This window comes from Paenibacillus sp. J31R120 (assembly GCF_056269225.1).
In genome coordinates this window covers 345,561-460,903 of the sequence record NZ_JBWDNN010000002.1, presented here as the reverse complement: position 1 = coordinate 460,903, position 115,343 = coordinate 345,561, and the positions used below count along the sequence as shown (strand labels likewise).

Genomic DNA, 115,343 nt, shown 5'->3' with positions numbered 1-115,343 from the left:
TGGAGCAACAAGCGTCTCATCGTAGTGGCGCGTATACACGCCCGTCAATGGAGCAGCTTCCAGTCCATAATCCCCCAGATACGTACCGCGGATGCCAAACTCCAGGTTTTTCGCATGCCACATCGGGTTAGAGCCTGCTCCCAGCTCATGACCTGTGTCGTTTTTGTCATGCCACAGGTTGTCGATGCCTACCGCACCGTCACCGCATTTCCCTTTCAATTCAGTAGGGCATACGGTTCCCTTAGCTGTACCCCATAGGCCATTTGTGCCGCCTACGACATTTTGGAATCCGCGTGTGTAGTAAGGCACGCCGACATTGATTCGTCCAGCTTGCATCATACCGCGCATATAATGATAAGCCCAGTCTGTGTTCAGGTAGCCGATACCGCCGTATTCAGCCGTAGAATATACACCAGCCGCTTTCAGCTCCGCATCTTTGCCGTCATCGAACAATTGTGCGTTTGGACCTACGAATTCATTCCAAGCGCCATGAAGATCATAGCTCATGACGTTGACATAATCCAAATATTTAAGGGAGTTAAATGTCTCCATGCCGCGCAACAGGTAACCGGAAGATGGAGATGCAATCGTCAGCATGTAATACTGGCCGTCTTCAGCAGAAGCTTGGTCCAGCTTCGTACGAAGTGTTTTCATCAATACATCATAGCTTTTTGCAAGTCCAGCTAGACGAGGCGTCGAGAATGCCCAGTCATGCGGGTTGCCGGCATCTTTCATGGAAGTCGGGTACTCATAGTCGATGTCCACACCGTCAAAGCCGTATTGACGGATGAATGCTACTGCAGAATCGGAGAAAGCCTCGATCCCCGCCTCATTGACAGAACCGTCAGCATTAGTTGTCATCGTGTAAAAACCGCCATTCGCTACGCGATCTCCATTGTCGTTAAAGTAACCGCCTGTTTCTGCCCAGCCGCCAACGGAAATCAGTGTTTTTACGCCTGGGTTCTGTTTCTTGAACTTGTTCAGCAAGTTAAAGTGACCTTGGAAGGAATAAGACGGGTCCATCTCTGCTCCTGCTACTCCAGGCCATGTTTTGCCTAACGATGCGTTGTTTGGAGATTGGCTGCCTACGGAAACTTTGTTATTGCTGTCGATATGAGCAAATGCATAGTTGATATGCGACAATTTGTTCCAAGGGATGTCGGAAGCCAAATATCTAAGCTGTCCGTTATCACCTGTACGCCAGCTTGTGAAGTAGCCGATGATGCGGCGATCCAGACCATTCGGAAGAAGCTCGCGGCCGTCTGCATCGTAAGCGCTGCAATAAGGTACGCCTGCTACGCCGGAATCATACAATCCTTCGGGCCGACAGGCATCCTGATTAATGGGTGCTGTTTCTGTCAATACCGTCACAGCATTGCTTGCTGCCGATACATTGCCTGCTGCATCCTTCGCTTTAACCACGAACGTGTACGAAGTGTTAGCTGTCAGACCTGTGATGATTGCGTTTGTTCCGGTTACGGAAACTTCTGTGGAGCCGTAGGAAACTGTGTAGCCCGTTACGCCAACGTTATCTGTCGACGCTGCCCAAGTGAGGGCAACGGAACTGGATGTTACAGAGGAAGCGGTCAGGTTCGCCGGAACGGAAGGAGCTGTTGTGTCAGGAACAACGGCAAGTGTAGTTACAACAACTGAGTTGCTTGCTGCCGATACATTGCCTGCTGCGTCCTTCGCGGTAACTGCGAATGTGTAAGCTGTGTCGGTAGCCAAACCTGTAATGGTTGTGCTTGTACCCGATACAGAAACGCTCGTGGAGCCGTAAGTAACCGTGTAGCCCGTTACGCCAACGTCATCTGTCGACGCTGCCCACTCCAGGCTTACGGAGTTTGATGTCACGTTCGAAGCTGTCAAATTTGCCGGAGCGGAAGGAGCTGATGTGTCAGGAGTAACAGCAAGCGTTGTTACAACAAGCGGATGGCTCGCTGCCGATACATTGCCTGCCGCATCCCTCGCTTTTACCGTGTACGTGTAGGCCGTGCCAGCAGAAAGCGCTGTTGCCGTATAGGAAGTACCTGCTACAGTAGCTGCCAATGAACCGCCTTGGTAAACCTCGTAGCCTGTCACACCTACGTTATCAGTAGAAGCATTCCAGGATAATTTAACTGAATTTTCTGTAATATCTGAAGCTGCGAGATCTGCTGGCACGGAAGGCGCTTGCGAATCCCCGCCGCCGTTCGCATTAATAACTTGATAGGAGATTGTACCTGATGTGGATGAGCCGTAGGAGTTGATTAGTTCAGCCTTGTATACATAAGTACCGGATGGCTTGTCAGTGAAAGCAAACGAGGCAGATTGTGCATTAGGAGATTGATCTGATAGTATTCCTGTATGAACAACAACGTCATTCTCATACAATTTCCAGGTCGTACCGCTATTGCCCCACCACATATTGAATCCTATTGAATAATTCGGGCTGTTGTTCCAGTTGCTTTGGTATAAGCTTGGCGATCCCGGCGCGCCTGATGCTGCCGCCAAGGCCAAACCTGGCAGCACGGACAAGACTACAAGTGCTGATAATAACATAATCGCAACCGTTTTTTTCATTCTTCTCATTTGTGACAATTCCCCCCATTAAGTTTGTGTTCTTCACTTGCAATAAACCTAGTAAACCTAGAAATGAAAGCGCATTCTTTTTGCTCTCACTATGATTTTATTCATACCTCTGACTTTTTCATAGGGGGTTAATTCGCTACTGCAGGGGTTAAAAACGATTATATTCATGAAAATATAATACAAATTCAGAGAAAATACTCTATTCTCACGTCTTGTCTGGATAATATTTACAACAAACGATTGCAAACTGATTCTACAGTAAAGAAGTACATCGTCAATGCGATGTACTTCAATCTGCGTACTATATCTCCGTTTTAACCTTTTCTATTTCCCTTTGTCATCAGATTTTCGCTGATGCTAATCCAAGCGGCGCACAAGTAAGTTGTCTTTTTTTATCTCCAAAATGTAATTTTGTCAGAAGCCAATCGAACGGTCTCATATCCTTCTTCTTTGGCCTTTCCTATCGAAATAATCATGACCGGAACATAACGTTCCTCATCCAGATCAAATGCCCGTGCCACCTGATCAACCTCAAATCCCGCCATGGGATTCGTATCATAACCGTGTGCGCGAGCGACTAACATGAACTGCATCGCAAACAGGCTGCTATCAACTTTGGCAACTTCAACTTTCAGCTCTTTCGGCAAGGCCGGGAACATCGATAAAATCGTTTCGAGTTGACGATCTCTTACTTCAGCTGGCATTTTCCCTTGCTCCACAGCTGTATTGTAGATTTCTTCAGCGTTTAAGTAGCTCTCGGTGTCACCAAAAATTAATACCATAGCGGATGAAGTGTCATTTTGCAACGTATTGAACCGCACCAGCGGTCTTAGTTTTTCTTTTCCCTCTGGCGTATCCACTACAACTACGCGCCAAGGCTGCATATTGGCAGACGACGGAGCGAGGCTGGCTTCCGCAATCATTTCGCTTATCTCTTCTCTCGATATCTTAATGCTCTCGTCATAATGACGAACAGAGCGCCGTCCCTTTACGATATTGGCAAAATCGTTGTTTTGAGTACTCGTAAACATAGAATCTCTCCTCTTGATAACCTTAGATTTTTTGACATGGTGTATGTCGTTCGTTATCCTATTCGTAGTATGAACTATGAACCTAGGTTTATAGCAAGCACCCAAAAGCGAGGTTAAATCTATGAAAATAAATGAAGTTTCCAAATTAACAGGACTGCCCATATCGACCTTAAGATTCTACGAGCGCAAAAACCTGATTCCGGAACAATTTGTTAAGAGAGATGCAAATAACTATCGGGTCTATTCTGAGGAGATTGTTGATTTTCTAGATGATGTGCGGACGCTGTTATCCGTGGATTTTTCTATTGATGAAATAAGCATTCTCATTAATCAAGAGCCTGGCTTATCCTACGAGTCAAAGAAGAACATTGTTGAGCAGAAAATTGCCGAGATTGAAACGATCCAAAAGCAATTAAGAAAGTCGAAAACCTTTCTGCATGCTATCCTGGATGGAAAAGCCAATTTCCAAACGAAGTGTTAACGTAAAGCCATAAAAAAACAGAGCATCGCTTGCCGCAGCCGGACATGCCGCTGTCGTTCTATTCGGTGCTATCTTCCATATCGCCCGCAAGGAATACCGGGAGATCCTCGTAAACATCATATTTTTCACGTTAGCGTTGATTGTTGCGATTGGCCGTTTTTGAATATGAAAATCCCCTGAAACGTAAGTGTCTCAGGGGATCACATCATTTAAGGCTGGTCAGCCAGGCAGCCAATTCTTCGGTCTGACTTAGGATCGCTATCGGGTCCCAGTAGCCGGAGCGGTCGCTTGTCCATAAGAACACATGATTATTTTTCACAGCTGGCAGTGTGCTCCAGACCGGTTCAGCTTTGAGGTCTTCCAATGTTTTCGAGTCAGAGGTGAGGATCATATAGTCTCCCGCATACTCTGGCAATGCCTCGGCAGAGAATGAAGCCCAACCCGGGTCGGCCAATACGGCTGCGACTTCCGCAGGAGGCTTGAAGCCGAAGCCATTATAAATCGGCTGTCCGCCTTTACCGAAGCTGGTTCCGACAGCCATAATATCTTTGTCATTCCATTCAATAACGGAGAATGTGCTATCCGCAGGTATAGCCTTTAGCACGTCTTCCTTGGCACTAGCCATGCGCTTATCATAGTCGGCAAGCCATGCTTTCCCTGCTTCTTCTTGACCAAGCAGCTCTCCGAAATAGGTGACCTCCTCGCGTACGGTCTTTAAGGAGGCGTATGGTATGACGACAGTAGGTGCTATTTTGGCCATCTGCTCGTTCAGCTCAGGGTAGAAGTCGTCCATAATAATCAAATCCGGTGCAAGCGCCAAAATTTTCTCTACGTTGCCATTGCCGTCCCCAATCTCCTCAACGTCTTTCAAATATTCTTGAAAATAAGGATTTTTAATATGATGCGCGGAAGTTCCGACAGGCGTAATCCCAAGTGCAATCAGACTGCCCAGATACTCCCCTGCCACAATTCGTTTGGGATGAAGCGGTACCTCCACCTCACCGTTTACGGTTTTCACGATTTTGGTCTGCGGCTGTTCCGCAGCAGCCGGCGTATCGCTTGGACTTGGCTGTGAGGTCGCAACCTCTGCAGCGCCGTTCGTACCGCAAGCGCTCAGCACCAGAATGAGGCTTAGCAATAATGCCGAGGCCAGCGGAGGCCTTGAATGTCTAGACATGAATAAATCTTCCTCTCCATCAACCTTATATTGATAATCATTATCAATATAATTACTATATTGAAATGCATCAGGTAAGACAATGGAGGATTTCTTCGTTAAGTCAGGACGATCTTGTAGTTTCTTCTGTGCAGTATGCATGTCTTTATAGCGTATGGGTGATACGCCCTTATGTTTTTTGAACAGCCTGCCCAGATAGTACGGGTCTTGATAGCCGACGCTAACGGCGATTTCCTTCAGCGTAGCATCGGTCTCCAGAAGAAGCGCCGCCGCTTTGTCCATGCGCACCTTGATCAGATAGTCAATTGGGCTGTAGCCTGTACGAATTTTGAAGTAGGAGGAAATATGGGCAACACTGTAGTTCAGGCTTTCCGATAGCGACTCCAGTGTAATGGATTGTGAAAATTGTTTATGGATGATATCAGCGATCTGGGCGGCGAGATCGCGCTTCGCTGTGCCTGCTCCTTGTACCTGCATTTGATGAAGGATGTCATGCACGAATTGATGAAACAAAGTCCGAACACGCAACCGCGCAAGCGGCTGCTGCCTCAACCATTGCGCATACATATCACTCAATAGTCGATACATCTCTACGGGTTTGTCTGGAGTGATACTGTACGTAATGTCGGCAGAGTGAGCCTGCTTAAGAAGCGCATCAAGTTCTGCAGACACGGGAGGTTGAAGGCTCATTTTATAATAAACGCTATAATACTCCAGCCCATCGCTGCCCGCAGTCATGTCGACCATAACACCTTTGCCTGCATGGAGGACTGTAAAGCGCTGCATACGATAAAAATCCCGTCCTAGATTTAGGGTAGCATTGCCGCGAATCGACATGAGAAACATGTTTGAGGGTACATGATAAGAGCTTAAGGATTCACCCGCCTTGAGGCTGATACGGCGAATATCGATGACTTTGCCATGAGCGTGATTCCACAAATCAATAAAATCCTTTATGTCCATACCTCATGTGACCGCCTTTTTTCGGATTTCTTAAAGTATACCATCGCCCACCTTCGAGCGCGCGGTCCATCAGGGCAAGTTTGTTTATAACTTTTATATCCTTTGAGATGGCTAAGAGGTACGGATTATACTGAGAAGAAGAGACGCTAAAGTGGAAAGCGCGGTGAATGAATTGACTACCATCACGACGGAATTGGTTCGCAGTCTGATCGATACTCAGTTTCCCCAGTGGCAGGATTTAACGCTCAAGCCTGTCGAGAAATCCGGCCACGACAACCGCACCTATCGGCTTGGTCACGAAATGACGGTGCGCCTTCCCAGCCATGAGCGGTACGCATCTGCTGTGCAGAAGGAGCAGATTTGGCTGCCCCGTTTTCAGCGCCATCTGTCTCTCCCTATACCAGCCCCTCTTGCTATGGGTGAGCCTGCTGACGAGTATCCCCTCCCCTGGTCCGTCAACCGATGGGTTGAAGGCGATACCGTTACGTATGACAATATCCATAGTCTGAACCGATTTGCCGAAGACCTCGCTGCTTTCTTGCTGGAATTGCAAGCGATCGATGCAAGAGATGGCATCCCTGCGGGTGTTCAAAACTTTCATAGAGGGGGCAATCTTGCGGTCTACGATGGTGAGACAAGAGCTGTCATCAAGGAGCTTGGCGGCCACTATGATCAGAAGCTTCTATCAGAGATATGGGAGCTGTCTCTCTCCTCCAACTATCAGTCCGCTCCACGTTGGGTGCATGGCGATGTTTCTGTAGGCAATTTGCTCGTTGGGAATGGACGCTTGTGCGGCGTCATTGATTTCGGCACAATGGGGACCGGCGATCCATCGAGCGATCTTGTGATGGCTTGGAACTTTTTGGACGAGGAGAGCCGGGCATTATTTTTCAGCAAAATGAATGCTGATGCAGATACCGTTAACCGGGCGCGAGGCTGGGCCCTGTGGAAGGGGCTCATTACCTACGCCTGGAATGAAAAGGACTCGGAGCTATCTCGCTGGGGAGAGCGAGTGATTGCTGATATTTTACAAGAATATAGACAACGGTACTGTAGTTAGCCTAACACAACAAACCCATCAGAATCCTGCGATTTTGATGGGTTTGTTTGGGTTGAATCAATAGTGAATACAACCATATCAGCCTTTGGTCTGTTCGGGCACTTCGTTGCGTGTCAAGCAAGCGGCTATGAATCCGATACCGAGTATTAGCGCCAGCATAACAAAGGTAAGCGGGTAGCTGTTCATTCGCATGGACTGGATCGAAATAATAGGCCCCAGGCTCGTTCCCGCAAATAAGATAAACGTATACACCGATACCGCAATGCCCCGCGATTGGCCGCCAAGCTGGCCGACGATCGATATCAGAGAAGGCGTCGCAATGGCGATACCCGCGATAAAGATCACACTTACAATAACGAGCAGCGGCAGAATGGAGATTAATCCTAAAGAAGCTAAAGCAATCATAGCTAACAATAACCCTCCTCTCAATACTGACAGCGCTCCGAAACGCCCAGCAAGCCGCCCAGCAAAGGGCGAGACAAGCATCCCCAATACACCAAAGGAGCGAACGTATAAAATCTCCTGTTGGCTCAGCCCGAATGTCGAGCTGCTCAAATACGAACCAAGTACAGTCGACATGCTAACAAAGGACATCAGCAAAACAAACGCCGCCAAATAAGCGAATAGCAGGTTTTTACGGGCAAACACTTTTCTTATGTTCCGAATGGGCTCCAAGATGCTGGCACCGGCATGCTGAACCTCACCTTTCGGAAGGAACTTCATAACAAGAATAGCGGTAACCATATAGACAACTGCCAGTAAATAAAATATCGCATTCCATCCATAATGCTCGCTGATGATCCCGCTTACGACTTGCCCGACAATACCGGCAACCAGAAAGCCCGTGCTTATAAATCCGATTGCCGTCACTCTTTTTTGCGCCGGGTACATCTCCACTGCATAAGCAAGTGCAACTGGAGAGAACGTCGCTGCAGCCGCACCTTGTAATCCCCGAAGTACGATCATCCAGGAAAATCCTTGGACCATGCCGAGCAGCAATGAAATCAAGGTTAGGGCAATCAAGCCGATAAAGATCACTTTCTTGCGGCCATACTTATCGGATACTGCGCCATATACGAGACAGCCCAAGGCAAATCCCAAAGAGAACACACTTCCTGCAGTTGCAGCCTGCGTGGATGATACCCCAAAGGTATCCGAGAACATAGAAATGAGAGGAATAGTAACGTACAGGCTAGACATGACCACCATGCCTGCCCAGCACAAAATAGCTGTCATGATGGAATAATTTCGTTTGGCTTGATTAGCCATTGTGGCTTGTGTCATAAGAACACCTCTTTCTTGATGATTATTATTTTGTGTTGCGGGCATTGCCAAAACATTCATTTGATCTGTATTGAAATACGCTTCAGTATTTATGGATATCTCCTCTCAATTTAATAAGATAATCTAACTATATATCCAGAAAAGGCTGCCATTCTCTTCCCCGTACGCTTCTCCATGCCTCAGACACTTTTAATTCATTTTAGTAAGATAACCTAACTAGTTGGTCAAAAAAATTATCGCCCTCCCCCCATGCGTTTCTCCACGATACCATGCAGTTTAATCAACATCTTTTCGGCGATTATTCGCTCCTCTTCGGTCAAGTCATCGAACAAAGAAGCGCAAGTGGACCAAAAGGTTGGAAGAACTTGCTTCACCAATGCGCGACCTTCCTCCGTGATGCTCACATGGATCATGCGGCGATCTACATCACTTTGATTGCGGGCGATCCATTTCCTCTTCTCCAGCCAGTCGAGCAATGCAGTTACCGAGGCCCGCCTGATTCCCAGTCTGTCTGCAAGTCCTGAAGGAGTAATAAGCTCTCTCCCATCATGCAATACGAGCAGAAGCAATAAATCCAGCTTACTCTCTGTAATGCCGAAAGGAGATAAATCGAGATCCATGACATCTAGAACGTTGTCACTGAGCCACAGCATAAGCAGCCCCATATGAGCCGATTTACGTTCCGTAGCTTGGGCAGCCGTCTTATTCATGAGTTCCAAATAAGGCTCTACTCCGAGTGCAGGCAGTTGTTGATCCATCATATGCTCTTTCGTTCTTTTTTTTCTCATTCCATTCCCCTTCGCATTTGATTAGAATATCTAACTAATTGAAATTTATCATAAATGATGAGACTTTGCAATACAAAAGGCTTAACCCCGCTAATCTCCAAGGATTAAGCCTTTTATTATTGAACTGTATGTTTCAACTGTTGCACATCACTAGTTGAGCGTTAGTCCCTATCATTTTGAATAATACTATTGTCCGTACCTTGATCCTTAATATCTTTCGGCTTATTATTTTTGAATCGATTTTCCAACACGAGGTTAGCTGTATGAGACGGATGAATAAATACGCCGTTGTTCCTGTTTTTCTCGACTTTATTTTGCTGAATATCATTGAAGTCTGACATGATCGACAAGCCGCTTTGACGATTGTTTTTGATCTTGTTATTGAACGCCATATTGTAATTAAAGGTAAATTGCAATCCATTGAGACGATTGTCTCTGATCACCGTGTCAATCATGTAGTTATTCGTAGAGCGGGCGAAGATTCCGTTATTCCCGTTGCGCTTAATCTTGTTGTCCAGATAGAGGTTATTGTCCGACCCGCTAATCATCATTCCATCTCTCTTATTGCCAGTTATCAGATTGCCTGCAATGGCATTATGGAAGCCGAGAGCGATTTCTATCCCGTATAAATAATTGTTACGCAGCTTGTTTCTCAGGACCCACGTTCCAATGGAATCATCAATCTGAATTCCGTTGCCCGCCTCTGTTCTTCCGATCCGTTCAATCTTGTTCCTCATGAGCAGATTGCCTTCTGAATGATTCACGAATATGCCAAAAGGTTTTATCTCCCCAGTAACTCCCCTCATTCCGCTGATTTCATTTTTCAAGATGCGATGGGATTTTCCGTTCAAAATTCGAATGCCGCCGGAAACATAGTTCTTGATCCTGAACCCGTCAATCTCCACGCCTGCAATGTCATCCAACACGAACGCCTCCAGCAAACTTTGCTTTCCGTCGAGCACCGCGCGATGCTTATGCTTGGCAACGATACGGAGGTTGTTTTTATTGCCGCGTATTCTCACGGTTTCATTATAAATGCCCTTATGAACTAAAATAACGTCCCCTTCGTTCGCCGAAGCCACCGCATCTTGAATGGCCGTCGGACTGCCCGGGAACACATCTATGATCGCCACTCCTATCACCCCTGCAAGTCAGAATGTGTACGGTCTGTTATTAGTAAATTCTTATGGGTGTGATAGCGGAACAGGCGGGTGACTAAAGGGGCCCGCTTTTTTGAAGCTTCTCGGTGATCTAAGAATAGGATTCAAAAGTACAACAAAAAAAAGCTGCCGTTATAACGGCAACTTTTGTTATTGCATAACTTGTAGCACTGCTAAGCTAGCCGGTCCATTTATCTATAATGTCAGGCTCTTCATCGACCAGGCTTCTACATCCCATGTTTTAGTTACCCAGTCCATATAAAAATCAGGCTCATGAGAGACCAGAACAACAGTGCCTTTGTAAGCCTTTAACGCTCGCTTCAATTCGGCTTTGGCAACGACGTCCAAATGGTTTGTCGGCTCATCGAACAAAATCCAATTGCTCTCTCGCATCATCAGCTTGCACAGACGAACCTTCGCTTGCTCTCCGCCACTGAGCTGATTGAGCGAGCGTGTAATATGCTCATTCTTTAGGCCGCAGCGGGCTAGCGCAGCCCGGACCTCATGCTGGTTCATAAAGGAAAACTCATCCCATACATCCTCAAGCGGAGTCATGGTCGGTGCCTTGGCTTCCTGCTCGAAGTAAGCAGGAGATAAATAATCGCCTAGATACGTTTTGCCCTCCAGTGGAGAGATAACGCCAAGAATCGTCTTTAAGAGCGTTGATTTCCCGACGCCGTTGCAGCCTACGATGGCAATCTTATCGCCTCGTTCAATGACCATATCCATCTTGGGAAGGAGCGGCTTATTGTAGCCAATGACCATACCCTCTGCCTCAAATACGGTCTTCCCGCTCGTTCTGGACTCTTTAAAGTTAAAGGTCGGCTTTGCCGCCTCCTCCGGCTTGTCGATACGATCGATACGGTCGAGCTGCTTCTCGCGGCTCTTCGCACGCCCGGAGGTTGAAGCGCGCGCCTTATTTTTTTGAATGAACTCCTCTTGCTTCTTAATATAATCCTTTTGTCTCTCGTATGCGTCGATGTGCTGCGCTTTGTTCAATTCAGCCATTTCCAGAAACTTCTCATAATTAGCCGAGTACCGCGTCAACTTCGTAAATTCAAGATGATAGATAATGTCGACGATCTGATTCATAAAGCCTGTTTCATGAGAAATAAGCACAAACGCATAAGGATAGTTTTTCAAATAGTTCGTCAGCCAGTTAATATGCTCCTCATCCAAATAGTTCGTAGGCTCGTCAAGCAATAAGACTCCCGGCTTCTCAAGCAGCAGCTTGGCGAGCAGAACCTTCGTCCGCTGTCCGCCGCTAAGCGCAGTAACGTCGCGGTCAAGCCCGATCACATTAAGGCCTAAACCATTGGCCATTTCATCGATCTTCACGTCGATCAAATAGAAATCCCCAATTTCAAGCTCCTCTTGAATTTCCCCCATACGCTCCAGAAGCTGATCCAATGTATCCGAATCGGCATCGCCCATTTGCGCAGTAATATTGTTAAGCTCCTCTTCTAATACGAGTAAAGGCAAAAACGCATCCTTCAAGACGTCCCGAATGGTTTTACCTGCTTCAAGCTTCGTATGCTGATCCAAATAACCGTAACGAACGCGAGGCGTCCATTCCACCTTGCCTTCGTCCTTCAGCAGCTTGCCAGTCAAAATATTCATAAGCGTGGATTTCCCTGTACCATTCGCGCCAACCAGCCCGACATGCTCCCCCTCAAGCAAGCGGAAGGATACATTTCTAAACAATACCCGATCGCCAAACGTATGTGATAATTGCTCAACCGTTAACAAACTCATTTTTCTCTATCTCCATTCATGTATGCACCTAAATTCAATACTTATATATCCCTTGATTTGCTCGTATCATTGTAACATATAAATGTTTAGCCGGCTTGAAGCTGAACGATAACCACATATGGATAATGCCTCAAACTAATTTTTAAAAAAACACTTGAAAATCCGTTAATTCCTAGTATAATACTCGGTATAAAGAGCTGCAACGATTGGAGCTGTTGATTATGTCCTATACGAATAAAGCTATCGCGTCAAATTGGGTCGATGACCATTTGGACCTTTACAATTTTGCGGTATCCATCGGCGATACGGCATGGCAACAGCATATATCGCAAAAGCTGCGCGACAGCGACCGTCATATCCAAGAGGAAATCGCACATCATGTTCGAATGGAGTTATGGCTGCGCTTTGACAGCATCAATCAAAAAATGCTGGAGCTATACGAACAGCTCAGAAGCGCCAATCATTCGGAAAGCGAGAAGCTTCAGCTTCAAGAGAAAGTATTAGAAATTAAAATCCAGAGGGTAAACATCTGTAATAAACTTAAGGCTCAATATACGACTAGACAGTCGTAGGACCTAAAATAAACACAAAAAAAGCCGGCATGCAGCGATCTGCTTTGCCAACCTATGTACCATCCTGTTTCATATCGCATGCAGGTGACTGCTCTGCAAGATCACGCTCCATTGCTGTGAATGGCCAGATTCTCAGCAATTACATGGACACTTGTTCCATTTCACGCATCATTTTCATCATCATCGTCATCATTTCATCGCATTCCTGCATTTTCATCATCATCATGTTCGTATCCATGCCATCCATCATGTTCATTTCCATCATCTTGTCCATCATCATCTTCATGGAATTCATCTTGCACATAACTTCGTCCATACACATCGTCATCATCATCTGCATTGCCATATTTTCCACCTCTATTCATCTCCTTTTATTTCCTACATGTAGAAGATACTATAGTCCGCTCTCATTTTCAATACTTTTTTACAAAAAAGTATTTCTTTTCATTTTCAAATATGATATAAATAAGTTTTGCCCTCAAATTCTAACTAAGCCGCTTGGTATAATTAACTTATGAATTCCTCTCATTTGACCTCCAGATTTATCTCATGAATATTCCCTCCCCACTAAGACATTCTCTTGAAGACCAGAACGAGCCCCTTCTATAAATAGGAAACAAAACATGATTAGACCACCCAAATACGGGGTAAGTTAAAGTGGACTCGCATGCAGAGCTTTGCTTAATCCAACAAAAAAACCAGCCTGCAGCGACCATAAAGTCGCTCAGGCTGGTATTAACGAAATAACCGCTCATTGGATACTTGATTGAGACTGTACGTTAGGAACGAACGGACTGGCGCCAGATGATGGATGCGCCGATCTTGACGGTTTCGCGATTGACGTTGCCTTTGATCAGCTCCAGCAGCTCCTTGGCTGCCAGGAAGCCGCTTTCGTAACGCGGAATCTTGATCGTCGTCAGTCCCGCCAGCGCAGCAGCATCGGAATCATCGAAGCCGGTAATCGAGATATCACGCGGTACGGAGATCCCGTGTTCCTCGAACGCCTTGATCGCGCCGATCGCCATATTGTCGTTCGCGCAGACCAGCACTTCCGGGTAATCGTTGCTCAGAATCATCAGCTTGGCCGCCTGGTAACCACTCTTCTCCCGGTAATTGCCGTGGTAATAATACGACTGGTCGAAGCCGATCCCATTCGCCTGCAGTGTATCCATGAAACCGGAGAACCGCTCCTTATTATCCAGCGTCCCAGCTTGTCCGCCCAGGAAGCCAAAGCGCTTCAGCCCTTTGTCCACGAGCGACTGCACAAGCTGGCACATGACCGGATAATTGTCGACGATGACGCTTTTTGTATTTTTATTGTCGTTATCGAGCACCCTGTCCATAAGCACCACCGGGAATTCCGACTTGGCCACCGCTTGGAAGTACTCGTCCGATAAGCTTCCATCCAGGCTAATCGTACCCCGTGCGAAGCTGCTCTTTAGGAAGTTGTCGCTAGATTTATTGGTGCAAATGATGAGATCGTACCCGTTTTCGTTCAAACAAGTGCTGACCCCTTCGATAATTTTCAAATAAAATTCGCGATCAAAATCGCTGAATATAAAAACAATCCGTTTATCTTTATCCGATTTAGGTTTTTTCGGCGAAGCATCGTGCACATAGCCCTGCTCTTCGCAGATCCGCAGGATGCGCTCTCTTGTTTCTTGCGATACGTTTTTCCGTCCGTTCAGTACGTTGGATACGGTCGAAATAGATACGCCCGTCAGCTGGGCAATCTCTTTCAAACTGCTCATCCATAAACCTCCTCATCAAATTCCGTAAGTAAAACTTATTATAACACTTTACAACCGTTTTACCTACACATTTCAACAGCAATATAATTGCCAAAACCATTGAAACGACAGGAACCGTTGAAATCAATCACATTTTGCGATTAGTAAAATGAATCTCTGTTTTACTTACTATTATAGTCTACATTTTACTTAAAACAACTACATTTTATTAAGTAAAATATCTAAATTTCATAAGTTTTTTATTGACTTCTTCACCTGTCGGTTTATAATCAATGGTACATCCATCAAAAGGGGGACCTTACAAGTGACAAATGTAAAGCGCTTTATTTCCATCATGATCAGTTCCGTTATGCTACTTACCATCCTCGCCGCTTGTGGCGGGAACAATACCAATAACGGCGGTTCGAACGGCGAAGGCGGAGCTGCGAAGCTTCCGAAGATTTCGTTGTTCCAATCCAAAGTTGAGATCGCAGACCAACTGGAAGCGATGGCCAAGAAGTATAAGGAAGAAACAGGCAACGAAATCGACGTATGGGGCTCCGCAGGCGACAACTACCTGACTCAGCTTCAAGCGAAGATGAATGCAGGCGAAGGCCCTACGATCTTCGGCGTTCAGCCAGGCGCAGAAACAACCAAATTCCAGTCGTACTACTACGACATGAGCAATGAATCTTACGTAAAGAACATCGCTCCGAATATGGACGTGAAGATTGACGGCAAGAACATCGGTGTACCGATTGGCGTAGAAGGCTTCGGCTTCGTCTACAACAAGGACCTTGTCGACCCTGCCAAAATTACCGACCTTGCATCCTTCAAGGCTTTCCTGGAAGAAAGCAAGTCCAATGGCATTAACGGCTTCAGCCTGTCCCAGGAAGCATACTTCCTGATCGGACACATCCTGAACACGCCTTTTGCGCTTCAACAAGATCCTGTTGCGTTCATCGATCAGTTGAACAAAGGCGAAGTGAAGATGGCTGACACGAAGGAATTCCAAGAATTCGCCCAATACATGGAAGCTATCCGCGAATCGGCGAAAAACCCGCTTGAAGTGACGTACGATACGCAAATGGGTGACTTCGCAACTGGCAAGACAGCAATTGTACACCAAGGCAACTGGAGCTATGGCATGCTGCAAGACTACAAAGACATCAATGCTGGCATGATGGCTATGCCGCTTGCAGGCAACACGAAGCTGGCTGTAGACATCCCTGCGATCTGGGTTATCAACAACAAAGCGTCCGCTGATCAAATCAAAGCGGCTAACGCATTCTTGGAATGGTTGTACAACAGCGAGACAGGCAAAAAAATCATCGTAGACGAATTCAAATTCATTCCTGCGATGACGAATATCGAAACAAGCAGCCTGGATCCGCTTTCCCAAGCGGTATCCGAAGCTACAGTGAGCGGCAACACGATTCCTTGGGCTCTGACTTACTTCCCGCAAGGCATCATCCAGAACGATCTGGCTCCTGTCACACAAGAATTTTTCCTGAACAAGTCCATGACTGGCGCTCAATTCCTTCAGAAGCTTGATGAAGTATGGGCAAAAGCACCTAAGCAATAAGCCTAACGCCATACCGGCAACAGTTGATTTACGGAAAACTAACCTGGCGTGGCCAGGTTAGTTTTCTCTCTTTGACCAACCAACCGTACGGACCGAAATTACTCCGAAATGAGTGAATGCATATGAAAGCGAGCAAAAATAGAGCCTGGTACGCTCTATTTACAGCACCTCTGCTGACCATCTTTTCCATCGTTGTCCTCATCCCCTTTGCCATAGGCATTTATTACTCCTTCATTAGCTGGGACGGTATCCCGGCCAATCCGAAGGTGTTTGTAGGTTTCGACAACTACGTCCATATCTTCCAGGACGACCGCTTCTTGAAGTCGGCTTGGCTGACGATTAAATTTACATTTTTAGCTCTTATTATTGTCAATGTGATGGGCCTTGCCCTGTCTCTGCTTGTAACTTCCAAGCTGCGCACCAGCAATATCGCAAGAACGCTATTCTTTATGCCGAACCTGATCGGCGGCCTGATTTTGGGTTATATCTGGAAGTTTATCTTTACCGATGTGTTCAAATATCTTGGGGAAAACACCGGCATGGGCGGCGTCTTCTTCAACTGGCTCCTCAATCCCGATTATGCCCTGTATGCGATCGCGGTCGTATTCGCATGGCAGATGGCGGGTTATACAATGATTATCTATATTGCGGGAATTCAAGGCATTCCCGACGACATGATGGAAGCAGCGAAGGTCGACGGTGCCAATGCTTGGCATAGACTGACCAAGATTATTTTCCCGCTGCTGATGCCATCCTTTACGATTTGCCTATTCTTGACGCTATCCGGCGCATTCAAAATATTCGACGTTAACCTGTCGCTCACCGGCGGCGGTCCGATCAACTCCACGGAAATGTTCGCCATGAACATTTTCACCGAAATTTTCGGATATAGCCGTTACGGTATCGGTCAAGCGAAAGCGATTATCTTCTTCGTAATTGTAGCCGCAGTAACGCTCGTTCAGGTGTACATCACGAAGAAAAGAGAGGTGCAGATGTAATGAAGAATACAAGCAAATGGATTCTGGAAGTATTGCTTGTCGTCATCGCTATCCTCTTCTTGTCTCCGATCTACATCATGATCGTGAACTCATTCAAGACACGCTCCGAGCTGTACGAGAACGCACTTGCGCTTCCATCCTCCTTCAGCTTCGAGTATTACGCGCAAGCGATGGAGAAGATGAACTTCCTGACAGCGTTCGGCAACTCATTGTTCGTTACGCTCGTCTCTCTCGTGTTCATCGTGGTTCTGTCATCCATGACAGCCTGGATGCTCGTCCGTACGAACAATAAGCTGAGCCAAATTATATTCATGGTGCTCGTATCGACGATGCTCATTCCATTCCAGACACTCATGATGCCACTCATGCAGGTCATGGGCTGGATCGGGACGAATCTGCATATCCCAATGCTCAATACGCACGGCGGCCTGATCTTCATGAACGTGGGCTTCCATGCCAGCATGGCTATCTTCCTCTATCACGGCTTTATCAAGTCGGTGCCGATTGCGCTTGAGGAAGCAGCGACACTCGACGGCTGCAGTAAGTTCGGCGTATTCTGGCGCATCGTATTCCCGATGCTGAAGACGATTACCATTACCGTTGCGATTCTCGACGTCATTATGATGTGGAATGACTACCTGCTTCCATCCCTGACGTTGTCGGACAAAGGCTTGCGTACGATCCCGCTCTCCACGTTCTACTTCTTCGGAGAGTTCACGATTGTGTGGAACCTGGCGATGGCCGGCTTGACGCTATCCATCATCCCGGTAGTTATCTTCTATTTCATCGCACAAAAACACATCATCAAAGGGGTCGCCGAAGGCGCAGTGAAGTAAGGCAGGAGGAATGGACCGCATGAATAACTGCGTAATGAAAGAAGGAGATTTGTTCTGTCTGACAAGGCCAAACGGCGATATGACCGACGGCTCGGAGGACGGCTATGGACTCTATGCAAAAGATACTCGCTTCCTGAGCGAGATGGAATTCAGAGTGAACGGAGAGCCGCCACAGCTGCTCTCCTCCCATCTGGACCGAAGCTACTATACCAAGCTTCGGCTCATGAACCAGACCAAAGACGTAGGCGCGATGGAACTCATACGGGAACGTTATATCTATAACGGATCGTTGCATGAACGGATTACGGTAACGAACTTTTTCCCGGATGCCAGACCTGCCGATATCGATATGTTGTTTGGTGCGGACTTTCAGGATATGTTCCTCGTTCGCCGCTACCGTACAGGTGAAGTCGGCCATATCCGTCACGCAGAGTACAACAAGGACGGCATGACATGGCAATATTCAGGAAAAGACGACATAGAGCGCTTCATTCATATTCAGTGGGATTCGGAGCCTGCCGACGTGAATGAAGCCGGACATGTCCGGTTCTGCCGGGTATTGCAGCCGCACGAGTCGGTATCAGTTCATTTAATGATAACGCCGTCGTGGGAGACCCTTAACAAGCCATCCCTCCCCCCTTTCGCGGACGGACTGGCAGCTCTTGCTGAGAGCTATCGTGCTTGGACTGAGGATACGATGACCGTCGAGACGGATCATCCCGCATTCCAGCGCGTATTCAGTCGCAGCGTGCAAGATTTGAAGATGCTATTATCCGATTACGGACACGGCGAGATGCCGACAGCTGGCCTGCCATGGTTCGCAGCGCCTTTCGGCAGAGACAGCCTGATTACCTCCCTCTATATGCTGATGCTTCAGCCAGAGACAGCTAAGGCGACCTTGCGGACACTGGCGGCTTGGCAAGGCACCCAGTATGACGCGACACGGGACGAGCAGCCGGGCAAAATCATGCATGAAATGCGCTTCGGCGAGCTGGTCGCAACAGGTCAATCCCCGTTCGGCCCATACTTCGGCACCGTCGATGCGACGCCCCTCTTTCTCGTCGTTCTCGCTGAATATGTGAAGTGGACGGGCGATCTGGAGCTAGTCAAGGAATTAACTCCCGCCGTCTTGAACGCGCTGGCATGGATCGATGAGAATAGCGAGCAATATGGCGGCTTCCTCTCCTACCATCAAGAGGCGGAACAAGGCTTCCCGAATCAAGGCTGGAAGGATTCGCCGAATTGCATCGTCCATCCTGGCGGCGAGTTGGCCTCCTCCCCGATCGCGCTAAGTGAAGTGCAGGGCTATGTCTATTACGCCAAGGTGCAGCTTGCGGCAATCTATGACGGGCTAGGAGACACGGGGCTTGGGGCGAAGCTGCGCAAAGAGGCTCAAGAATTGCAAGAGCAATTCGAATCCCGCTACTGGATGAAGGATGAACAGTACTACGCCATCGCGCTGGAGCGTGACCGTAACCCGGTCCATTCCGTCACATCCAATCCCGGCCATTTGCTCTTCTGCGAGCTGCCGGAGACTGGACGCGCTGCGATGGTCGCGAAACGCCTGAGCTCTCCTGATATGAATGGAGGCTTCGGCATCCGCACGATGAGTACGAATGCCGCCGGTTATTATCCGATGAGCTATCATAACGGAAGCGTATGGCCTCATGATAATGGATTTATCCTGCTCGGATTAAGCCGCTTAGGTTATGAAGCCAATGCGGTGCAGCTAATCGACAGCCTGCTGGAAGCATCCCGTTCGTTCGCGGACGCAAGGTTCCCTGAGCTGTTCTGCGGCTATGCCAATGAAGGCGAAGGCGTCGTCCCTTATCCGACGACATGCTCGCCGCAAGCCTGGTCTGCGGCTGTATCGATCGTCATCGTACAGACGGCGCTGGGACTATTCCCGGATGCGCTAAGCCGCTCCATTAAGCTGCAGCCGGCGCTGCCAAGCGGCATGAACCGGCTCAAGATCGAACGTATACCGATTGGCGAAGGCCATCTTAGCATAGAAGTACAACGAATAACGACGAATGATGACCTGCATGTGAAAGTGCTCAGCAATACAACGGGCTATGCGGTTGAAGTTGGAAAGGGTAGATAACAACATGAACAAAACATGGTGGAAAGAAGCGGTCGTCTATCAAGTATATTGGCGCAGCTTTTATGACAGCAATGGCGATGGATACGGAGATCTGGAAGGCGTCTATCAGAAGCTCGATTATATCCAAAGCTTGGGTGCAGACGTGATTTGGCTCAATCCGTGCTACGAATCGCCTGACGTGGACAATGGCTACGACATTGCGGATTATCGCTCCATTATGGCAAAGGCGGGAACGATGGCTTCCTTCGACAAGCTGCTGTCAGCCGTGCATGATCGCGGTATGAAGCTCATTATGGACCTGGTCGTGAACCACACGTCGGATCAGCATGCCTGGTTCAAGGAGTCCCGTTCTTCAATCGACAATCCGAAGCGCGACTATTACATCTGGCGTAAGGAAGCGAACAACTGGCGCTCCTACTTCGCTCCGTCCGCTTGGACGCATGACGAAGCCACGGGCGAATACTACTTCCACTCCTTCTCCTCTGAGCAGCCGGATCTGAACTGGGAGAACGAGAAGGTTCGCGAGGAAGTATATAGCTTGATGCGGTTCTGGCTGGACAAAGGCATTGACGGCTTCCGTATGGACGTCATCAATCTGCTGGCCAAGATTCCGGGCTTCCCGGACGCGGACAACCCTGCCGATATTTCCTATCTGGGCAACAACCCGGGGATTCACGAATATTTACAGGAAATGCATGAGAAAGTGCTTAAGCACTATGATGCATTTACCGTCGGCGAGATCCCGTTCGTTAATCCGGAGGACGGCCTGCTGTACGTTGGCGAGGACCGCGGCGAATTGAATACGATGTTCCACTTTGAAGTATGCGACTATATGGCCCATTGGGACATGCAGCGCTTCAAGCAGATTCAGGCTCGCTGGTATGACGGCTTGTGGGGCAAAGGCTGGAACTCTCAGTTCCTGAACAACCATGACCATACGCGCGTCGTGACGCGCTTCGGCAACGATGCCGAATACCGGGAGCAATCGGCAACCTGCTTCGCCACGCTCATTCATACTTTGCCTGGCATGCCTTATGTGTACCAAGGTGAAGAGATCGGCATGACGGGCATCCGCTTCTCCTCCATCGACGAATATAACGATATCTCGATGAGGAACAAGTATAAGGAAGAAGTCGGCAAGGGCCGTGACCCGCAGGAAGTGCTGAAGGAGCTTCAGCATCTGTCGCGCGACAACTCGCGTACGCCGATGCAATGGGACAGCTCAGCGCAAGGCGGCTTCACGAATGGGCAGCCATGGATCGGCGTCAATCCGAATCATAAGGAAATCAACGTCGAGCAAGCTTTGGCGGACCCCCATTCCGTATTCTATTACTACAAGAAGCTCATCGAGCTGCGCAAGCGCAATGAAGTGATGGTATACGGCAGCTTCACGACTCACTTAAATGACCATGAGCAAATTTATGCTTATACCCGTACGCTCGGCGACGAGTCTTGGCTAGTGCTGCTGAACATCTCGGAGCAGAACGCAACCGTCAATACGGCTGATTGCGGCGCAGAGAAGCTGGGCGATATCGTCATCAGCAACCATTCCGCAAGAACCAATCAAGACATCGTGATCGAACTGCAGCCTTACGAGGCTGTCGTTTACCGCGTATAACAATACCCTAAAGCCCGCAAGGCGGACACATCATTGTGTTCCTCTTGCGGGCTTTTTTTGCTGTGTCACTCACCGTTTCCCACCTTAATTCCTGCTTAATGGCATAGTTGAAGTTTATCGAATGTTAAGTTATTCGTAATCCCCTTTTTAAAACCATGCGCTATGCTGGCAACAAGACTGGAATACGACACAAATAATGGAGAGAACCAATCATGAGAACATTCGAAGCTATTGTTATCATCGCAAATGTTGTTGTACTGGCTCGTCTGATGTGGATGAGCAGAGGGCTCACAAAGTGGAATGCGGGATTAGCAGGGGCGGCAGGCTTGCTGACGGCGTTGCAGCTTTTTACAGAAGGCTACAGGTGGCAGATGGTTCCCGCTTATTTAGCGCTCCTCATCATTGCGCTGCGCATCTTGATTCGTCCTCACCGTGTGAGTGTATCTTCATCGTGGAAGATGCGATCGGTCAAGGGCATCCTGCTCCTTCTCTATACGGCAGCCGCGGTCCTGCCGCCCATTCTCGTTCCCGTTTTCTCCTTCGGCAAGCCTACAGGCCCCTATGAGATTGGGACAGCTACCTATTACTTTATGGATGACGATCGAGAAGAGCATTATACCGATGATCCCGATGACAAAAGAGAGCTGGTCGTACAGCTCTGGTATCCGAGCCGCACTGGGAGCACAGAGTCCAAAGCGCCCTATGTCGCGCATCCCGCGGAGCTTGCAGCCGGATTAAGCCAGACTCAAGGCTTCCCCTCTTTCCTGTTCGGGCATTTAGGTCTAGTCACAACCAACGCCAGAGTAGAGGCGGCCGTATCGGAGCAGCAGGATGGTTGGCCGTTGCTCATCTTCTCGCATGGCATGGGCTCGTACCGCAATTCAAGTACATTCCAGTTTGAAGAGCTCGCCAGCAATGGCTATTTGATTGCCTCTATCGATCATACTTACGATGCTGCGGCGACGGTATTATCCAATGGCCGGGTCGCACCCTCCCTCACCCAGATGGATGCAGGACTGTCCCTGCTTGATTCCCATATTTCATTATGGGTTGAAGATGTCCAGTTTGTAATGGATCAGCTTGAAGAGTGGAATGGGGACCATGACAGTCTATTCTATAACCAGATAAACATGAGCCAAGTCGGCATGTTCGGCCATTCCTACGGCGGCGCAACTGCCATGCAGATCCTGATGAAGGATGACCGCTTCAAAGCCGCGATCAATCTGGACGGCGGACTATATGGAGACCTCGCTCCGGATACCGGAGCAGGCAAGCCGTTTATGCTTTTTAATGCGGATGAGACCGAAAAGTATTTCAATGATGCACATATAAATGAATCTGATTTCCCTGAAGATACAAAAGAAATCTTAATCGAAATCAGCAAGCGCAGAGAATCGGCGCTTACTGGCGGGGGGTATTCGGTTACGATTCCTGGGACGAATCATATGAGTTTTACTGACTTCAATTTGTTTTCCCCGCTGCTGCCGTCCAAGACTCATGATTCATTAAATTACCATAGTCTCACGAACGAAATCTGCCTTCTCTTTTTCGACCAGTATATCAAAGAAGATAAAAAGGCTTCGATGAACCGCATTGCAACCAAATATCCGACCATCAACTTCAAGCAGCACTAGTAGATGGCTTAGAGCTGCGGATTCTGATAAGCCATAGTGCATGTCTGTCCCCCGCAGCACTCTGCAATTTCAATAAGGCCGGGGAAGAGAAGCCCGGCCATTATATTCCCCTCCACGCTTCTTGAAGCCGCTTCACTCCCTCTTCCATATCCGACTCGTTTATTCCCGCAAATCCGAAATACACATTCGGATAGTTCCCTTCAACTATCCCCTCCATCATCCACATCTGCCGAAAATCATAGATACGCACACCAGCTTGCGCTGCCAGCTCCATCAATTCGGATGCTTTGCAATCCGTCCGTAATTCCACTTGCAGATGCAGTCCCGCGCTATGCCCGGTAATTCGAATCCGGTCGCCGAAGCCGCTCTCCAAGAGCTCGATCAACCGATGATGCTTCCTGCGGTACACATTGCGCATCCGGCGAATATGGCGATACCAGTGTCCTTGCTCAATGAAAGCCTTCATCGCAAGCTGGTCGATCGTCGACGGGATCATCAATAGATGGCTGATGGATGTTAACCGGGATGACAATGACCTCGGCAGTACCATATAGTTCATGCGCAGCGCCGGGGTGAATGCTTTGGAGAACGTGCCAATATAGATTACCCGTCCATGGCGATCCAGGCTTTGAAGCGAAGGGATTGGCTTGCCTTGATAACGGAACTCTCCGTCATAATCATCCTCGATTATATAGGAGCCTGTCGCATTCGCCCAATCTAACAGTCTCTCCCGCTCCGCATAAGGCATTACGCATCCGGTGGGGAACTGATGGGAAGGCGTCACATACACGGCCTCGGCTCCGCTGCGTCTCACTGCCTCAACCTTAATGCCCTTTTCTCCTACTGACACAGGAACCACTTGAAGCCCTTCATGCAGGAACTGCTCACGTACACGACGGAAACCAGGCTCCTCCATCGCCACGCTGCGGATGCCGTCCAGAAGCGCGGTTATCATTCGAATACTGTTGGCAATGCCGACGCTGACCACGATTTGATCGGGCGTACATTCCACACCTCTCGCCTGCCCCACATATTCAGCCAGCACGACGCGCAGGCCGTACTCCCCTTGAAGATCGCCATAGCCGCAATAGCTGCCTACGCTGCCCTCCAGCGTCTCGTGAATCACCTTCTTCCATGCGCGCACGGGGAAGAAGTCACGATCTACAGCCGCCGGATCGAAGTCGATCTCAATTGAATGCAGAGGTGCAGGCGTGTCTCTAAGCGGCGAGCTCGATGCTGGCTGCCTCACACCTCCTTGCTTGCGCGTACCTTTCATCTCGGCCGTATGATTCGGCGACAGGGCGTACAATCCCGATCTGGGCTTGCTCATGACGTATCCTTCCACTGTGAGCATCTGATACGCCGTCTCGATCGGCGTCTTGCTGCAATTCAGCTGCGCTTGCAGCGAACGGACGGACGGCAGCTTCGTGCCGTTTGGAATCATGCCGCTTCGTATGTGATTGCGGAGCTGATTGTACAGCTGCATATATTGAGGCTGATCGGACTGATCGGATATAATCACTTCAATCATATGAAGTCCCCTCTTCAATCTGTCTCTTTAATTACTATAATTCTGACCATTCTATAGGAGTCAGATTCATTATAAAATAGGATTAACAGCGCAACAATGATTCTATACACCGTTAACCATTAACGTCTTTAAGGAGGACTTAACATGCTGACTTCATCTGAAGTGCGGGGCTATCTGAATCGCCTTAGCCTTTCCGATATAGATAAACCTACACTCCCCTACCTGTTCCAGCTGCATCGCGCCCATGTGGAGCAGCTATCCTGGCAGTCCATCGACATCTTCGCCGGACGTCCTGCATCCATCGATCCGAGGCAATCGCTGGAGCTGATCTTGAACGGACGCAGCGGCTATTGCTTTCATCTGAACGGAGCCTTCAGCCTGCTGCTTCGCACGCTCGGCTATGACGTCTCCTGGCATAGAGCAGGCGTTCAGCCCATGGGGGAAGCGCCTCGCGTGAACGGCTTCCATCTTGCGCTTACCGTATCATTGTCAGATGATCAATCACAGGAGACACGCTGGATTATCGATGCCGGACTGGGCGATATGCCTTATGAGCCTTTGCCGCTCGTACATGATGTTTATCATCAAGGACCATACACGTACAAGCTTCTCCAATCGGAAGTCGCTGCGGGAGGCTGGCGGCTGGAGCATGACCCGAATGCCACCTTCTCAGGCGTGGACGTCGCTCCTGAAGTCATGGACGATATCTCTGCTTTTCTTCCTCAGCACAAGCACTACAGCACCTCGCCGGAATCGCCTTGGGTCAATACCTTCCTGCTTCGCCATCGGCATGCGGGCGGCAGCAACGAGCTTCGGGGCTGTGTGTGGGCACAGCGGGACGAGCACGGAATCAAGAAGATCGAGCTTCAGACACAATCGCAATGGCTTGACGTACTCGGCGATGTCTTCGGTGAGAAACTGGTCGCCTACGATCAGACAGCCCGTGATGCGTTGTGGAAGAAGAACGTTAAGTTGCATGAAGAGTGGAAGCGGCAGAGAGAAGCTGCGAAGTCATAATAATAAACCCGCTGTCGGCGTCTTCGCCAATAGCGGGTTATATTCATGTATAGATAAAGCTGTCAATTCATCCTTAATCCCAGCGCGTGAGCACAATCGGCCCATCCTTCGTAACTGCAATCGTATGCTCGAATTGCGCGGACCATGAGCCGTCCATCGTGCGGGCTGTCCAGCCGTCGCGGGCAATATAGACATCAGCCTTGCCGGATGTAATGATCGGCTCTATTGTAAGCACCATGCCTTCCTCCAGCTTGACACCCTGTCCCGGCGGTCCGTAATGCTCGACATTGGGATATTCATGCATCTGGCGTCCGATGCCATGACCCACGAACATGCGAACGACATTATAGCCTTCCCGTTCCGCACGCACCTGCACCGCATGCCCGATGTCTCCGATATAATTGCCCGGCTGAGCCAGCTTGATGCCTTCCTGCATCGCTTGCTTTGCCACGCGCAGCAGCTTCTCCGTCGCAGCGGTCGACCTTCCGATAATATACGTCCAGGCGGAATCCGCCTTCCATCCGTTCACGTCGGCCACCATATCAATTGTCACAATATCCCCGGATTCCAGCGGCTCCGTATCGGGGAACCCGTGGCAGACCACATCATTGACTGACGCGCAAGTCGCATACGGGTAGCCTTTGTACCCCTTCTGCGCAGGTGTGGCGCCGCGGTCCAGCATGAACCGTTCAACGAACCGGTCAATCTCCCTTGTCGTCACCCCTGGAGCAAGTCGCTGTGACAATGCCTTATGGCATGCCGCAACGATCCTTCCTGCCCTGCGAATCCCCCTGATATGTTCGCGGGTCTTTAATTCCACCGCCATGTGCGTACCTCCTTCTTAGTCGTGGATAACAGAAATTGGGAGTATATGCTATACCCTATTCCACGAACGAAGAACTCATGCAAGGCATTGGCGGCGATTCCGCAAAAGTTTCTAGAACTTGGATCAAAACAAACCTAACCATGCACCTCAAGCAGCTTGTTCTTCTCTTTGAACCGGTCATTATGGGAAGATACATAGGCGTATGGATTCGCTTCCGGCTCCAGATATACCTTAGCGCTGTTCAGAGCAACAATGGCATCTGTGAACGTACCCGCGATCAATCCAACTTTACTGTCGTGACCGACAAAATCACCCGCTCCGAACACCCCGGCAATATTCGTCTCCATCTTCGAAGTGACATTCGCCTTCCATTCCCCCATATCAAAGCCCCAGTTGCGAATCGGCCCGAAGTCCGACCTCATCCCATGATTGACGATGACAGCATCGACATCAAGTCGGATCTCTTCCTCTGTCTCGATATGCTTGATTAACACCTGGCCGATCGACTGCCCATCTGTACTATACAAAGCATGGAGCGCGTAAGGCGTCCGGACATCAACCGAAGACTCCTTCATCATCGTAACGTTGCGCTCCAATCCTCCGAAGCTGTCCCGGCGATGAACAACCGTGACGCTGGCTGCCACCTTCTCCAGTTCATTCGCCCAATCGACTGCCGAATCTCCGCCGCCGGAGATGAGGACGCGCTTGCCGCGAAATGTCTCCAGATTTTGCACCGTGTAGTAGAGATTCGTCACCTCGTAACGATCGGCCCCTTCAATCTCAAGCTTCGCCAGCTTGCGAATGCCATAGCCGCAGGCCATAATAACGGCACGCGTATAGTGAAGCTGACCGCTCGCCGCCGTCAGAATGAACGTCCCGTCTTCCTGCCGGTCCAGGCCGACGATCTGCTCGCTCATCACAAGCGTCGGATCAAAGGTCATGCCTTGTTGAATAATCTGCTCCAGCAGCTTCTCCGCGCGAATCGGCGGCACGCCGCCTACATCCCACACAATCTTCTCCGGATACAGCAGCATCCGGCCGCCCAACTGATCCTGGGCCTCGATAATCTTTGTCTTCAGCTCCCTCATGCCGCTGTAAAATGCCGTATATAAGCCGGCGGGTCCGCCGCCGATAATCGTCACATCGTAAAGCTCTCTCATGTCTTCCTCCCATGGCGCATATCCACCTGCGCTTCTCTGTACGGTAATGATAATCATTATCTATACTATACCTGAGTTGATAGCAATTCTCAATTTAACCAGAAAATTTTTTTGAACAACAAAAAGGCCTTGCTCCCCAACCTGGGAAACAAAGCCTCGAAATGTTAATCTCATCCGACCGAGGAGTTCATTCTGCCTAGCTCATCCTCCACCAAAGACGTTAGCTCATCCTCATACCCGCCTGTGATGCGGTATTTGCGAATATAATCCTTCACAAATTTCCGCGGGTCCTTAGGCTGGAAAATTCTCGTAAGTTCTTTCAGGCTTTCCTTGACTTCATTCTGGCTATGTTTCGCCATGAAATCTCCTCCCTTATACGATGGATGGTCGTCCTAAACAGCAGTATCCGAGAACGTATGCGGCTCTTACACCGCAAAGAACCCCCTTCGGTGCAGGCAACTCCATGGCCAATGAGTCACAATGTTTTCATTTTTCTTACTATTATATCATTTTGACTCCGAATAAGAAAGTGAACAATTATGTTCCCTTTGTAGATTCGTCTTCGGATTTGGCTTGTTGATCGCCGGAAAGGCCGTCAGAAGGCGGGGAATCGGCGCTGGATTGGACTATCACTGCCAATTTTTCCTTACGCAGCATTCGCAAATACGCGATAACGCCAACGACGCCTACCGCAATGCCGAATACTAATAACAGCGTTGTAATCCAACTCGGCTCCATTTCCCCGCCCTCCATTCCTTTAACCTTATTATCGGTTACATTTTCAACTGGCTTGATATACAAACTGCACAATTTTGTTTCCATATATTTGCTACAATTATATCTAATCTGAAAATAACTGGCAACCAATGCCACTTTCCTTTGGTTACTTCCATTTCCATCGTAACACCCTTTAAATGAGCCGGTACGATCCGCTCCCCCAGGCGAGCAGCTTTCCATCCTCATCCTTCACTTCTGCCTGCAGCGTAAGCGTTCTGCCGCTTCGATGCAATAGCTCCGCTTCGCACAGCAGCAATCCGCTTGATGTACTGGCGAGGAAATGCGTATTCATATTAGCCGTTACTGTCCGCCCCGTCGTCTCCACCAGCATCACTACCAGCCCCATCGCATTATCCATCAGCGACATGAGCACGCCGCCATGGACAATACCAAGCAAATTCAGATGGGATGGAATCAGATCCAGACAAATCGTCGCTTTATTCCCATCCGCTTTTACGACTTCGCAGCCAAGCAGTCCCCAGAACGTCTCCTGAGCGCGTTCGGCGAGACGCGTTAGCTGCCCCGCATCATCCGCCTGCTGCCGAAACCATTTCTCATCCATCTCCTTCATTCCTTATCGTCCCCCAAAGCATCGTCCGATTCCAACTCTTCCTCAGCTAGCTTGCGCCTGAGCACCTTGCCGACCATCGTCTTTGGAAGCGTTTCCCTAAACGAATAGTACTGCGGCACCTTAAAGGCCGCCAGCCGCTCCCGGCACCAGCGGTCAAGCTGGCTGCGCGACACCTGCCAGCCCTCCTTCAGGACGATATAAGCCTTTACCGTTTCCCCTCTATAGCCATCCTTGACACCAAGCACCGCAGCTTCCCGAACGGCAGGATGCTCGAACAGAACCTCCTCCACCTCTCTCGGATAGACGTTGAATCCGCTTGCTATAATGACATCCTTAATCCGATCCATAATTGTAAAATAACCGTCTTCATCCATCGTCGCAAGATCACCCGTCCGAAGCCAGCCATTGCGAAGCGCGTCCTCTGTATCCTTGGGACGGTTCCAGTAGCCCTTCATCACCTGCGGTCCCCGTATCATCAGCTCGCCGAGCTCTCCCGAAGGGAGCAACTTGCCGGATACCGGGTCCATGACAGCGGCGTCTGTATCCGGGAACGGGATGCCAATCGTTCCGATCTTCCGATTCCCCCATATCGGATTGGCATGCGTCACCGGCGTTGCCTCTGTCAGGCCGTAGCCTTCAATCAGCCGCCCGTCGCTTAGCGCCTCGAATTGCTCCTGTACCTCAAGCGGCAATGCAGCGGAGCCGCTAATGCAGACGTTAACGGAAGACAGATCGAATTTTGAAGCATTGGGATGATTAATTAGGGCAACATACATCGTAGGAGCTCCCGGGAAAATAGTAGGCTTCCGTTCGGCTATCGTCTTCAGAACCGTCTCAGTCTCGAACCTCGGCAGCAGAATCAGCGTTCCAGCCTTCAGCACAGACATATTCATCACAACCGTTAAGCCAAATACGTGGAATAGCGGCAGCGCGGCAAGAAATCTCTCCTTGCCGTCCCCAGCCTTATAGCACCATGCGGAGGTCTGCAATGTATTGGCAACGAAGTTGGCATGCGTCAGCATGACGCCTTTGGGCGTCCCGGTCGTGCCTCCCGTATATTGCAGAGCAGCCAGCTCATCGCCTTTCCCCTGCTCCGGCAAGCTCACATTGGGCCCCGTTCCCTTTAGCAAGCTGCGGTATGCGATAACCCCTTGCTTCCCATATGGGATAATGGAGCGAAAGCCCTCTTTCCGCTGCTTGATGGGATACAGCATGTTTTTCGGAAACGGCAGGCCGTCCTTAAGTGAAGTCACAATAATATGTCTCAGCTCAGGAATAGGCCCTTCCTCTGGATTCTCGCCCCGTACGCGAGACAATCGGTCATAGAAGAGATCAAGCGTAATAATCGCGGAAGCGCCGCTATCCTTTAGCTGATGCTCCAGCTCCCGCTCTACATACAGCGGATTCGTCTGGACGACTACTGCTCCCGCGAACAAGACCGCATAATAGGCGATCACTGCCTGCGGACAGTTGGGAAGCATTATCGCAACACGATCTCCCTTGCCTATTCCTCTTACCGCCAGCTCCTTGGCTATTCGGGTGGCCGATGTGTGAAGCTCGCGGTAGGTCACCGTCTTGCCCATGAAGTACACGGCATCATGCTCCGGGAACCGCTTCGCCGAATCCGTCAGAAACTGCCCTATACTGCAGTCTGGATATGCAAGCGTTGAGGGAACCTCCTCCGGATAATGATTCAGCCACGGGCGTACAAAGGGCTGCTCTGCTTCTTCTTGCCTTTCCCCATCGCCAGTCTTTGGTTCCGTCACTTCCTCCAAACCTTCCGCAACCTCCGTCTGCGCTTCACTTCCTGGATCATGGTATGGCTCTGCATGGGATGCCTCACTCGGAATCACATCCGGTTCTGGCTCTTGTTGATGAACATCCCTTTGAACCGCTTCCTGCTCAGGCTCCTGAGGAGGAACCTCGTTCCGTTCCAATTCCAGCGGCGGCTGATCGCTTCTCAGGTCACCAGTCACTTCCGGCTCCTCGTCTGATGCTGCCGCCGGCTCTTGCGGCGCTTCTTCATAATCACTGACCGGCTCTTCCTCACTCAGACCGGATGGCTCCTCTTCCCGTGGCGAATGAGCTTTAACATCCTGCGCAAAATGCCCAGAATCCGTCACATGATCTTCCGCTGGCTGTGCAGGCTCTGATTCGATAGCGGAGGCGGTCTGCGGAAGCCCTTCGGAGCGTGCTTCCTCCTCGGCTCCGGCCTCCTCCTCCTCAGCTGGCGATTGTGCGGGTACAAGCGGGTCTTCAGGTCTATGCGATTCCATGCTGGCTCTCCCCCTCTACACGACATATTGCTCACTTCGAATCACTCGGGCCGCGATCTCCCTCTTCAGTGCGATCGTATTGACGAGCGGCGCCCGCATCAGCTTCTTCAAGACGGACAGCTGCATCTGCAAGCCATCTCCGCTCTCTAGTGCAGCTAGCGCAGTTTTGGCAAGACCTTCTACCTTCTCCATCGCCTCCTGAATGAATACCTCGGTCATCGCCTGCGCAAGCCCCGCTTGCTCCGCGTCCTTGCTTTCGTTCCTGCCCAGCAACTTCTGCGCCCGCAGCAAGACGCTCTCCATTGCGAATGTCTGTATCATCAGGTCGGCTAATACGCATAGCACCTCCTGCTCTTCTTCCAGCCGAAGCCCAAGCTTCTGAACAGCCAGCCCGCCGATGGCGAGGAATGTTTTTTTCGCTTGGCCCACCCGGTAGGCTTCCTTCTCCAGCGGCCCGCCGAATGCCGGCAGCGGCATCGGCTGCAATAGCTGGCCCTGCAGCGCCTGGGCGCTTTGAAGCAACGGAAGCTCGCCCTTCATTGCCTTCTTCAGCAGCGTGCCGGGAATAAGCATGCGATTGATTTCATTCGTGCCTTCGAATATGCGGTTAATACGGGAGTCCCGATAGATTCGCTCTACCTTGTATTCCCGGATATACCCGTACCCTCCGTGAATTTGCACCCCCTCATCAACGACGGCATCCAGCGTCTCCGAAGCAAATACTTTCACCATCGAGCATTCAATCGCATATTCGCTGATCGCTTTGGCGGCTCTTCTGCCCGCGTCGGCGGCTGACGACTCGCTCTCCTCTCCCGCTTCCTCATCGGAGAGCCTGAGCGTATCATCGATAAATCCCGCTGTGCGGTAGAGCAGGCTCTCCAGCGCGAACGTGCGAATATTCATATCCGCGAGCTTCGCGGCGATCAGGGGAAAGCTCGATATCGCCTGCCCGAATTGCTTGCGCGTGTTGGCATAGCTGGAAGCGAGCTCGATCGTCTCCTTGGAAGAACCGAGACATGCGGCACCCAGCTTGAAGCGTCCGATGTTCAAGATATTGAAGGCAATATGATGTCCCTTCCCTACCTCTCCCAGCACATGGGAGACTGGAACGGCAACATCCTCGAAGAAGAGCGGGCAGGTTGACGATCCCTTAATGCCCATCTTATGCTCCTCGGGACCGACACTGAACCCCGGTGTCTCCCGTTCAACAATAAAAGCAGTGAACTTCTCGCCATCCACCTTTGCATAGACGATAAAGAGGTCAGCGAATCCCGCGTTCGTAATATACAGCTTGGAGCCATTCAGAATATAATGGTTCCCGTCACCTGACAGCTTCGCTGTTGTCCGGGCGCCAAGCGCATCGGAGCCCGATGCAGGTTCTGTCAGGCAGTAGGCCGCAATCTTCGCTCCCGTAGCGAGGTCCGGCAAATACTTGCTCTTCTGTTCAGGCGTTCCGAAAAATACGATCGGCAGCGTCCCGATACCGGTATGCGCGCCTACCGACAGCGCGAAGGAAGAGGAACGCGCCAGCGTCTCCGCCAGCAAAGTCGTGCTGACCTTATCCAGCCCGATGCCGCCGTACGCCTCCGGGATATCGGCGCCGAGCAGCCCCAGCTCTCCTGCCTTCCGCATCAGCTCCACCGTCAGCTCATAATTCAGCGCCTCAATCTCCGCATCCTTCGGAACGAGCTCTGTCTCCAGGAACTGCATGGCGGCATCATGCATTAATCGTTGTTCTTCCGTGAAATCCTCGGGCGTCACGACCGCTTCCGGCTTGCTGTCCTCGATTATGAACCGTCCGCCGAATCGTCTCGTATCCGTCATGCCAATGCCCTCCCTATAGCTAGCAATATAAAGGACGCTCTCTTCGTCCTAATCCCTACTGCCCTGCGTACACTTCCAGTACCCCGGCCGCTCCCATACCGCCGCCGATGCACATCGTCACGACGCCAATGCCTCCTCCGCGTCTCCCCAATTCATGGATCAGCGATACAGACAGCTTGGCGCCCGTGCAGCCGAGCGGATGGCCGAGTGCAATGGCGCCTCCGTTCACATTGACCCGCTCCGGATCAAGTCTCAGCTCGCGAATGATAGGCACGCATTGGGCGGCGAATGCCTCGTTCAGCTCGAACAGATCAACGTCTTCTTTCGTAATGCCCGCTTTCCGAAGCGCCTTCGGGACCGCCTCGATCGGACCGATGCCCATAATCTCCGGCGCTACCCCCGCTACGCTGAAGCTGCGGAATACGGCGAGCGGCTTCAGCCCAAGCTCCTCTGCGCGGCTGCGGCTCATGACGATAACAGCTGCCGCCCCATCGCTCATCTGCGATGCGTTGCCTGCCGTAACCGTCCCCTCTCTTGCAAAAGAAGGCTTTAGTGACGACAACGTCTGTACCGTCGTCTCCGGCCTTACCCCCTCGTCAATCGCGAAGTTGAACATCTTCTGCCAAGGGCGTCCGCTGTCATCCGTGCCGGACCGGCTGGCCGTAATCGGCACAATCTCCGCTTGAAACAGCCCGGCAGCAATCGCTGTAGCCGCCTTCTGGTGGCTGGATGCAGCGAAGGCGTCCTGCAGCTCTCTGGATACGCCGTACCTGCGGGCAACCTCCTCTGCCGTATGCCCCATGCCCATATACACCTCTGGCATCGCATCTACGATACCGGGATGCGGCGACAGCCGGAAGCCGGTCATAGGCACATGGCTCATGCTCTCGACACCGCCCGCAATCACGGCGTCGGCTTCGCCAAGCCTGATCCGCTCCGCCGCATAAGCGATCGATTGCAGCCCCGACGCGCAGAACCGGTTCACCGTCACTGCCGGCGTCGTTACCGGCAAGCCTGCGTACAGCGAGATGACGCGCGCTACATTAAGCCCCTGCTCACCCTCCGGCATCGCGCAGCCGAAGATGACATCCTCAATGGCTTCCTTCGGCAGATTCGGTACCCGCTCCAGCGCACCCTGAATGACGGCCTTTCCCAGATCCTCCGCTCTGGTCTCCGCGAGACTTCCCTTTGATGCCTTTCCCACCGCCGTTCGGACTGCCGATACGATAACGGCATCCCGCTCATGCGGCGCAAATCTCTCCTGCCTGCTCATCGCACTCCCCCTCTCAATTGCGTAGCGGCTTGCCCGTGGCAAGCATATGGCTCATACGTTCCTGTGTCTTGCGCTCGCCGCATAGGCTGAGGAACGCCTCGCATTCCAAATCCAGCAAGTATTGCTCGCTTACTTCCGTTCCCGGCTTCACATCCCCGCCGGCAAGCACATGCGCCAGCTTGCCCCCGATTACTGCATCATGCTCGCTGATCATGCCGGACAGGCGCATCGCTTGGACCGCCAGCTTCAGCACGGCTTTGCCTTCCTTGCCGGCAACGGCAATCCGTTCCGCAGGCGGCGGCGCATAGCCGGCCCGATCAAGCTCCAGCACCGCCCGCTTCGCCTCCGAGATGCGCGCGTCCTGTCTTGTGATGACGCGATCCTGCGGACGGAGCAGACCAAGCCGCTTCGCGTCATGGCCGCTTGTCGACGCCTTCGCCATGGCGATGGTCTCGAACAATGCGTTAAGCGGCTGCTGGATATCGGCGCTTGCCCTCTGGCCTCCCGATGCGGCCACCGCTCGCTGGGCCGCCAGCGCCGCTGCCTCCTTGCAGCCCCCGCCTGCAGGAATAAGCCCAACGCCCGTCTCCACCAGCCCAAAGTAAGTCTCCGGCGACAGGATGATCTGATCCGCCGGCAAGCATGCCTCGACACCGCCGCCCAGTGTCATCCGGTGCGGCGCGGCTACGACAGGACGATCCAGCCGCTTCAGCCGCAGCATGCTGTCCTGGAAGAAGCGAATAATCTCCTCCACTTCATCCCATTCGCCGTTCTGAGCTTCCATCAGCAGCAGGACAAGATTGGCTCCGACGCAGAAGTTCCGGCCTTCATTGGCCAGCACCAGCCCTCGCCAGTTGCGGGACACCTCCTGCACCGACTGCCGGATCGCCGTCAGCACCTCGCCTCCTATCGCATTGTTCTGCGAATGGAATTCCAGGCAGGCCACCTCGTCACCCAGATCGATTAAGCTGGCTCCTGATGTTGAGAATACCGTACGTCCCGCAGACTTCAGTGCCGCCAGCGAGAGCACATCCTCTTCTTCCTTCTCCGCCGTGAAGCCTCCCCTCGCCGCATGGAACCGCTTCTGGCCGGATACGCGGTAGAAGCTCGTATGCCCCTCGGTTAGCCATTCCTCGACCCAAGCCGGAATCGTGTCGCCTTCCTGCTTCATCCGCGCGACCGACTCTTCCAGACCAATCGCGTCCCAGAGCTCGAAGGGACCAAGCTCCCAATTGAAGCCCCAGCGCATCGCCCTATCAATCTCTGTAATCGAATCCGCTATGACGCCAACTTGAGCAGCCGTATACAGTAGCGTCTTCTTCAGCGTCGACCATGCGAACTGGGCATGCTTATGGGCGGGATCAACGGCAAGCAGCGCCCGTGCTTTCGCAGCTGCGCCCTTCGCCGCCTTGGCTGCGTCGATGACCGGAGAAGTCACGCGCCGCTGCTCGCCGTACTCCAGCGTATCCAGTCGCAGCGATTCAATCCGGCTGCGGCCGTCCTCGCCTCTCAGCTTGCGGTAGAAGCCCTCGCCGGACTTCTCGCCAAGCCTGCCAAGCGATACAAGCCTGGCCAGCAGCTCCGGCCTCTCGAAGGTCGCCCGCTCGCTTTCATCGGCGCTTCGCTCCCGTACGTTGTCCACGACATGCAGGAGCGTATCGAGTCCGACCAGATCCAGCATGCGGAAGGTCGCGGTCTTAGGTCTGCCGATCGCCGGTCCCGTCAACGCATCGGCTTCTTCTACCGTAAGGCCGAAAGTCTCCGTATCGGCCAGCGTCACCATCATCCCGTAGGAGCCGATCCGGTTGGCAATGAAATTCGGTGTATCCTTTGCCAGCACCACGCCTTTGCCAAGCCGCTTCTCGCATAGCTCCGTCAGCAGCGCGACGGTTTCGGGGTCTGTATCGTCCGTCGGCACCACTTCGACCAGCTTCATATAACGCGGCGGGTTGAAGAAATGCGTCGCCGCAAAATGCCGCCGGAACTCCAGGCTCCTGCCCTCCGCCATCGTCGCGACTGACAAGCCTGACGTATTCGTGCTGACCAGCGTGCCGGGACGCCGCGCCGATTCGATGGCTGCGAGCACCTCCTGCTTGATGTCCAGCCGCTCAACGACCGCCTCGACGATCCAGTCGACATCGCCCAGACTGGGCAGGTGATCGGTCAGGTTGCCCGGCGTCACGCGCTTCACCCATGCGCTGTCGTAGAGCTGGGCAGGCTGCGCCCTCACCATTCGGGCTACCGCCGCGGCAGACAATCGATTGCGCACAGCGGCGTCAGATAGCGCAAGTCCCTTCTTCTCCTCCTCTTCGGTCAGCTTCTTCGGCGCGACGTCAAGCAGCAGGACGTTCATGCCCGCATTCGCCAAATGCGCGGCAATTCCCGCTCCCATCACACCGGAGCCGATAACGGCCGCATTGCGTATGGAACCCGCATTTTTCGTACGGGTCTGTTGGTTGGTCATCTATCGCCTCACCTCACGTTTATAGAATCAAGCCGTCTTATCCGGCTTGCTGTCATGCCCCGAAGACGCTGTCGGCAAGCAGCTCCGCCACATCTCGTGCAATGACGTTCTCTCCTTCCTGCAGCGACTTCAGCCCATCCTCCATCATCGTCAGACAGTACGGACAAGCCGAGCTGATGACGGAAGGCTTGACCGCAAGTGCTTGTGCAGTCCGCGCATAATTAACCCGCGTCCCGGCATGCTCCTCCATCCACATCAAGCCGCCGCCGGCTCCGCAGCACATGCCGTTTTTGCCCGAACGCTCCATCTCCTCGATGAACAGGCCGGGAATGGCTTTCAATATGGCTCTCGGCGCCTCATACGTATCGTTGTATCGCCCAAGATAACAGGAGTCATGTACCGTCACACGCTCCTCCACATCAAACTTCGGAGTGAGTCTTCCATCCGATACAAGCGCCGCCAGCAACTCGGTATGATGCGTAACCCTTATATCCGCTGGCAACCCGAAGTCCGGGTATTCGTTCTTGAATGTATTGTACGTATGGGGGCAGGCGGTGACGATTTGTTTCACCCCGTATTTGGCCAGCACGGCAATATTGTCCCGGCACAGTTCCTGAAACAGAAGCTCATTGCCGATGCGGCGGGCGGTGTCGCCTGAGCTGCGCTCCTCTTGGCCCAGCGTCGCGAAGTCTACGCGTGCCGATGCCAGCAAGCGAATCAGGTCGAACAACACGCGTCTGCTGCGCGTATCGTATGCTCCCATGGAGCCGGCCCACAGCAGAACCTCCGGCAGCCGATCCTGCGACTTGCGCTCGCTCATTGTATCGACCCGAATGCCCGTCTTTCGCTCGCACTCCTCAATCCAGGCCGCTCGCTCCGCACGCGGAAGCCCCCATGGATTGCTCTGGCGCTCAATGTTCTGCAAGGCGCGCTGTCCGTCGGACGGCAGGCTCCCCTCCATCAGCACCAGATATCTCCGCATGTCGATAATTTTGTCCACATGCTCGTTGCCGACTGGGCACTGTTCCTCGCAATTGCGGCAGGTCGTGCAGGACCACAGCTCATCTGCGGTAATGACATCCCCGATCAGCTCCAGCTCGGTCGGAGCCGCGCCTTCCCGCTTGCCCCATGCCGCGCCTTGAACCGCCATCGTAGGTCCGATATCGGTGCGGTACTGCGATTCCTCGCCTTCCCCGGATGCCGCCTCCCAAGCCGGCATGACCGCGCCCATGACGTGAGCCCCGCTGCTCACTCCTTTGCCGGACCATAATCCGGCGGGCAGCCATGGCGATTTGGACGTAAGGGCAGACCCTTTCTCCGTCAAATGATCTCTTAGCTTCACGATGAGATGCATGGGCGAAAGCAGCTTCCCCGTGCTTGCCGCCGGACACACATTCGTGCAGCGCCCGCATTCGACGCAGGCGTACAGATCCAGCAGCTGCTTCCGGTTGAAATCCTCGATCTTCCCCGCGCCGAACGACTCCGCTTCTTCATTCTCCAGATCAAGCGGCGTCAGTCTGCCCGGCGGTTCGTTCCGCCTGAACCACAGATTGACCGGAGCGGTAAGGAGATGAAAGTGCTTGGATTGCGGCACATAGACCAGAAAGCCAAGCAGGACCAACAAGTGCAGCCACCAGAATAGCTCGAATCCAGCTATGGCAAGCCCGCTTCCCTCCTGTACCCCGAGCAGCATCAGCAGCTGCGATATCGGCTCGCTGATCGGTGCGAAAGAAGCCTCCACCGATTCTGCAGATCCCGCCGCCAGCCGCTCGAAGGAGAGAGACAACAGCACCGTCAGCATAAGCGTGCCGATAAACCACATGACAAGCGACGGCTTCCATCCCCGTTTCAGCCGAATCAGCTTCTCGCCATAACGGCGGTATGCGCCATACAGCACAGCCGCGAGCACCAGCACAACCGTAATCTCCTGCATCCAGGAGAAAGCTCCGTAATACGGCAGCGGCAGCGGCTTGCCACCGTTCAGCCCTTTCCAGATCAGATCGAGTGCTCCGAATTGAAGCATCATGAAGCCGTAGAAATAGACGAGATGCATGACGCCGCTGCGAACATCGTTCAGCAGCCTGCGATGGCCGAGCACCTCGCCCGCAATGCCTTTGTGTCTGACAGGCTTGTGCCGCTCGAACACCGCCGGCGCTCCAATCCGCATATACCCGATGCGGCGAAGCACGACAGCCGCGAACATCCATACAGCGCTCCCTGTCAGCGCCGCGAACAGTATCCACCTCCCCCACATGATGACGTCTGGATAGCCTGCCAGTAGAAGCGCAGCCATATCGGCCGTAAGCTGCGCAGCCAGCGTCTGCCATATCCCTGTCATTCGCACAGCCCTCCCTGTCTCCCGTATTGCCCCAGCCTCGCCGGCTATGGCCGTCCTCCGGATGGGTCGGACAAGCTTGTAAAGCGCTTTCAAAAATGGCCGCGGTGCTCCAAGTATATGAACGGCATCCAATGAACATGCTTCGGGAGCGGCGAATGACCGGCGGTCTATTCGCTTCCCCAATGTCATAATGTAGCACTGATGGACAATACGTATTGGATGTCGGAAAGCCCTACTTTTGACCGACCGGGAGGGAAGCTTTCATGCCTAAAGTTGTCGTGTTGCTCAAGCAAACCTTCGACACCGAGGAAAAAATAATCGTCACCCCCCAAGGCGTAGACGAACGCGAGGCCAAATTCGTTATCAATCCGTACGACGAATACGCGCTGGAAGAAGCCATTCAGTTGAAAGAGAAGCTGGGCGGCGAGGTCATCGTCGTCACATGCGGAACGGAGCGGTCGCAGGAAGCGCTGCGGACGGCGCTTGCCGTCGGCGCGGACGAAGCGATCCGGCTGGACAGCGAGGGGCTGGGCGATGACAGCTATGCGGTCGCCGAGGCGCTGGCCGCGGTCATCAGCCCTCTCTCGCCCGACCTGCTGCTAGCAGGGCTGTTCGCCGTAGACAGCGGCTCCGGCAGCGTCGCGCTGCAGGTAGCCGAGCGCCTGGAGTTGCCCCACGCTTCCGCAGCGGTGAGGCTGACGCTGGGCACGGCTGAGGAGCTCGGCCTCACCCATTCCGTGCAAGCGGCGCAATACGCGCTGATCGAGCGAGATGCGGAAGGCGACACCGAGACGGTCGCCATTCCGCTTCCAGCGCTCATTACCGCCCAGCAAGGATTAAACGAGCCCCGCTATCCGTCCCTGCCCGGCATCATGAAGGCCAAGCGCAAGCCGCTGCGGACCGTCACGCTATCGGAGCTCGGGCTCAGCGCCGGAGACTCTGCCCGCACACAAAGAGCAGCGCTATCTCCTCCCCCGCCGCGCTCCACTGGCAAGCGGATTGCCGGCTCGCCGGAGGAGCAGGCAACGGGATTGATAGAGCTGCTGCGTACAGAAGCGAAAGTGCTGTAAGAGCTATGACAAGACTTCCCCGCCTATAACCAGATGTGAAAGGAGCTGTATCGCATGTCCAGAACGATACTAGTCTATGCCGAGCGGCGCGACGGTTCGCTGCGCCGCGTCGCCTTCGAGGCGCTCGGCGCAGCCAGGCGCCTCGCGGGCGAGGGCGGCTCGGTGCACGCCGTCCTCGCCGGAAGCGGCAGCGCGGCGGAAGACGCCGCTGCGCTGCATGCCAGAGGGGCGGATGTCGTGCATATGGCCGACGACCCTGCCCTTAAGGATTACGCGCCCGAGGCATATCTCGCCGTGCTGCGCGCAGCCATGGATGCGGTCAGGCCGGACGCGCTGCTGCTCGGCCATACCGCTCTGGGGCGCGAGCTCGCGCCCCGGGTGGCCGCAGCCTATGGCGCCGGCCACATCGCCGACGTCACCGCCATCGAGCCGTCCGCAGATGGCGCAGACGTCGGCTTCATCCGCCCGCTCTACGCCGGCAAGGCGTTCGAGCGGCGCAGCTTCCTGCCGGGGCACCCGTGGGTCGTCACGGTGCGCCCGAACAATCTGCCGCCGGCGGAGCCGCTGGATGCCGGCGGCAGCGGCGGCTCTGTACAGGCGCTGCCGTACGCGCCGCCGCAGCTCTGGACCGCCGTGCGCGGGATGCTGCGCCGCGCCAGCGGACAGCTTGATCTCGCCGAGGCCGACGTCGTCGTATCGGGAGGCCGGGGCGTGCGCAGCGCGGCGGGCTTCGAGCCGCTGCATGCGCTCGCCGCTGCGTTCGGCGGCGCAGTGGGCGCGTCCCGCGCCGCTTGCGACGCCGGCTACTGCGACTATGCCCTCCAGATCGGGCAGACCGGCAAAGTCGTGACGCCGCAGCTCTATATTGCCTGCGGCATCAGCGGCGCGATCCAGCACTTGGCCGGCATGAGCCAATCCCGTACGATCGTCGCGATTAACAAAGACCCCGACGCTCCAATCTTCAGCATCGCGGATTACGGCATCGTCGGCGACCTGTTCGAGGTCGTGCCGTTGCTTACCTCCGAAGTGCTTCGCGCCCGTCAGCAAGCCGACTAACGGGGGAGCATCCGTCCCTTATAGCCGCCCCCTTGGCCCAAGCGACAAGAAACCTCCGAATTTACCTGATTCGGAGGTTTCTCTTATGCCTGGCAATCCTATTTGCAGCCTGCCATCGTAAGCCGCGTTATATCCCCTGCTTTTCCGCTACCATCGCAAAATAGACAGGGAATCGTCCAGCTATCATCCGATGCTTGTCCGTATAATAGCGTATATGCCGGAATCCGGCCTCCGTCAAGAGGTTTTCCAACTGTCTCCTTCTCAAAAAACGGTCCTGTGAATGGCCTGAAGCATGCTCTGTTCCCCATGCAGCGCGCAGCTTTCGCAAAGCATACACAATCGTGCTCATGCTCCATATCCCCCGCCTATGAATCAAGTAATCTAGCGGATAACCCGAGCCATGTACAAGCAAAAAAAGCTTTCCACCTGCTTCAAGCACACGATACATCTCTCGAACCGCTGTCCTGGCGTCCAAATAATGAAGCGCAGCACGGCACACTGCCAGATCGAAGCTCGCCTCTTCCCAAGGCAAGCAGTGAACATCACCAATAGCCGTCTCGACTCGTTCTCCACCCTCCCGGCGATCTACAACATATCCCGTCTCGCCTGCATCACTCCGAGTCCCTCGCACATAACCGCCTTCTGTTCGAAGCCGTTCTCTCATAACCTCAATCGACTCTCTCGCCGCATCAATTCCACACACCCGCTCCCGACGCTCCGCCTTCAGCAAGGCAAAGCTCGTAGCGCCTCCGCCGCAGCATATATCGGCAATCCTTCGCCTGCCCGACGCCTCCTCGATGAGAAGCCGATCCAGCGGCTCCCGAAGATTCAACTGCCGCTCATACTCATAACAGCTATAGGCAAGTCCCCTGTCGGTCAATCCTCCGGAGGCAGATACCCATCCCCGTTCCTTCAGCTTAGCCACCGCAGAAGCTCTTATGATGGCCTCTTTGGATAAGCGTATGCCCGATTCCCGCGCGAACAAATACGCCATGCAGGCCAGCAGCTCACCATCCCGGAATAACTCCGCAACACTGCCATAGGGGGGCTTGTCCTCTATCCGCTCAGCCCGATCAACCATGTAGAACCATACCTACGGCTTGATGCTCGTAATGCTCAATGGACGTGCAGTCGTAGTCACTAAGCATTCGCTCGATTTTGCGATGAGTCCCGCCAAGTCCGTAATATCTTCTGAAGCTATTGGACCACGTCGATTGGAAAATGCGGGGTTGCTCCTTGTCCAGATCATACGGATGAATATAAAACAAGAAATAATCATGGCCCTTCAGCCATGACGTCACGCCATAACGGAACACTTCATACGGATACAACCGGTAGTACCCACCGCCACCCCATGGAATATGCAGACTCCCGATCCTGTGCGCAGGCAACGGATATTCAGTCAGCCTTCCTTTGATTCGGAAGGAGGAGCCGGAATTCGGGTATCCGCTCAAGCCCCCTGAATCGCCACCGAACGAATTGGGCATCAAGCTGGAATCATAATTAAAGCCCTCCTCCTCCAGCAGCTCCAGTCCCCATTCCGTCATAGAGAAGCACGGCGCCCGGTATCCACGAACCTCCGAGCCGGTCAGCTGCTCCAGCAGAGATTTGGAATGCCTAATATCCTCCTTGAACTCCAGTCGCGACTGCTTATAGACCAGCCGGTGCGCGTAGCCATGGGATGCAATCTCATGGCCCCGCCGGTGAATCTCCTTCACCAGTTCGGGTTTATGCTCCGCAATCCAGCCCAATACAAAAAACGTCCCCTTCGCATTCTTTTCGTCCAGCATATCCAGCAGCAGATGCGTTGGCTTCTCCAATCTGAACGGATAGCGCTTCCAATCGGCAAGTGACAACTCCGGGCTGCAAAACCAGTCTTCCAGATCTACCGTAAAAATCATGTCCAACGGCTTCACCCTCTCTGCTTCTATTCTCATTGAATCTGCGGCAAAAAGTTTGAACTCCCTCTATTATAAGGGATATTATGAGCGAATAGGAAATTATTAGAGACGAATCCAAAGGTAAACGAACACGCAAAAAAAGCCGGTCCCGGCAATGAAATCTGCTCGAAACCAGCCTCTCTCGTTACTATGCGAAATCAGGAATCGCAATTTCCCTGATGCAGTCAGGCGCTTCGTACCATTCATCATGAACGGCGTTCGTAACGGGATAGGAACGGAGCAAGTAGCTCTCCGGCGCCTCCATATGCTTGCGCAACTTGCCGAATTCCGTCAGCTTCGGATTTAGCCAATCCTCGACGCCTTCCTCATCCAGCACAATCGGCAAGCGCGGCTGCCAGACAGACATCGATCCGCTGGTGGCTGCCGTCAGCATGGTGAAAGCACGTACTTCCTTGCCGCTTGAATGGCGCCAGCAGTCATACATGCCAGCTATGCCAAGCACCGCATGGCCGGGCAGCACGGTATGCATAGCTCTCGGCTCCCGCTCCTTGCCGAACATCTTCTGCCCGTAAAATCCGCTGCACGGAATCACACAGCGCTGCCGCTTCATCATGCGATGCAGGAATGGCTTATCTGGCAAAGCCGCAGAGTCGGCATTCACCGAATCTTTGGCCCAGAAGGGAAACAACCCCCATCTGGATTCCTGCAACACGCGCGTATCGTGACGATCATTCATAATGATGGACACGTTCTGGGTCGGCGCTACGTTGAACCGATTCGTGTGTCCGACCACCACTTTTTTGATCCCAAACCGCTCTACAATCTCACTCATATCCACCGTCAACGAAAACCGTTCAATCATCGCTGGATCGCTCCTTTAGCCTCATGGCTGCGTAATTGAATCCAGTTTTTGTAGGTTGGTGGAAAATTATTCATGAATTTTTTCGTAGCCTGTTGGGCAGCCTAGGTTAGTTGACGGTATGGATCATTTAGGTCGTAAACCGTTTTCTGAACTTGAGCGGCGGCATGCCGGTGTGCGATGCGAAGAGACGGGAGAAATGCGGGGTTTGCCGGAAGCCGGTCTCCTCCGCCACTCTCGCAATCGTCCAGTCGGTCTTGATGAGCAGCAGCTTCGCCTGGTCAAGCCGGTAATACAGCAAATACTGCTGCGGAGTACAACCGAACACTTCCGTCATACAGCGAGTGATATAGTTCGTATGGAGATCAAGCACCTCACTCAGCATCGTATTGCTGATGGAGGTCCGGTAATTCAATTTCAAATAAGCCGCCGCACGCTCCGCTACGGATACGGCAGCCTTAGCTGCGTCCGAACGCCAGCCTTCATCCAGCATCTGAAGCAGATGCAGGAATCGCTGCTGCCGGTCCCAGAATGCTCCGTGAGAGGAGCTCTTGGCCGCCTCATGCAGCTGGGAAAAGATAAGCTTCGCCTCATCCGGATAATTCAGCTTCATCTTCTTGGGCAAACGGATGGCATAGGTATAGTAATCGCCCCGGATGCTGCCAGGCTGATTGTCCTCGGTCTCCTCCCATGCTCCGACGGTCTGGAAGTGCACCCAATCGAACACCGTCTCCTCATCACAAGGCCGAAAGGAATAATGCCAGCGATCCGGCCGCAAGATGAGCACATCTCCCGGCTTCAATGTCCATTTATGGTTCTCCTCGGCGACATAAAGCGTTCCCTCATTCACGAACAGCAGATCGAATACGCCAAGATTCGTCCGATTGGGATGCTCCTCGCCAGGTCTATATGTTATTCGGTTCGACTCTACGAAAAAAGGCAGAGGCGGCGAACGAAACGTTAGTAATAAATCTTCTGACACGCTGATCTCTCTCCCCGATGCATAGCTGCATTAATTCCCATGAATACTGCCATGTTACTTGAAGAGCCGATCGTTTGTCCATACTCTATTTCCCGCAAGCTCTGTCTATGTCTGTTCAGCCAAAAGAGCCTTGTTCTGCCGATGGCTCATCGTAGAATCAAGGCTCTTCCCTATAACATGCGAACAATCGCACTCCAGCATATATGAATCGCTCCTGTTATAACGATATGCTCTGAATGCCATGGAACATCGTCGCCATAAAAATCTGATCCCCCAGCACATCGACATCCGTCACCGGGAAACCAAGCTGGACAGACAGCAGCACCAGTCGGTCCGCTATGTAGACGAGCTTGAACAGTCCTTGGTCGGTACACACATAAATACTGCCCCGCTTCGGAACTATGGAATAGATTATCTTTTTCCCGAATTGAATTCGGTCGAACCGACCCTTCCTGTCCCCTACCACCAATTCGCCCTGATCCGTCGCACCAATCAAATGGCCCCGATAGACTGCCAGGCTGGTAATGCATCGCTGCAGCTCAAAATGCGCCCATTCATCCATGAATCGGTCATATAAGGAGATTCCGGTATCATGACCCACGATGACATATTGAGGAAGACTAATAAAATCAAATACATGCTTCCCCTCGCAAGAGAGCTGACCCCACTTCGACCCCGTCCGGATCCATAATCCGTCCGACGTTGAAGCGTAGCATGCGCCTCCAAGCCTGCGATATTGATAACACGGCAACGTCAGGCCGTCTTGCTCCCACGTTTCTCCGTTCCACTCATATAACCCGTTATTCGTGCAAGCATGAAGCAGCTCCTGGTGAAGCTGAAGCCGATGGATTCCAGTCGTATCAGGCAACCCCGTTCCAAGCTTCCCCCACTCAGATTCATCTTCAATTGAATATACCCCATGCCCGACCGTAGCAGCAACTACGCCATAAGGCCCAGCCGTGACAGCGGAGAATGGGAATAAAAGCCAATTCCATGGCTGTTTGGTTCCTGTCTGCATGATTTCAAATCCCTTTCCGCGCACAGAACAAGGGCCGTTTCACTCGGTTACGCTTACCCTTCTATCCGCCTATTTACTGATAACTATTATCAATTAAATGATAAACATTCTCACAGGCAATTGTCAACCTCGCCCTATCGCCCATTTTTCTAAAAACAGGCCAATGCCTACGCGACAGCTCTCCTGCACCCAAGCAAACCTCCACATTAGCCCGTAGTATAAAGAAATTACCTAGGAGGTGCTTCAACTGAACGAGTTCAAACGTCGTTACCGCAAACGTTCAACAAAAAAACAGACGTTAAAAATCAAAACGTCCAATAACGGCAACTATCCGAAAAGACATAAAAAAATAGCTGTCGCTAAGAGAAAACGCCTCTTCATCTCAGGAACAAGAAGAAGATATCGTCCTCGTACTCAACACAATCATCGTGACCATCATAGCGACGAATATAGCGAGCTCAGAGGTCAGCTCGGTTCAATAGGACCCCAGGGACCTGAAGGTGAGCGCGGCAAAAGAGGCGATGATGGTGATCGCGGCAAGCGCGGCCGCACCGGACCCACTGGTGCGACGGGTTCGACGGGTTCGACGGGCGCGACGGGCGCGACAGGCGCGACAGGCGCGACAGGCGCTACCGGAGCCACAGGCGTGACAGGTGCGCCCGGTATCTCTGGGGCAACGGGGTCCACAGGTGCTACAGGCGCGACGGGTATCTCTGGGGCAACGGGGTCCACAGGCGCGACAGGCGCGACGGGATCCACAGGTGCAACCGGACCATCAGGCGGGCCCCCAGGACCCACTGGCTCGACGGGAGCCACAGGCGTACAAGGACCGATCGGGTCACAAGGGCCTGTCGGACCACCAGGAAGCACTGGACCTCAAGGGCCTCAAGGCATTCAAGGAGAACCCGGCCCGCAAGGACAGCAAGGACAGCAAGGTCCGCAAGGACCCCAAGGTAATGCCGGACAGCAAGGGCCACAAGGTCCTCAAGGGCTTGTAGGAAACACTGGGGCAACAGGATCCACAGGCGCAACCGGAGCGACCGGCGCAAACGGCGCCGCAGGGGCAAACGGCGCTGCAGGGGCAACTGGGGCGACCGGAGCGACCGGTGCTGAAGGTCCAGTCGGGCCTCAAGGACCTCAGGGCTTCGTCGGACCTCAAGGAGCTGTCGGACAGCAAGGACCGCAAGGAGCTCAAGGACCAATCGGGAATACTGGAGCTGTCGGGCAGCAAGGACCGCAAGGAACTCAAGGACCGATCGGAAATACTGGAGCAACGGGAGCAACCGGAGCGACCGGGGGTACCGGAGCTGCCGGACAGCAAGGACCACAAGGAGCTCAAGGACCGATCGGGAATACTGGAGCTACGGGCGCAACCGGAGCGACCGGCGGTACCGGAGCTACAGGTGCAACTGGCGGTACGGGAACTACCGGCGATGCCGGACCGACCGGGCCAACTGGACCGACCGGCAATACCGGAGCCACAGGCGCTACAGGCACCGGCGCTACTGGGACCACCGGACCGACAGGACCAACTGGACCAACCGGCGGTACTGGAGCTACAGGTGCAACTGGCGGTACGGGAACTACCGGCGATACCGGACTGACAGGACCAACTGGACCAACCGGCGGTACCGGAGCAACAGGCGCTACAGGCATCGGCGCTACGGGGGCCACCGGACCGACAGGACCAACTGGACCAACCGGCGATACTGGAGCCACAGGCGATACAGGAGCTACAGGAGTTACAGGCGTTACGGGAACTACGGGAGCTACGGGAAATACCGGAGCTACGGGGCTAACGGGGCCAACTGGACCGACGGGAGCGACCGGCGACACTGGCGCTACAGGCACTGGCGCTACAGGAGTGACCGGACCAACAGGGCCTACGGGACCAACCGGAGGTACCGGACCAACAGGCGCTACAGGTAGCGGGGCCATTATTCCATTCGCATCCGGGGAACCGCTTGTTATGAGCACTATCCTTGGAGGCTTGGCCGGTACCGCAGGTCTTGTTGGCTTCGGAATTAGTGGTCCGACATTAAATGTACTCGGTGCCACCATTGATCTGACAGGTGCTACAGGAACACTGCTCAATTTCGCTTTCACTGTCCCTAGAAACGGAATCATCACATCCATCGCCGCTTACTTCAGCACAACTCTGGCTCTCAGTTTATTGGGCTCGACAATCACGGTAAACGCTCAGCTTTATGGCTCACCAACACCAAACAATCTTTTCAGCCCGATAACCGGAACAAATGTCACGCTAACGCCGAATTTGACTGGGTTGCTAGTGCCTGCCGGCACGATCAGCAATGGCATCTTAACAGGGCTATCTATCCCTGTGGCAGCTCAGACTCGCCTCCTGCTCGTCTTCTCTATTTCAGCAGCAGGAGCATCTCTTATCAATACAGTCGCCGGCTATGCCAGTGCAGGCGTTACGATCGACTAAACCTCACTCAACCCAACAATCTATTTCCCACAGACCAAGTGCCAGCTTGGTCTGTTTTTTTCTTTATTCATACGATAGCAGCTAATTTTCACGTTCTACTTATAGAATTATTGTATTCACTACCAATCTTCAATTCTTCTACTCTTGCCTATTAACTTGTAATTTTCCCATGCTAAAACGTACAAGCCGATACTATTACTTTTACATAGAATAGATGAATTACAAGGAGGTGTTATCACTGAAAAAAAATGATGAGCACAAAAAGTTGCGGATTATTAAAAAAAGATCTGGCCAAGATCAAGAACTGATTATCCTTTCCAAACATTCGAAAAAAAGCTGCAAACACAAAAAGAAACACAAATCATGTAAAAAAGAAAAGTGTGAGTGCTGTACTGGACCAAGAGGACCGGAAGACCATCGATGTAAAAGAGAAAAATGTGATAAATGCGGTCATAAGGGACAAGTAGGAGCTACAGGGCCAACGGGGGCGACAGGTTCTACAGGTTATACTGGCTCTACTGGCTCTACTGGCTCTACTGGCTCTACTGGCTCTACTGGCGCTACTGGCGCAACTGGCGCTACAGGTTCTACCGGAGCAACTGGAACTACAGGTGCAACGGGTTCCACAGGTGTGACAGGCGCGACTGGCATAACAGGATCAACTGGACCGACTGGGCCAACTGGTACTACTGGCGACGATGGCGCGACCGGACCAACCGGACCTACGGGATCTTCTGGCACAACTGGCGCTACAGGTTCTACCGGAGCAACTGGAACTACAGGTGCAACGGGTTCCACAGGTGTGACAGGTGCGACTGGCGTAACAGGTTCAACTGGACCGACTGGGCCAACTGGTACTACTGGCGACGATGGCGCGACTGGACCTACGGGATCTTCTGGCACAACTGGCGCTACCGGTTCTACCGGAGCAACTGGAACTACAGGTGCAACGGGTTCCACAGGTGTGACAGGTGCGACTGGCGTAACAGGTTCAACTGGACCTACCGGGCCAACTGGTACTACTGGCGACGATGGCGCGACCGGACCAACCGGACCTACGGGATCTTCTGGCACAACTGGCGCTACCGGTTCTACCGGAGCAACTGGAACTACAGGTGCAACGGGTTCCACAGGTGTGACAGGTGCGACTGGCGTAACAGGATCAACTGGACCTACCGGGCCAACTGGTACTACTGGCAACGATGGCGCGACTGGACCTACCGGACCGACAGGGGCAACCGGAGCCACTGGCGTTGATGGTGCAGCCGGACCTACTGGGCCGACGGGCGCGGACGGCGCTACAGGGGCCGACGGTGCAACCGGACCTACTGGACCGACGGGGGCTGACGGCGCTACGGGGGCCGATGGGGCAACCGGACCTACTGGGCCGACGGGCGCGGACGGCGCTACGGGGGCCGATGGTACAACGGGGCCTACTGGGCCGACGGGCGCGGATGGCGCTACGGGGGCCGATGGTGCAACCGGACCTACTGGGCCGACGGGCGCGGACGGCGCTACAGGGGCCGATGGTGCAACGGGGCCTACTGGGCCGACGGGCGCGGACGGCGCTACAGGGGCCGATGGTGCAACGGGGCCTACTGGGCCGACGGGCGCGGACGGCGCTACAGGGGCCGATGGTGCAACTGGGCCTACTGGGCCGACGGGTACCGATGGTGCAACTGGGCCTGCTGGGCCGACGGGGGCCGACGGGGCAACGGGACCTACTGGACCGACGGGCGCAGACGGCGCTACGGGGGCCGACGGGGCAACCGGACCTACTGGGCCGACGGGCGCGGACGGCGCTACGGGGGCCGACGGGGCAACCGGACCTACTGGGCCGACGGGCGCGGACGGCGCTACGGGGGCCGACGGGGCAACAGGACCTACTGGGCCGACGGGCGCGGACGGCGCTACGGGGGCCGACGGGGCAACAGGAGCCACTGGTCCAACAGGCGCAACAGGCACGGGAGGTGGAGCAATTATCCCTTATGCATCCGGTTTGGCACTTGCTTTAACAACTATTGCTGGCGGACTTGCAGGGACTGGTGGACTCCTTGGTTTCGGTACCAGTGCCCCGACACCAACCATACTTGGTGGTGCAATCGACTTGACAGGACCTGGTGGTGTCGACATAAACTACGCCTTCTCCATGCCACGCAACGGTACAATTACAGCGATTGCAGCTTATTTCAGTACAACAGCAGGTCTCAACATTCCGGGAACAGATATAACGATCCAAGTTCAATTATATAGCTCCACTACCCCCGATAATATTTTCAACCCTATTGCGGGAACACTTGTCAGTCTCTTTCCTCCTTTAAGCGGTGTAGTTAATATTGGAACATTTAGCAATGCTGCACTTACGGGTCTTAGTATTCCTGTATCGACAGAAACACGATTGCTGCTCGTATATTCTGCAGTTGCATCTGGTTTTAACCTCATTAATGCGGTTGTCGGATACGGTAGCGCGGGACTAACGATTGAATAGTCATTACTCGTAGAAGCCTAGCCTAGAACTTGGCTTCTTCTCCTGTTTTATCGGTCTTTAAAGCAATCCGCTCTCTTATGTGCATACACACATTTTCTAATAAAAGGGAAAATACCTAAATGAACGCACATACAGAATCTATTTTCCCTTCGTAATATAAGGAAGAATACAAGGAGGTGTTTTAACTGGATTATCCATCTAGCAAAAAGAAATCTATCAAGATAATCAAGCGTCGCTCAAACAGCACGATTTCCATTCATTCTGGTGATTCTTCTCATTGCAAGAAGAAGAAAAAGAAGAGATGGAAAAACGATGACTGTAACAAAGAAACCTTTACCCACAGACCAAGAGGACACAGAGGGCCTCCAGGACCTCCAGGACCTGAAGGACCTGAAGGACCGGTTGGACCTGAAGGACCTAGAGGAAAGCGCGGTAAAAGAGGCAAAGACGGTAAGAGAGGCAAAGACGGTGACAGAGGAAAAGATGGTGATAGAGGCAAACGCGGACGTCCCGGACCGACGGGGCCGACTGGACCGACGGGATCTTTCAATGTTGGTGACGGGCTATTCAATGTCATCGGACCAATTGGTTCAGCTACAGTTGGCTTTGGTGAGGATCTGATTTTTGAATCCGATACGCTTGACATTGTCGTTTCGGAAGGTTCCGCAATTGTTCGTCTGGAAGTACCGACCGGCAGCACTGGCATTACAGGACCAACAGGTGCTACCGGCGCAACCGGTGAAACGGGCGCTACGGGGGCTACAGGTGAGACGGGGGCCACTGGTGCAACTGGATCGACCGGGGCCACTGGTTCCGGAGCAACTGGGGCCACTGGCGCTACAGGGGCTACAGGTGAGACTGGCGCCACTGGCGCCACTGGATCGACCGGGGCCACTGGTTCCGGAGCAACTGGTGCCACTGGCGCTACAGGGGCTACAGGTGAAACTGGTACGACTGGCGCAACTGGTGCGACCGGGGCCACTGGTTCTGGAGCAACCGGCGCAACCGGCGCAACGGGCGCTACAGGTACTACAGGTGTGACTGGCGCTACAGGTGCCACTGGTTCCGGAGCAACTGGTGCAACGGGCGCTACAGGTGCTACAGGTGAGACTGGTGTGACTGGCGCAACGGGCGCTACAGGTGCCACTGGTTCCGGAGCAACTGGCGCGACTGGCGCTACAGGGGCTACAGGGGCTACAGGTGAGACCGGTGTGACTGGCGCAACGGGCGCTACAGGTGCCACTGGTTCCGGAGCAACTGGCGCGACTGGCGCGACTGGCGCTACAGGGGCTACAGGTGAGACCGGTGTGACTGGCGCAACGGGCGCTACAGGTGCCACTGGTTCCGGAACAACTGGAGCGACTGGCGCTACAGGTGATACTGGTGCGACTGGCGCTACGGGTGCGACCGGTGCCACTGGTTCCGGAGCAACTGGTGCAACGGGCGCTACAGGTGCTACAGGTGAGACTGGTGCGACTGGTGTGACTGGCGCAACTGGTGCTACAGGTGCTACAGGTGCCACTGGTTCCGGAGCAACTGGTGCAACGGGCGCGACTGGCGCTACGGGAGCGACTGGAACTAGCGGATCAACCGGCGCGACCGGACCGACAGGACCTACAGGCGGTACTGGATCAACTGGTGCGACTGGACCTACAGGTGCGGATGGCGCGACTGGCGCGACCGGACCTACAGGTGCAACTGGCGTGGATGGTGCGACTGGCGCTACCGGACCTACAGGTGCAACTGGCGTGGATGGTGCGACTGGCGCTACCGGACCTACAGGTGCAACGGGCGTAGATGGTGCGACTGGCGCGACCGGTCCTACAGGTGCAACGGGCGTGGATGGTGCGACTGGCGCGACCGGACCTACAGGTGCAACGGGCGTGGACGGTGCGACTGGCGCGACCGGACCTACAGGTGCGGATGGTGCAACGGGCGCGGATGGTACGACTGGTGCCACTGGACCGACAGGGCCTACGGGTGCTGACGGGGCTACAGGTGCGACTGGCGCGGATGGCGCGACTGGACCGACTGGACCTACAGGTGCTGACGGGGCCACAGGTGCTACTGGCGCAGATGGCGCGACTGGACCTACAGGTGCTGATGGGGCTACAGGTGCTACTGGCGCAGATGGCGCGACTGGACCTACAGGTGCTGACGGGGCTACAGGTGCTACTGGCGCAGATGGTGCAACCGGACCAACTGGACCTACGGGTGCTGACGGGGCGACGGGTGCTACTGGCGCAGATGGCGCGACTGGACCTACAGGTGCTGACGGGGCTACAGGTGCTACTGGCGCAGATGGCACAACCGGACCGACTGGACCTACGGGTGCTGACGGGGCGACGGGTGCTACTGGCGCAGATGGCGCGACTGGACCTACAGGTGCTGACGGGGCTACAGGTGCTACTGGCGCAGATGGCGCAACCGGACCGACTGGACCTACGGGTGCTGACGGGGCGACGGGTGCTACTGGCGCAGATGGCGCGACTGGACCTACGGGTGCTGACGGGGCTACTGGCGCGGATGGCGCAACCGGACCAACTGGACCTACGGGTGCTGACGGGGCGACGGGTGCTACAGGTGCTGACGGGGCTACTGGCGCGGATGGAGCAACCGGACCAACTGGACCTACGGGGGCTGACGGAGCTACAGGCGCGGATGGTGCTACTGGCCCGACTGGACCTACGGGGGCTGACGGGGCTACTGGCGCGGATGGTGCGACTGGCCCGACTGGACCTACGGGGGCTGACGGGGCTACTGGCGCGGATGGCGCTACTGGCCCGACTGGACCTACGGGGGCCGATGGTGCGACGGGTGCTACAGGAGCAACCGGACCTACGGTAACTTCAGAAGGATTCTCTGCTTTAACTACAGCCGCTGGTGTTGCCGCTTCGCAACAAATTGTTAACTGGACTGTTACTGACCCTTATTTTGCTGACCCTAGCTTCAACCCAGTAACTGGAGTATACACTGTTCCTACAACTGGCAGATATCTAATTACTGCGACAATTGGTTATACAACAACAGCCGCCATTACAATTAACTTAGGACCCGGTATTGACCCAGCCTTTGTCGTACGCAGAATTACTGACGCAACAGATCTTATTACAGGTCTTTTCCCTGTACTGAACGTCAACGTCGTCTTGGTCCTGACATTACGCGCTGTACTTGGTAATGGCACAGTTACTTTGGCTGGCGAAGTCGAACTTACAGCCGGAGAAACTGTTGGATTGTTCTATGTCTCCGATGGATTAACTCTTGCACTGGATTTAGGAGGAGCAGGCAGCGGCGTCTACTGGTCCATTAACCAACTTGCATAATCTATTTTTAGCTCTGCCAGTTCAATAATCACTAAACTTGATGGCCCTTGGTCCTCTAATAGAGAGACCAAGGGCCTTTTGTGTATATGAAATAAGACATCCTTTTCTCTCAAAGCAACCTTCTTTACCGAACTTATCATTTTTGATCAATAATATTGCGGTCCCATTTAATCAGACAGAAAAATTGCAAGACCTGTCCCCTCCCCTCCTTCAGCACAATCCAGCTATTTTTTCTAATTGACTTAATTTATTATAGTAATTTAGAAGCGAATTAGCGGAAGGTACTCCATAAAAGCAACTATTAATCACACAACTGCAGCTGTTATATCAATAGCATTAGGAGCAGGTATCTTCCCCTCTTTCCGAGTTAGACGCACATCACCTGGCACAACAGATCTCATTGTAGCGGACTTCCCTATTTTAAATGTCAATATTGCGTTGTTGTTAAGTTTGAGGACTATTTTAGGAAGTGGAGCAGTTACAATAGCAGGCGATGTTTTCTTTAACGCAAATGACACTGTGGGTCTAGTCTATGTATCTAACGGACTGACAATTGGTCTATCTTAGGAGGAACCACTAACGAGGGAATCGTTTGGTCTATTCATCAAATCGCATATTACAGTTACCTTCAAGACCCTCTATTATTGAGGGTCTTTGTCTTGCCTAGCCATTCATTTCCCTGCCAAAATCCCCTCCCCTGCTTCATTTCCTTGTAGAATTCTTTCCCAATTTCTCTTACACGTTCATATGATACATAGGCGAATATAACGAAGGACGGGGAGGATCATGAACGATAACTCAGATAATGTATCACATACCCGCTTTCCCAAAAGTACATGCAAAAAACTTTCGAAAAAGAAAAAGACACTCCGAAGAAACATTCCATGCACAGCAAAAAAGAAAATACCAAAATGTTGTATCGAAGGTCCAACCGGACCCACTGGACCAAGAGGTGAAACGGGAAGCAGAGGTAAACGAGGAAAAAAAGGTGTTACTGGTGCAACAGGCGCTGCTGGACCAACAGGAACAATTGATGTAGATCCACTTTTCTATGTGATTGGCCCTGTAGGTGCAGCACAAGTCGGTTATAGAGAACAAGTTATTTTTGAATCTGACACAATTCAAATTGAGGTTTCGGAAGGGTCGGCAATTGTTCGCTTAGAGATCGAAAATCCAGGCCCCACTGGACCAACCGGTCCGACTGGCGTTACTGGTGCAAGCGGAGCTACTGGACCGACGGGGTCAACTGGTACCGATGGAGCCACTGGAGCTACAGGCGCAGACGGGACCACCGGTGCTACCGGTTCAACAGGGCCAACTGGCGCGGACGGTGCTACTGGAGCTACCGGATCGACAGGACCAACTGGTGCGGACGGTGCCACTGGACCAACCGGACCGACGGGGCAAACTGGTGTGGACGGTGCTACTGGACCAACCGGAACCACAGGACCAACTGGTGCGGACGGTGCCACCGGAGCTACCGGTCCAACAGGGCTAACTGGCGTTGATGGCGCTACTGGAGCCACCGGCCCCACAGGGCCAACTGGTGCAGACGGCGCTACTGGAAGTACCGGTCCGACGGGACCAACTGGCGCGAACGGCACTACCGGACCAACCGGTCAGACAGGACCAACTGGTGCGGACGGTGCTACTGGACCAACCGGAACCACAGGGCCAACTGGTGCAGACGGCGCTACTGGAAGTACCGGTCCGACGGGACCAACTGGCGCGGACGGCACTACCGGACCAACCGGTCCGACAGGACCAACTGGTGTGGACGGTGCTACTGGACCAACCGGAACCACAGGGCCAACTGGTGCAGACGGCGCTACTGGACCAACCGGAACCACAGGGCCAACTGGTACAGACGGCGCCACTGGAGCTACCGGGCCGACAGGGCCAACTGGTGCGGATGGCGCCACAGGAACTACCGGGCCAACAGGGCCAACTGGTGCGGATGGCGCTACTGGAGCTACCGGATCGACAGGACCAACTGGTGCGGACGGTGCTACTGGACCAACCGGAAGCACGGGCCAAACTGGTGCCGATGGAGCCACAGGAGCTACAGGGCCAACCGGCGCGGATGGCGTTACTGGAGCTACAGGGCCGACGGGACCAACTGGTGCGGACGGTGCTACTGGACCAACCGGAACCACTGGGCCAACTGGCGAGGACGGCGCTACTGGAGCTACCGGACCGACAGGGCCAACTGGTGTGGACGGCGCCACTGGGGCTACCGGTCCAACAGGGCCAACTGGTGCGGACGGCGCTATTGGACCAACCGGAACCACAGGGCCAACTGGTGTGGACGGTGCCACTGGACCGACGGGACCAACTGGTGCGGATGGCGCTACTGGACCAACCGGAACCACAGGGCCAACTGGTGCAGACGGCGCTACTGGACCAACCGGAACCACGGGCCAAACTGGTGCCGATGGAGCCACAGGAGCTACAGGAGCTACAGGGCCAACCGGCGCGGATGGCTCTACTGGATCAACAGGTCCGACGGGGCCAACTGGTGCAGATGGCGCTACTGGAGCCACCGGACTGATAGGGCCAACTGGTACGGACGGCGCTACTGGACCAACCGGAACCACTGGGTCAACTGGTGCGGACGGTGCCACTGGACCGACGGGACCAACTGGCGCGGACGGCGCTACTGGAGCTAACGGACCGACAGGGCCAACTGGTGTGGATGGCGTTACTGGACCAACCGGAGCTACCGGTCCAACAGGGCCAACTGGTACGGACGGCGCTACTGGACCAACAGGTCCGACAGGGACAACTGGTGCCGATGGAGCCACTGGAACGACAGGACCAACTGGTGCAGACGGCGGCACTGGACCAACCGGTCCGACGGGGCCAACTGGCGAAGACGGCGTCACTGGACCAACTGGTCCGACAGGGCCAACCGGCGCCGATGGAGCCAACGGAGCGACCGGACCCACTGGGCCAACTGGTATGGACGGCGCTACTGGAGCCACTGGAGCCAACGGATTGACAGGTGCGGACGGCGCTACTGGACCAACCGGAACCACAGGACCAACTGGTGCGGACGGTGCCACCGGAGCTACCGGTCCAACAGGGCTAACTGGCGTTGATGGCGCTACTGGAGCCACCGGCCCCACAGGGCCAACTGGTGCAGACGGCGCCACTGGACCAACCGGTCCGACGGGGCCAACTGGCGAAGACGGCGTCACTGGACCAACTGGTCCGACAGGGCCAACCGGCGCGGATGGCTCTACTGGATCAACAGGTCCGACGGGGCCAACTGGTGCGGACGGCGCTACTGGACCAACCGGAACCACAGGGCCAACTGGTACAGACGGCGCCACTGGACCAACCGGACCGACGGGGCCAACTGGTGCAGACGGCGCTACTGGAGCTACCGGATCGACAGGACCAACTGGTGCGGACGGCGCCACTGGGGCTACCGGTCCAACAGGGCCAACCGGCGCGGACGGCGCTACTGGAGCTACCGGATCGACAGGACCAACTGGTGCGGACGGTGCTACTGGACTAACCGGCCCCACAGGGCCAACTGGTGCAGACGGCGCCACTGGACCAACAGGGCCAACCGGCGCCGATGGAGCCAACGGAGCGACCGGACCCACTGGGCCAACTGGTATGGACGGCGCTACTGGAGCTACCGGATCGACAGGACCAACTGGTGCGGACGGTGCCACTGGGGCTACCGGTCCAACAGGGCCAACTGGCGCAGACGGCGCTACTGGAAGTACCGGTCCGACGGGACCAACTGGCGTTGATGGCGCTACTGGACCAACCGGAACCACGGGCCAAACTGGTGCCGATGGAGCCACAGGAGCTACAGGGCCAACCGGCGCGGATGGCGCTACTGGAGCTACCGGCCCGACGGGAGCAACTGGCGCAGACGGTACTACCGGACCAACCGGTCAGACAGGACCAACTGGTGCGGACGGTGCTACTGGACCAACCGGAACCACAGGGTCAACTGGTGCAGACGGCGCTACTGGACCAACCGGAACCACAGGGCCAACAGGTGCAGACGGCGCTACTGGACCAACCGGAACCACAGGGCCAACTGGCGCGGACGGCGCTACCGGACCAACCGGAACCACAGGGCCAACTGGCGAAGAAGGCGTCACTGGACCAACAGGTCCGACAGGGCCAACTGGTCCCGATGGAGCCACTGGACCCACAGGGCCAACCGGTGCAGATGGCGCTACTGGAGCTACCGGTGCGACGGGACCAACTGGCGCAGACGGCAATACCGGACCAACCGGTCCGACAGGGCCAACTGGTGCCGATGGAGCCACTGGAGCCACTGGAGCTATCGGACCGACAGGGCCAACTGGCGCGGACGGCGCCACTGGAGCCACCGGGCCGACAGGGCCAACTGGTGCGGATGGCGCCACTGGAGCTACCGGGCCAACTGGGCCAACTGGTGCGGATGGCGCCACCGGAGCTAGAGGGCCAACAGGGCCAACTGGTGCGGACGGCGCTATTGGACCAACCGGAACCACAGGGCCAACTGGTGTGGACGGTGCCACTGGACCGACGGGACCAACTGGTGCGGATGGCGCTACTGGACCAACCGGACCCACAGGGCCAACTGGCGCGGACGGCGCTACCGGACCAACCGGGCCGACGGGGCCAACTGGCGCGGACGGCGCTACCGGACCAACCGGGCCGACGGGGCCAACTGGCGCTGATGGTGCTACTGGACCAACCGGGCCGACGGGGCCAACTGGCGCGGATGGTGCTACTGGAGCTACCGGTCCGACGGGGCCAACTGGCGTTGATGGAGCCACCGGAGCTACCGGACCAACCGGAATCACAGGACCAACTGGCGCGGACGGCGCTACCGGACCAACCGGAACCACAGGGCCAACTGGCGCCGACGGCGCTACTGGTCCGACCGGACCGACGGGGCCGACTGGCGCGGATGGAGCCACAGGGCCGACTGGCGCCGACGGCGCTACTGGAGCAATCGGACCCACAGGGCCTACTGGTGCGGACGGCGCTACTGGACCAACAGGGCCGACGGGGCCAACTGGCGTGGACGGCGCTACTGGAGCTGCCGGTGCTACTGGACCGACAGGGCCAAGCGGACCAGAGGGTGTTACAGGTGCGACCGGCAACACAGGTGCGACCGGGGCCACTGGCAATACAGGCGCGACCGGCGCTACAGGTAACACCGGTGCAACCGGAGCTACTGGCAATACAGGCGCAACTGGCGCCACGGGTGATACTGGAGCTACTGGAGCTACCGGCAATACAGGGGCTACAGGGCCAACGGGACCCACAGGTCCGAACTTTGCTACCAACGGATTCTCCGGCAGGATCAACAACACGACGGTGTCATCCGATACCCAACTGGCCAACTGGACCGTTACAAGTCCCTATTACGGCAATGCCGCTTTTAATGCAACTACAGGCACTTTCACTGTACCAACCACCGGCAGATACTCCATTAAAGCTACAATAAACTATACGACAACAGCCGTCATATCCATTGCTTTAGGAGCTGGCATCTTCCCTTCCTTCCGTGTTAGACGTACGTCTCCCGGTACAACGGATCTAATTATTGCCGACTTCCCTATTCTGAACGTCAATATCGCTCTTCTGCTAAGCTTAAGAACAATCCTGGGCAGCGGCGCAGTAACGCTTGCTGGCGATGTCGCCCTTAACGCTGGCGATACAATTGGTCTGGTCTATGTAGCCAACGGCTTGACGATCGGATTGTCGCTTGGCGGCACATCCAACGAAGGCATCGTATGGTCCATTCATCAAATCGCCTAATCCCCTCCCTTCTGATATAAAAAAATCCCTTCCGATTTCGATCGGAAGGGATTTCTTCATGCTGTTAGAACGGCAGCTTAATATTAAACAAGACTTTAACCTGTTTCTCCTCAAACTTCACTTCACTAACAGAGACCATATCTCCCGTCGGCAAATCAAGCGGAACGACTATCGTCTCCAACATCCGAAGCGGCAACTGAATTCCTTTCATCGATAATGATTGAGGTCTCAATGCCAGATTGGGATTTTGCCACTCCAAGCGATATTCGGCACGGATTTGAGCCGGAATCCTGTCTCTGTAAGTGATGTTCAAATCTGCAATCAACCGGTCACCATCCAGCTCGAATTGCGCGCCGTCCAATCTGACATCCTCAGCTACATCACGATCTATATGCTTCTTGATCAAATCGTTCACTTCGGCTTCGCTCAGCACCAGCTCCGGCTTAAGTCGCTTTACCATATCTACAGCTTTCTGCCGGACATCTATGGCATTATAATTCAAATTAAGAGGCTTGTCCGGGGCAATATAAGATAAAAACCACCAAGCCGCACCTCCTGCGATCAGCAACAAAACAATTAAGGTGATAAACAATCTTTTTATAAATTTCCCCATTCCCTACCTCCTCGTCCAGCTCCTATTCTATCGAATTAGATATTTTGAAGCCAGTCCTTCATTCTTCCTGACATAATGGTATAATGAATCCACTAATTATCCAAGACGTACAGTGAATGACGGAAGGAAGGTTCTCAATGAGTAGTCATCCCTTATCCCATAACCATATAAGACTGGAAGAAATCGTACAGGCTCAAATGCATCTGAAAGATGTCATCTCCCGCACCCCGCTTCAATTTAATCGAGTCCTATCGGAACGCTACAATTGTCAGGTCTGGCTCAAACGCGAAGATCTGCAAGTCGTTCGTTCGTTCAAAATAAGAGGTGCCTACCATCTGATGCGCTCCCTCTCCCCCGAGGAGACAGTGAAAGGCGTCGTATGCGCAAGCGCCGGCAACCACGCCCAAGGCGTAGCCTACTCCTGCCAGACGCTAGGCATACCGGGCAAAATCTACATGCCGAGCACAACGCCGAGACAAAAGGTGAAGCAAGTGTCTTTCTTCGGCGGTGACATGGTCGAAGTCGTTCTGACCGGCGATACGTTCGATGATGCTTATGCAGAAGCAATCGCGGAGAGTCAGCGCAGCGGACTCGCCTTCATCCATCCATTCGATGACCGGAAAATTATTGCCGGCAACGGTACAGTCGGTCAAGAGCTAATGGAGAAGGCGGAGACTGCACCCGATTATATCTTCGTCACAGTCGGAGGTGGCGGGCTCGCCGCCGGTGTAGCCTCTTATATCAAGATCGTCGCTCCGCAAACTCAAATTATAGGGGTCGAGCCTGAAGGAGCCCCGTCGCTCCGCGCCTCTCTCGATGCGGGTGAAGTTGTGCCGCTTGATAAGATAGACAAGTTCGTAGACGGAGCTGCAGTCAAGCGCATCGGCGACTTGACGTTCTCCATCTGCCAAGAGCTACTGGACGATGTCATCACCGTACCGGAAGGCAAAGTATGTACGACGCTTCTTGATCTGTATAACGAAAACGCCATCGTTGCCGAGCCTGCAGGAGCCCTGCCGATTGCGGCTCTGGATGCGTACCGGGAACAAATTGCCGGCAAGACGATCATCTGTGTCGTCAGCGGCGGCAATAATGATGTAGACCGCATGCAAGAGATTAAGGAACGCTCCTTAATCTATGAAGGGTACAAGCATTATTTCATGGTCAGCTTCCCCCAAAGAGCAGGAGCGCTTCGTGAATTTCTTGATCAGGTACTGGGCCCGAACGACGATATTACCCGCTTCGAATATACGAAGAAGTCGAATAAGGACAACGGTCCCGCATTAGTCGGACTGGAGCTTAAGCACCGCGAGGACTATGAGCCGCTCGTCGAACGCATGCATAAGAAAGGCTTCCAATTTGTTGAATTGAATAAGGATCCTGTACTGTTCAATCTGCTTATTTGATCCTTTGTGCCAGCTGCAGTACAACAGCCCGAGAGTATTCTCTCGGGCTGTTCTCTGTTCATGCACGATATCGGTTACCAGGCATACGCGCTCGGTGCATCTCCGCCAGGGCCAGGGAATATTTCATCGATCCGCTTCAACGTCTCCTCGCTCAGCTCCACTTCCACTGCCCGAAGGGAACGTTCGAATTGCTCGCTGGTGCGCACGCCAATGATCGGAGCGGTGACAGCTGGATTGGCCAGCAGCCATGCAAGCGACACAACATCCTCCGGCTCGCCAAGCTCATCACATAGCTTGCCATAGTCCTCCAATTGATGCTGATGCTTAACCAGCCGCTTCTCATCCCCGCTCCTTCTGCCGCCGCCCTGCTTGCGGCGCTGATTTCCCGCGAGTAACCCTCCATCGAGCGGGCTCCACGGAATGATACCTAATCCCAAAGCCTGCGATGCCGGTAGCACCTCGAGCTCAGGCAGACGGCACAACAGATTGTATTTGTGCTGCTCGGAGACAAGACCCGGTATCCCTCTCGCCTTAGCTTCTCCCTGCGCTACCGCAATATCCCAACCGGCAAAGTTGCTGGAGCCGACATACCCGATTTTCCCTTGTGCCTGAGCGGTTCCAAAAGCCCCCCATAGCTCTGTCCAATTCACTTTGCGATCTACATGATGCATTTGATACAGCTCGATATGGTCTGTCTGCAACCGTCGAAGCGATCCTTCCAGGTGCCTGCGGATTTTGTAGGCGGACAATCCCTGCTCCCGATTAGGTCCGTCATATGTGTCATGCATATCGCCATACACTTTAGTAGCCAGAACGGTGCGTTCCCTTCTCCCGCTTCCTCCCTTGAACCATCGTCCGATAATTTCCTCCGTACGCCCGGCGTTCATCCCCCAGCCATAAATATTCGCCGTATCAAAAAAGTTAATGCCGGCATCTAGCGCCGCATCCATAATGCGGAAAGCATCCTTCTCGTCCGTATCCACGCCAAAATTCATGGTGCCTAGACAAAGCCTGCTTACCCTCAATCCGGAATTTCCAAGATACGTATATTTCATGTCCGCTGCTCCTTTTCATTTTTAATTGAGACGGATATTACAATAAATCTACAAAAATAATATAAAGGATCCACATGTCGTTCACATTCGTGTTACAAACCATCCTTAGACTAAGCTGTAGGAGGTGCGTCATACTGATACATTCCCATAACCGGCAATTAAAATTACTCATTGTCTACGCCTCGTACGGCGAAGGACATATCCAAGCAGCAAAAGCTCTTCGTGATGCCTATCTTGATTCCGGGTACCGCCAGGTGGTCATGTACGATCTGATGGCGGAATCGCATCCATGGCTGAATGAGATGACCAAGCGCTTCTATCACAAAAGCTATACGCATTTGCCCTTTCTCTACGGCTGGATGTACGGCATTACGAAACCGATGAAGCATAACTCCCTGCTGGGCAGTTGGCTGCATTCCTTCGGGCGTCATAAGGTGAAACAATTACTGCTGGCGGAGAAGCCTGATGCTGTCATCTACACCTTCCCCTTCTATGCCATTCAAAGCATGAGGAAGCTTGCTTTATCCATTCCCTCTTATGCGGTCATTACCGACTTTGACTTGCATCGCCGCTGGGTACATCCCAGCATAGATCGCTATTACGTCGCCACCAAGGATCTGGGCCGGGAGCTCCAGCAGCTTGGCATTCGTCCTAACTCAATTCATGTGAGCGGATTGCCGCTGAAGAAAGAATTCCGGTCTATTGAACGATCGCATGAGCTATACAGTCGGTACGGACTCCAATTCGGTCGACCTACCGTACTTATTATGGCTGGCGCCCAAGGCGTCATGCCAAACATTGATGACATATGCGAACTTCTTCTGCATGACCCGCATGCGCAAATAGCCGTTGTATGCGGTCATAACCGCCAGCTCAAGGATAGGCTGGAGGAGCGCTTCCGCTTCCATCCTTCGGCTCACCGACTCGTGGCATTCGGTTACACGGACCGTATCCATGAATTAATGGCGCTCGCGGACGGGCTCATCACCAAACCAGGCGGTCTTACCTTAGCTGAAGCCATTGCCGCCGAATTGCCAGCCTTCCTCTATCGCCCCGTACCCGGACAAGAGAAGCAGAACGCACTGTATCTGCAGTCCAAGGGTGCAGCATTCATCGCGCGGGACAGCTATGAACTGGTTCGCCAGGTGCTTCAGTTGGTGAACGATCCGGTCAAGCTCATAAACAGCCGTCTCCGCATTCGGAGCCTTCAAGCAAAGGGCTCCTCCCATTCTGCCGCTGAGACGATTATAATGGATATTGTAACCAAATCTCATGTGCAAGACAAAGCTTCCTTCTTTTAACGTCGGTTGCGGAAAGGAGTCTATTCGTACTTATGCGCCAAAATCATTGGATGGGGACCGATATGCGTCTCTTATCCGTTATTCTGTTTATTGTCGAATTTGTCCGGGGGGCTGTGCTTGTCAGTCTCCTTCCCATCTACGGAGCCCGTACCCTCGGCTTGTCGCCCGACGTTATCGGTCTGGCGATATCCGCCCATTACATTACCGATACGCTGCTCAAGATTGCGATCGGTTATTTGCTCGATCGCTTTTCTCCGCGTCTGATTGTGCAAATTAGCTTGGTTATTGCGCTTATAGGCGTTTACGCGCTCCAATTCGCCGATCTTCCCTGGATGTTCATTGGCGCGGCAGCGATCTATGGCATAGGTATGTCCCCCATCTGGATTGTATGCCTGACCAGAGTGTCCGAGGAGCATCGCGCCACGCAAATGGGCTTCCTGTATACGATCTGGCTCTTCGGCCTCGGGAGCGGACCGATTATTTGCAATATCCTGCTTGATTACAGCTCAAACCTGACCTATACCCTGCTCGTTGTGTTGTCAGTCGTTGCCACCCTGCTTTCCTTCTTTATGAAAAAAAGCAAGGCATCCGCGCATCATCATATCCCGATCAAAGCGCAGCTCCGCGCTCTTCGCGACAAGCTGGTCAGCATGAGACAGCTGCTCCCGGGCATGATTCTGCAGACCACCGGTGCCAGCATGCTCATCCCGATCTTGCCAGGCTTCGCCACCCATGAGCTCGGGCTATCCGGTGCGCAATACTCCATTCTTTTGACGGTAGGCGGGTTGTGCGCTGTCGGCGGCTTGATTCCGATGGGCAAGCTGTCCGACAGGCTTGGAGGAAACAGATGGTTCCTCGTCGTCGGGTTTATTGCCTTTGCCTTTGGTTTGTATGTGCTGGCATGGGGACTTTCATTCTGGTATTGTTTAGTTATAGCGGTGGGTCTTGGATTATCCTATTCGGCTATTTTGCCGACCTGGAACGCTTTGTTGGCCACATATGTACCACCCAAGCAAGAGGGGGTCGGGTGGGGGCTATTGTCCACCTTTGAAGGTGTTGGCGTTATGATCGGTCCTATATTGGGCGGCGTCATTGCTCTATGGGGCGGAGAGACCGCTGTGTTCTGGACAAGCGCCATCCTATTCGGCCTAATCGGCCTATACTACTTAACACTTAAGAAGATCGGGGTTAGGAATTGATGAGCAACTGGCAAGACTGGATTCATGATTTGAAAAATATGGACCTTCATCATATTCAGCAGACGCTGGAGAGTTATTCGCAGTTCGGTCCGATTCCGGGCATTATGCTGCCCTTTATTGAAGCTTTTCTCCCCTTCCTGCCGCTCATTCTCATTATTGCGGCTAACGTAAACATTTATGGATTCGGACTCGGATTTCTCTTTTCCTGGATTGGGGTCACAGGGGGCGCACTCTGCGTCTTTCTTATCTGCCGTGCGCTCGGTCGCAATGTAAAGAACAAGCTGATGCGAAGATTTCCAAAGTCTGAACGGTTCTTCAACTGGATAGAGAAGAAGGGCTTCACTCCCTTGTTCCTGCTTGCCTGCTTTCCATTTACGCCATCGGTTGTTATTACCGTCGTTTCCGGGCTTAGCAAAGTGCCGTTCCATTCCTTCCTGCTGGCGACAATGATGGGCAAGGCGGTTATGATCTTTGTCATCTCGCTCATCAGCTTTGACATTACGAACCTGGTAAATGAGCCTTGGCGCATATTCGTCTCCATTACGGCTGTGCTTGTGATGTGGTTTGGAGGCAAGACGCTGGAGAAACGTTATCAGGTGAACGGGTGAGGTGACTGAAGGTGAAGAGCTTATTTCTATGGTACCCTCACTCAGCCGTTGCCCCGTTAGCCTCCTGGCTGAATATCGGGGCGACAGCTCTTGTGCTGCTTCTTGCGTGCGGACTGCTCGGAGCCATGTTTCTCGTCATACGCGTCATGTCGGATGACTCCGACAACTACAAGAGTATCCGCGGCATGGTGGAAGCCATCTTCGGAACACCAGCCCATCTGAGGAACGAGCAAGAAGAACCTCACGCTTCCTCCTCCCTGAAGACAGGCAAGCCTCTAGCCTCCTACCGCGAGCCTTGCCCTGGATGCGGCGAGGAAGTAACCGAACGCGATGTCATCTGTCCTTCCTGCGAGCTCCGATTGTTGTAACGAACTCATATCTTCCTTTCTCCCGTGGCACACTAATGCTGATCTTCCCTTACGACAGATCATATTTCCTGCAAAGGAGCGATAGCCCATGTCAGGCAAACATCCATCCGATCGCCAGAGAGCAGCAAGCAAGGCTCAGTCGCTCGCGGATCGTCATAAGACGAGCAAAGAACAAGCCAGCGAGCTGCAATCAGAAGCTGACCGTGCCGCTGTGCCCAAGCACGGCCTATAAGCTTAGCTTTTGAAGACAGCCTAAGGAGGATAAAGGCATATGAGCAACTCCCATGAAGACCATCGAATGAACCCGATCTCCGGCGAACCGGTAGAAGCTGATGGCGTGTACCGCAATGAATGGGGACGGGACGAGAAGCTTGAGCGGGGCGACGTCTTCCCTGCCGATCCGATGCTCGGATCAACGGAGTGGAGACAGGTCGAGCTTGAATTCGACAACCATCATGCAGGGCGCACTGATCCTAGACTTACGCCTCATGATGACGACGACAACCCTGAAGCGCACATGCAGCATCCTAGACGCCATACGACAAGCAATAAGGATAAAGATTGATCGCATGCCATCTATCCATAAGAACAAGGAGCGAGGCGCATGCGCCTCGCTCCTTCCTTCTCTCTATTCATCATGAAGCAGAAGCTCTGTTCGGGCAATCTCTGCCCCATTCACCCATAACGTGAACACATGTGTCCCCGGGTAATGCTTGCGCGTTGTCAGATCTGCAAATCGATGCACACGACTGTGATCGATGATCTCCCCTTGGGTAAACTCACGGTCTGATAACAAGAAGCGCTTCAGCGAGGTTTTGCCTCCAGACTTCACGAATGCGATTCCATATTCTACACGCAGCTTGAAGCGCTCCGTCGATCCATTATCTTTGAACTGAAGACGATAATGCAGCTTCACTTCTCCGCCGATTGATATCTCGGATTCCGAAAGCATCAATTCCGCCGCTTGCACAAGCGACGCAGCAGATTCGTCATGGGAAGCGTAACCGAATAAAGCCATCGCTCGCGGATCGGCCCGCTTCACCAGCGTCCGGCAAGCGTGTCTGACAATCCAGTCCGTCCATTCATGCTGTCCCAGCCACTTCTCGGCAATGGACAAGACGAGCTCGGGATGGTCCTTAGCGATATCGTTCAAATGATTGGCGACACTCTTGCGCACGTACAGGGACGAGTCCGCTTTCAACTTCTCCAAGATCGGTATCATCGGGGAAGGATCTTTCTTAAACATCTCAATCGCTTGTCCCCAAGGCAGTCTTGGTCTCGAGCCTTCGCTCGCAAGTCTCCTTACATGCTCATCCGGATCGCCGGCCCATTCCAGCAATTGCGGGATCATCCGCTCTGGGTGCTCGATAATAAACGGCCTTACCGCAAATTCTGCGCTTGAGCGACGAGTGAACCTCGCCAGCGCTTCCATAGACCGTTCCCAATGCTCTTCCCTTCTGCCATATACCTCCACAAAATCAGGAAAGTACAAATAAGGAAAACCCACACAATCCTCATCTATTCGATAAAGCACGTCAAGCGCTTCCGGATAATCGCTTGGCAATGTGGCTCCGAGCGCTTCAGCAATTCTCCGAATGCGCGGCTTAAGCTCAAGCTCTGCCCAATCCTCTCTCCTGGCCTCATTCAGGAATCGCTGCACATCGAACAGCTGCCAAGCTTCCTTCAGCCTTGTCCCGAACTGCTCCAAAAATGTACCGTCATACATCAACTTTAGCGGCTCCGCCATCTCTAATCTCCTTCTTCGAAAGGATGGAATACCATCCATCACTTAGGAACGTATGTTTGTATACTAGAGATATACCATGGAACGGCGATAGATTGCAACTCATGCATGACGATTGAGCAGTTCCAGCTTGCCGGCTGCCGGACAACGCTGAGGCAGGCGGATCGTGAAAGTTGTGCCGATGCCAAGCTCGCTCTCAGCAGAAATAAAACCCTCATGATTGTCGATGATTTTGTAGGAAACCATAAGACCTAAGCCGGTTCCCTTTTCTTTGGTCGTATAGAAAGGCTGTCCCATCTTCGCAAGCTGCTCCTTTGATATGCCCGTCCCTTCGTCGCGGATGCGGATAATGGCCATTCCCCGATCGCTAACGCATACCTCTACGCGAACCGTGCCGCCGTCCTGCATGGACTCGATCGCATTTCTAATCACATTAATAAAAACTTGCTTCAGCTGGGTTCCAACTCCCATCACCCATAATGGATGTTGAACTTCCCCATAATCCAAGCGGACCCGATATCTGTCGGCATGGGCTCTCAGACTGGATACCGCCTCCATGAGCAGCTGTTGAATGTCGATATGCGCATACTCGTACACTTGCGGCTTCGATAACATGAGCAGTTCGCTGATAATTGTCTCGATTTGAATAAGATCGGACTTCATGATGGCGTAATAATGGCTGTTATGAATGCGCCCCGAGGAGAGAAGCTGCATGAAGCCTTTGAGCGAGGTAAGCGGATTGCGAATCTCATGGGCAATTCCGGCTGCTAATTGTCCTGCAATCGATAGCTTCTCGGCTTTAATCAGCAGCTCCTCGTTCTTCTTCCTCTCCGAGATATCCCGGATAATGACTTGCTCGACCGGAGCCCCATAGAAGGAAGCGCGAACTCGGACCATCTCCGTATGAATGAGCTTGCCCCGCAGCGTCCGCCACCGCAGCTCAGTCGTGAGTGCAGGTGCTCCGTCTGCCGGCAGCTCCGCATCCATCCATTCCGCAATATCGGCATGATGATTCGGCTCCAATAATTCGTAGACACTGGCACCAATCAGTTCCCGTTCATACTCCGCCTCAAACAATGCGAGTCCGGAAGGATTCATATATTCCCATTTGCCGTCCTTGATGAGCGCGATGGTGTCCATCGAATTTTCCACGAGAAGCTTGTAACGTCCATGCATAACGGCGAACTTCTTAATGTTGAACCAAGTTGTCAGGCTGAAGCTGATGATGAGAAAGGTGGTCATGCAGAGAATGAAGGCCAGCAGCATCAAATATTCGTTGAATCTTTCCATCGTCATAATATCGCGATACTGCACCGTTACGGCATGCATGCCGATCTGGTGCATGGCCATGCTGGAGATTCCAAGCACGATGCCATTAATCATTTTATAGGATGAAGGTTTCTTCTTAAGTAAGAGGATAGCGGTATACGCACCGGCGAAGCTAACAGCGAAGGAAAGGCCAAACCAGGCATAATGTATGGAATAAGCCTGAATGGAGTTTGAAAGAATAGACATGTAATGCAGCAGCATGGATGAACAGGCAAATATAAAAGCCGCAATACCCTCGCATAACCTCGAGATATCAGGCCGGCGAAAGATGATATATAGGGCTGCAAAGGTCGTAACCACGCATGTGAAGAACGTCACCATCATGCTCCAGTCAACAATCAGCATATAGTCGGAGGCCATCATGGATACAACATGCATCGTCCACAATCCCAGACTGAACACTAGCGCAGCACCCAGCATCCAGTAGATCGATTGCCGGGCCACTTTTGGTCTCATATGGTCAATCATACTCATCATCGTAAAGGAGGCAAAGCACATGATCGAAAGCGATAGCAGCAAATAGTAAGGGTTGCCGAACAATATCGGGTGGCTCATTAGCACTCCTCCTCTGCTACTGAATATCTTACATCTTAAGTGAGTTCGACAAATTACCAAAATATCCTTTTTCTTTCGAGGATGTCCTGACGTTTTTTGTTGAATTAGGGCATTCGCCCCGTTTGTTAGGTCTTGCTATTCTGGATTAGCAATGCTAGATTTGGTTCATACTAGAGTTACTAGGGTACCTGAGTAGAAAACGGAGGAAAGAAAGATGAAAGTAAAGATGTTCAGTGAATTCAAAGAATTTGCCATGCGCGGCAATGTCGTGGACCTTGCGGTGGGTGTAATTATAGGGGGAGCTTTTGGCAAAATCGTCACCTCTCTGGTAAACGACATTATTATGCCTCCTATTGGATACATACTAGGTGAAGTGGATTTCAGAGATTTGCAGATCACTCTCGGCAAAGGTGCGCAACCTGCCGGGGACGCGGTTCAAGCTGCTGGCGATGCTGTTCAAGCCGCCGCGCCTGCTGTCATTAAATACGGGCAATTTATTAATACGATCCTAGACTTTCTAATCGTTGCATTCTGTATCTTCCTGATGGTCAAAGGCATTAATGCCTTGCGCCGCAAGAAGGAAGATCCGGATGCAGCCAAGGCGGAGCCCACAGAGAAGGATTGCCCTTACTGCCTGTCCAAGGTGCCGGTGAAAGCAACCCGCTGCAAACACTGCACGTCGCAGCTGGAGACAGCCGCTAATGGCTGAGGAGAGATTCGACATCTACGATGAAGCGATGAATCCGATCGGTACGGCTACCCGCTCCGAGACCCATAAGCATGGGTATTGGCACCGCTCGTTCCATTGCTGGTTGACGCGGCGGGTCGAGGGCCGTCCCGTGGTCGTGTTCCAGCAGAGACAGCTCTGCAAGGACACGAATCCGGGCAGCTTCGACATTACGGCAGCTGGCCATCTGACTGCGGGTGAGACGATCCGGGACGCAGCCCGGGAGCTTGAAGAGGAGCTCGGCATCCTTGCCGATTTCGATCAGCTTGTCCTCCTTGGACAGATACGCGAGGAAGCAGAAGGGCTTGTTGGCGGTGTCACATTTATCGACCGTGAAGTAAGCGACGTATTCGCTCTCGTATGCGAGCTGCCGCTGTCAGAGTTCCGCCTGCAGACCGAAGAAGTGGCCGGCATCTATGAGGCGGATATCGCCGACATGATCAAGCTGTGGGAGGGAACGACGGACGAGCTAACTGTACATGGCATGAAGCTGGCCGGAGAAACTGCAGCAGATGCACAGGGGCTTGTACCGGATACATGCGTCATCCGGGCAGACCAATTCGTGCCGCGGGAGTCTTCCTACTATATCGATATCATGAAGCAATTAGCGCAACTCACCTGACAAACGGGAAAAGCCCGGTCTGCCTCAACGCAGACCGGGCTTCTCGTATTCATGAGAAGTCACGCGAATTAATAGAAACCGCAGCCGCCGCCATGGCAACGATTCAAGCTTCTTACACAAATGTCGAACGTGATCACTGCTGAGCCTCGTCTAGAACAACAGCTGATCTTCACGCAATCAAAACCAGGCTTCCGGAAGAAGCAAATTTCTCTGCACTTCCAGTCGAATATTTCATTAATCGCTCTGCGGTCGCAACGGCGAATCGCAGCTACGAGCTTGCGCGCCTTGCAGCGCCTCCGAAGCTTGGCGAACGATCTGCTCAGCTCGCCGCCCAAGTCTTGAATCCCTTCCACTGCAAAATCATCATGTCTGCGATGATGCTTCCTGTGATGTCTGCGGCGTCCAGTAGACACACCGGCAACCCCTCTGCCGTTCCTCAAACCGCTAATTTCTGTTTTTGCGGACATGTAGATCCTCCTCTCTATCATGCTTACTTCATCATATGCGAGATTAAGAGAGGCGTATGGGTAGATCATGTCCGACAAATGCTGAAAAATACGACCAGCTGTCCCTTGCCTTGTAGTAGGATAAGATCAATCTTCGTTCAGATTGTCCGTCAAATATTGAATAATGCCGTCCTCCGCGTCCTGAGCATATTCCCATACCATGGCTCCGGCCAAATTCTTTTTCTTAATGTATTTAATTTTCGCATCCACGGCTTCCAGATCCTCATAGCTGATGAAGATATCACCGTTATACAGATAAGCAGCCTTCGCTTTTTCATCGAAGTAGCGTTTAAAGCCGTTTTTGTTCAAATAATCCTTCATGATCGTTTGGTAATTCAGATTCGTCTCTACGATATCAATCGGTTCGCCCGTCTGGAAGAGGCCGTCTCCCTCATCATTCACACCCGACCAACCATACGAATAGGCCGGTATGCCAAGCAGAAGCTTCTTGCTGTCCACGCCATGCTTCAAGTAGCTCGCGATAATCTGGTCGATGCTAAGCGGAGACTTTCCTTGGCTGTCCATATACAGATTGGCGTTAAAGCCGGTCTTGTCCGACCAGCGACCGGTCAAATCATAGCTCATGACATTAATGTAGTCGACGTACTTCTCTACTTCCTTCAGCTCCACCTTCTCAAAATACCAGTCTTGCGAGCCGGCGGCGAACGTCAAGATATAGCGCTTGTCCCCTTTATGCGGAAGCAGATTCAGCTTCTCGCGCAGCTCCCTCATCAGGCTCGTGAAGTTGACCGTATCCTTGGGGCTGGCCTTCACTGTGCCCCAGCCGTCATGGGCCGGAAACTCCCAGTCAATATCGACGCCGTCAAGATCCAGCTCCTTCACCAGCTCGATAATGCTTTCTGTGAACAAGTAACGCGTCCCGTCCATAGAAGCGTCGGAGAAGCCATCCACACTGTAGCCGCCAACCGCCAGGACAAACTTGGTCTTCGGATTGTTTTCTTTCATCTGCTTGATATTGTTTTTGATCTGCTCGTTCGCCGCCTCATCCTCATGAAAGAACAAGTCCGTGCCTGCAATCTTCGCAAAGGCGACAAACGCAATATCGACGCCCTTCTCCGACAGCTTTACGTTCGCCGGATCGCGCCAGGCTTCAATATAAACGGTATTAACTCGCCTTTCTTCCCCGCCTATGCTCTGTACATAATAGATTGCCAGACCGATGAATAAGATTGCGACGATAAGTTTCGTCCATGCATTGATTTTGACTGCTTTGTTCGCTCTCAAATTCGTCACCCTCTCCCGCCGAATAATATCGCCGTCACATACCGATTCAGATTCAATACCTTCACCGCGATGTAACTGACTGCGAAAACTGCTGACAGATTAAAGATCAGACTTCCCGCCGTCTCGATAAACGATGCCTCTACCCCCACGCTGCGCGCAACCATCGTCTCTACTAGCAGATGGACGAGATAGATGCTGAAGCTTGCTGCCGAGACAGAGCTAATGACCCTCCGCACCTTGTCGTTGGTCCTTCGCGAGATCGCTGCATCCTTCTCCTTGAAGAAGAGGAAGAGACCTACCGCCATCAGGAAACTTGTGATGGAATAGTTGCCGTAGAACATTTCATCCAGCGTGCCATTCAGCTTGGATACCCCATACGTCAGGACAGGCGTCAAGACAAACGATAAAATGCCCAGGTTGTACAGGACATGCTTCCATATGGTCGGCAGCTCGAAGTGGAACAGATAGTATCCTAATATAAAGTAGCCGAGATAGCCCATGAACAACGGAATATTCATGCTGGGAATATAGAGATACTGATCCGTAGCGCGGTACACAATATCCGAGACGAGCCGGTATAGGATGCTCACTACGAACCACAGAAGCAAGTAATAGCGCAAATCCTTTTCGCTGCACGCCTTCACAAACTTGGAGATCAGCGGCACAGTCATATAGACTGCGATAATCGCATAGAGAAACCAGAGATGCACGTAGTTCTGGTCGGTGAGCAGCTTGTATCCGAAGTCCACAATGAACTCCAGCGCATTCTTGTCGCTCTTCAGTAAATAGTACTGGTAGAACAACCCGTAAATAAGCGACCAGGAAAGCAGGGCTACGACGAGCGGCCACACCCTTTTCAAATAAAAATCCTTTAAGGATTTCACTTCCGAGCGCAGAATCATCGCGCCGCTTATCATAAAGAACACAGGCACCGCGAATCGGCAGATGGAGTTGAATACATTGCTCACCCACCAGGAGGTCGTCGAAAAATCATTCGTGCGGGTTAGCAGCGAAGCCGAGATGTGCAATACGATGACGGCTACGATAGAAATAATGCGCAATAAATCGATATAAATAATACGTTTTCCCGCCGTTTTGGCGATGCTTACGCTGCTCATGGTCTGCCTCCGTCCGGTATCTGTTATCTGGCGCTTGCCGACGTATTGCGTCCGATTGATGCGACGCCCTTGCGCTCGACAAAGCCCCAGCCGTTGTCGTTATCGAAATATTTGAATGTGCCAATGACGTTAATATACATCAGCACCAGTCTGTATGAAATGAGGTCATACTGGCTGAAAGCCAGCATTTTGACATACTCCCATAGTGTGAAATGGCCGCCGTACTTCCTGCAAAGCAGGAAAGATATGCCGAGCTGCACGGCATTAATGATAATCGTAATAATAAACAGCAGGAAAGCGATGAACAGATTGCTGCCGGAGAACGCCGCATCGATCAGATGAAACACCGTTGTAAACACCGTCAACGTCCCCAGAATGAACCCGTCGATGGCAAAAAAGACACTGATGCCCGGCTTAAAGCTCCGTGAGAGCTTCGACCAATAAATGAGAATACAGTCTACGAACGCCTTTTGCCAGCGAATGCGCTGCTTGTAGAAGTTCTTCATATCCTCCGGGCATTCGGTGAAGCATACCGCTTCTGGCGCATAAACCAGCCGCTGTTTCAGCTTATTCGCTTTGATATACTCGTGAATCTTCAGCGTGATGTCGATATCCTCGCCGACTGTGCTGCGGAAGCCGTTCACTTCATACATGAGCTCCCTGTAGAAAGCGCCAAACGCACCGGAAATCACCACAATGGAGTTGAAATAGGATTGAGTCAGTTTCCGAACGTAGAAGCTATGGATGTAACTGATCATTTGACTGCGCACGATGCCCTTGCCGGTAAAGCTCTCGTGGATTTCGCCATCTTTGCGCTTTGCCCCTTGCACGATTTTGACCGTGCCGCCTAGCGCGACAATCGATGGATCGTGAAAGTATTGATTCACATACTTAAGCGAATTAGCCTCCAGCATGCTGTCGGCGTCCAGCGTAATGACAATATCGCCATCCGCATAGTCGATTCCTGCATTCAGGGAATCGGCTTTGCCGCCATTCAGCTTATCAATTACGTAAATATGCGGGTAAAGTGCAGACTGGTAAAAACCCCTGACCCGCTTATACTTCAGTCGTTGATTCGGCTTGCGGTAATTGATGCGCAAATCAAGCAGTTCCTGCAACCGCTCGAAGGTGCGGTCCTTGGAGCCGTCGTTCACGATAATGATCTCGTGATTGCGGTAGTTGAGGCCGTCCATCGCGTCCAGGCAATTCTGGATTGTCCTCTCTTCGTTGTAAGCCGGCACTAGGACAGACAGAGATTTTTCATCCAATGCGGGATCGAGCTTCTTCACCTTGCTATACAGGAGAGGGACTACCGTGTACAGCACTTGAAACAAAAGAAAGCTGGCCGTCGTTAAATAAAGCACATAATACATCGACATTCACTCCTTCCTGGTTACGGGACTTTATGTCATTAGGAAGGTAAGACCGGGCAATTGCCAGCTCGAGCCAAGTTCAGCCTATATCAAGAAGTGTTTTCCCTTGTAACCAATAACTGTTTTTTTGTTTGTTCTAATACCCTATCCCAACGGAATTCATCTGTAAAATCGGATTTGAAAGTAAGAAAACGATAACAATGGTTCTTTTTTACACAAATGCTCGTTCTTTTATCCTTTTTCGCTACCTGTGTTAATCATTAGTGAACATTTTTGTCAAAAAGAGGCGTTAGCTATCATGACGTTGAGTGTGATTTTTGCGCATGAAAAAGAGCCCTCTGGGGGGGAGGGACGGTATATGGTTAGCCGCCGACTTGGCTCTTGAAGAAAGAGCAAGCCTAAGGCAACCTATCCGCCCTTCTTCCTGGAGGGCTCTTGGTTGTGTGGTGATTTGAAGGACTGTCTCGCGGGGTTGTAGTTGTTTATGGTTCGATACTCACTAATTCGTCTGCGTGCAGTAACGGTAAATCCTAAGTAACGGGATATTCCCGCTTCCGGGAAAGCTTAAGAAAAAACCTATTGCGAATGTCCACAATGAGAAGCTGCGGGATTAGAAGCGCCGGAAGGAACATCATAATGATGAATACGAGGTTGGCTAAGATATGCTCCCTTCCTCTAACCTACCCTTAGACAAATTTCAACCAATCTATAACCAAACCTAACTTACGATTTCCTGTTCAATGCTAAGCATCATCAACTGTTTATTCTTTGGTCCCACCATTGTTGGCGCCCTACTAGATTAACAATAACATCAATAAGATCCAGAATGTCTCAAGCATAGTCGGTATGAAATTTGGAGTGCACATAGTCGAACTTCGAACATTTGGATGTATCCGTTGCAGAACTAACTTCCCTTACTTATCAGTCGTTTGCTTGACCAGCTGATGAGTTAACACCGTGGCTCCTGTTACCAATACGCCTTGAATAATGCCTTGGACGGGAGAACCTACGATAACAATGCCACCAGCCATGCCGATAGCAAGAAGTGCCCACGGGATTGTCCAGTTGGGAACCCTAGGCGTATTCTTAAGGAGCAGGCCCATAATAAAAAGCACCGGCATCAGGACCAGTGCTTCTTCGGTCACATATTGGATAAAATCGTTAATCATACGTGTTACCTCCTTTCTCCAGCAAACCTAGCCGATCCAACAGCACCGCTGCCTGTGCCCGGGTCAGAGGCTCATCTGGCGCAAAGCGTTCAGGCGATACGCCATTCAGCAGCCCAGCCAGGATTGCTATGCGAATCGAGGATTCAGCCCAGTGGCCTTGGACATCAGTGAAGCCCTCCGGCTGAGCCGACTCGCTCGGCGGAGTTGGCGCTGGCTTGTCTGGGGTTGTCTTGGGCGGACTATACGGATGTCCCACAAACCGGCAATATCCTGCAACAACAGCCTCCGCATACTTCATCCAATGCTGTCTAAGCCTGTCGGCATCGGTTGGATTTGTACAAAAACCATATTCGACGATGACCGTCGCCACAGCTCCGGTCAAACGATGCATAAAGTAATAATCCCCGCCCGAATCATTGGACCGGGAGAACGACCTGCGGGATGGCTGGCCTGCATCCTTAAGGACATTAAGCAATGCATTGGCCAGTTTCCCATCCGAATAGACGCTATAGATTGTCTCCGCACCGGCAGCGGCGCTCGATGGCGCCGCATTGATGTGGTTGCTGATGCAATATTTGGCCCCGCTGTTCTTGACTAACTCCGCCCGAACCGAGGACGCTAATGTGATATCGGAATCGCGGGTCAGCGCGACTTTAACGCCAAGCTCCTTGAAGCGCTTGAACTGATACAGCGAGATATCCAGATTCATCGCCTTCTCCACAATCCCATTCCCGCTCGCCCCCGGGTCGTTGCCCCCGTGGCCAGGGTCGATGATGAGCTCAGGTTTTTCAATTCGTGTCATTTATAATGCCTCCATCTGAAGGGATAAAGCATGCCGCTATCCCCACCGAGAAAAATATATGAGATCAACGCTTATCCCCTTTGTCTATACGATCAATACGCTGATGTGCAGACTTGGCAGATTCCTCTACCCGGGTTACACGTTCAGAAAGCTCGTCGTATCGCTTTCCTTGGGCCCGTTGTTCCAACCGAACCTCATCTACGCCGCGTTTAATGTATTCCATATCTGCATTCATCCGCGCATCTCGGTGAACACCCTCTTTGAGGTCTTGCTTATTTAAGCGGACTCGACCAGCCCACCCCAATAGAATGCCGCTAATTGCAGAGATAGCCCCTATTAAAGCAAATAGAATGGGTGCAAGTTTCTCCACCGGCTCACCTCTGTTTCAATAAAAATAGACTCCGATTAATCGGAGCCTCATTATGCCTATGATTTCATTACTCTTTACTAATACAGATATATAAAAAATACTCAATAACCTTTTATTTTTTGCCAAGCGCTTCCTGTGCCAGTATATGTTTCTGCATTTTGTAGTAATGTTGTTCCATTATGAAAATATACATCATCAAAGTTCACTAGCATTCTATTGTTGACGCCTAATAGGGCCTTGTTAGGAGATACCAGCTCTGTTCCGTATACACCAAATTGCTCCTGTGTACGATAGATCACCACTGTACCTGAAGGATAACTTTTCGATGTAAGTGAGTAAGCTACTACATTACTGCTAGTTGACCCATTAACATAACCACCAATTATATATATTCGATTATTAACAACTGCTGTGCTATGATGTATCCTTGTTGCAGATAATGGAGCAAGAGTACTCCATGAATTTGAAACGGAGTCATAGCAATAAGTCGTATTTACAAAATTTGCACCGGTACCGTTATAAGCATTAGATCCTCCCATGACATAAACTTTGGTTCCAATAGAAACGGCTGTATGGTTTTGTCTAATTTGCGGCATTGTTGTCAATGTGGTCCATGAATTCGAAATTATGTCATAGCAAAAATTTGTAGCATAAGTACCATTACCATTAGTACCACCCATAACATATATTTTTGTTCCAATAGCAACTGCAGTGTGGTCATATCTCCCTGATGGCAATGGAGCCAAAGTAGTCCAAGTATTTGTACTTGAATCATAGCATAAGTTATGTGAACCACTACTACTGTTACTGCTATTATAGCCACCCATAACATATATTTTTGATCCTACAGCCACTGCACTATGCTGTTGCTTTGCTACAGGCATCGGAGCTAAGGTAGTCCAAGAATCATTAGTAGTATCATAACAGTGGTTAACGTCTCGTGGTACGCCCCCATTAATACCACCGATCGCATATATTTTGGATCCAATAGTAGTAAAACTAAGTTGACTTCTGCTCATTGGCATTGAAGTAAACGTAGTCCAAGTATTTGTCAACGTATTGAAACAATAATTACCACTACTGCCTCCGACAGTATATATATTATTACCTAAAGTTGCAGAGGTGTGTCTAATGATGTATGGTGTTGGAACAGGAGGGAAATCAAGCAAAGCAGGATTATTCCATTCCCCTTCAAACCATAACTCCAAATCATTTCTGATAGAAGTAATAGGAACACTGGATTTGATCCATATGCCTTCTTTCTTTACTGGCGCTGTTAATCCTGTGTAGACGTTTAATTTTGCACCACCTCCTCCGCTACGTAAGATAAAATTTGTGCCATCATAAATAAACGAGTAGATCTTGCCAGATTCTCCGCTAAATCTCGCTCCATCTGCATCGAACAAAGCTTTAGCTCCCAGCCCATTAACATTGAGTGTTGGATTAGTGCCAGTATTTACATGCAATTTAAGGCTGATCTCCAGTCCTGTATACAAAGATGCAGGAGCTGGTGTCAACGTGAGGGTTAGTGCTGTAGCGGTCCCGGCTGAAGCTGCATATCTAGTCCGAGAATCAATCGCCTGCATCGTCCTCAGAGGCGTCATATACACGTTGGCAACCGCTCCCGCCTCTGCCTGTGCTTGTGTTGCCACTCCATAGTTCTCCACGGAGCCAAGTCCTACGTCTGCTTTGGCTAGAGTGACTGCTCCAGTTCTGCCTGCAACGCTCGTTACAGCGTTTACTTGCGCGCCCGCCGCTATACCGTCGAGCTTGCTTTTGTCCGTCGTGGACATGAGACCGGCAGCGGATGCAGTCGCAGCAGCCGTGCTTGCCTTAGCGTTCCAAGTCGACTTCTCAGCGTCTGTAACGAATCGATTGCTTGCATCTTGGGCGATGATGGACGGCGGATGCGAGGCGGGATGAACGTAGTTGTTCGCTCCCGCAGCAACGCCATCCAGCTTGGCCTTATCCGCCCCGGACATGAGACCGGCTGTCGTTGTGGTAGCCGCTGTCGTGTTGGCTTTGGCGTTCCAAGTCGCCTTCTCTGCATCTGTTACAAAACGATTGTTCGCGTCCTGAGCAATTACAGACGGAGCGTGCGTCGCTGGATGCGTATAATTGTTAGCGCCTGCTGCAACGCCGTCGAGCTTGCTCTTGTCCGCCGCTGACATCAGCCCTGCAGCCGAGCCTGTAGCCGCAGTTGTTCCGGCTTTCGCATTCCACGCCGTCTTCTCCGCATCCGTTACAAACCGGTTGTTTGCGTCCTGCGTAATCATGGTAGCCGGATGCGAAGCAGGATGAACGTAGTTGTTCGCTCCCGCAGCAATACCTGCAAGCTTGGACTTTTCCGCTGACGTATAATCCTCCGTAGACAAGCCCTTTCCTGTGACTTTATCGACTTTTCCTGTAATCGCGGCATCGAGAAGATCCGCATTTCCATTAAAGTCATCGATGTTGACGTTGTCTGTTCCTTCCGGCTTCTTCAATTTCAAATTCGGTGTTAATTGCATCGATTACTCACCTCCGTAGGTTCTTAATTGATTCCAGGTTCGTGTGCCCGCTTGCTGCCAATTCAGGCCAGACACCATATCCCAAGTTGTAAATGTGTAGATAAACGATACTGAAAGATGCGCAGGCTTAATCGCCTCCAGCGTCTGTACAAAACCCGCCATATTGGCCGGTACGCCAAGTACGCCGATAAATTGTACGACAAAACGATTTTCTGGCGGATATTCCTTTACATCGACTTCTCCACCGGAAAATGCGGAGGCAATATTGATCAGCTTCTGCTTCGTCAGCGTGCCATGCCCGCGCAGCTTGGCAATGATAATCTCGCGACGCCACTCTGGCGTCATTGAGATGTCCGTGGACAAACCCAGCTCCTTCTCCCAGTCGTCCAGCCCCCATGTTACCGTCGATACAAACCACTGTCTCAATGCATCGTTATGGTCAGCCCAAGATTGTCCGACCTCTTCCGAAAGTGTAGCTTGGAGCTCCACCATATCTCGGATTTGGCTCCAATAATGAGGCAGGTACTCGATAAGTTGTACTTTCTCGCTATCTGGCAGTTCAGTGGCACTCACTGAACTGCCATAGAGTCGAATCCCTTGCTGCGATTCTCCGTATACCATTAAGCATCACCCCGCAATTGACCCCATGTGACACCCTTTGAGAGCTTACTCGCGGCTAAATCATAGGCGGTTTTTACCGCGCTAGCCGTTGCCGCCATTGTAGTACTGGTACTGTTGACAGCAGACGACAACTGAACGATCCCAGCCGCACTGACAGATGCCGCAGGCAAGCGTGCCGCGGCGAACGTACCTGCTGTGATATCCGCTGCGTTATGCTGATGTGCGGCCGGTGGGAATGTGGCTGGCTTTCCTGTTACTCCAGCCCATGGAACTGTGTCTGCTGCATCTGCCGCATTCACTTTACCGTCATCATTGCTGTCGTACAGAGACTTCAGCATGTCTCCGTTGCCGGTACCGCTAAGTCGAATGGCAATCGCTTCAGCAGTCCGCTGCGGCGTCATGTATACATTGGCAACCGTACCGGCTTCTGCTTGTGCTTGTGTAGCTAGCCCAAAATTTTCGACGTTGCCCAGTCCTACATCCGCCTTCGAGAGGGTGACAGCGCCAGTCCTGCCCGCTACGCTCGTCACACTGTTCACTTGAGCGCCTGCTGCAATGCCGTTAAGCTTGGCTTTATCTGAGGATGACATAAGGCCAGCCGTCGAAGCTGTCGCCTCGCTTGTGCTCGCCTTGGCATTCCAGGCGTTCTTCTCCGCATCCGTTACGAATCGGTTATTTGCATCTTGTGCGATGATGGAAGGGGGATGCGACGATGGATGCGTATAGTTATTAGCACTTGCAGCAATTCCCGCCAGCTTGCTCTTCTCTGCTGTTGTATAATCTTCCGCAGAGAGACCCTTGCCAACTGCTTTGTCGAGCTTGCCAGCAAGCTGAGTCGTAACTGTTGCGGCAAAGTTCGGATCATTGTTCAAGGCATCCGCAAGCTCCTGCAGCGTATCGAGCGCTTCCGGAGCAGCACCAATTACATTCTGAATGCGCTGATCCGTCTCGCTTTTCGTATACGTTGATGCCTTATCCGCTTTAGCCAGCAGCTGTGTATCCACATACGTTTTATCCGCCTTGGAGATCTCCCCTGCGCTCAGTCGGCTGTTCAAATTACCCGTCAGCGCATCATTTGCAAGCTTGTAGCGCTCCACTTCAGTCTGAGTTGCTGTAATAGCAGCTTGAACCGAATTGATATCATCCGCTTCCACTTGGTCGCCTTGCGTCTGGTACGTCACATACACCTTCGGCGAATCGGAATAGATTCGCAGCGTCCTTTTCCACGGAGTATCCGCAGGAATGGATACCACAAAATCAGTAACAGCCTTTCCCGTCAATAACGGACCTGTATACGCCCTAATCGTGCTATTCGCAATATTGTCATGGGCTAGCGGACCCTCGTATTGTCCATCTGTAAGCACAATCTCTTCTTCGATCGTATAAAAGCTGCCATCCGGCTTTTTATTCAGCTTATCTGTGTAATGATTGATTACCTCTGGATAAGTCATAACCTACACCTCCAACTGTACGCTGGTCAGGTCAGGAAGCTCTTCCGAAGCCAGTTCGACGTTCGCTGCCGCTCCGTTCAGCGTCAGATTGGAATAGTCGATGACACCTGACGTACGAAGCAAAATAGTTCCGATCTGAGCAATGCTTACATAATCGGAATCAATTGTAACGCTTCTCAGATAAGCTTGAACGGACGACGTAAGCGACTCTGTCACTTCCTGCAAGACATAACCCTCTGCCAGTCTCACCTTGGCTTTGAGCAAAATCGGCTTGGCTGCCGCTGAAACGACGGTAACTGCAGCGCCAATTGGCCGTACCGAATCGATGTAGACCTTCGTTGTATCAACCAGTACCGGAGCTGCCGGCTTCATCTGGCTGTCGAATATAACGACCTTGACTGATCCTGGACCATTCCATAACGGATACACTCTTGCGCCGCCCACACCCGGAACCTCCTGCGCCCAGCTTCGATAATCGGCTGCATTGCCGCCGCTTGACGGGTTGCGCACCCGGTGCAAATATCTTGTCCGCAGCGAGTCATCGGTTTCAATATCCTCGCCATGCACAATAACATCCGACAGCTCCGCCTTCACCAAGCCGTTAATGAAATCAAGCGGCAGCAATGGCCCATAATACAGATTCCCTGTCGCTCCAGGCGTCTCGGATTCCAATCTGAAGACGCCTGCAGACAAACGCTCGCGGGCCACATAACTAATCCCTTCAGCACCAAATCGGCTTCCAATAGGGATATCCAGCGGAGCTTGGCTTCCACCATAAAACAGCCCTTTGCGCTGTGCCGTTGTCGCCGGCTGCCTGTTCACGCCAAAGTCGGCTGTGCGAAGCTCCAAATATTCGCCGCTCGATGTTACGCCAAAACCTAGCCGATACTGGAGCTCCATCTCCGCATAAAGCTGTGCCAGTTCAGCAGCAGCTGGAGCAAGCGCGTCATAAATAACACTGCCTACCCGCTTATCGATGCTGCCCGGAACCCTGTCCAGCATACGCTCTAAAATCACTTCCATGGTTTGCACATGTTCCAACTAACTCACCTCCATCGCGGCATCAAACGCCCCGTATTGTGAAACTACAGTAAACGAAAGCATCATCCGGTCGCCTTCCATGCCTGCGCTGACTCCTTTCACCGCTTCAATGCGATCATCCTGCGTCAGCGCTTCTTCAAGCATTCTTCTAGCTTCAGCCGCCGCTATGGAAGGATTTCTGCCGAATAAGCTCTTGAGTTCATGTCCGTAATCTGTACTGTAAATCAAATGTCTGAACCGGTCGGTCTGCAGGATTTTGTAGACAGCTTGCCGCAAGGCATCCATACCGTCCGTCATTCCTGTTATGCGACCTCGTTCCACATCCAGCTTCCATGTGCGGGAAGGCTGTTCGCCTTCCTCGATCACCTGGCTAAGTACGCCTCCTTGAGGAATCATGCGCTCACCGTCCGATCAAGCACCACATAACGCTGACCGCCTTGCATGCGAAGCAGGAGGACACGGTCCCCCTGCTCCAATCCGCGCAGCGCCAAGCTTTCCGTCAAGATCAAAAAACCCGCCGGCAGCGTGAATCGTTGATCGACTCGCACGCTCAGCGGGTGCACGGATACAATTTCGCCGTACAGGATATTAACGGGGTTGCTTGCTTCCACGGCACCTGCTCCGGCTTTTTTGATCAGCTCCAACATACTCATCCAATCACCTTCACATCCAGCGCCATCGTATGGGAGGCGCTATCGAATTTATGCGTACACTCATCCACAAGAAAGGGCTGATTCACGCCGTATTCCTTAATCCATACCCGCACATAACAGCCTGCGCGCACGCGCATATCGCCGATCGCATTCAGCTTGAGCGTCTTGCTCTCCCTGTTGTGCAAAGTGGTCAATTGATCAAGAAGCTCTTCAATTTGCGTCTGATTTTTGTTCTCGTCGACTGATTGATAAAGCTGAAGCGTTCCCCATTTGGCAATATTGTTGCTGTCCTGCTTCACATGGAGCTCCCGCTTCCCTGTCTTCTTATTATCTTGATAGAGAACAATGCGGTTATACGTTTCTTGGTCGATTGATGTAGACAAGCTGTAATTCGTCAGCAAGCTGCCCTCGCCAAGATAGAAATCAACGAGCATATCCTCAATGTTACGAAGCGTCAACGAGCCAAAGTCATCATACAAAACAAAGTTTTGCCCTTTGTGAATAAGCGTAAGTGTTAACGCTTTGTCGCAAATATCCAGCAGCTTCTGGCCATCCTCCACCATCTCGGGAATGACATAAGGCGTCTCCGCCAAATTCCCGACCTTCAGCTTCAGCTTATTGGCGACTTCACGAACAATTTCGGAAGCCCGCTTGTTTTCGAATACAAACGTGTCCGAGGACAGCAAATAACGGATTTGATCATACGCTTTTACCTTGACCGCTTCATCGCTGCCGCCCTCAGTACTGAAGACATAGCCGTAGAACACCGGCTTGTCATCCTTGGTGACATGAATGATATCACCGTTCTGAATTTGGAAAGCCTGAAGCTCATAAAGCCCGCCTTTGATCAGCGTAAAATCAAGGCTGCCCGCTTTGCCGATTCGGCTTGTCTTCCATGTGAGGTCCCCTACGATGTCAGAAATGTCCCATACATTGCCGTTCTTATTGTCAATCAGCACTCGGATCATGGCAGCTTCAGCACCCTTCCAACCTGCAGCCTCTTCGTCTCGGCGTCGCTAATGTTATTCAGCTTCTGAATCTCGCTCCAGCGGTTGCCATCGCCAAGCTTGGTCTTTGCTACTTTCCAAAGCGTATCTCCCGCCACTAGCGTGTAGGTTTTCTCCTTGGCGCGATCATCCGGACGTTGGTCCCCTTTCGGCACTACCGCATTATTCTGTACAACGACTTTTTTCGCCGCATAGAACCGGTAGTGCTTCAGCTTAATGGAATATTCAATATCGCCAATACCGCCGGCTACTTCCTTCCACTGGAAGGATTCGATCGTGGCCGGAGTGTTAATGACCACATCTGAAGAAGTGGAGCCGCCCTGGAAAATAAAACGGATGGGGCGTTTGCTCTCCATCCATCTGGAAATTTTGCGGACTTGCTCCATTGGCGGTACGACTTTAACGACTGGAGCTTGACCCTTCGTTTTCTCATCTTCATCGCCATCTTCATCGTGAGAAGGCAGCATAAACGGGTATAGCTTCGATGGGAAAAAGCTGCTGAACGCATACTCGGATAGCTTGCGCGCCTTTATGACATTAATTTCTCCTAAGCCCACTACATCATAAGTGCTGCCATTGCCCCCATCTGAAATTTCGATAGAGGAAGGCAACACTTGAATATCCAAAACCTCAGCGCCATTGTTAAAGCTGAGTTCCATCCGATAGCTCATCGATATACCCCCTCAGCCGATACGGAAATCTCTTCCTGCAGAACCGTTGTGATCGCTTGAACCATAGAGCTGACGTCCATGCCGTTCTTAATATCGCCCGTCTGTACATTGACGGACGGCTGCAGCGTCACGAAGTTTTGAATATTCTTCATCTCTGCAAGCTCACGCATCGTCTTCAGATCTTCGCTGCTGATATCGACGGTATCGTTGATTTTGCCGACCTCGTCCAATCGGCCGCCTCCAACTGCCACTGTGGATTGTTGTTGGAATTGCTTGCCTGGATCTTCATATGGGGTCACAGCCTTCTCCTGTGCAGCCATTTCTTGTTCTGCACGCTGAGCAGCACGTTCGGCAAGGAAGTTGTTTTCCTCCTCAATCCGCTGCTGCTTATTCAACTCTGCGCGTGCAATTGCTTTTTGCTTTTCATCTGGCGCCTTGTCTACTAAGTCTTGAGCAAACTTCTCCATATCTGCTCTGAAAGTAATCTTATAGTCCGTTCCAAACAATAGATTAACAACACTCAAAAAACCATTGATCTTATCAATTATCCCGTTAATAACTACGTCATAAATTTTGCCGATGGTCTTGGCCCATAATAAAAATGGCTCGGATAAAGCATCTACGAGCGTCCAAAAGAAAATGACAAGCTGATCCCAGAAGTTCAAGATTTTATTCCATACCTTCAACATAAACAACGCTACAGTATCATTCGTTTTCCACAAGTTGATTAACATCATAACCAAACCTGCAACTAATGAAATGATGAGGAAGATCACATTGGCCTTCATCGCTGTGTTCAAGCCGCTCCAAGCTTTCCCCACGCCTTCTGTAATCGTCTTATGGATACCCATCGCAATATTCGTTAGTGCAGTATATACCTGGCTCAGTTGTTGGAGTGTGTTATATACACTCACTGCTTGGTTCACACCTTCATAGATAGGTCCAACCACCGACCAATTATCCGCCATAAAGCCTGTTACAGCAGCATTTTCTGTCATCAGCGCAGTAAGATTTTCTCTTAGAAGTGCAACAGATTCCGTAATTTTGGGAATTTGATTTTCAGCCTCTGGATTAGCTTGTACCGCAGCTGCCTCGGCTGCTTCTGCTGCCGGAGCCGGCAAAGCAAGTGTATTGCTTGGAGAATGCTCTATGATATTCCCTGCAGCCATAGCATTGGTAGTTTGCAGATTATTAGCAGCCCTATTCGCCAGTACTATGCTGTTTTCTGGTTCTTCGTAAAGTACTGGCAATAGATTGGAAGACCCTCCAGATGGAAGAGCCTCTATTACTTCAGAGCCACGCCCGGAAGAAACCTGGGCAATTGAAGAAACGATACTCGATATCTTGGCCAGTATGCCGCTTAGGGAATCATTAGCTTTGCTGAGACCGGTTTGGATCGTTTTATGCATGGAGTCCAACCACTCACCCAATTTGGTGGCAATTGACGCATTCAGAACTGCAAGTCCAGACAGCTTCGTGGACATTTCTTCGAAAACGACAGCCTGACTGCTCAGCATGGCTTCCATTTGCTTACTCGCAGTCAGCTCGGTTTCTTGCTTCTTCTTTACTTCTGTCGTTTTCTTTTCAGTCTCTGTAATCGCATTGATATCCGGGATATTGGAGCCGATTATTTCAATAAACTCCCCAAACTTAGGAATAACTTCTTTTTTGATTTTCTCTTCCAACTTGGCTCGTTCCGACTCTAACGATACCGCTTTAGCTTCCTGTGCTGGAGGCTCCGCGGGAACAACACTCGGAAGCTGCATTGCTGTAGATATCCCCGCCGTAACTGTCGGTTGAGTGACGCTTAACATACGTTTGCCAGCCGTCTCAATTGCCTCAGCCAAAGCTGTGATGCCTTTAGCCGCTTCGTCTAACGGCGTGACCATTGCCGTAACCGCGCGCTCCATCGCTCCCAAGCTGCTTTGCATACGTTCAGCAGCCTTACGTTCTGCTATTACCATTGAACGCTGCATGTTATCCACGGCCAAAGCAGCGAGGTTCATAGAGCCCATCATGCTCCGAACAACGCCAAGCATCTGCTTTTGTCCCCTTACCAAAGCTTTTGTCGTACTCATCGATTCACCACCTTTCTGGTACGATCAAAGGGACTGCTCTCGATTAAGAGAATCAGTCCCTGTATATAAATAATTACTTCTTCCTCGCATTCTGCTTCCGCTCCGCTGCGATGCGTTCCTGGATGCAGGCAATCATGAAGGCCTTCTCCTCACGGGTCTGGCTCATGTATTCGCGAGGGGTCATGTGGAATTTCATGAGGGCGTAGTACGCATAGTTCGCGTCGCTGTCGCCCTCGCGGATTAGTTTTTTGCTTCGTCTACAAGCTCCTCGAAGTTCGTATTGTAGCCGGAGATTCGCTGAATCTCCTTCGACAATTCTTCGATTTCGCCAGCCAGCAGCACTTTTTGCAAGTAACCGTCCGAATCAAAGCAGCCCAGCTTTTGAATGCTTGCAGCGTCTTTGAAATTAGGCACAACCGTATGGTTGATCACAATCGCTTTTGAAATCGCGCCAGAATCAATCTCGACCTTGCGGTCCTTGCTCTTAGGATTGATCTTCATTGCGCGCTTCTGATACGCTGCCATGTCGTCCGCGCTCATCGCTCGGATTGTAAACCTCATCAGCTTGCCTTCCTTGTCCTTGAATCGGTCGGAGATGACAACCTCCTCGGTCAAATTATCAACGGGATGACTGTTAAGAAAATCTTGCAATGTACTCATAAAATATGAGCCTCCTCAAATAGGTTAGTAGTCTTAGGATTGAAGCGAGTTGAACTTATCCGGAATGTCGAAGTCCTCAAATGTGAACGGGAGCTCTTCTTCCAGGGAATCCTCAGCGGTAGCATCGAACTTCATCAGCAGAATGCTGTCCAGGTTGCAGCGGCGCAGCACGATGGTCTGCTTGCCCGCTCTGGAGGCCGGGTCTTCATTGACGATGGTAAGGTCGAAGTAGAAGTCTCTGCCCGACTTCACGTATTCCTTCGTAAGCTCGCGGAATTTGGATGTCACGTAATAAAGCGTCAATGTGCCAGTACCTGTCCAGCCTACGGTCTTCTTGCCCACAGTTGTCTTGCCCAGCATAGGCACGTCAGCCTTCGTCTTTTCGATCGTTGCTTCGCCCGTCTTGGCATAAAACAGTTCCTCCATGACACCGTCAATGCTGACTGTCGCTTTCGCCTGCTTGCCGCTAATCGTATCTTGTACGTTCATGTATGACATATTATTTTACCTCCACGGAAATATAGATTTTTTCAACTGCGTCAACCGGCTGAATATAGAGTCCAACCAGAACGCCATCCGACTGACCATCGATTGGGGCTACGGTAATATCCGCATCGGAATCCATGTTTTGAATGGCTCCGATGTTTTGCAGGTTCGTCATGTAGTTGACGATCTCGTTTTTAAGCAGCGTGCGGCCGTCGGCATTATTAGCTACCTTGCCGATATAGTAAGAGCTGAACACGCGAGAAATATCATTGTTGATCGCATCCAGTACCCGAATGACGCGGTTTTTGCTGAAGTAGCGGCCTTTATCCGGCGTGAAAGCTGTGAACGTATTGATATCCTGCTCGACGAATGCACGCGTGCCATCCTGCGAGAACAGAAACTCTCCGTTTTGCAAAGCTGCAACGGTTTGCGTATGCGTATACCGCGGAGAAGCGTCTACCGCACCGTCGTAACCTGCATAAGTGAGCGACACGTTCGCTCCGGCAGCAGCGGAAGCGCCTGCGACCCATGCTGTCGCTTGGGAAGCATTAACGGTTTTGCCATCCGCCAGAACAACGCCGTTTTTCACGCTGATGATGCCTTCATAATTGGCTGCCGGGTAGTTTTCTACCGCCAGCACAACCTTGCGGCCTTCATTATCACGCAGATTTTTGATAAAGGATACAAATAGAGCTTTCAGCTCCGCATCCGTAGAAGGAAGCGCCATTGCGTGGAATTGCTGTGTCTCAATTGCATCCAGGTAGTCGATATAATTCTGATTAACGGCATTGCCGTTCGAGCCGCCTGTGAGCGGAATACCCGCGCTTTCGGTCAAGCTGCCAGAAGCATTCCATGCCACCCATGCATTGGCCTTCAAGCCGGCAATATGAGCCACCGTCTGACGATCTCTCTCTACGCCCGCAACGAGCGTGCTGACATCGAACAATGCTGGGCTATCTGCGTTGGCTTCAACCACTACCGTAATGTCGTTGCCTCTCTCGCCGCCATAACGAGCCGTCGCAATGAGCTCACCCAGCGTTGCAGAAGCCTTTACACCTTCGTTCACACGGTACAGCAGCAAAGTTTTGGCGCGTTTCAGCGCTTCGCGTACCAGCAGCAGCTCCGGTGCCGACAACGGGTAGCCGAGCTTCTCCGTTGTGTTCTCGCCTGCCTCGATCGTTACGATGCTCTTGGCCTCGCCCCACGAAAGCGTTACAGGCATCGTCACGATGCCGCGCTCGCCAACCGCTCCCAGCGGCTGCAGTGCGCTATTGAAATTCACATATACACCTGGTCTTACTTTATTTGTTGTTGTCCAATTTCCTCCGGTCATTCTACTCCACTCTCCTATTCGCAAATGTTTGGGCCAGCTGCTTTACTTGATGGATGGAATATGTCTTCCCGCCCTCAAGCAATGCGTCCAGCAAATTTTTTTCCCGTGCGGTCCAGTTTCTGGCTCGCAGCAATTGGTCTTTCGTGAACGTTCGCTCCACGCTTTCTTCGGATTCGCCGTTCATTTCATCACCGCCTTCTGTTCAATAACGCCCATTCTCGGCGCCTGCGGCTCCACTCGCTTCACTCGCATGACCATTTGCATGGCAAAATGAAGCTTTCCATCCCGTACCTCATGCAACAGATCAGACACACGGTATCGCGTACCATCAATCTCCACTTGCTCCAGCAACTCATACAAGTCCTCTGCCAAATCATGCAGCTCTGCGATACCGATTTCCGTGCCGGCTTGCACTGGATAAGTGATCCCGAATGTATGCGTCCGGCTGCTGTAGCCGCTTAGCATCGCCGTCTGAGACATCGCTTTTAGCTCAAGTAGCATGGATTTCGGGTTTTCGGTTCCCTGCGAGGATTCGCCCACGACATGTAAATGCGGAAAATGATTAATCAACAGACCGATTAAATCTTCCCTGACGCTATTTGCTGTAACGGTCATGGTGCGCAAGCCCTCCTTTCTGTCGATGCATGACAACCGTTCTCACTGAGCTTTATCCACACTGCCTTTACTAGGCGGCAGGGATATTGCTTTCAAATAAAAGAACATATGTTCGTCTTTTTCGACAATTAAAGCTTATCACAGGAACAGCCCCGAGTGCTCCCCAATCTACCCCCAACTTCCCTTCATTTGAGCGGCGCAAGTTGGAAATAAAAAATCGATATCCGAAAGATATCGATCCAGCTCCGCTCATCTCGTCTCGTCTCATTCATTAACACTATTCATATTCCAATTCAGAAGTCCCCACATCTTCAAGGTGTGTGCCACAGACAATATTCCGTCATTCATTCGGCGGTCAACGGTGGAGCTCTTGTCGCCCCGTTTCATATAATAGAGAGTTTCTGAATAGGTGTGTCCTTTCAAATACCGTAGTGTGATTGCTTGCCTGGCCTCTTCGTCAGGAATCATCGAGACAGCTCTTTCAATCGCACTCCGGATCAGATCGCATTCCTCGGCAGCCCTTCTTTGGTTCTGCGCTAGCTGCACCGCATTAACCGTCTTGTTCGCATAAAGCTCATCACGATCCAACCGACGGGTAATTTCACTTTCATAAATCGTATGCTTGAGTAATTCTGCATGAGCTTTGTAATCTTCAACAATCAATTTAAGCTCTCTATATTTCCTTAGCATGCGCTGCACTTGTTTTTTCTCCTCCGTTGTAGGTTTTGTCAAATAAGCCAGTGCCGCTTGTTCGCTGATCATAAAACCGCCCCCTGTACATGATTCTTGTACTAACTCTCTCTAGTTTATGTACAAGAATCTTGTATGTCAAGATTAAAATACAATATATTTGTATTCCTGTTGAAAAATCATAGAATTATGGTACAATATACTTGTACATAAAATTCGCAAGAGTTCAACCCGTTTTGCGCTGCAAAACATTTAAGGAGAGATAATCGTGTTTAGAGCCGATCGGTTAACAGAACGCAGAAAGCATCATAAGCTCACGCAAGAGCAGCTTGCGCACAAAGTTAACCTGACAAAGGCCGCGATCAGCAACTACGAGCAAGGGCGCAGCGCCCCGCCACACGAGACATTGGCTGCTCTAGTAGACGCGCTCCATACGAACGCTGACTATTTGCTGGATCTCTCCGATAATCCCGATCCAAAGGCATTGCAGAATGAATCTTTTTCTGCATCAAAAGGCGCCGCTTCCGGTAAAGGCGCTCAGCCTGAGTCCGGCGTGTATATTGCCTACTTAGGCGGCCCGCCTGAAGAAATGGACGAGGAAGAAGCGGAGCATTTGAAGCGCGAACTGGAGATGTTCCGGGCATTCAAAGAAAAACGTCGCCGGGATCGGGAATCCTTAAATGAGTAAATGATTAACTAGATGAACTAACGAATGAAGCAAGAGCGAACTCTTAGCTATATTTTTCCTGATGCGCAGGTGCACTAAGCCGAGTTTCTCGGCTTACAGACAACCTTCCCTGCCACGCAGGTGCACTAAGCCGATTTTCTCGGCTTGCACGCGACTTCCAACGCAGCTACTCAATAGAGGCGGCTGTAAATAAACCCCAAGGGGTTTTATTTTTCGACGAATAAGCGAACATACATTCTTAAATGAGGAGGAGCGGCATGGAGATTCTGAACTTTGAACTCTATCGACCTACAGCAATGGAGCTGTGGATTCAAGCCAAATACGAGGAGGGGGGCATTCAAACTCCCGGGGATTTGGAGGATTTGGATCATATCGCTTCCCTCTTTGACACATTCATCGCTTATACGGAGGGTGAGACTAAGGTTCTTTATGATGAAGACGGGGACTGTCTAATTTTCTTGAACATACATTTGGATCGTTATGAGCAGCGCCTCGCTTTTTTTCATGAGCTGTGCCATCCTGCGCTGCATGCCGGCAATCAGAGAGAGCTTCCTCCCTCCTTCGTAAGCCTGCAGGAGACGCAAGCCGGGCTATTCCAGCAGTACAGCGCCATGCCTCTCCATATGCTCAGAGATGTAACGGCTATTCAGAATCAGCCGCCTTCTTGTTACCGTCAAATAGCCGAGACATTCGGCGTGCCAGCCCACTTCGCGCAAGCACGACTTGAGCGAATCACCAGACGGATGAACCAGGAACGGCGAGACCGCAATCTCCGTGCCCGATTGGCTACCCTGCCCGCCTTCAAGCACGGCTACTCCGATGCGACAACCAAGCTGCTCATGCAGTTGCAGCGGCAAACCTATGAAAAGAAAGGAGCGATCAGCCCGCGATGAGAATAGCGGTCTTCTACGAACAGGACGGCGATACAGGCCAACCCCTGCCAATATGGCTGATGATTGAAGAAACGGAATCCCTTGACTGGAACAGTACGCTATATATAAGACTGGACGCGCCGTTCGAGCAATATTTGTTTGAAGACTATGACATGGAGAACATGGCCTTGTCAGTTCCTGATCATGTCTATGTCCGCAATATCGATGATCCATCCGTATTCGGCATCCATCTTCCTGCGCTTAGCGCTTACACCAAGCGGATTGCAGCCATGGCCGAGCATCCTTTCTCTCTCCACGATTTGTCACGGCTGATGCTCCGCATCTCTGATATTGAAGAAACCCTGCAATTTGAGGTGCGACGCCAGGTTCAATGGGATCGGTTGTCCTATTAGCTAACGAGCTTCAGCCCAACGACAGAAAAAATAATACCGAGAATACAGCCGATTCGGAGCCAGCTCTTCGGTTCTTTGAAAAAAATCATGCCGACGACAGCCGCTCCGACCGTGCCGATTCCAGTCCACACTGCATAAGCCGTCGCCAGCGGTATCGTCCCCATGGCTTGAATCAATAGCTGAAAGCTGATGATAAATCCGCCAATCAGAATAAGATTGTTCGTCCAGTTATTGTTCTGCGCAACGCGCTTAATGCCGATTACACCGGCGATTTCGAATAACCCTGCGGCAATAAGCATAAGCCAATCCATTAGCGCTCACTTCCTTTCGCCGTCAGTTTCAGCCCGATCATGCAGGCTAACAGCAGCAAAATAAAAAGAATTCGCAGCGGCCTCACAGCTTCGCCAGACAGAATCATCTCCATGACGGTCGTGCCAAGCGTCCCCATTCCCGCAAACAATGCATATACCGTACCTACCGGAAGCACCTTGGCAGCCCGAATAATGAGGTCGAAGCTGGTCAGCAAGGCGATCAGCACGACCAACGAGGGTATGGCTTCATACTTAAAGCCGCTGGCCCATACGATTTCGAGCATACCGCCGATAACAACATACGCCCAAGCCCTGCCTTCACTAATTGGTTTATTTATCTTCTCCGTCATTTGAAGCCGCTCCTTCCCCATGCAGCAAATACCAGTCGACAATGCGATCGATATGGTCCATTACACCGGTGTCGAGGGCATACACCTTCGAGTCCATTCCTTCGTCCGGGCGAATTAAGGTCCAATACTTCTCTAGCAAAACCTCGTCCTGCTCGAACCACTCCATCGTGATCTCCATCATCTCTGCAGCAAGCTGCTGCGAAACAGCAGACGAGGGCGGCTCGTCCATATGCATCTTAGCGGTACGTATGAGTTGTGCCCATTTCATCGCACGAGGGTCCTTGGAGCTGAGATCCGGCAGTTTTTTAATAATCGCAATCTCTCTTTCGGTAAAATGCTGCGCCAAAAAATGATCCCGTATTTCCGTCGGCGACTGGATCGCGCGGATAAACAAGAAGATATCTTCCGGGTCAAATTCCCCTTTAATCACAAGAGCATGCTTTGCGGTTTGAAGAAGCTTTTCCATATGGTCCAGCCGTGCGCGCTCCTGCTCGATTGCCTTCAACTCCACATCCAGATAGGACATCCAGCGCTGCTCTTGGTTTGCTGAATCCTTGCCCTCGGACAACAGTTCCTTGATCGAAGCCAGCGTGAAGCCAAGCTCCTTGAGTGCCGTTATATGCTGGAGCAGACGAATCTCCTCATTGGAATAATAGCGGTAGCCCGATTCCGCCACCTTGGCCGGCTTGAGCAACCCTAAATCATCATAATAGCGCAGCGTTCGAATGGAGATGCCGGTTCTTTTGGACAATTGGCCGATGGAATACATACGCTCCGTCTCCTTTCTGATCCCATTATAAACTCTCCAGTATACGTAAGAGTCAACTCTTCTTTTTTGTACAGACAGATGATCGAATAGAATGCCGGATTTAGGGAAGGAATGAAGGAAGCACTTACTTCAGGAAGGGGATTATGATGGCCAAATTGCCACCGCTGCCAACTTACCCGGAATCCTACTGGCTCCAATCGCTCAAGGGACTTCCCTCCTACACCAAGCTTCAGCATGATACAGAAGCCGATGTAGCTGTTATTGGAGGAGGCATCTCCGGTATTACAACCGCTTATTTACTTGCAAGAGCAGGCCTTAGCGTCGTATTGCTCGAAGCCGGCAAGCTGCTTCATGGAACAACCGGCCATACGACGGCGAAAATAACCGCGCAGCACGATCTGATCTACGATGAGCTTATGAAGCAGGAAGGCAAGGAGAAGGCTTCCCTTTATTTTCAAGCCAATCAGGATGCGCTCCGTTTTATTGAACGAACAGTGAATCAGCACGCAATCGACTGTGGTTTTTTGAAACAAGATGCTTATGTATTCACCAACTCGGATGACTATGTCCGCAAGCTGGAGAATGAGATAGCCGCATATGAGGCACTCGGCATTCCTGGCGCATATCTCGATCATATCCCGTTGACAAACCTGCCTTCAAAGGCTGCCGTGAAGATGAACGACCAAGCCCAGTTCCACCCGCTCCGTTACCTGGAGGCGCTAGTACGCGAAATTACAGAAGCGGGAGGACATATATACGAAGGCACAACAGCTATTGATATCGAAAAAGGGCAGCTGCCCACGGTCAGAACAGTCGACGGACATGCGGTTACATGCAGACATGTGGCTATTTGCTCGCACTTCCCGTTTTACGATGGATACGGATTTTTCTTCGCCCGCATGCATGCGGAGCGTTCTTATGCGCTTGGCGTCACATCTACTCTGGATTATCCGGGCGGCATGTATATCAGCGCGGAAGATCCTAAGCGTTCCATAAGAAGCGCGACCGCAGAGGACGGGTCGCCTCTTCTCATCATCGGCGGACAGAAGCATAAGACGGGACAAGGCATTTGCACCATTAACCACTATGAAGCCTTGCAGGAGTATGCTGCCCGCCAATTTAAGTCAGAGGAAATCGTGTATCGTTGGTCGGCGCAAGACCTCGTCACAGGGGATAAGCTACCGTATATCGGACCGATTACGGACGCGGAATCCAAGTCCAATATCTATATCGCTACCGGTTACAAAAAGTGGGGCATGACGACAGGCACAGCTGCCGCGATGATCATCAGCGATCTCATTCAGGAGAAGGAAAGTCGCTATACGGAGCTGTTCTCTCCTTCCAGATCGCTTTCGGTGAAGACGCTCAAAAACCTGGTCGTCGACAACTTCGACGTTGCCAAGCATTTGATCGGCGGCAAGCTGGAGATGGTTCGCCGTACGCCAGATGACTTGGAGCGGGACGAGGGAGCCGCTGTCACCTTGCACGGTCGCAGAGCTGGCGCCTACCGGGATAAGGAAGACAAGCTGTACATCGTGGACACGACATGCACCCATATGGGCTGCGAAGTAGAATGGAATGACGGGGAACGCACATGGGACTGTCCATGTCATGGATCAAGATTCTCCATTACAGGCGAGGTGCTGGAAGGCCCGGCAGAACGCCCTCTCCCTCTTCTCTCCGAGCAGCATTAACGCAAGCAAAGAACCCCTTGGACGAATTAAGATCCTAGGGGTTCTTCTTTGGAGTTCCCTATGTAAAGTGGAACTTGCCGTTTTACTTAGACGAACTGGGAGTTATCCCATTATGACGCCAGTCACCTTTGTCTTATTGACGATAGTAGCTGGAACTGCCGTAATTCGAGTATGGCTGTTGAGTGTTTGCTGCATAGCTGCCTGTTGATACAGTTGAATGGGAAATTTGGTTGCACAGGTTTGTGATATGCTGCATTTGTTGAACTGCAGTCTGATGTCCTTGAAGGGCTGTTTGAATCGTTTGCGCCGCTTGCTGCTCGCGTTGAGCAAGTTGTTGAAGAAGCTGCGCGTTCTCCTGCTCTTGCTTCAACAATTGTTGATATTGAGCGGATGCTTGCTGCGTTTGTTGAATCAATTGCTGCACAATGCCTTCAATTTGATTCACCTGGCTGGATGCATTGCCGGATTGAAAGTTATTCATGTGTAATGTTGCCTCCTCGAAAGTTTGTGGGTGTAGCCCAACTTATTATCTTTCAAGGGGAATAAAATCATACAGAAATTTCAAAACATGTAAACTGGTAAAACTCACTTCATGGATGCTCCCTGTAAATACGAGCAGTTATACACCCAGCTTAACAAGTGTTTATGCCAATGAAGATGATACAGACCTTATACTGGATCTGCGCATACTTCCTTATGGAGCCGAACATGATAAAGACTATTGCCGGATTTTTAATTCGGAAAACTAAACCATTTACTATTTAAGGAGTCCAACTGATGGCAGAGAAAAATATATTGGCTTACTTCTATAGTCCCGAACAAGCCGAAAAAGCGCTTCAGCGAATACAGGGCTTGAGGCTCGTGGATAGCTCGATAGACCGGTTCGGGTATTCAGGCGACGGTGTTGACCGCATCATGAATCCAATAACCAGCTACTTTGACAGCTTGGCCAGCCTCACATTAGGTGGGGATTTCCCAGACCCCGACGCTGGAATTTTAGCATCTGCGAGTGTCAGTGCCAGCGGTATGAGCTCTGGCGGAGAAGACAACGAGACATCGGGCCGTAATATTCTGCTTACCATTGTCATCGAAGCTGACGACTTCGATAAAGCAATGGCTATTGTGCAAGAGGAAGGCGCACTCGTATAGCGATAAAGACAAACACCGCCCTATACCTCGACAACAGCGTTGACTGTCACGGAATGGGGCGGTTGGCGTTCTTGGCATATTCATTTCTCGTTGGTGGGTGAAGCATGAGGTGATAGAAGAACTTTCGTTATTTTCGGAGCAATTGCAGCTCATTCGCCCGCACAACAGCCTGCCCGCGTCGCTTGACGCCCAGTTTGCCAAAAATTCTGGATACATGCGTCTTCACCGTCGTCTCCGTAATGCCGAGCTGCTCCGCAATATCTCTATTGGACATCCCCTCAGAGATAGCTTCTAGAATTTCCAACTCTCGCTTGGTGAGCGGCTCCAACAGGTCCGCTTGAACTTCATCCGAAGCAGCTCGCGAGAGACTTTCTTTTGCCGCAGCTACCCCCCCTTGCGAGTCTCCTTCAAGCAAATGGATATAAATCATGCGTGTTGTGATCAGCTCAAGCACTTTCAAATCTCGCTCAGTAAATACGCCTGGCACATGCCTGTTTTCCATATAGAGGTAGAAGTTAGAAGACTCACCCGGTACTGAAAATGGCATGCACAGAATGGAGCGGGGCTTCCATGAGGCGATATAATCATCTCTTATCCAATAGCTTTGTATCGTGTCATGAATGACGATTGGTTCGTTCGCTGCCACGGTATGCCGTAGGACACTATCCGCATATAACCCCTCTTCCCTGTCTGGTGACATCTCCAGCTCAGCTTCAACCATGTAGCGCGCATGCTCGCCGCGCAACACCAATCCGCGGTCAGCACCTGAATGACGGAGGGCAGCATACAAGAGACGATCTGCCCATTGTCCATGGCCCGGTTGCTCGAATCCGTTAAGAAGCTGCTGCAGCAGCTTGTCCTCCCCTGTGGAAGCTTCCTGCATCTTCGTGTTCTCATGCTGCGGCATATACAGACGAATGGGATCTGCTTCGCCCTTCTGCACCCGCTTCCCTTCGACTTCATATAACTTAGGCGCAACACCTAACAGATTCGCATGTTCGCTTCTGATTTGTGTTACTTTCGAAGTCACACCCCAATTCGAATACGCCGTACCTGCGTCCAGCATCGCGATCATTGCTCCTCCGCTGCTGATCAGGTCCTGTTTATAACATATCGCAAGACGCTCGCAGACAATTCCCTCCATAAGGCCGTACTTCTCAGTTCTAGCCTGCTTAACCGCATTGAGATAATGACCAAGAGCCTTTTGCTCATTCCCGGCTAATCGCTCGCATTCCGCTTTCACGAGCAGATGGGCCGAAGAACCTGAGCCGAGGAAACCCTTCCACTTTCTCATGCTGCGTAATTGCGCATTCAGCGCCTTCCGAATTTGTCTTTTTTCCACTGAGTTCGCTTCGGGATAAAGGGAGGCTAATGTTAACGCCTCGAGTAGACGCTGCTTCCGAATACGCGCCCAATCCTCTGCAAATTCGCTCTCCCTGCTGCGCTTCGACCAGTATAGCGCCTCTGAGTATCTGCCTGACAAGAAAGCAACCTCAAGCTTACATACGCAGCTGTAATTATCCTCTTCGCTCTTATCAGCATTCCCTTCGGCTTGTTGCGGAATCGCTGCAAACCCCGTCATAAGCGACTCATCTTGCAACGCAGCCAAATAATCTTTTGCGATCTGCACCATTTCGAGAGTTTTATCATTGGCGCTTTGACCAATATGCTCCGTGAAAAATCGCAGTAATTCCGCTAGATCATACAGGCTGCCGTTATGCGTAATCAAGCAAGTGATCATCGCGATATTGGCAAACTCTTTGTCCCCGTGCTCTACACAGCGGCGTAAAGCTTTATGGAGCAAATTAGACGCCTCAAGCGGCTTCTCCAACTGCTTAGCCATTCCGCTAACAAAAAGAATCCTGTGAACCCGGGAATTATCCGCCGCTGTCACTGATTCCAGATCCAAAGCCGGAACAACCTGAGCATAACCCGGAAGCACCCTCTGCATCAAAAGATTGTAACTGCAAATCAGCATAGCCAACGGCTCGTTCATCCCCCTGCCAATTCCGTAACGGATAAATCGGGCACAGAGATCAATAAGCGCTTCCGCATTATGCATAAGCAGCGGGAGGAAGCACATTTCCATATGCTTGCACTCGTTTAAGTATTCTTCATCATCATGGAAGGGCAGCAATGGCAAGCTATGGCGCTTTCGATACAATACAGATTGCGTTTGCATCACTTCCTTCATAACAACCAGCTTCGAAATGCTCTCCCGATACTCCCAGTCGTATGCGGCTAACGCTTCTTTTGCATACTCGACAGCAATATCATTTTCCACAAACGTATGAAACTGTATTAAGGGCGCCCACATCTGGGAACGCTCCGCTCTGCTCAACCTATGGTCACGGCTTTTCAAATCAAGCAATAACTGACGTCCCTGCCGGGGATTGCCGCACATATACTCCGACCAGGCGGCAACCAGTCGCAGTTGAACATATGCTGAGCCTGTCTGCGGCTCCTGCTCTTCATCTACTATCATGAGTCCTGCTTGCGCATAACGCTTTCCTCTCGCATACTGCCCTTCAGCAAGCGCGTTCTGCCCAGCCTCGAGGTTAAGCTCGGACAGTTGTATTCTTTCTTGGAGCATCATGGCCCCCGAACCCAAATTCAATTGATCCACTGCCGCCAGCAACGTATGCACGCCATCCTCCGACTGGCTGCGCTGCAGCAGTCTTCCAATCGTCAGATGACGCTGCATATTCCCTCCCGGATCGAAGGCATAAGCAACCTCGCGTATATAGTCATGCAGGAACAGATACGTTTTCTCCTGTACTCCATCTGCTGCCGTATCATCCTCGCATCCAATCATGCCTCCGACTTCGGCAGCATGAAGCATATCGGCAACAGTATCTGGTGTGCATGCACAGGCTTCAGACAATATGGACAGACGAAAGGACTGTCCTATCGCAGCCGCCATCGCCAGCATTGACTTCACTTCATTCGCTAATCCGGCAAAGTCCGCCTCCATCAGTCCGCGATTCGGCTCCGAGCGGCTGCTTTGCTGTATCAATTCCGGGTCCCATATCCATCGGCGGCGGCTTTCATCAAAGCTCAGCTTCTGCTCCCGTAGCCAGCTTCTAAGCAAAACTTCAATCATACCTGGATTTCCGCCTGTCTGATAGAAGAGAGTACTGGCCAGCAAGCGAAGGCGGAGCGACTCCTCATGTAAAGCATCAGACAGATAACATCGAATTTCTTCATATCGCAAGGGCTGCAAGTCCGACTGCTCAACGGAAATGCCAAGTTCATTAACGGACATCCCTGGGATAACCGTCATCTTAGCCGAGCTCCCAACAGTAGTCCCACTCCAACCCTCTGTACGAAAAGCTCCAACCAAGAGCAGCCCGGGAGCCCCATTCCGCTCTGCAAGCGCTTTTATCACTTCAAGCGTGTTGGGGTCGGCACCCTCCAAATGATCCATAAATAAAACAAGCGGAGGAAGGCTTGCAGCCATACAACTGATCAGACCTGGCAACAGCTCCCCGAATCGGCTCCGGTCGTACTCATTGGAGATGCTTCTCTTTTCTAACCGATCTGCTCCGAATATCATTCGCATGTCAGGCAACATATTCGTTAAGATCTCGGCTTCTCGCCCGTAATCAGACCGGAGCTTGTCTTTCAGCCGTTCCATTACATCAGCAGGCTCGCTCCAAAGCTGCTGAAGCCATTGCTGCAATGCTTGAATAAGCGGCTCATAGGGTGTGGCTTTTTGCCCTCGAGCGCTTCTGCCTTCTACAAATCGTCCACCCTGCCGTAGTGTATTTTCTCGAATGCTGTGAGCGAGTGCCGTCTTTCCGCTCCCTTCCGGACCTGTCACCCACCGAATGGCTTGTTTGCCTTGCGAGGCCTGCTTTAGCCCAGACTCCAAAATGGCCCTTTCATTGTCTCGCCCATACAATATGCTCGGCCACCGAAACGTGCGAACCCGATCCAACCGTCCTAACTCAAAAGGAATCGGCTCTCCATTACCCTCCAGCATAACCCGGCATTGGTTCAGATCATCCAGCAAGCCGTATGCGCTCTGGTAACGCTGATCCGGGGATTTGGCCAGCAGCTTCATTATAATCGTCGATATCGGGCTATCCCATTCCGGCCGAATCTCTGATAGCGGAAGCACCGTCTTAAAAATATGTGCAGTCTCCCAATCCCGGTCGTTGTCAGGCTGAAGCGGCAATTGCCCCGACACCAGTTCATAGAATATAATGCCCAACGTGTACAAATCAGAACGTCCGTCCGGTATCCGGTTAAGTCGTCCCGATTGCTCCGGTGATCGGTAGGCGACTAGCGTATCTTCACTTCCGGTCAGTCGCGCTTCCTTGCCGTCACTTAATATTTTTATATTATACGGATTCAAATTCCCTATTACAGCCGTCTGTTGATGCTCGCGGCAGACCATCTCCGTCAATATAACGGCAAGCTTTATAAAGTCTAGCAAGTCGATAGACGCACCCGGCCAATATTCCTTAAGCATGTTGTCGTTGCTGCTCATGAACTCACCTGTCTATCATTGTGATATTAATCGTTAGTTACATAGATTTTAATACGTGGTGGGAGCAGAGTCTAGCTTTGTCGGTTAATAAGACATGCCATCTGTTTAATTTCTGTTCGCAGTCATTACCCATACCTTACCTATCCCAGGTTTCCCAGCCTTAAAACGTCCCCAGACCCTCCATCAAAAATGACCGCCTCTTCTCAATAAATGAAAGAATAAATGCTCGCTCTTCCTCAAACACTTCAACGCTATGCCTTCTATGCGGGTCAAGATGCACAAAGGCTGCTATCAATTGCTGCAGTTTATTAATTTCAGGCTCCATCTCCAAAACCGTAAAATGATCACGACATATACTTTGTAAAAGAGTACGATATGACAATCGAAATGAAGGTGTGTCCAATAAGCGTGCAGACAGGGTATTATATCCTTCCAGTGGAAGTGCCGTATGATTTAACTCATTACCGTTCACATTTCTTCCCCAGGTCGCATCATAATCCCATGGAATAATGGAGAATCGTTCCTTCTTAGAGTCTCGGTATAAAGCATAATTATGGATAAATCCATCGAAATTTTGTGTACAGACTGCTCCTGCCAACCAACGAAGGTACTGATTAACATCCAAAAGTTTTTCGATTTCAACTTCAAACTGCGCTATCGGAGTCGTATTTATTTTGAAAATAAGTGTACGCAAATATGCGTCATCATCGGCAGTACCATGCTTTCGCAGGTAACCGGATTCAAGAGAATCCTTAACAGCAGATGTTTTAGGATGAACAAGTGAAAAATTTGCATTCGAATTAATAGCGTAATAAATCGGTCCTTCTGATAAATATCTTTTTTGCAAAAAATGCTTATCTACAGATTCAATCATCAAATAAATCCCTGCGAATTCCCCATTGATATACAACAGAATATGAATTGCTTGTGGTGACAGAACGCCAATGCGTGAAAAAAAATCAAAAGAAAGTTTATTTCGTATAAGCGACGGATCTGCGTACTCCGCATTTAGATGAATCTCCCGTTCCCCTCTATATATCTCTGGCGAAACAAATTTGATTTGAAAAGACTTTTTCGGGAATTTCCGAGTATGTGAACCGCGATAGGCCAGATTTACTTCACATTCTTCTTGATCAAGTCTTAGGACTGCCGAAATCCATATAGCTGCGCGTACATTTTGATTTAATTTAGCGAGTTGTCTAGGAGTAACAGAGAGATATAAGCACTTAAGCCGGAGGTCGTTGCTTCTGTACATACTGTCACCTGCTTGCAAGTTCATTTTATCTTAACTTATTTATTTTTTTCCAAAAGGTTACTAGATTAACGTTGGTTTACCTTCTTAGCCGAGAGCAAGTCATGTCCACATTCGTATTATGAAGAATCAAACAAAGGAGGGAAGCAAATGAAGAAATTAGATAAAAAAGCACTTAAACGAATTGTTGATTCAATCGAACCTGATCTTCAAGTTTATTTGCACAAAAGTCCTAAAAAATCAAAATCCCATGATTGTACAACAACGTCCACGACTTCCACTTCAAAACATCACAAAAAATCTAAGCATTGTAAAAAAGCTAAGCATTGTAAAAAAGTGAAGCGTGGACCAAAGGGAGCGACGGGCGCTACTGGTGCTACTGGCTCTACCGGCTCTACTGGCTCTACGGGCTCTACCGGCTCTACCGGCTCTACCGGCTCTACCGGCTCTACGGGCGCTACGGGCGCTACGGGCTCTACCGGCTCTACCGGCTCTACGGGCGCTACGGGCTCTACCGGCTCTACCGGCTCTACCGGCTCTACGGGGGCTACTGGCGCTACTGGAGCGACCGGAATTTCCGGGCCGACGGGGTCTTCTGGACCGACAGGACCTTCTGGACCGACGGGGACGACGGGTGTGACAGGACCTTCCGGACCGACAGGACCTTCTGGACCGACAGGACCTTCTGGACCGACGGGGACGACGGGTGTGACAGGAGCTGATGGTGCCACTGGCGCTACGGGGGCCGACGGCGCGACTGGACCAACGGGACCTACAGGAGCCGATGGCGCGACTGGTGCCACTGGCGCGGACGGAGCGACGGGAGCTGATGGAGCCACTGGTGCTACGGGGGCCGACGGCGCGACTGGACCAACGGGACCAACAGGGGCCGACGGCCCGACTGGACCAACCGGACCGACAGGAGCCGATGGCGCGACTGGTGCCACTGGCGCGGACGGAGCGACGGGAGCTGACGGAGTCACTGGTGCTACGGGGGCCGACGGCGCGACAGGCCCAACGGGACCTACAGGGGCCGATGGTGCCACTGGCGCGGACGGAGCGACGGGAGCTGACGGAGCCACTGGTGCTACGGGGGCCGACGGCGCGACTGGACCAACCGGACCTACAGGGGCCGATGGCGCTACGGGGGCCACTGGCGCGGACGGAGCGACGGGAGCTGATGGAGCCACTGGTGCTACGGGGGCCGACGGCGCGACTGGACCAACCGGACCGACAGGAGCCGATGGCGCGACTGGTGCCACTGGCTCGAACGGAGCGACGGGAGCTGACGGAGCCACTGGTGCTACGGGGGCCGACGGCGCGACTGGACCAACCGGACCGACAGGAGCCGATGGCGCGACTGGTGCCACTGGCGCGGACGGAGCGACGGGAGCTGACGGAGCCACTGGCGCGGACGGAGCCACTGGTGCTACGGGGGCCGACGGCGCGACTGGACCAACCGGACCAACCGGGCCGACAGGAGCCGATGGCGCGACTGGATCTACGGGTGCAACAGGACCTGAACCGACCTTTTTTACTAAAGTTATTAACTTTGGCGGTAACAACGTAGGATTCCAGCGTATTGCAGGATCGCCAGGAGCACTTTCAAATGCTGTTCCTTATGTTGATGCTGCCGATGGAAGTGTAGTTGCTTTTTCCGGAGCAATTTCTGTCAATAACTTACCGGTAGGTGTTTATCTCTTCCAGGTATGCTTTGATGTAATTAATACTTCAGTTGTACCATTAGCAGCTAATATCATATCCACAATTACGTTAACAACCACAGCTGTATTATCTGGAACAATCATTTTCTCTATCAGACCCACAGATGTAGGAGCACAACCTGTACGTGTTTCCGATGGTGCTGCATATGTAGTTACACCTAATGCTACTGTAACATGGACAAGTAATATCGCTGGGGATCCTGTCACAAGAAATGATGCAATCTCTGTCTTCCTCGACATGAACGTGACCCAAAATGCCGTTTACTCAGTCTATATTTCGACTGCTGTGTAATTTCTAATGAACAGTGATGACTTGTTAGGTAAGAGTCCAACTACTCCAATCTGATAGGACATGTAACCATTGTTAGGCGCACGCATAACACGCATAAAATGATAAAGAGGCGTCTCCTTGTCTTGTTTTTGACTCAATGGCGGGTATTTTCTCCCGCCATTTTTAATTTTAATGCTAGTTCACTAAAATTATAATGAATACAGCACATCTTTACATATCTTTAGGGTAAGCATCCAATAGGAATAAATCTTCGCTTGGTGAACTATAGCTGACAATCCTTTTTTCAATGGCCTGCAGGTTCTGGCACCAACCGTCACTATCAAATTCGTTAAACATAAGGTAGATAAATGGTAGAACAACAAAAACAGCGCGATTCTCAAAACTTCGGAATACGTTGCTACTCTATGCTTAGTATGCTGGTAGAATTGAGCCCCGGCCTATGTATTACTAGTGCGTTGCTCTCCACCTGAGCTAAACCAGCTTAATCATTGCAAGCGTCGATACCTCAATGAAGAATCGAAGGCTAGTAGGTTTATTAACGCCCTCCCCCACGTATGCCGCCGCTTCCTTCCGCATACCTATGTAATAATACCTCTGCAACAGAAATCATCAACATAATCCGCAGCATTCTGTACCTTCTGGTCACGATGCATGAGCACGGGCTCTCATCGCACTGTATAACGCTATTTTTCCGCTCATGCTTTACGAATTGCTCGTTTTTACCTTGTTGTACACGTAATCTTAAGTCCCTCCTAGCCAGTCCAACTGCTAGAAAAGACTCTTTATCTTTAGGAAAGAGGTGATGCCTCCCATGTTCCAACGTCAGAACAGGCTGCAGATCGAGCTGCCCCCCTCTCCTTACGCCGACGCCAATGCCGCTGCCGCCGTACAGGAACTGCTTGGCGGGAAGTTCGGCGAGATGTCGACGCTTAACAACTACCTGTACCAGTCCTTTAACTTCAGGGAGAAGAAGAAGCTCAAGCCCTTTTACGATCTTGTCGCCAGCATAACGGCTGAGGAGATTGGCCATGTCGAGCTGGTCTCCACAGCCATTAACATGGTGCTGACCGGCACGACCAGTCCGGGCGATCCGGATAGCGCCCCTCTGAAGCCGGGCGTAGATAAACGCAACAGCTACTTTTTTATCAGCACGGCACAGACCTCGCTTGCCGGCGACTCCATGGGCAGGCCTTGGGCTGGCGACTATGTATTCAACAGCGGCAATCTCGTGCTCGATCTGCTGCATAACTTCTTCCTGGAGTGCGGCGCGCGTACGCATAAGATGCGTGTATACGAGATGACCGACCATCCCACTGCCCGCGCCATGATCGGTTATTTGCTTGTTCGCGGCGGCGTGCATGTGCTTGCTTATGCGAAAGCGCTAGAGATTGCGACCGGCGTTGATATAAAGAAGCTGATCCCGATTCCGAACCTAAGCAATGACCACTTCGAGGCTGCGCGCAAATACGAGGCCATGGGACTCGGCAACAAGCTGTATACGTTCAGCCCGCATGACTTCAAGGATATCGTACTCATCTGGAACGGACAGAATCCGCAGACGGGCGCCCAGCTGGAGGTCATTCAAGGAGCGCCCGAAGGTGCTCCGATACCGGATTTAAGCGGCTTGCCCGAAGAATTCGCCCCGGGCATTACACCGGAGGAATTTATGGAAATCGCGCAAAGACTGAAGAAAAACGCGGGTCTATAGCTTCATGATGAACCATTGCCTACATTGGCCATGCTACGTAGACCTCCTGACCGCGTTCAAGTCGGTCAAGAGGTCTTCTCCTTCTCCCTAGCGATGCAATTGCCTTATGATATACTGAATAAGGCTAATTACTCGTAACGGACGAAGGTGATTCACATTCAATTTCTGGCCATGTTAACGATGTTAATCGACCATATCGGCGTGGTCTGGCATCCGAATGATACTGCCTGGCGCATTATAGGAAGATTGGCGCTGCCGTTCTATATCTACGCCATGGTCATCGGCTACTCCCGCACCCGGGACGTTACCCGCTATTTGACCAGAGTCGGCCTATTAGCCGTCATTTCCCAGCTTCCATACCAGTTTGCCTTTCCAACATATGGGCTGGGGATCAATGTCATAGCCACACTGTTTTTCTGCCTGCTGACCTTGCTTTTGCTGGATTGGCTAAAAGGAAAAGCGATAGCTTCCTTCTTGGTCATAGCCGCAGTCATGGTGCTATTGGAAGCCCTTCCGTTCGATTATGGCGGATATGCGCTGTTATTAATGCTCATTTACCGATATGCCACACCTCACATGATGGTTCTGCTTCATTTGGCGCTTAATGTGTTTAGTATATTTTATAAAGGCTGGACACTTCAGTTGTTCAGCTTGTTGTCGACGTTATGGATCGTTTATATGCCTGACCTTATGGGGAGCATGGACCGCATACGCATGCCGCGTTTCCTATGGCGAAGCTTCTATCCGCTTCACCTGCTCATCATTGCGATAGTCTATTATGTAATGAATCCTTAATTAATCAAAAGCCTACATGCCGGGCTCCTCTGCGAGCTCCAGCTTGGTCAGCAGTTCATTCAGCTCTTGCTGACATTGTTCGGTCGTCTCCCAAACAGATTCGTCATGAAGCAGCTTCGAGATGAACAATTGCACGTCAGACTGAAGGCTCAGCTCCTCTTCCCAGCTCCGCTCCGGTTGTCCTTCCGGATGCTCATATCCCGCATACATCAGGAACAGGAACAAATGGCCGAGGCCGAACCAGTCGCTGGACGGAAGCGGGTTTCGCATACGCCTCTTGATCGCAGAAGCGCTGCCGGATGCGTCGGAACCATCCGCTTCTCCCAATGCCTTCTGCAGCTTGGATGGAAGCCGTTCGCCGATCCGGCAAGCAAGCCCAAGGTCAATCAGGAACAGCTTTCCGTCCTGCTGCATGACATTGGGAATGCGCACATCCCGGTGGACGTAACCCTGTGCATGGAGGTACGACAGCGGACCCATAAGAGCCTTTAAGACGGCAAGCCCTTCAGTAGCCTTGTACGTCATCCCATGCTCGTATATCCCAAACTCCAAGTTGTGACCCTCAATATATTGCATGATAAGCGCTTCATCCCGCCGCCTGACGCTGTAATTCAGCCATCCCGGAATTTGCGGATGCTCTAGTGATCGCATCAAGTCGCTTTCTCTTCTGAGCAGCTCGATTCCTGTGCTGCCTTTGCTCGGTTTATTGCGCTTGAGCAGCACCACGCTGCCTGTTGACAGATCCGTACAGGCATAAGCCTGGCCGTAGCTGCCCATACCGAGCAGGCGATCAATCCGGTATCTGTCTTCCCAGATCTCCCTCGGCTGCAGCGGATAGTCGCGCCAAGCATCGATAATCTCCTTGAGTTTTTCGGCCATTTTGCCTAACATTTACTCATCAGCTCCTGACTATAGCTTACAGACGCGCACCTTTCCTGTCGAGTGCGAGAAAAGGCATTCTGCTTAGAAACCACTTGATAGCAAGCGCGTATAATCTAACAACGCCATTAATGATTCACCCCATTCAATAAAGGAGGTTATCGCATGCTCAAGCGCATCTTATATTCCTTATCCGGTCGCCAGCGCTACGGCTACCACCACTACAGCAGCAGCGACTTCAAGAAAGGTTATTATCCGCCGCCGCATTACCCGCATCCTCAACATCCGCCGTATCCGAATCAGCACGCTGGACATCCGCCATATCCGAACGGACATCCGCCTTACCCGAATCAACATGCGCCGGGCCAGCCGCCGTATCCGCAAGGACAGCCGCCTTACCCGAATCAGCATGCCGCTGGACATCCGCCATATCCGAACGGGCAGCCGCCTTACCCGAACCAATATGCGCCGGGCCAGCAACCGTATCCGCAAGGACAGCCATATTATCCGCCGCACCAGCCGCATCGTTATAATCATCATTACGGGCACGGCTATTACAAGAAAAAATGGAAATACAGCAGCTCCTAGCATTTGTTAGGAAAGTGTGAGCAAAATAAACATTCTCCTGACTATAGATTCATAAGAGGCTAAAACGTTCAAGGTAAAATGGGAAAAACGCAATCGGAGGTGCATAGTACAATGATGCGAGTTATTACCTTCAAAAATCGTTCGGTCCCTGTCTATTACCCTAACGAACAATCGGCATCTGTAGATATGCTTCATCATAAATTGTACGAGATGGAACTGGACTTTGATTTCAGAAAAAGATGGAAACGGATCAGATCGGTCGAGATGGTGCGAGACGTTGCGATATTCCAATACAGCGACGGCACTAAGTTATATCTGGAAGTCAGCTAGAACCACTCCTCATTCCTATTATAAAAAACCAGCCGGGCCCTAAGGGCCCGGCTGGTTTTTGTCTAATTGCATACGGCGTCTCTATATGCGGCTTGCGGCCTTCTGTTTTTGCGGTCCTGCCGCATCTACGAAACTCGCCAGCATCGACGTATCGATAACGGTCGGATCCATCGGCATGCCAAGCAGATAGCCCTGCACATAATGACAGCCCCACTCCTTAAGCAGCTCATATTGCTCCTTGTATTCTACGCCTTCTGCGACCACTTCCAGACCGAGCTTCCGCATCAGCCCGATGATCGCCTCGACGACATGCCGCTCCGCGCTTTGCAGATCGATTCTGCGGATAAAGCTTTTATCGAGTTTGAGGCTATGAACGGGCAATTCCATAAGATGATGAAGGGAGGAAAATCCGGCCCCGAACCCGTCCAACGCTATCCGAATTCCTCCTGCCCGCAATTGCGTAATAGCCATAATCGACTGTTCGGATGAATGCATCATAATATGCTCGGTAATGTCCAGTTCCAACGATTGGCGCGACAAACTGAATTCCTGAATGACATTCCATACCGTCTGGACAAAAGAGGGATCTTGGAGCTGAACTGGTGAAATATTTACAGACATCGTCAGCTTGCTCAGCCCGTATTTCGTCATATCAGCCAGCATCTTGCAGGCTTCACGAAGCACCCACTCGCCAATGGGAATGATCAATCCATTGTATTCGGCGATAGGGATAAATTCATGCGGTGAAATGAGGCCAAGCTCGGGATGCTGCCAGCGAATAAGCGCCTCGAACCCTCTCAGCCGTCCGTCCGACAGCCGATAAATCGGCTGATAGCTGAGATGGAACTGTCTCAAGAACAAGGCCGGCCGGAGCCCCATCTCAATAGCGATACGCCTGTTCATGCGATTCGTATCCTCCGCATTGTAGAATACCGTCCGGTTGCCGCCCTGTTCCTTCGCTTGATACAACGCAGATTCCGTACGGCAAAGCAACCTCTCGCTCGTGAGCCCGTCTTGGGGAAACAGGCTGGCACCAATACTGCAAGTCATATAGAGCTCCTTTCCCGAGTCAGAGACAGGCTTCTCCACCTCATGCTTGATCCCATCTACCGCTTTCCAGCATTGCTTCGCTTCTTTCCCAACCTCCATCATTACAAGAAACGTATTGCCATCGATCTTATACACGCCCGCCTTTGCCGCTTCTGAATGCGCCGCTTCCGTTTGCTCCAGGCGAGCTGCAACGATCGTTAATACGTCATTGCCGAAGGTTGTGCCTCTTGTCTCATTGACACGATAAAATTTGTCCAAATCCACCAATGCAACCAGCAATCGCTTACCTGATACGCGCGCGCCCTGTATCGCTAGCTCTAGCTGCATGAATGCCTTGCCGCGTCCAGATAATTCGATTGGCCCCTCCATCTGGATCCCTCCGTCCTTTTTTCGTTCCATTGTCGTACTTCTATAGTCGCATAGAAATATTAGGAATGTGCAGAACAGACTTTTAGAAGAATGTTAGAAATTTTAACGGATTACCTAAATAATCCTTGTACAGGGGATATAGACAAAAAAAAGTACCCCGCCATGGGCGGAGTACGATCTTTCTTTTCTTATGAACAGACTCGCCCGGGTGATGCGAACACTCTCCCGATGACTTTAAGTAGCAGCCTGTGCCGTATACTTGTAACCAAATCCCCATACCGTTCGAATCAGCTTGGGTTCCTTCGGATTCTGTTCGATCTTCTTGCGAAGATTCACAATATGTACGTCAATCGCACGGTCTGTGACAAACGAATCAAAGCCTCTAATGGCATTAATCAGCTCTTCCCGGCTGAATACCTTGCCCGGGTGTGCAAGGAACAGCTTCATCAGTTCATACTCCGAGAAGGTAGTCTCGACCAATTGTCCGCGAACGAGAAGCAGACGTCTCTCTACGTCTAGCTGTATCGGCTCTTCTTCCTCCACCGTCATAGAAGCTGCGGCGACCTGTGCGGCTGACTCACCAAATACGGTATGCGATCTTCGAATTAATGCCTCGACTCTCGCCGTTAGCTCATGCATGCTGAATGGCTTGCACAAGTAATCATCCGCTCCGGTCTTCAGCGCTTGCACGCGCTCGGACACTTCACTCTTCATGGACAGTATCATAATCGGTACTTGAGAGACGCTCCGTATCTGCGCACATACCTCAATACCATCCATATCAGGCAGCATAAGATCAAGCAGAACCAGGTGCGGAACGAATGAATCCGCAAGCTGTAGCCCATCATTCCCGCGATAAGCCTGCTTCACACTGTACCCCTCTTCCTGCAGATACATGGACAGCATATTGCTCATCATGACGTCATCTTCAATAACCAAAACTTTATACATTGGCGTCACCCTTTAATAAATTGAAGATATCTGTCGAGTAGTCGTATCGTAACTCTACTATACAATACGGAAAGATTAGGAACAACAGATTGTTAGAAAATTGTTAGATTTAATTGTCGAAACGGTTAACCGCTTCATGTAAACCCGCCAGCAGCTGAACCAATTCCTTCTCCAGATGAGCTAGCACAAGTGCCAGCTCCTTCGGCTGATCCCCCCGCTTGATCGCTTCGCTGGTCTCATGCGCAGCGTCTCCAAGCTCGGGAGCGGACAAATAGCCGGCCGCCCCCTTCAGCGTGTGAAGCATGCGAAGGGCCGTCTGCCTCTCGGACTGCTTGAGCATCATGCGCAGCTGATCCATGAATGAATCATAGTCAAGGCGGAACTGCTCGATCATATGGAACAGAATTTGCTGCTTCCCGTTCACACGCTCAAGAGCGCTATCCACATCCATGCCGGCAATCGGGGCAAGCATGTTGTTCCCTGGCGTGCTGCCCCGGCTTATTCCCGCATAGCTGCTGCCCCCATCTCTCGACATATTGGGGGCCTTGGGCAGCGAAGCCGTCTGCTCCAGCCAATATTTCATTATCTCTCGCAGACGATCACCGGATAGCGGCTTAGTCATCACTTCATTCATTCCCAGGCGAATATAACGGTCATGATCCTTCTTCACTGCATTAGCCGTAACCGCAATAATCGGAATATGCTTGTACCGCTCCTGGCTTCGAATGATGCGGACAGCTTCCGTGCCGTCCATGACCGGCATATGAATATCCATCATAATGATGTCCCATGAGCCGGCTTCCAGAAGGCGCAGCACTTCCTCTCCCGTCTCAGCAAGACCGACCTCGTAGCCGTTCTCCTTGAGCAGCTCAATCGCCACCAATTGATTGATTTTGTTATCCTCCGCCAGCAATACCCGCTGCGCGTTCGACTTACTATGAACATGAGGCTGATGGACATGCTCTTCTCGCATCGTATAGTGGCGAATCGCCAGTCTGTTTCTGAGTGCTTCATTCAACGATCTGACAATCGCCTCTCTTGTGACCGGCTTGGTCAGAATAGCAACGGGGCGCTCCTCTTCCTTCAGTTGCTGCAACTCGTCCCGGCCGTACGTTGTCGTCAGCGCGATAATCGGCACGCCTGCCTCCTTCGCTTCACTGCGGAATGAGCGCCATGTCTCGATTCCATACATATCCGGCATCTCCATATCCATCAGCAGCAGATCAGGCAGCACTCCCTCCCCGACACGGCAAAGCCTTTCACGGGCATTCTGCCAGCTGTTGTAAGGGATTGCCGACCACCCAAGCGACTCGAACAGATAGGTCCAATGATCGCGCATTTTGGAATCGTCCTCGACAATCCATACCGTCCCTTCCGGCACAGGCGCGGCCGCTATCTCCTCCAATTCATGGCGATAAGGTTTTACCTGGAACGACAACGCGAAGGCGAACCGGCTGCCCACGCCTTCCTTGCTGCTGACATGAAGCTCGCCGCCCATCATCTCTACGAGGCTTTTGGATATGACAAGACCAAGTCCCGTGCCTCCGTATTTCCGAGTCGTTGAGCTATCCGCCTGCGTGAATGGCTTGAACAGCTTGTCCATGACGCTTTTGCTCATCCCAATTCCAGTGTCCGCAATGAGGAACCGAAGCTTGACCATCTCTGCGTGCTGCTCCACAATATCCAGCTCCAGTTTCACAAGGCCCTTCTCTGTGAATTTGATCGCATTGACGCACAGATTCAGCAGCACCTGCTCCAGACGGAGCGAATCACCGATTAAGGTCTGCGGCAGCTCGTCCGGCGTCTTAATCATGAATTCGAACTGCTCTTTGCCGCCAAGAAATACGCTGAGCCCGTTCGCCAGTCGGTGAAGCAGCTCTTCCGGCTGAAATGGAAGCCGCTCCATCTCGATCTTGTCCGCTTCGATTTTGGAGAAGTCGAGAACATCGCTAATCATGCGATGCAGCGTCTCCGAAGACATGCTCATCTTGTCCAAATAATCCTTCTGCACGATCGACAATTCCGTCTTCCGCAGTAGCTGTGTCAACCCGATAATGCCGTTCAGAGGCGTCCGAATCTCATGGCTCATCAAAGCAAGGAAGCGGCTCTTGGCTTGATTGGCTTCTTCTGCCTCAAGCGTAGCGCGTACAAGCTCTTCCTGAACAAGCTTCTGCTCGGATATGTCGCGGGCAATACAGGAGAAGAAGAGCTCACCCGTAGACGCATCCACATGGGTCACGACGACCATAGAGACGAACAGCGGATCGCCGTTGCTCTTCCGCAATTGTGTGTTGCTTTCCCAGTAGCCGTATTCTCTTGCAAGCTCCGCACCTTGAAGAATCTGCTCGTACATGCGAGGATCGACATGGTCCTTGACCGTGGAGGCCTCCCTCTCCTCTCCTGG

Annotated in this window: 97 protein-coding genes (2 of these 97 cut by a window edge); 36 read left to right on the top strand and 61 right to left on the bottom strand. The window is 52.0% G+C overall.

Annotated features, from left to right (window positions below; genetic code table 11):
* Positions 1 to 2,571: the 5' portion of a glycosyl hydrolase family 18 protein gene (locus AC0YNW_RS08630; protein WP_475831587.1), read on the bottom strand. 636 nt of this gene lie to the left of the window's left edge; 2,571 of the gene's 3,207 nt are visible here — the first part of the coding sequence; the start codon lies at positions 2,569 to 2,571; its stop codon lies off the left edge, out of view.
* Between the two features lie 392 nt (positions 2,572 to 2,963).
* Entirely contained in the window at positions 2,964 to 3,602 is a 639-nt protein-coding gene (locus AC0YNW_RS08625; RefSeq protein ID WP_475831586.1) for a nitroreductase family protein, read from the bottom strand.
* A 121-nt stretch (positions 3,603 to 3,723) separates the two neighbouring features.
* On the opposite strand from AC0YNW_RS08625, the gene AC0YNW_RS08620 reads away from it, so the two are divergent.
* Positions 3,724 to 4,083, top strand: a complete 360-nt coding sequence (locus AC0YNW_RS08620; protein WP_475831585.1) for a MerR family transcriptional regulator — start codon at positions 3,724 to 3,726, stop codon at positions 4,081 to 4,083.
* A 205-nt stretch (positions 4,084 to 4,288) separates the two neighbouring features.
* Here the strand turns inward: AC0YNW_RS08620 and AC0YNW_RS08615 are convergent, their stop codons facing one another.
* Positions 4,289 to 6,223 carry an AraC family transcriptional regulator gene (locus tag AC0YNW_RS08615; RefSeq protein ID WP_475831584.1) on the bottom strand — a complete coding sequence of 645 codons (1,935 nt, stop codon included), beginning with the start codon at positions 6,221 to 6,223 and terminating at the stop codon, positions 4,289 to 4,291.
* Between the two features lie 172 nt (positions 6,224 to 6,395).
* Between AC0YNW_RS08615 and AC0YNW_RS08610 the strand changes: the two genes are divergently transcribed.
* The gene (locus tag AC0YNW_RS08610; protein ID WP_475832190.1) at positions 6,396 to 7,283 is read left to right on the top strand and encodes an aminoglycoside phosphotransferase family protein; all 888 of its coding nucleotides are present in this window, start codon (positions 6,396 to 6,398) and stop codon (positions 7,281 to 7,283) included.
* A 78-nt stretch (positions 7,284 to 7,361) separates the two neighbouring features.
* Here the strand turns inward: AC0YNW_RS08610 and AC0YNW_RS08605 are convergent, their stop codons facing one another.
* The 4 genes from AC0YNW_RS08605 to AC0YNW_RS08590 all read right to left on the bottom strand — a co-directional run bounded on the left by AC0YNW_RS08605 (position 7,362) and on the right by AC0YNW_RS08590 (position 12,270).
* Positions 7,362 to 8,567 (bottom strand): MFS transporter, encoded by a 1,206-nt coding sequence (locus tag AC0YNW_RS08605; RefSeq protein ID WP_475831583.1) that lies wholly within the window; start codon positions 8,565 to 8,567, stop codon positions 7,362 to 7,364.
* Positions 8,568 to 8,800: 233 nt separating this feature from the next.
* Complete coding sequence (locus tag AC0YNW_RS08600) at positions 8,801 to 9,355, bottom strand: MarR family transcriptional regulator (protein WP_475831582.1); 555 nt, start codon at positions 9,353 to 9,355, stop codon at positions 8,801 to 8,803.
* Between the two features lie 161 nt (positions 9,356 to 9,516).
* Entirely contained in the window at positions 9,517 to 10,488 is a 972-nt protein-coding gene (locus AC0YNW_RS08595) for a right-handed parallel beta-helix repeat-containing protein (protein ID WP_475831581.1), read from the bottom strand.
* 222 nt (positions 10,489 to 10,710) lie between these two features.
* Positions 10,711 to 12,270: an ABC-F family ATP-binding cassette domain-containing protein gene (locus AC0YNW_RS08590; protein WP_475831580.1), complete on the bottom strand. Its 1,560-nt coding sequence runs from the start codon at positions 12,268 to 12,270 to the stop codon at positions 10,711 to 10,713.
* A 206-nt stretch (positions 12,271 to 12,476) separates the two neighbouring features.
* On the opposite strand from AC0YNW_RS08590, the gene AC0YNW_RS08585 reads away from it, so the two are divergent.
* Positions 12,477 to 12,842: a hypothetical protein gene (locus AC0YNW_RS08585; RefSeq protein WP_475831579.1), complete on the top strand. Its 366-nt coding sequence runs from the start codon at positions 12,477 to 12,479 to the stop codon at positions 12,840 to 12,842.
* Between the two features lie 139 nt (positions 12,843 to 12,981).
* On the opposite strand, the gene AC0YNW_RS08580 is transcribed toward AC0YNW_RS08585, so the two are convergent.
* Together AC0YNW_RS08580 and AC0YNW_RS08575 are read right to left on the bottom strand one after the other, a co-directional pair.
* On the bottom strand, positions 12,982 to 13,188 hold the full coding sequence (locus tag AC0YNW_RS08580; protein ID WP_475832189.1) for a hypothetical protein: 207 nt from the start codon (positions 13,186 to 13,188) through the stop codon (positions 12,982 to 12,984).
* 433 nt (positions 13,189 to 13,621) lie between these two features.
* On the bottom strand, positions 13,622 to 14,593 hold the full coding sequence (locus tag AC0YNW_RS08575) for a LacI family DNA-binding transcriptional regulator (RefSeq protein ID WP_387470441.1): 972 nt from the start codon (positions 14,591 to 14,593) through the stop codon (positions 13,622 to 13,624).
* A 304-nt stretch (positions 14,594 to 14,897) separates the two neighbouring features.
* On the opposite strand from AC0YNW_RS08575, the gene AC0YNW_RS08570 reads away from it, so the two are divergent.
* From AC0YNW_RS08570 to AC0YNW_RS08545, 6 genes are all read left to right on the top strand, one after another.
* On the top strand, positions 14,898 to 16,157 hold the full coding sequence (locus tag AC0YNW_RS08570; RefSeq protein ID WP_387470443.1) for an ABC transporter substrate-binding protein: 1,260 nt from the start codon (positions 14,898 to 14,900) through the stop codon (positions 16,155 to 16,157).
* Between the two features lie 122 nt (positions 16,158 to 16,279).
* Positions 16,280 to 17,155: a carbohydrate ABC transporter permease gene (locus AC0YNW_RS08565; RefSeq protein ID WP_387470445.1), complete on the top strand. Its 876-nt coding sequence runs from the start codon at positions 16,280 to 16,282 to the stop codon at positions 17,153 to 17,155.
* Entirely contained in the window at positions 17,155 to 17,991 is an 837-nt protein-coding gene (locus AC0YNW_RS08560; protein ID WP_387470447.1) for a carbohydrate ABC transporter permease, read from the top strand. Before AC0YNW_RS08565 ends, AC0YNW_RS08560 begins: the two co-directional genes overlap by 1 nt.
* Before the next feature lie 19 nt (positions 17,992 to 18,010).
* The gene (locus AC0YNW_RS08555) at positions 18,011 to 20,095 is read left to right on the top strand and encodes an amylo-alpha-1,6-glucosidase (RefSeq protein WP_475831578.1); all 2,085 of its coding nucleotides are present in this window, start codon (positions 18,011 to 18,013) and stop codon (positions 20,093 to 20,095) included.
* Between the two features lie 4 nt (positions 20,096 to 20,099).
* Positions 20,100 to 21,713, top strand: coding sequence for a glycoside hydrolase family 13 protein (locus tag AC0YNW_RS08550; RefSeq protein ID WP_475831577.1), 1,614 nt, complete (start codon positions 20,100 to 20,102; stop codon positions 21,711 to 21,713).
* A 212-nt stretch (positions 21,714 to 21,925) separates the two neighbouring features.
* Positions 21,926 to 23,347: an alpha/beta hydrolase family protein gene (locus AC0YNW_RS08545; protein ID WP_475831576.1), complete on the top strand. Its 1,422-nt coding sequence runs from the start codon at positions 21,926 to 21,928 to the stop codon at positions 23,345 to 23,347.
* Between the two features lie 100 nt (positions 23,348 to 23,447).
* Here the strand turns inward: AC0YNW_RS08545 and pdxR are convergent, their stop codons facing one another.
* Entirely contained in the window at positions 23,448 to 24,878 is a 1,431-nt protein-coding gene (gene pdxR / locus AC0YNW_RS08540) for a MocR-like pyridoxine biosynthesis transcription factor PdxR (RefSeq protein WP_475831575.1), read from the bottom strand.
* 144 nt (positions 24,879 to 25,022) lie between these two features.
* Between pdxR and AC0YNW_RS08535 the strand changes: the two genes are divergently transcribed.
* On the top strand, positions 25,023 to 25,895 hold the full coding sequence (locus tag AC0YNW_RS08535) for an arylamine N-acetyltransferase family protein (RefSeq protein ID WP_475831574.1): 873 nt from the start codon (positions 25,023 to 25,025) through the stop codon (positions 25,893 to 25,895).
* A 73-nt stretch (positions 25,896 to 25,968) separates the two neighbouring features.
* Here AC0YNW_RS08535 and map read toward each other — a convergent pair whose 3' ends face one another.
* The 10 genes from map to AC0YNW_RS08485 form a co-directional block, all read right to left on the bottom strand.
* Positions 25,969 to 26,721 (bottom strand): type I methionyl aminopeptidase, encoded by a 753-nt coding sequence (gene map, locus AC0YNW_RS08530; protein ID WP_475831573.1) that lies wholly within the window; start codon positions 26,719 to 26,721, stop codon positions 25,969 to 25,971.
* A gap of 134 nt (positions 26,722 to 26,855) precedes the next feature.
* Entirely contained in the window at positions 26,856 to 27,881 is a 1,026-nt protein-coding gene (locus AC0YNW_RS08525; RefSeq protein WP_387470461.1) for an NAD(P)/FAD-dependent oxidoreductase, read from the bottom strand.
* Between the two features lie 170 nt (positions 27,882 to 28,051).
* Positions 28,052 to 28,240, bottom strand: coding sequence for a hypothetical protein (locus AC0YNW_RS08520; protein ID WP_119597648.1), 189 nt, complete (start codon positions 28,238 to 28,240; stop codon positions 28,052 to 28,054).
* Positions 28,241 to 28,418: 178 nt separating this feature from the next.
* Positions 28,419 to 28,619 carry a hypothetical protein gene (locus AC0YNW_RS08515; RefSeq protein ID WP_475831572.1) on the bottom strand — a complete coding sequence of 67 codons (201 nt, stop codon included), beginning with the start codon at positions 28,617 to 28,619 and terminating at the stop codon, positions 28,419 to 28,421.
* A gap of 172 nt (positions 28,620 to 28,791) precedes the next feature.
* The gene (locus tag AC0YNW_RS08510) at positions 28,792 to 29,229 is read right to left on the bottom strand and encodes a PaaI family thioesterase (protein WP_475831571.1); all 438 of its coding nucleotides are present in this window, start codon (positions 29,227 to 29,229) and stop codon (positions 28,792 to 28,794) included.
* Entirely contained in the window at positions 29,226 to 30,995 is a 1,770-nt protein-coding gene (locus AC0YNW_RS08505) for a long-chain-fatty-acid--CoA ligase (RefSeq protein WP_475832188.1), read from the bottom strand. Before AC0YNW_RS08505 ends, AC0YNW_RS08510 begins: the two co-directional genes overlap by 4 nt.
* Before the next feature lie 525 nt (positions 30,996 to 31,520).
* Positions 31,521 to 33,329 carry an acyl-CoA dehydrogenase family protein gene (locus tag AC0YNW_RS08500; RefSeq protein WP_475831570.1) on the bottom strand — a complete coding sequence of 603 codons (1,809 nt, stop codon included), beginning with the start codon at positions 33,327 to 33,329 and terminating at the stop codon, positions 31,521 to 31,523.
* 55 nt (positions 33,330 to 33,384) lie between these two features.
* Positions 33,385 to 34,602: an acetyl-CoA C-acyltransferase gene (locus AC0YNW_RS08495; RefSeq protein ID WP_475831569.1), complete on the bottom strand. Its 1,218-nt coding sequence runs from the start codon at positions 34,600 to 34,602 to the stop codon at positions 33,385 to 33,387.
* A gap of 13 nt (positions 34,603 to 34,615) precedes the next feature.
* A complete protein-coding gene (locus AC0YNW_RS08490) occupies positions 34,616 to 37,066 on the bottom strand; it encodes a 3-hydroxyacyl-CoA dehydrogenase/enoyl-CoA hydratase family protein (protein ID WP_475831568.1) in 2,451 nt (816 codons plus the stop codon).
* A gap of 52 nt (positions 37,067 to 37,118) precedes the next feature.
* The gene (locus tag AC0YNW_RS08485) at positions 37,119 to 39,320 is read right to left on the bottom strand and encodes a (Fe-S)-binding protein (RefSeq protein WP_475832187.1); all 2,202 of its coding nucleotides are present in this window, start codon (positions 39,318 to 39,320) and stop codon (positions 37,119 to 37,121) included.
* Between the two features lie 347 nt (positions 39,321 to 39,667).
* Between AC0YNW_RS08485 and AC0YNW_RS08480 the strand changes: the two genes are divergently transcribed.
* Both AC0YNW_RS08480 and AC0YNW_RS08475 read left to right on the top strand, forming a co-directional pair.
* Positions 39,668 to 40,474, top strand: coding sequence for an electron transfer flavoprotein subunit beta/FixA family protein (locus AC0YNW_RS08480; RefSeq protein WP_475831567.1), 807 nt, complete (start codon positions 39,668 to 39,670; stop codon positions 40,472 to 40,474).
* Between the two features lie 54 nt (positions 40,475 to 40,528).
* Positions 40,529 to 41,530: an electron transfer flavoprotein subunit alpha/FixB family protein gene (locus AC0YNW_RS08475; RefSeq protein ID WP_475831566.1), complete on the top strand. Its 1,002-nt coding sequence runs from the start codon at positions 40,529 to 40,531 to the stop codon at positions 41,528 to 41,530.
* A gap of 127 nt (positions 41,531 to 41,657) precedes the next feature.
* Here the strand turns inward: AC0YNW_RS08475 and AC0YNW_RS08470 are convergent, their stop codons facing one another.
* The 5 genes from AC0YNW_RS08470 to AC0YNW_RS08450 form a co-directional block, all read right to left on the bottom strand.
* Positions 41,658 to 42,611 (bottom strand): class I SAM-dependent methyltransferase, encoded by a 954-nt coding sequence (locus tag AC0YNW_RS08470; RefSeq protein WP_475831565.1) that lies wholly within the window; start codon positions 42,609 to 42,611, stop codon positions 41,658 to 41,660.
* Complete coding sequence (locus tag AC0YNW_RS08465) at positions 42,604 to 43,446, bottom strand: polysaccharide deacetylase family protein (protein WP_475831564.1); 843 nt, start codon at positions 43,444 to 43,446, stop codon at positions 42,604 to 42,606. Before AC0YNW_RS08465 ends, AC0YNW_RS08470 begins: the two co-directional genes overlap by 8 nt.
* Positions 43,447 to 43,618: 172 nt before the next feature.
* Entirely contained in the window at positions 43,619 to 44,293 is a 675-nt protein-coding gene (locus AC0YNW_RS08460) for an SOS response-associated peptidase (RefSeq protein WP_475831563.1), read from the bottom strand.
* 127 nt (positions 44,294 to 44,420) lie between these two features.
* Positions 44,421 to 45,272 carry an AraC family transcriptional regulator gene (locus AC0YNW_RS08455; RefSeq protein WP_387470484.1) on the bottom strand — a complete coding sequence of 284 codons (852 nt, stop codon included), beginning with the start codon at positions 45,270 to 45,272 and terminating at the stop codon, positions 44,421 to 44,423.
* 217 nt (positions 45,273 to 45,489) lie between these two features.
* A complete protein-coding gene (locus tag AC0YNW_RS08450; protein WP_475831562.1) occupies positions 45,490 to 46,290 on the bottom strand; it encodes a hypothetical protein in 801 nt (266 codons plus the stop codon).
* A 238-nt stretch (positions 46,291 to 46,528) separates the two neighbouring features.
* Between AC0YNW_RS08450 and AC0YNW_RS08445 the strand changes: the two genes are divergently transcribed.
* The 5 genes from AC0YNW_RS08445 to AC0YNW_RS08425 all read left to right on the top strand — a co-directional run bounded on the left by AC0YNW_RS08445 (position 46,529) and on the right by AC0YNW_RS08425 (position 60,334).
* A complete protein-coding gene (locus AC0YNW_RS08445) occupies positions 46,529 to 48,739 on the top strand; it encodes an exosporium glycoprotein BclB-related protein (protein WP_475831561.1) in 2,211 nt (736 codons plus the stop codon).
* A 265-nt stretch (positions 48,740 to 49,004) separates the two neighbouring features.
* Positions 49,005 to 51,227: an exosporium glycoprotein BclB-related protein gene (locus AC0YNW_RS08440; RefSeq protein WP_475831560.1), complete on the top strand. Its 2,223-nt coding sequence runs from the start codon at positions 49,005 to 49,007 to the stop codon at positions 51,225 to 51,227.
* A gap of 312 nt (positions 51,228 to 51,539) precedes the next feature.
* Positions 51,540 to 51,848, top strand: coding sequence for a hypothetical protein (locus tag AC0YNW_RS08435; RefSeq protein WP_387470490.1), 309 nt, complete (start codon positions 51,540 to 51,542; stop codon positions 51,846 to 51,848).
* Complete coding sequence (locus tag AC0YNW_RS08430; protein WP_475832186.1) at positions 51,803 to 54,550, top strand: collagen-like protein; 2,748 nt, start codon at positions 51,803 to 51,805, stop codon at positions 54,548 to 54,550. Before AC0YNW_RS08435 ends, AC0YNW_RS08430 begins: the two co-directional genes overlap by 46 nt.
* 1,053 nt (positions 54,551 to 55,603) lie before the next feature.
* Complete coding sequence (locus tag AC0YNW_RS08425) at positions 55,604 to 60,334, top strand: beta strand repeat-containing protein (RefSeq protein ID WP_475831559.1); 4,731 nt, start codon at positions 55,604 to 55,606, stop codon at positions 60,332 to 60,334.
* 64 nt (positions 60,335 to 60,398) lie between these two features.
* On the opposite strand, the gene AC0YNW_RS08420 is transcribed toward AC0YNW_RS08425, so the two are convergent.
* Positions 60,399 to 60,947 carry a hypothetical protein gene (locus AC0YNW_RS08420; protein ID WP_475831558.1) on the bottom strand — a complete coding sequence of 183 codons (549 nt, stop codon included), beginning with the start codon at positions 60,945 to 60,947 and terminating at the stop codon, positions 60,399 to 60,401.
* Positions 60,948 to 61,084: 137 nt separating this feature from the next.
* Between AC0YNW_RS08420 and ilvA the strand changes: the two genes are divergently transcribed.
* On the top strand, positions 61,085 to 62,353 hold the full coding sequence (ilvA, locus tag AC0YNW_RS08415; RefSeq protein ID WP_475831557.1) for a threonine ammonia-lyase IlvA: 1,269 nt from the start codon (positions 61,085 to 61,087) through the stop codon (positions 62,351 to 62,353).
* A gap of 74 nt (positions 62,354 to 62,427) precedes the next feature.
* Here the strand turns inward: ilvA and AC0YNW_RS08410 are convergent, their stop codons facing one another.
* The gene (locus AC0YNW_RS08410; RefSeq protein WP_475831556.1) at positions 62,428 to 63,408 is read right to left on the bottom strand and encodes an aldo/keto reductase; all 981 of its coding nucleotides are present in this window, start codon (positions 63,406 to 63,408) and stop codon (positions 62,428 to 62,430) included.
* A 74-nt stretch (positions 63,409 to 63,482) separates the two neighbouring features.
* Between AC0YNW_RS08410 and AC0YNW_RS08405 the strand changes: the two genes are divergently transcribed.
* The 6 genes from AC0YNW_RS08405 (at position 63,483) to AC0YNW_RS08380 (ending at position 67,449) form a co-directional block, all read left to right on the top strand.
* A complete protein-coding gene (locus AC0YNW_RS08405) occupies positions 63,483 to 64,709 on the top strand; it encodes an MGDG synthase family glycosyltransferase (RefSeq protein WP_475831555.1) in 1,227 nt (408 codons plus the stop codon).
* A 32-nt stretch (positions 64,710 to 64,741) separates the two neighbouring features.
* Positions 64,742 to 65,908, top strand: a complete 1,167-nt coding sequence (locus tag AC0YNW_RS08400; protein ID WP_475831554.1) for an MFS transporter — start codon at positions 64,742 to 64,744, stop codon at positions 65,906 to 65,908.
* Positions 65,908 to 66,516 (top strand): TVP38/TMEM64 family protein, encoded by a 609-nt coding sequence (locus tag AC0YNW_RS08395; RefSeq protein WP_387478377.1) that lies wholly within the window; start codon positions 65,908 to 65,910, stop codon positions 66,514 to 66,516. Before AC0YNW_RS08400 ends, AC0YNW_RS08395 begins: the two co-directional genes overlap by 1 nt.
* 11 nt (positions 66,517 to 66,527) lie before the next feature.
* Positions 66,528 to 66,884 (top strand): zinc ribbon domain-containing protein, encoded by a 357-nt coding sequence (locus tag AC0YNW_RS08390; protein ID WP_475831553.1) that lies wholly within the window; start codon positions 66,528 to 66,530, stop codon positions 66,882 to 66,884.
* Positions 66,885 to 66,972: 88 nt separating this feature from the next.
* On the top strand, positions 66,973 to 67,116 hold the full coding sequence (locus AC0YNW_RS08385; RefSeq protein WP_387478373.1) for a hypothetical protein: 144 nt from the start codon (positions 66,973 to 66,975) through the stop codon (positions 67,114 to 67,116).
* 39 nt (positions 67,117 to 67,155) lie between these two features.
* Positions 67,156 to 67,449: a transposase gene (locus AC0YNW_RS08380; RefSeq protein ID WP_475831552.1), complete on the top strand. Its 294-nt coding sequence runs from the start codon at positions 67,156 to 67,158 to the stop codon at positions 67,447 to 67,449.
* 63 nt (positions 67,450 to 67,512) lie between these two features.
* Here the strand turns inward: AC0YNW_RS08380 and AC0YNW_RS08375 are convergent, their stop codons facing one another.
* Both AC0YNW_RS08375 and AC0YNW_RS08370 read right to left on the bottom strand, forming a co-directional pair.
* A complete protein-coding gene (locus AC0YNW_RS08375; RefSeq protein ID WP_475831551.1) occupies positions 67,513 to 68,631 on the bottom strand; it encodes a DNA alkylation repair protein in 1,119 nt (372 codons plus the stop codon).
* 99 nt (positions 68,632 to 68,730) lie between these two features.
* Positions 68,731 to 70,512 carry an ATP-binding protein gene (locus AC0YNW_RS08370; RefSeq protein WP_475831550.1) on the bottom strand — a complete coding sequence of 594 codons (1,782 nt, stop codon included), beginning with the start codon at positions 70,510 to 70,512 and terminating at the stop codon, positions 68,731 to 68,733.
* Positions 70,513 to 70,726: 214 nt separating this feature from the next.
* Between AC0YNW_RS08370 and mscL the strand changes: the two genes are divergently transcribed.
* A complete protein-coding gene (gene mscL, locus AC0YNW_RS08365) occupies positions 70,727 to 71,221 on the top strand; it encodes a large-conductance mechanosensitive channel protein MscL (RefSeq protein WP_475831549.1) in 495 nt (164 codons plus the stop codon).
* A complete protein-coding gene (locus AC0YNW_RS08360) occupies positions 71,214 to 71,861 on the top strand; it encodes an NUDIX hydrolase (RefSeq protein WP_475831548.1) in 648 nt (215 codons plus the stop codon). Before mscL ends, AC0YNW_RS08360 begins: the two co-directional genes overlap by 8 nt.
* Before the next feature lie 68 nt (positions 71,862 to 71,929).
* Here AC0YNW_RS08360 and AC0YNW_RS08355 read toward each other — a convergent pair whose 3' ends face one another.
* From AC0YNW_RS08355 to AC0YNW_RS08250, 22 genes are all read right to left on the bottom strand, one after another.
* Positions 71,930 to 72,328: a hypothetical protein gene (locus tag AC0YNW_RS08355; protein WP_475831547.1), complete on the bottom strand. Its 399-nt coding sequence runs from the start codon at positions 72,326 to 72,328 to the stop codon at positions 71,930 to 71,932.
* Between the two features lie 126 nt (positions 72,329 to 72,454).
* A complete protein-coding gene (locus AC0YNW_RS08350) occupies positions 72,455 to 73,612 on the bottom strand; it encodes a glycoside hydrolase family 18 protein (RefSeq protein WP_475831546.1) in 1,158 nt (385 codons plus the stop codon).
* Between the two features lie 5 nt (positions 73,613 to 73,617).
* Positions 73,618 to 74,730 carry an acyltransferase gene (locus tag AC0YNW_RS08345; RefSeq protein ID WP_475831545.1) on the bottom strand — a complete coding sequence of 371 codons (1,113 nt, stop codon included), beginning with the start codon at positions 74,728 to 74,730 and terminating at the stop codon, positions 73,618 to 73,620.
* Positions 74,731 to 74,753: 23 nt separating this feature from the next.
* The gene (locus AC0YNW_RS08340; protein ID WP_387478435.1) at positions 74,754 to 76,103 is read right to left on the bottom strand and encodes a glycosyltransferase family 2 protein; all 1,350 of its coding nucleotides are present in this window, start codon (positions 76,101 to 76,103) and stop codon (positions 74,754 to 74,756) included.
* A 914-nt stretch (positions 76,104 to 77,017) separates the two neighbouring features.
* Positions 77,018 to 77,272, bottom strand: coding sequence for a phage holin family protein (locus tag AC0YNW_RS08335; protein ID WP_475831544.1), 255 nt, complete (start codon positions 77,270 to 77,272; stop codon positions 77,018 to 77,020).
* Positions 77,265 to 78,074, bottom strand: coding sequence for an N-acetylmuramoyl-L-alanine amidase (locus AC0YNW_RS08330; RefSeq protein WP_475831543.1), 810 nt, complete (start codon positions 78,072 to 78,074; stop codon positions 77,265 to 77,267). Before AC0YNW_RS08330 ends, AC0YNW_RS08335 begins: the two co-directional genes overlap by 8 nt.
* 64 nt (positions 78,075 to 78,138) lie before the next feature.
* A complete protein-coding gene (locus AC0YNW_RS08325; RefSeq protein ID WP_475831542.1) occupies positions 78,139 to 78,297 on the bottom strand; it encodes a hypothetical protein in 159 nt (52 codons plus the stop codon).
* A gap of 248 nt (positions 78,298 to 78,545) precedes the next feature.
* Complete coding sequence (locus AC0YNW_RS08320) at positions 78,546 to 80,954, bottom strand: Kelch repeat-containing protein (RefSeq protein WP_475831541.1); 2,409 nt, start codon at positions 80,952 to 80,954, stop codon at positions 78,546 to 78,548.
* A 3-nt stretch (positions 80,955 to 80,957) separates the two neighbouring features.
* Positions 80,958 to 81,575, bottom strand: a complete 618-nt coding sequence (locus tag AC0YNW_RS08315; protein WP_475831540.1) for a putative phage tail protein — start codon at positions 81,573 to 81,575, stop codon at positions 80,958 to 80,960.
* The gene (locus tag AC0YNW_RS08310; protein ID WP_475831539.1) at positions 81,575 to 83,026 is read right to left on the bottom strand and encodes a tail fiber protein; all 1,452 of its coding nucleotides are present in this window, start codon (positions 83,024 to 83,026) and stop codon (positions 81,575 to 81,577) included. The genes AC0YNW_RS08315 and AC0YNW_RS08310 overlap by 1 nt, the downstream gene beginning before the upstream one ends.
* A gap of 3 nt (positions 83,027 to 83,029) precedes the next feature.
* The gene (locus tag AC0YNW_RS08305; RefSeq protein ID WP_475832185.1) at positions 83,030 to 84,058 is read right to left on the bottom strand and encodes a baseplate J/gp47 family protein; all 1,029 of its coding nucleotides are present in this window, start codon (positions 84,056 to 84,058) and stop codon (positions 83,030 to 83,032) included.
* Between the two features lie 9 nt (positions 84,059 to 84,067).
* Positions 84,068 to 84,463 carry a DUF2634 domain-containing protein gene (locus tag AC0YNW_RS08300; RefSeq protein WP_475831538.1) on the bottom strand — a complete coding sequence of 132 codons (396 nt, stop codon included), beginning with the start codon at positions 84,461 to 84,463 and terminating at the stop codon, positions 84,068 to 84,070.
* Positions 84,460 to 84,720 carry a DUF2577 domain-containing protein gene (locus AC0YNW_RS08295; protein WP_119802759.1) on the bottom strand — a complete coding sequence of 87 codons (261 nt, stop codon included), beginning with the start codon at positions 84,718 to 84,720 and terminating at the stop codon, positions 84,460 to 84,462. The genes AC0YNW_RS08300 and AC0YNW_RS08295 overlap by 4 nt, the downstream gene beginning before the upstream one ends.
* Positions 84,717 to 85,688, bottom strand: coding sequence for an XkdQ/YqbQ family protein (locus AC0YNW_RS08290; protein ID WP_475831537.1), 972 nt, complete (start codon positions 85,686 to 85,688; stop codon positions 84,717 to 84,719). The genes AC0YNW_RS08295 and AC0YNW_RS08290 overlap by 4 nt, the downstream gene beginning before the upstream one ends.
* Positions 85,685 to 86,398 carry a LysM peptidoglycan-binding domain-containing protein gene (locus AC0YNW_RS08285; protein WP_475831536.1) on the bottom strand — a complete coding sequence of 238 codons (714 nt, stop codon included), beginning with the start codon at positions 86,396 to 86,398 and terminating at the stop codon, positions 85,685 to 85,687. Before AC0YNW_RS08285 ends, AC0YNW_RS08290 begins: the two co-directional genes overlap by 4 nt.
* Positions 86,395 to 88,476, bottom strand: coding sequence for a hypothetical protein (locus AC0YNW_RS08280; RefSeq protein ID WP_475831535.1), 2,082 nt, complete (start codon positions 88,474 to 88,476; stop codon positions 86,395 to 86,397). The genes AC0YNW_RS08285 and AC0YNW_RS08280 overlap by 4 nt, the downstream gene beginning before the upstream one ends.
* A 240-nt stretch (positions 88,477 to 88,716) precedes the next feature.
* Complete coding sequence (locus tag AC0YNW_RS08275) at positions 88,717 to 89,136, bottom strand: phage tail assembly chaperone (RefSeq protein WP_475831534.1); 420 nt, start codon at positions 89,134 to 89,136, stop codon at positions 88,717 to 88,719.
* A 33-nt stretch (positions 89,137 to 89,169) separates the two neighbouring features.
* Entirely contained in the window at positions 89,170 to 89,634 is a 465-nt protein-coding gene (locus AC0YNW_RS08270) for a phage tail tube protein (protein WP_475831533.1), read from the bottom strand.
* Position 89,635: 1 nt separating this feature from the next.
* Positions 89,636 to 90,955: a phage tail sheath family protein gene (locus AC0YNW_RS08265; protein ID WP_475831532.1), complete on the bottom strand. Its 1,320-nt coding sequence runs from the start codon at positions 90,953 to 90,955 to the stop codon at positions 89,636 to 89,638.
* Between the two features lies 1 nt (position 90,956).
* Entirely contained in the window at positions 90,957 to 91,139 is a 183-nt protein-coding gene (locus tag AC0YNW_RS08260) for a hypothetical protein (protein WP_475831531.1), read from the bottom strand.
* Complete coding sequence (locus AC0YNW_RS08255; RefSeq protein ID WP_475831530.1) at positions 91,136 to 91,570, bottom strand: phage tail terminator family protein; 435 nt, start codon at positions 91,568 to 91,570, stop codon at positions 91,136 to 91,138. The genes AC0YNW_RS08260 and AC0YNW_RS08255 overlap by 4 nt, the downstream gene beginning before the upstream one ends.
* A 264-nt stretch (positions 91,571 to 91,834) precedes the next feature.
* The gene (locus tag AC0YNW_RS08250; RefSeq protein ID WP_475831529.1) at positions 91,835 to 92,332 is read right to left on the bottom strand and encodes a hypothetical protein; all 498 of its coding nucleotides are present in this window, start codon (positions 92,330 to 92,332) and stop codon (positions 91,835 to 91,837) included.
* Between the two features lie 196 nt (positions 92,333 to 92,528).
* Here AC0YNW_RS08250 and AC0YNW_RS08245 point away from each other — a divergent pair, with 196 nt between their 5' ends.
* The 3 genes from AC0YNW_RS08245 to AC0YNW_RS08235 all read left to right on the top strand — a co-directional run bounded on the left by AC0YNW_RS08245 (position 92,529) and on the right by AC0YNW_RS08235 (position 94,233).
* Entirely contained in the window at positions 92,529 to 92,948 is a 420-nt protein-coding gene (locus AC0YNW_RS08245) for a helix-turn-helix domain-containing protein (protein ID WP_475831528.1), read from the top strand.
* A 257-nt stretch (positions 92,949 to 93,205) separates the two neighbouring features.
* Positions 93,206 to 93,841, top strand: coding sequence for an ImmA/IrrE family metallo-endopeptidase (locus AC0YNW_RS08240; RefSeq protein WP_475831527.1), 636 nt, complete (start codon positions 93,206 to 93,208; stop codon positions 93,839 to 93,841).
* Positions 93,838 to 94,233: a hypothetical protein gene (locus tag AC0YNW_RS08235; protein ID WP_475831526.1), complete on the top strand. Its 396-nt coding sequence runs from the start codon at positions 93,838 to 93,840 to the stop codon at positions 94,231 to 94,233. The genes AC0YNW_RS08240 and AC0YNW_RS08235 overlap by 4 nt, the downstream gene beginning before the upstream one ends.
* Here the strand turns inward: AC0YNW_RS08235 and AC0YNW_RS08230 are convergent.
* From AC0YNW_RS08230 to AC0YNW_RS08220, 3 genes are read right to left on the bottom strand one after another with little or no spacing between them, the layout of a single operon-like run.
* Entirely contained in the window at positions 94,230 to 94,544 is a 315-nt protein-coding gene (locus AC0YNW_RS08230; RefSeq protein WP_475831525.1) for a DMT family transporter, read from the bottom strand. The genes AC0YNW_RS08235 and AC0YNW_RS08230 overlap by 4 nt on opposite strands.
* The gene (locus tag AC0YNW_RS08225) at positions 94,544 to 94,894 is read right to left on the bottom strand and encodes a DMT family transporter (RefSeq protein WP_475831524.1); all 351 of its coding nucleotides are present in this window, start codon (positions 94,892 to 94,894) and stop codon (positions 94,544 to 94,546) included. Before AC0YNW_RS08225 ends, AC0YNW_RS08230 begins: the two co-directional genes overlap by 1 nt.
* Positions 94,875 to 95,663: a MerR family transcriptional regulator gene (locus AC0YNW_RS08220; RefSeq protein WP_475831523.1), complete on the bottom strand. Its 789-nt coding sequence runs from the start codon at positions 95,661 to 95,663 to the stop codon at positions 94,875 to 94,877. The genes AC0YNW_RS08225 and AC0YNW_RS08220 overlap by 20 nt, the downstream gene beginning before the upstream one ends.
* 146 nt (positions 95,664 to 95,809) lie before the next feature.
* Here AC0YNW_RS08220 and AC0YNW_RS08215 point away from each other — a divergent pair, with 146 nt between their 5' ends.
* The gene (locus AC0YNW_RS08215; protein ID WP_475832184.1) at positions 95,810 to 97,357 is read left to right on the top strand and encodes an FAD-dependent oxidoreductase; all 1,548 of its coding nucleotides are present in this window, start codon (positions 95,810 to 95,812) and stop codon (positions 97,355 to 97,357) included.
* A 133-nt stretch (positions 97,358 to 97,490) separates the two neighbouring features.
* Here the strand turns inward: AC0YNW_RS08215 and AC0YNW_RS08210 are convergent, their stop codons facing one another.
* Positions 97,491 to 97,838, bottom strand: a complete 348-nt coding sequence (locus AC0YNW_RS08210; RefSeq protein ID WP_387478334.1) for a hypothetical protein — start codon at positions 97,836 to 97,838, stop codon at positions 97,491 to 97,493.
* 296 nt (positions 97,839 to 98,134) lie between these two features.
* Here AC0YNW_RS08210 and AC0YNW_RS08205 point away from each other — a divergent pair, with 296 nt between their 5' ends.
* Complete coding sequence (locus AC0YNW_RS08205; RefSeq protein ID WP_475831522.1) at positions 98,135 to 98,506, top strand: hypothetical protein; 372 nt, start codon at positions 98,135 to 98,137, stop codon at positions 98,504 to 98,506.
* Between the two features lie 127 nt (positions 98,507 to 98,633).
* Here AC0YNW_RS08205 and AC0YNW_RS08200 read toward each other — a convergent pair whose 3' ends face one another.
* Both AC0YNW_RS08200 and AC0YNW_RS08195 read right to left on the bottom strand, forming a co-directional pair.
* Positions 98,634 to 103,001 (bottom strand): helix-turn-helix transcriptional regulator, encoded by a 4,368-nt coding sequence (locus tag AC0YNW_RS08200; RefSeq protein WP_475831521.1) that lies wholly within the window; start codon positions 102,999 to 103,001, stop codon positions 98,634 to 98,636.
* 160 nt (positions 103,002 to 103,161) lie between these two features.
* Positions 103,162 to 104,256, bottom strand: a complete 1,095-nt coding sequence (locus tag AC0YNW_RS08195; protein WP_475831520.1) for a CotH kinase family protein — start codon at positions 104,254 to 104,256, stop codon at positions 103,162 to 103,164.
* A 333-nt stretch (positions 104,257 to 104,589) separates the two neighbouring features.
* Between AC0YNW_RS08195 and AC0YNW_RS08190 the strand changes: the two genes are divergently transcribed.
* The 3 genes from AC0YNW_RS08190 to AC0YNW_RS08180 all read left to right on the top strand — a co-directional run bounded on the left by AC0YNW_RS08190 (position 104,590) and on the right by AC0YNW_RS08180 (position 108,772).
* A complete protein-coding gene (locus tag AC0YNW_RS08190) occupies positions 104,590 to 106,269 on the top strand; it encodes a collagen-like triple helix repeat-containing protein (protein WP_475831519.1) in 1,680 nt (559 codons plus the stop codon).
* Between the two features lie 811 nt (positions 106,270 to 107,080).
* A complete protein-coding gene (locus AC0YNW_RS08185; protein WP_475831518.1) occupies positions 107,081 to 107,977 on the top strand; it encodes a manganese catalase family protein in 897 nt (298 codons plus the stop codon).
* 147 nt (positions 107,978 to 108,124) lie between these two features.
* Positions 108,125 to 108,772 (top strand): TraX family protein, encoded by a 648-nt coding sequence (locus AC0YNW_RS08180; RefSeq protein ID WP_475831517.1) that lies wholly within the window; start codon positions 108,125 to 108,127, stop codon positions 108,770 to 108,772.
* 12 nt (positions 108,773 to 108,784) lie between these two features.
* On the opposite strand, the gene AC0YNW_RS08175 is transcribed toward AC0YNW_RS08180, so the two are convergent.
* Positions 108,785 to 109,663 (bottom strand): serine/threonine protein kinase, encoded by an 879-nt coding sequence (locus AC0YNW_RS08175; protein WP_475831516.1) that lies wholly within the window; start codon positions 109,661 to 109,663, stop codon positions 108,785 to 108,787.
* Between the two features lie 153 nt (positions 109,664 to 109,816).
* Between AC0YNW_RS08175 and AC0YNW_RS08170 the strand changes: the two genes are divergently transcribed.
* Both AC0YNW_RS08170 and AC0YNW_RS08165 read left to right on the top strand, forming a co-directional pair.
* Complete coding sequence (locus AC0YNW_RS08170) at positions 109,817 to 110,239, top strand: hypothetical protein (RefSeq protein ID WP_475831515.1); 423 nt, start codon at positions 109,817 to 109,819, stop codon at positions 110,237 to 110,239.
* A 111-nt stretch (positions 110,240 to 110,350) separates the two neighbouring features.
* Positions 110,351 to 110,569: a hypothetical protein gene (locus AC0YNW_RS08165; protein ID WP_119802805.1), complete on the top strand. Its 219-nt coding sequence runs from the start codon at positions 110,351 to 110,353 to the stop codon at positions 110,567 to 110,569.
* Positions 110,570 to 110,650: 81 nt separating this feature from the next.
* Here AC0YNW_RS08165 and AC0YNW_RS08160 read toward each other — a convergent pair whose 3' ends face one another.
* The 3 genes from AC0YNW_RS08160 to AC0YNW_RS08150 all read right to left on the bottom strand — a co-directional run.
* Positions 110,651 to 112,018, bottom strand: coding sequence for a putative bifunctional diguanylate cyclase/phosphodiesterase (locus tag AC0YNW_RS08160; RefSeq protein WP_475831514.1), 1,368 nt, complete (start codon positions 112,016 to 112,018; stop codon positions 110,651 to 110,653).
* A 204-nt stretch (positions 112,019 to 112,222) separates the two neighbouring features.
* Entirely contained in the window at positions 112,223 to 112,939 is a 717-nt protein-coding gene (locus AC0YNW_RS08155; protein ID WP_387478307.1) for a response regulator transcription factor, read from the bottom strand.
* A gap of 109 nt (positions 112,940 to 113,048) precedes the next feature.
* Positions 113,049 to 115,343: the 3' portion of a response regulator gene (locus AC0YNW_RS08150; RefSeq protein ID WP_475831513.1), read on the bottom strand. It continues 1,569 nt past the right edge of the window; 2,295 of the gene's 3,864 nt are visible here — the last part of the coding sequence; its start codon lies beyond the right edge, outside the window; the stop codon is at positions 113,049 to 113,051.

Bases quoted from the DNA above. Each gene is read 5' to 3' on its own strand.
- AC0YNW_RS08625 (WP_475831586.1), bottom strand. From the start codon at position 3,602: ATGTTTACGAGTACTCAAAACAACGATTTTGCCAATATCGTAAAGGGA.
- AC0YNW_RS08620 (WP_475831585.1), top strand. From the start codon at position 3,724: ATGAAAATAAATGAAGTTTCCAAATTAACAGGACTGCCCATATCGACC.
- AC0YNW_RS08615 (WP_475831584.1), bottom strand. From the start codon at position 6,223: ATGGACATAAAGGATTTTATTGATTTGTGGAATCACGCTCATGGCAAA.
- AC0YNW_RS08605 (WP_475831583.1), bottom strand. From the start codon at position 8,567: ATGACACAAGCCACAATGGCTAATCAAGCCAAACGAAATTATTCCATC.
- AC0YNW_RS08600 (WP_475831582.1), bottom strand. From the start codon at position 9,355: ATGAGAAAAAAAAGAACGAAAGAGCATATGATGGATCAACAACTGCCT.
- AC0YNW_RS08590 (WP_475831580.1), bottom strand. From the start codon at position 12,270: ATGAGTTTGTTAACGGTTGAGCAATTATCACATACGTTTGGCGATCGG.
- AC0YNW_RS08580 (WP_475832189.1), bottom strand. From the start codon at position 13,188: ATGGCAATGCAGATGATGATGACGATGTGTATGGACGAAGTTATGTGC.
- AC0YNW_RS08575 (WP_387470441.1), bottom strand. From the start codon at position 14,593: ATGAGCAGTTTGAAAGAGATTGCCCAGCTGACGGGCGTATCTATTTCG.
- AC0YNW_RS08565 (WP_387470445.1), top strand. From the start codon at position 16,280: ATGAAAGCGAGCAAAAATAGAGCCTGGTACGCTCTATTTACAGCACCT.
- AC0YNW_RS08560 (WP_387470447.1), top strand. From the start codon at position 17,155: ATGAAGAATACAAGCAAATGGATTCTGGAAGTATTGCTTGTCGTCATC.
- AC0YNW_RS08555 (WP_475831578.1), top strand. From the start codon at position 18,011: ATGAATAACTGCGTAATGAAAGAAGGAGATTTGTTCTGTCTGACAAGG.
- AC0YNW_RS08550 (WP_475831577.1), top strand. From the start codon at position 20,100: ATGAACAAAACATGGTGGAAAGAAGCGGTCGTCTATCAAGTATATTGG.
- AC0YNW_RS08545 (WP_475831576.1), top strand. From the start codon at position 21,926: ATGAGAACATTCGAAGCTATTGTTATCATCGCAAATGTTGTTGTACTG.
- pdxR (WP_475831575.1), bottom strand. From the start codon at position 24,878: ATGATTGAAGTGATTATATCCGATCAGTCCGATCAGCCTCAATATATG.
- AC0YNW_RS08535 (WP_475831574.1), top strand. From the start codon at position 25,023: ATGCTGACTTCATCTGAAGTGCGGGGCTATCTGAATCGCCTTAGCCTT.
- map (WP_475831573.1), bottom strand. From the start codon at position 26,721: ATGGCGGTGGAATTAAAGACCCGCGAACATATCAGGGGGATTCGCAGG.
- AC0YNW_RS08525 (WP_387470461.1), bottom strand. From the start codon at position 27,881: ATGAGAGAGCTTTACGATGTGACGATTATCGGCGGCGGACCCGCCGGC.
- AC0YNW_RS08520 (WP_119597648.1), bottom strand. From the start codon at position 28,240: ATGGCGAAACATAGCCAGAATGAAGTCAAGGAAAGCCTGAAAGAACTT.
- AC0YNW_RS08515 (WP_475831572.1), bottom strand. From the start codon at position 28,619: ATGGAGCCGAGTTGGATTACAACGCTGTTATTAGTATTCGGCATTGCG.
- AC0YNW_RS08510 (WP_475831571.1), bottom strand. From the start codon at position 29,229: ATGAAGGAGATGGATGAGAAATGGTTTCGGCAGCAGGCGGATGATGCG.
- AC0YNW_RS08500 (WP_475831570.1), bottom strand. From the start codon at position 33,329: ATGACGGATACGAGACGATTCGGCGGACGGTTCATAATCGAGGACAGC.
- AC0YNW_RS08495 (WP_475831569.1), bottom strand. From the start codon at position 34,602: ATGAGCAGGCAGGAGAGATTTGCGCCGCATGAGCGGGATGCCGTTATC.
- AC0YNW_RS08490 (WP_475831568.1), bottom strand. From the start codon at position 37,066: ATGACCAACCAACAGACCCGTACGAAAAATGCGGGTTCCATACGCAAT.
- AC0YNW_RS08485 (WP_475832187.1), bottom strand. From the start codon at position 39,320: ATGTGGGGGAGGTGGATACTGTTCGCGGCGCTGACAGGGAGCGCTGTA.
- AC0YNW_RS08480 (WP_475831567.1), top strand. From the start codon at position 39,668: ATGCCTAAAGTTGTCGTGTTGCTCAAGCAAACCTTCGACACCGAGGAA.
- AC0YNW_RS08475 (WP_475831566.1), top strand. From the start codon at position 40,529: ATGTCCAGAACGATACTAGTCTATGCCGAGCGGCGCGACGGTTCGCTG.
- AC0YNW_RS08470 (WP_475831565.1), bottom strand. From the start codon at position 42,611: ATGGTTGATCGGGCTGAGCGGATAGAGGACAAGCCCCCCTATGGCAGT.
- AC0YNW_RS08460 (WP_475831563.1), bottom strand. From the start codon at position 44,293: ATGATTGAACGGTTTTCGTTGACGGTGGATATGAGTGAGATTGTAGAG.
- AC0YNW_RS08450 (WP_475831562.1), bottom strand. From the start codon at position 46,290: ATGCAGACAGGAACCAAACAGCCATGGAATTGGCTTTTATTCCCATTC.
- AC0YNW_RS08435 (WP_387470490.1), top strand. From the start codon at position 51,540: ATGACTGTAACAAAGAAACCTTTACCCACAGACCAAGAGGACACAGAG.
- AC0YNW_RS08420 (WP_475831558.1), bottom strand. From the start codon at position 60,947: ATGGGGAAATTTATAAAAAGATTGTTTATCACCTTAATTGTTTTGTTG.
- ilvA (WP_475831557.1), top strand. From the start codon at position 61,085: ATGAGTAGTCATCCCTTATCCCATAACCATATAAGACTGGAAGAAATC.
- AC0YNW_RS08410 (WP_475831556.1), bottom strand. From the start codon at position 63,408: ATGAAATATACGTATCTTGGAAATTCCGGATTGAGGGTAAGCAGGCTT.
- AC0YNW_RS08405 (WP_475831555.1), top strand. From the start codon at position 63,483: ATGTCGTTCACATTCGTGTTACAAACCATCCTTAGACTAAGCTGTAGG.
- AC0YNW_RS08400 (WP_475831554.1), top strand. From the start codon at position 64,742: ATGCGCCAAAATCATTGGATGGGGACCGATATGCGTCTCTTATCCGTT.
- AC0YNW_RS08395 (WP_387478377.1), top strand. From the start codon at position 65,908: ATGAGCAACTGGCAAGACTGGATTCATGATTTGAAAAATATGGACCTT.
- AC0YNW_RS08385 (WP_387478373.1), top strand. From the start codon at position 66,973: ATGTCAGGCAAACATCCATCCGATCGCCAGAGAGCAGCAAGCAAGGCT.
- AC0YNW_RS08380 (WP_475831552.1), top strand. From the start codon at position 67,156: ATGAGCAACTCCCATGAAGACCATCGAATGAACCCGATCTCCGGCGAA.
- AC0YNW_RS08375 (WP_475831551.1), bottom strand. From the start codon at position 68,631: ATGGCGGAGCCGCTAAAGTTGATGTATGACGGTACATTTTTGGAGCAG.
- AC0YNW_RS08370 (WP_475831550.1), bottom strand. From the start codon at position 70,512: ATGAGCCACCCGATATTGTTCGGCAACCCTTACTATTTGCTGCTATCG.
- mscL (WP_475831549.1), top strand. From the start codon at position 70,727: ATGAAAGTAAAGATGTTCAGTGAATTCAAAGAATTTGCCATGCGCGGC.
- AC0YNW_RS08360 (WP_475831548.1), top strand. From the start codon at position 71,214: ATGGCTGAGGAGAGATTCGACATCTACGATGAAGCGATGAATCCGATC.
- AC0YNW_RS08355 (WP_475831547.1), bottom strand. From the start codon at position 72,328: ATGTCCGCAAAAACAGAAATTAGCGGTTTGAGGAACGGCAGAGGGGTT.
- AC0YNW_RS08345 (WP_475831545.1), bottom strand. From the start codon at position 74,730: ATGAGCAGCGTAAGCATCGCCAAAACGGCGGGAAAACGTATTATTTAT.
- AC0YNW_RS08340 (WP_387478435.1), bottom strand. From the start codon at position 76,103: ATGTATTATGTGCTTTATTTAACGACGGCCAGCTTTCTTTTGTTTCAA.
- AC0YNW_RS08335 (WP_475831544.1), bottom strand. From the start codon at position 77,272: ATGATTAACGATTTTATCCAATATGTGACCGAAGAAGCACTGGTCCTG.
- AC0YNW_RS08330 (WP_475831543.1), bottom strand. From the start codon at position 78,074: ATGACACGAATTGAAAAACCTGAGCTCATCATCGACCCTGGCCACGGG.
- AC0YNW_RS08325 (WP_475831542.1), bottom strand. From the start codon at position 78,297: ATGGAATACATTAAACGCGGCGTAGATGAGGTTCGGTTGGAACAACGG.
- AC0YNW_RS08320 (WP_475831541.1), bottom strand. From the start codon at position 80,954: ATGCAATTAACACCGAATTTGAAATTGAAGAAGCCGGAAGGAACAGAC.
- AC0YNW_RS08315 (WP_475831540.1), bottom strand. From the start codon at position 81,575: ATGGTATACGGAGAATCGCAGCAAGGGATTCGACTCTATGGCAGTTCA.
- AC0YNW_RS08310 (WP_475831539.1), bottom strand. From the start codon at position 83,026: ATGACTTATCCAGAGGTAATCAATCATTACACAGATAAGCTGAATAAA.
- AC0YNW_RS08300 (WP_475831538.1), bottom strand. From the start codon at position 84,463: ATGATTCCTCAAGGAGGCGTACTTAGCCAGGTGATCGAGGAAGGCGAA.
- AC0YNW_RS08295 (WP_119802759.1), bottom strand. From the start codon at position 84,720: ATGAGTATGTTGGAGCTGATCAAAAAAGCCGGAGCAGGTGCCGTGGAA.
- AC0YNW_RS08290 (WP_475831537.1), bottom strand. From the start codon at position 85,688: ATGATCCGAGTGCTGATTGACAATAAGAACGGCAATGTATGGGACATT.
- AC0YNW_RS08285 (WP_475831536.1), bottom strand. From the start codon at position 86,398: ATGAGCTATCGGATGGAACTCAGCTTTAACAATGGCGCTGAGGTTTTG.
- AC0YNW_RS08280 (WP_475831535.1), bottom strand. From the start codon at position 88,476: ATGAGTACGACAAAAGCTTTGGTAAGGGGACAAAAGCAGATGCTTGGC.
- AC0YNW_RS08275 (WP_475831534.1), bottom strand. From the start codon at position 89,136: ATGAGTACATTGCAAGATTTTCTTAACAGTCATCCCGTTGATAATTTG.
- AC0YNW_RS08270 (WP_475831533.1), bottom strand. From the start codon at position 89,634: ATGTCATACATGAACGTACAAGATACGATTAGCGGCAAGCAGGCGAAA.
- AC0YNW_RS08265 (WP_475831532.1), bottom strand. From the start codon at position 90,955: ATGACCGGAGGAAATTGGACAACAACAAATAAAGTAAGACCAGGTGTA.
- AC0YNW_RS08260 (WP_475831531.1), bottom strand. From the start codon at position 91,139: ATGAACGGCGAATCCGAAGAAAGCGTGGAGCGAACGTTCACGAAAGAC.
- AC0YNW_RS08255 (WP_475831530.1), bottom strand. From the start codon at position 91,570: ATGACCGTTACAGCAAATAGCGTCAGGGAAGATTTAATCGGTCTGTTG.
- AC0YNW_RS08250 (WP_475831529.1), bottom strand. From the start codon at position 92,332: ATGATCAGCGAACAAGCGGCACTGGCTTATTTGACAAAACCTACAACG.
- AC0YNW_RS08240 (WP_475831527.1), top strand. From the start codon at position 93,206: ATGGAGATTCTGAACTTTGAACTCTATCGACCTACAGCAATGGAGCTG.
- AC0YNW_RS08235 (WP_475831526.1), top strand. From the start codon at position 93,838: ATGAGAATAGCGGTCTTCTACGAACAGGACGGCGATACAGGCCAACCC.
- AC0YNW_RS08230 (WP_475831525.1), bottom strand. From the start codon at position 94,544: ATGGATTGGCTTATGCTTATTGCCGCAGGGTTATTCGAAATCGCCGGT.
- AC0YNW_RS08225 (WP_475831524.1), bottom strand. From the start codon at position 94,894: ATGACGGAGAAGATAAATAAACCAATTAGTGAAGGCAGGGCTTGGGCG.
- AC0YNW_RS08220 (WP_475831523.1), bottom strand. From the start codon at position 95,663: ATGTATTCCATCGGCCAATTGTCCAAAAGAACCGGCATCTCCATTCGA.
- AC0YNW_RS08215 (WP_475832184.1), top strand. From the start codon at position 95,810: ATGGCCAAATTGCCACCGCTGCCAACTTACCCGGAATCCTACTGGCTC.
- AC0YNW_RS08210 (WP_387478334.1), bottom strand. From the start codon at position 97,838: ATGAATAACTTTCAATCCGGCAATGCATCCAGCCAGGTGAATCAAATT.
- AC0YNW_RS08205 (WP_475831522.1), top strand. From the start codon at position 98,135: ATGGCAGAGAAAAATATATTGGCTTACTTCTATAGTCCCGAACAAGCC.
- AC0YNW_RS08200 (WP_475831521.1), bottom strand. From the start codon at position 103,001: ATGAGCAGCAACGACAACATGCTTAAGGAATATTGGCCGGGTGCGTCT.
- AC0YNW_RS08195 (WP_475831520.1), bottom strand. From the start codon at position 104,256: ATGTACAGAAGCAACGACCTCCGGCTTAAGTGCTTATATCTCTCTGTT.
- AC0YNW_RS08185 (WP_475831518.1), top strand. From the start codon at position 107,081: ATGTTCCAACGTCAGAACAGGCTGCAGATCGAGCTGCCCCCCTCTCCT.
- AC0YNW_RS08175 (WP_475831516.1), bottom strand. From the start codon at position 109,663: ATGTTAGGCAAAATGGCCGAAAAACTCAAGGAGATTATCGATGCTTGG.
- AC0YNW_RS08170 (WP_475831515.1), top strand. From the start codon at position 109,817: ATGCTCAAGCGCATCTTATATTCCTTATCCGGTCGCCAGCGCTACGGC.
- AC0YNW_RS08165 (WP_119802805.1), top strand. From the start codon at position 110,351: ATGATGCGAGTTATTACCTTCAAAAATCGTTCGGTCCCTGTCTATTAC.
- AC0YNW_RS08160 (WP_475831514.1), bottom strand. From the start codon at position 112,018: ATGGAACGAAAAAAGGACGGAGGGATCCAGATGGAGGGGCCAATCGAA.
- AC0YNW_RS08155 (WP_387478307.1), bottom strand. From the start codon at position 112,939: ATGTATAAAGTTTTGGTTATTGAAGATGACGTCATGATGAGCAATATG.